This is a genomic window from Mesorhizobium sp. NZP2234 (assembly GCF_013170765.1).
GTDB classification, from domain to species: Bacteria; Pseudomonadota; Alphaproteobacteria; order Rhizobiales; family Rhizobiaceae; genus Mesorhizobium; species Mesorhizobium loti_D.
The window spans coordinates 228,429-343,771 of record NZ_CP033364.1; the positions used below are offsets into that span (position 1 = coordinate 228,429).

General features: G+C 63.9%; 101 protein-coding genes (1 of these 101 only partly in view). 51 read left to right on the plus strand and 50 right to left on the minus strand.

The window, feature by feature from the left end; translation table 11 throughout:
• On the minus strand, positions 1-856 hold the 5' portion of the coding sequence (locus tag EB230_RS01045; protein ID WP_056569532.1) for a DMT family transporter. It extends 35 nt beyond the left edge of the window; the window shows 856 of its 891 coding nt (coding positions 1-856); its start codon is at positions 854-856; the stop codon falls past the left edge of the window.
• A 27-nt stretch (positions 857-883) separates the two neighbouring features.
• On the opposite strand from EB230_RS01045, the gene EB230_RS01050 reads away from it, so the two are divergent.
• The 15 genes from EB230_RS01050 (at position 884) to EB230_RS01120 (ending at position 14,971) form a co-directional block, all read left to right on the plus strand.
• Positions 884-1,582, plus strand: coding sequence for a PIG-L deacetylase family protein (locus tag EB230_RS01050; RefSeq protein ID WP_172371089.1), 699 nt, complete (start codon positions 884-886; stop codon positions 1,580-1,582).
• Positions 1,583-1,816: 234 nt separating this feature from the next.
• Positions 1,817-3,148 (plus strand): ABC transporter substrate-binding protein, encoded by a 1,332-nt coding sequence (locus EB230_RS01055; RefSeq protein ID WP_056569526.1) that lies wholly within the window; start codon positions 1,817-1,819, stop codon positions 3,146-3,148.
• Positions 3,149-3,372: 224 nt separating this feature from the next.
• Positions 3,373-4,320: a sugar ABC transporter permease gene (locus EB230_RS01060; RefSeq protein ID WP_056570391.1), complete on the plus strand. Its 948-nt coding sequence runs from the start codon at positions 3,373-3,375 to the stop codon at positions 4,318-4,320.
• Positions 4,317-5,267 (plus strand): carbohydrate ABC transporter permease, encoded by a 951-nt coding sequence (locus EB230_RS01065; protein WP_056569523.1) that lies wholly within the window; start codon positions 4,317-4,319, stop codon positions 5,265-5,267. Before EB230_RS01060 ends, EB230_RS01065 begins: the two co-directional genes overlap by 4 nt.
• Positions 5,264-5,470, plus strand: a complete 207-nt coding sequence (locus EB230_RS01070) for a hypothetical protein (RefSeq protein WP_081294931.1) — start codon at positions 5,264-5,266, stop codon at positions 5,468-5,470. Before EB230_RS01065 ends, EB230_RS01070 begins: the two co-directional genes overlap by 4 nt.
• Before the next feature lie 2 nt (positions 5,471-5,472).
• Positions 5,473-6,585: an ABC transporter ATP-binding protein gene (locus EB230_RS01075; RefSeq protein ID WP_056569519.1), complete on the plus strand. Its 1,113-nt coding sequence runs from the start codon at positions 5,473-5,475 to the stop codon at positions 6,583-6,585.
• A complete protein-coding gene (locus EB230_RS01080; protein ID WP_056569516.1) occupies positions 6,578-7,591 on the plus strand; it encodes an ABC transporter ATP-binding protein in 1,014 nt (337 codons plus the stop codon). The genes EB230_RS01075 and EB230_RS01080 overlap by 8 nt, the downstream gene beginning before the upstream one ends.
• Before the next feature lie 70 nt (positions 7,592-7,661).
• Entirely contained in the window at positions 7,662-9,305 is a 1,644-nt protein-coding gene (locus EB230_RS01085; RefSeq protein ID WP_056569514.1) for a dihydroxyacetone kinase subunit DhaK, read from the plus strand.
• Between the two features lie 72 nt (positions 9,306-9,377).
• Positions 9,378-9,980 (plus strand): dihydroxyacetone kinase subunit DhaL, encoded by a 603-nt coding sequence (gene dhaL / locus EB230_RS01090; RefSeq protein ID WP_056570387.1) that lies wholly within the window; start codon positions 9,378-9,380, stop codon positions 9,978-9,980.
• Positions 9,977-10,366, plus strand: coding sequence for a dihydroxyacetone kinase phosphoryl donor subunit DhaM (dhaM, locus tag EB230_RS01095; protein ID WP_056569510.1), 390 nt, complete (start codon positions 9,977-9,979; stop codon positions 10,364-10,366). The genes dhaL and dhaM overlap by 4 nt, the downstream gene beginning before the upstream one ends.
• 19 nt (positions 10,367-10,385) lie before the next feature.
• Positions 10,386-10,688, plus strand: a complete 303-nt coding sequence (locus EB230_RS01100) for an HPr family phosphocarrier protein (protein WP_056569508.1) — start codon at positions 10,386-10,388, stop codon at positions 10,686-10,688.
• 167 nt (positions 10,689-10,855) lie between these two features.
• Positions 10,856-12,430 carry a phosphoenolpyruvate--protein phosphotransferase gene (gene ptsP / locus EB230_RS01105; protein ID WP_056570386.1) on the plus strand — a complete coding sequence of 525 codons (1,575 nt, stop codon included), beginning with the start codon at positions 10,856-10,858 and terminating at the stop codon, positions 12,428-12,430.
• 11 nt (positions 12,431-12,441) lie between these two features.
• The gene (locus EB230_RS01110) at positions 12,442-12,867 is read left to right on the plus strand and encodes a hypothetical protein (protein ID WP_056569505.1); all 426 of its coding nucleotides are present in this window, start codon (positions 12,442-12,444) and stop codon (positions 12,865-12,867) included.
• A gap of 32 nt (positions 12,868-12,899) precedes the next feature.
• A complete protein-coding gene (dhaK, locus tag EB230_RS01115; protein WP_056569502.1) occupies positions 12,900-13,886 on the plus strand; it encodes a dihydroxyacetone kinase subunit DhaK in 987 nt (328 codons plus the stop codon).
• Between the two features lie 71 nt (positions 13,887-13,957).
• A complete protein-coding gene (locus EB230_RS01120) occupies positions 13,958-14,971 on the plus strand; it encodes a nucleotidyltransferase family protein (protein ID WP_056569499.1) in 1,014 nt (337 codons plus the stop codon).
• A gap of 17 nt (positions 14,972-14,988) precedes the next feature.
• Here EB230_RS01120 and EB230_RS01125 read toward each other — a convergent pair whose 3' ends face one another.
• The 4 genes from EB230_RS01125 to EB230_RS01140 all read right to left on the minus strand — a co-directional run bounded on the left by EB230_RS01125 (position 14,989) and on the right by EB230_RS01140 (position 18,028).
• Positions 14,989-15,978, minus strand: a complete 990-nt coding sequence (locus tag EB230_RS01125; protein ID WP_056569496.1) for a hypothetical protein — start codon at positions 15,976-15,978, stop codon at positions 14,989-14,991.
• The gene (locus EB230_RS01130; protein WP_056569493.1) at positions 15,975-16,409 is read right to left on the minus strand and encodes a lasso peptide biosynthesis B2 protein; all 435 of its coding nucleotides are present in this window, start codon (positions 16,407-16,409) and stop codon (positions 15,975-15,977) included. Before EB230_RS01130 ends, EB230_RS01125 begins: the two co-directional genes overlap by 4 nt.
• 19 nt (positions 16,410-16,428) lie before the next feature.
• The gene (locus EB230_RS01135) at positions 16,429-16,863 is read right to left on the minus strand and encodes a PqqD family protein (protein ID WP_244494022.1); all 435 of its coding nucleotides are present in this window, start codon (positions 16,861-16,863) and stop codon (positions 16,429-16,431) included.
• A 298-nt stretch (positions 16,864-17,161) separates the two neighbouring features.
• A complete protein-coding gene (locus EB230_RS01140; RefSeq protein WP_056569490.1) occupies positions 17,162-18,028 on the minus strand; it encodes a DUF2259 domain-containing protein in 867 nt (288 codons plus the stop codon).
• Between the two features lie 154 nt (positions 18,029-18,182).
• Here EB230_RS01140 and EB230_RS01145 point away from each other — a divergent pair, with 154 nt between their 5' ends.
• The 3 genes from EB230_RS01145 to EB230_RS01155 all read left to right on the plus strand — a co-directional run bounded on the left by EB230_RS01145 (position 18,183) and on the right by EB230_RS01155 (position 22,357).
• Positions 18,183-20,090 carry a propionyl-CoA synthetase gene (locus EB230_RS01145; RefSeq protein WP_056569487.1) on the plus strand — a complete coding sequence of 636 codons (1,908 nt, stop codon included), beginning with the start codon at positions 18,183-18,185 and terminating at the stop codon, positions 20,088-20,090.
• 134 nt (positions 20,091-20,224) lie between these two features.
• Complete coding sequence (locus tag EB230_RS01150; protein WP_172371090.1) at positions 20,225-21,307, plus strand: acyltransferase; 1,083 nt, start codon at positions 20,225-20,227, stop codon at positions 21,305-21,307.
• 318 nt (positions 21,308-21,625) lie between these two features.
• Entirely contained in the window at positions 21,626-22,357 is a 732-nt protein-coding gene (locus EB230_RS01155) for a metallophosphoesterase family protein (RefSeq protein WP_056569480.1), read from the plus strand.
• A gap of 125 nt (positions 22,358-22,482) precedes the next feature.
• On the opposite strand, the gene EB230_RS01160 is transcribed toward EB230_RS01155, so the two are convergent.
• The 6 genes from EB230_RS01160 to EB230_RS01185 all read right to left on the minus strand — a co-directional run bounded on the left by EB230_RS01160 (position 22,483) and on the right by EB230_RS01185 (position 30,179).
• Entirely contained in the window at positions 22,483-24,870 is a 2,388-nt protein-coding gene (locus tag EB230_RS01160; protein WP_056569477.1) for a polysaccharide biosynthesis tyrosine autokinase, read from the minus strand.
• A 237-nt stretch (positions 24,871-25,107) separates the two neighbouring features.
• Positions 25,108-26,004 carry a UTP--glucose-1-phosphate uridylyltransferase gene (locus tag EB230_RS01165; RefSeq protein WP_056569474.1) on the minus strand — a complete coding sequence of 299 codons (897 nt, stop codon included), beginning with the start codon at positions 26,002-26,004 and terminating at the stop codon, positions 25,108-25,110.
• 74 nt (positions 26,005-26,078) lie between these two features.
• Complete coding sequence (locus EB230_RS01170; RefSeq protein ID WP_056570381.1) at positions 26,079-27,062, minus strand: glycosyltransferase family 2 protein; 984 nt, start codon at positions 27,060-27,062, stop codon at positions 26,079-26,081.
• Positions 27,052-28,002, minus strand: a complete 951-nt coding sequence (locus EB230_RS01175) for a glycosyltransferase family 2 protein (RefSeq protein ID WP_065005412.1) — start codon at positions 28,000-28,002, stop codon at positions 27,052-27,054. The genes EB230_RS01170 and EB230_RS01175 overlap by 11 nt, the downstream gene beginning before the upstream one ends.
• Complete coding sequence (locus EB230_RS01180) at positions 28,002-28,991, minus strand: glycosyltransferase family 2 protein (protein WP_056569468.1); 990 nt, start codon at positions 28,989-28,991, stop codon at positions 28,002-28,004. Before EB230_RS01180 ends, EB230_RS01175 begins: the two co-directional genes overlap by 1 nt.
• 15 nt (positions 28,992-29,006) lie before the next feature.
• Complete coding sequence (locus tag EB230_RS01185) at positions 29,007-30,179, minus strand: hypothetical protein (protein WP_056569465.1); 1,173 nt, start codon at positions 30,177-30,179, stop codon at positions 29,007-29,009.
• 481 nt (positions 30,180-30,660) lie between these two features.
• Between EB230_RS01185 and EB230_RS01190 the strand changes: the two genes are divergently transcribed.
• From EB230_RS01190 to EB230_RS01205, 4 genes are all read left to right on the plus strand, one after another.
• Positions 30,661-31,950, plus strand: coding sequence for a glycosyltransferase family 4 protein (locus tag EB230_RS01190; protein ID WP_056569462.1), 1,290 nt, complete (start codon positions 30,661-30,663; stop codon positions 31,948-31,950).
• 283 nt (positions 31,951-32,233) lie between these two features.
• The gene (locus EB230_RS01195) at positions 32,234-33,022 is read left to right on the plus strand and encodes a family 16 glycosylhydrolase (protein ID WP_172371091.1); all 789 of its coding nucleotides are present in this window, start codon (positions 32,234-32,236) and stop codon (positions 33,020-33,022) included.
• Between the two features lie 216 nt (positions 33,023-33,238).
• Positions 33,239-34,735: a lipopolysaccharide biosynthesis protein gene (locus EB230_RS01200; RefSeq protein ID WP_172371092.1), complete on the plus strand. Its 1,497-nt coding sequence runs from the start codon at positions 33,239-33,241 to the stop codon at positions 34,733-34,735.
• 53 nt (positions 34,736-34,788) lie between these two features.
• The gene (locus tag EB230_RS01205; protein WP_056569453.1) at positions 34,789-35,811 is read left to right on the plus strand and encodes a phosphoribosyltransferase family protein; all 1,023 of its coding nucleotides are present in this window, start codon (positions 34,789-34,791) and stop codon (positions 35,809-35,811) included.
• Positions 35,812-35,857: 46 nt separating this feature from the next.
• On the opposite strand, the gene EB230_RS01210 is transcribed toward EB230_RS01205, so the two are convergent.
• From EB230_RS01210 to EB230_RS01245, 8 genes are all read right to left on the minus strand, one after another.
• Positions 35,858-36,937 carry a glycosyltransferase gene (locus tag EB230_RS01210; RefSeq protein WP_056569450.1) on the minus strand — a complete coding sequence of 360 codons (1,080 nt, stop codon included), beginning with the start codon at positions 36,935-36,937 and terminating at the stop codon, positions 35,858-35,860.
• A 68-nt stretch (positions 36,938-37,005) separates the two neighbouring features.
• Positions 37,006-37,455, minus strand: coding sequence for a hypothetical protein (locus EB230_RS01215; RefSeq protein WP_172371093.1), 450 nt, complete (start codon positions 37,453-37,455; stop codon positions 37,006-37,008).
• Positions 37,456-37,468: 13 nt separating this feature from the next.
• Positions 37,469-38,914, minus strand: a complete 1,446-nt coding sequence (locus tag EB230_RS01220) for a GMC family oxidoreductase (protein WP_172371095.1) — start codon at positions 38,912-38,914, stop codon at positions 37,469-37,471.
• 85 nt (positions 38,915-38,999) lie between these two features.
• Positions 39,000-40,331, minus strand: coding sequence for a UDP-glucose/GDP-mannose dehydrogenase family protein (locus EB230_RS01225; RefSeq protein WP_056569441.1), 1,332 nt, complete (start codon positions 40,329-40,331; stop codon positions 39,000-39,002).
• Positions 40,332-40,380: 49 nt separating this feature from the next.
• Positions 40,381-41,262: a glycoside hydrolase family 16 protein gene (locus EB230_RS01230; protein WP_172371097.1), complete on the minus strand. Its 882-nt coding sequence runs from the start codon at positions 41,260-41,262 to the stop codon at positions 40,381-40,383.
• 148 nt (positions 41,263-41,410) lie between these two features.
• On the minus strand, positions 41,411-41,809 hold the full coding sequence (locus tag EB230_RS01235) for a hypothetical protein (RefSeq protein WP_056569439.1): 399 nt from the start codon (positions 41,807-41,809) through the stop codon (positions 41,411-41,413).
• 282 nt (positions 41,810-42,091) lie between these two features.
• Positions 42,092-43,114: a glycosyltransferase family 2 protein gene (locus EB230_RS01240; RefSeq protein WP_081295042.1), complete on the minus strand. Its 1,023-nt coding sequence runs from the start codon at positions 43,112-43,114 to the stop codon at positions 42,092-42,094.
• A 65-nt stretch (positions 43,115-43,179) separates the two neighbouring features.
• Positions 43,180-44,310 (minus strand): nucleotidyltransferase family protein, encoded by a 1,131-nt coding sequence (locus EB230_RS01245; protein ID WP_056569436.1) that lies wholly within the window; start codon positions 44,308-44,310, stop codon positions 43,180-43,182.
• A gap of 521 nt (positions 44,311-44,831) precedes the next feature.
• Here EB230_RS01245 and EB230_RS01250 point away from each other — a divergent pair.
• The 6 genes from EB230_RS01250 to EB230_RS01275 all read left to right on the plus strand — a co-directional run bounded on the left by EB230_RS01250 (position 44,832) and on the right by EB230_RS01275 (position 50,739).
• Positions 44,832-44,984 (plus strand): lasso peptide, encoded by a 153-nt coding sequence (locus EB230_RS01250; protein WP_081295043.1) that lies wholly within the window; start codon positions 44,832-44,834, stop codon positions 44,982-44,984.
• 186 nt (positions 44,985-45,170) lie between these two features.
• Positions 45,171-45,419, plus strand: a complete 249-nt coding sequence (locus EB230_RS01255) for a PqqD family protein (RefSeq protein WP_244494021.1) — start codon at positions 45,171-45,173, stop codon at positions 45,417-45,419.
• Between the two features lie 82 nt (positions 45,420-45,501).
• The gene (locus EB230_RS01260) at positions 45,502-45,912 is read left to right on the plus strand and encodes a lasso peptide biosynthesis B2 protein (protein WP_244494020.1); all 411 of its coding nucleotides are present in this window, start codon (positions 45,502-45,504) and stop codon (positions 45,910-45,912) included.
• A complete protein-coding gene (locus EB230_RS01265; RefSeq protein ID WP_172371100.1) occupies positions 45,909-47,873 on the plus strand; it encodes a lasso peptide isopeptide bond-forming cyclase in 1,965 nt (654 codons plus the stop codon). The genes EB230_RS01260 and EB230_RS01265 overlap by 4 nt, the downstream gene beginning before the upstream one ends.
• Complete coding sequence (locus EB230_RS01270) at positions 47,870-48,886, plus strand: serine kinase (protein WP_172371102.1); 1,017 nt, start codon at positions 47,870-47,872, stop codon at positions 48,884-48,886. The genes EB230_RS01265 and EB230_RS01270 overlap by 4 nt, the downstream gene beginning before the upstream one ends.
• An 8-nt stretch (positions 48,887-48,894) precedes the next feature.
• Positions 48,895-50,739, plus strand: coding sequence for an ABC transporter ATP-binding protein (locus EB230_RS01275; protein WP_056569417.1), 1,845 nt, complete (start codon positions 48,895-48,897; stop codon positions 50,737-50,739).
• A gap of 48 nt (positions 50,740-50,787) precedes the next feature.
• On the opposite strand, the gene EB230_RS01280 is transcribed toward EB230_RS01275, so the two are convergent.
• On the minus strand, positions 50,788-51,063 hold the full coding sequence (locus tag EB230_RS01280) for a hypothetical protein (RefSeq protein WP_056569413.1): 276 nt from the start codon (positions 51,061-51,063) through the stop codon (positions 50,788-50,790).
• A 602-nt stretch (positions 51,064-51,665) separates the two neighbouring features.
• Between EB230_RS01280 and EB230_RS01285 the strand changes: the two genes are divergently transcribed.
• The 3 genes from EB230_RS01285 to EB230_RS01295 all read left to right on the plus strand — a co-directional run bounded on the left by EB230_RS01285 (position 51,666) and on the right by EB230_RS01295 (position 54,402).
• Positions 51,666-52,343, plus strand: a complete 678-nt coding sequence (locus EB230_RS01285; protein WP_056570375.1) for a sugar transferase — start codon at positions 51,666-51,668, stop codon at positions 52,341-52,343.
• 84 nt (positions 52,344-52,427) lie between these two features.
• The gene (locus tag EB230_RS01290) at positions 52,428-53,687 is read left to right on the plus strand and encodes a polysaccharide biosynthesis/export family protein (RefSeq protein WP_056569410.1); all 1,260 of its coding nucleotides are present in this window, start codon (positions 52,428-52,430) and stop codon (positions 53,685-53,687) included.
• A 157-nt stretch (positions 53,688-53,844) separates the two neighbouring features.
• Positions 53,845-54,402: an acyltransferase gene (locus EB230_RS01295; protein WP_155772464.1), complete on the plus strand. Its 558-nt coding sequence runs from the start codon at positions 53,845-53,847 to the stop codon at positions 54,400-54,402.
• 141 nt (positions 54,403-54,543) lie between these two features.
• Here EB230_RS01295 and EB230_RS01300 read toward each other — a convergent pair whose 3' ends face one another.
• From EB230_RS01300 to EB230_RS01320, 5 genes are all read right to left on the minus strand, one after another.
• On the minus strand, positions 54,544-55,824 hold the full coding sequence (locus EB230_RS01300) for an O-antigen ligase (RefSeq protein WP_056569402.1): 1,281 nt from the start codon (positions 55,822-55,824) through the stop codon (positions 54,544-54,546).
• Positions 55,825-56,046: 222 nt separating this feature from the next.
• Positions 56,047-56,874 (minus strand): SDR family NAD(P)-dependent oxidoreductase, encoded by an 828-nt coding sequence (locus tag EB230_RS01305; RefSeq protein ID WP_056569399.1) that lies wholly within the window; start codon positions 56,872-56,874, stop codon positions 56,047-56,049.
• Between the two features lie 77 nt (positions 56,875-56,951).
• Positions 56,952-57,437: an acetone carboxylase subunit gamma gene (locus tag EB230_RS01310; protein WP_056569396.1), complete on the minus strand. Its 486-nt coding sequence runs from the start codon at positions 57,435-57,437 to the stop codon at positions 56,952-56,954.
• Positions 57,434-59,638 carry a hydantoinase B/oxoprolinase family protein gene (locus tag EB230_RS01315; protein ID WP_056569393.1) on the minus strand — a complete coding sequence of 735 codons (2,205 nt, stop codon included), beginning with the start codon at positions 59,636-59,638 and terminating at the stop codon, positions 57,434-57,436. Before EB230_RS01315 ends, EB230_RS01310 begins: the two co-directional genes overlap by 4 nt.
• Before the next feature lie 13 nt (positions 59,639-59,651).
• Positions 59,652-61,793, minus strand: coding sequence for a hydantoinase/oxoprolinase family protein (locus EB230_RS01320; protein ID WP_056569391.1), 2,142 nt, complete (start codon positions 61,791-61,793; stop codon positions 59,652-59,654).
• Between the two features lie 110 nt (positions 61,794-61,903).
• Here EB230_RS01320 and EB230_RS01325 point away from each other — a divergent pair, with 110 nt between their 5' ends.
• The 4 genes from EB230_RS01325 (at position 61,904) to EB230_RS01340 (ending at position 68,100) form a co-directional block, all read left to right on the plus strand.
• A complete protein-coding gene (locus tag EB230_RS01325; protein ID WP_056569390.1) occupies positions 61,904-62,683 on the plus strand; it encodes a helix-turn-helix transcriptional regulator in 780 nt (259 codons plus the stop codon).
• Between the two features lie 242 nt (positions 62,684-62,925).
• Complete coding sequence (locus EB230_RS01330) at positions 62,926-65,100, plus strand: alpha-ketoacid dehydrogenase subunit alpha/beta (RefSeq protein ID WP_056569387.1); 2,175 nt, start codon at positions 62,926-62,928, stop codon at positions 65,098-65,100.
• Between the two features lie 102 nt (positions 65,101-65,202).
• A complete protein-coding gene (locus EB230_RS01335) occupies positions 65,203-66,747 on the plus strand; it encodes an ABC transporter substrate-binding protein (RefSeq protein WP_244494034.1) in 1,545 nt (514 codons plus the stop codon).
• A gap of 123 nt (positions 66,748-66,870) precedes the next feature.
• Positions 66,871-68,100, plus strand: coding sequence for an aminotransferase class III-fold pyridoxal phosphate-dependent enzyme (locus EB230_RS01340; protein ID WP_081295044.1), 1,230 nt, complete (start codon positions 66,871-66,873; stop codon positions 68,098-68,100).
• Positions 68,101-68,134: 34 nt separating this feature from the next.
• On the opposite strand, the gene EB230_RS01345 is transcribed toward EB230_RS01340, so the two are convergent.
• A complete protein-coding gene (locus tag EB230_RS01345; protein WP_065005413.1) occupies positions 68,135-68,872 on the minus strand; it encodes a GntR family transcriptional regulator in 738 nt (245 codons plus the stop codon).
• A gap of 116 nt (positions 68,873-68,988) precedes the next feature.
• On the opposite strand from EB230_RS01345, the gene otnK reads away from it, so the two are divergent.
• Both otnK and EB230_RS01355 read left to right on the plus strand, forming a co-directional pair.
• A complete protein-coding gene (otnK, locus tag EB230_RS01350; RefSeq protein WP_056569381.1) occupies positions 68,989-70,365 on the plus strand; it encodes a 3-oxo-tetronate kinase in 1,377 nt (458 codons plus the stop codon).
• Positions 70,365-71,003, plus strand: a complete 639-nt coding sequence (locus tag EB230_RS01355) for a class II aldolase/adducin family protein (protein WP_056569377.1) — start codon at positions 70,365-70,367, stop codon at positions 71,001-71,003. Before otnK ends, EB230_RS01355 begins: the two co-directional genes overlap by 1 nt.
• Positions 71,004-71,028: 25 nt before the next feature.
• Here the strand turns inward: EB230_RS01355 and EB230_RS01360 are convergent, their stop codons facing one another.
• Genes EB230_RS01360 through EB230_RS01385 form a run of 6 tightly spaced genes read right to left on the minus strand, consistent with a single transcriptional unit; the run spans position 71,029 to position 77,768 of the window.
• A complete protein-coding gene (locus tag EB230_RS01360; protein ID WP_172371104.1) occupies positions 71,029-72,465 on the minus strand; it encodes an NAD-dependent succinate-semialdehyde dehydrogenase in 1,437 nt (478 codons plus the stop codon).
• Between the two features lie 18 nt (positions 72,466-72,483).
• Positions 72,484-73,755 carry a CaiB/BaiF CoA-transferase family protein gene (locus EB230_RS01365; protein ID WP_056570369.1) on the minus strand — a complete coding sequence of 424 codons (1,272 nt, stop codon included), beginning with the start codon at positions 73,753-73,755 and terminating at the stop codon, positions 72,484-72,486.
• 40 nt (positions 73,756-73,795) lie between these two features.
• Positions 73,796-74,836, minus strand: coding sequence for an oligopeptide/dipeptide ABC transporter ATP-binding protein (locus tag EB230_RS01370; RefSeq protein WP_056569373.1), 1,041 nt, complete (start codon positions 74,834-74,836; stop codon positions 73,796-73,798).
• Positions 74,833-75,909 carry an ABC transporter ATP-binding protein gene (locus EB230_RS01375; RefSeq protein WP_081294939.1) on the minus strand — a complete coding sequence of 359 codons (1,077 nt, stop codon included), beginning with the start codon at positions 75,907-75,909 and terminating at the stop codon, positions 74,833-74,835. Before EB230_RS01375 ends, EB230_RS01370 begins: the two co-directional genes overlap by 4 nt.
• Before the next feature lie 3 nt (positions 75,910-75,912).
• The gene (locus EB230_RS01380) at positions 75,913-76,755 is read right to left on the minus strand and encodes an ABC transporter permease (protein ID WP_081294940.1); all 843 of its coding nucleotides are present in this window, start codon (positions 76,753-76,755) and stop codon (positions 75,913-75,915) included.
• Entirely contained in the window at positions 76,755-77,768 is a 1,014-nt protein-coding gene (locus tag EB230_RS01385; protein WP_056569370.1) for an ABC transporter permease, read from the minus strand. The genes EB230_RS01380 and EB230_RS01385 overlap by 1 nt, the downstream gene beginning before the upstream one ends.
• 186 nt (positions 77,769-77,954) lie before the next feature.
• Here EB230_RS01385 and EB230_RS01390 point away from each other — a divergent pair, with 186 nt between their 5' ends.
• From EB230_RS01390 to EB230_RS01415, 6 genes are all read left to right on the plus strand, one after another.
• Positions 77,955-78,764, plus strand: a complete 810-nt coding sequence (locus tag EB230_RS01390; RefSeq protein ID WP_056569367.1) for an IclR family transcriptional regulator — start codon at positions 77,955-77,957, stop codon at positions 78,762-78,764.
• A gap of 108 nt (positions 78,765-78,872) precedes the next feature.
• Entirely contained in the window at positions 78,873-79,619 is a 747-nt protein-coding gene (locus EB230_RS01395) for an SDR family NAD(P)-dependent oxidoreductase (RefSeq protein WP_056569364.1), read from the plus strand.
• A 237-nt stretch (positions 79,620-79,856) separates the two neighbouring features.
• Complete coding sequence (locus EB230_RS01400) at positions 79,857-81,206, plus strand: glucoamylase family protein (protein ID WP_172371106.1); 1,350 nt, start codon at positions 79,857-79,859, stop codon at positions 81,204-81,206.
• Positions 81,196-82,725 carry a mercuric reductase gene (locus tag EB230_RS01405; RefSeq protein WP_172371108.1) on the plus strand — a complete coding sequence of 510 codons (1,530 nt, stop codon included), beginning with the start codon at positions 81,196-81,198 and terminating at the stop codon, positions 82,723-82,725. Before EB230_RS01400 ends, EB230_RS01405 begins: the two co-directional genes overlap by 11 nt.
• A gap of 168 nt (positions 82,726-82,893) precedes the next feature.
• Positions 82,894-84,117, plus strand: a complete 1,224-nt coding sequence (locus EB230_RS01410) for a glycosyltransferase family 4 protein (RefSeq protein ID WP_056569356.1) — start codon at positions 82,894-82,896, stop codon at positions 84,115-84,117.
• Complete coding sequence (locus tag EB230_RS01415) at positions 84,114-85,688, plus strand: glycosyltransferase (RefSeq protein WP_056569353.1); 1,575 nt, start codon at positions 84,114-84,116, stop codon at positions 85,686-85,688. Before EB230_RS01410 ends, EB230_RS01415 begins: the two co-directional genes overlap by 4 nt.
• On the opposite strand, the gene EB230_RS01420 is transcribed toward EB230_RS01415, so the two are convergent.
• From EB230_RS01420 to EB230_RS01430, 3 genes are all read right to left on the minus strand, one after another.
• Positions 85,671-86,669, minus strand: coding sequence for a hypothetical protein (locus tag EB230_RS01420; RefSeq protein ID WP_056569350.1), 999 nt, complete (start codon positions 86,667-86,669; stop codon positions 85,671-85,673). The two genes, EB230_RS01415 and EB230_RS01420, sit on opposite strands and share 18 nt — an antisense overlap.
• 103 nt (positions 86,670-86,772) lie before the next feature.
• A complete protein-coding gene (locus EB230_RS01425) occupies positions 86,773-87,348 on the minus strand; it encodes a DUF1349 domain-containing protein (protein ID WP_056569347.1) in 576 nt (191 codons plus the stop codon).
• A 55-nt stretch (positions 87,349-87,403) separates the two neighbouring features.
• Positions 87,404-88,843, minus strand: a complete 1,440-nt coding sequence (locus EB230_RS01430; protein WP_172371110.1) for an aldehyde dehydrogenase family protein — start codon at positions 88,841-88,843, stop codon at positions 87,404-87,406.
• Between the two features lie 278 nt (positions 88,844-89,121).
• On the opposite strand from EB230_RS01430, the gene EB230_RS01435 reads away from it, so the two are divergent.
• The 6 genes from EB230_RS01435 (at position 89,122) to EB230_RS01460 (ending at position 97,435) form a co-directional block, all read left to right on the plus strand.
• Complete coding sequence (locus EB230_RS01435) at positions 89,122-89,781, plus strand: TetR/AcrR family transcriptional regulator (protein ID WP_172371112.1); 660 nt, start codon at positions 89,122-89,124, stop codon at positions 89,779-89,781.
• Positions 89,782-89,925: 144 nt separating this feature from the next.
• The gene (locus tag EB230_RS01440) at positions 89,926-92,337 is read left to right on the plus strand and encodes an FAD-dependent oxidoreductase (RefSeq protein ID WP_172371113.1); all 2,412 of its coding nucleotides are present in this window, start codon (positions 89,926-89,928) and stop codon (positions 92,335-92,337) included.
• Positions 92,338-92,419: 82 nt separating this feature from the next.
• Positions 92,420-93,673, plus strand: coding sequence for a sarcosine oxidase subunit beta (locus EB230_RS01445; protein WP_056569342.1), 1,254 nt, complete (start codon positions 92,420-92,422; stop codon positions 93,671-93,673).
• Between the two features lie 78 nt (positions 93,674-93,751).
• Positions 93,752-94,018, plus strand: coding sequence for a sarcosine oxidase subunit delta (locus tag EB230_RS01450; protein WP_056569339.1), 267 nt, complete (start codon positions 93,752-93,754; stop codon positions 94,016-94,018).
• Positions 94,015-96,900 carry a sarcosine oxidase subunit alpha family protein gene (locus EB230_RS01455; protein WP_056569337.1) on the plus strand — a complete coding sequence of 962 codons (2,886 nt, stop codon included), beginning with the start codon at positions 94,015-94,017 and terminating at the stop codon, positions 96,898-96,900. The genes EB230_RS01450 and EB230_RS01455 overlap by 4 nt, the downstream gene beginning before the upstream one ends.
• Positions 96,893-97,435 carry a hypothetical protein gene (locus tag EB230_RS01460; protein ID WP_056569336.1) on the plus strand — a complete coding sequence of 181 codons (543 nt, stop codon included), beginning with the start codon at positions 96,893-96,895 and terminating at the stop codon, positions 97,433-97,435. The genes EB230_RS01455 and EB230_RS01460 overlap by 8 nt, the downstream gene beginning before the upstream one ends.
• 6 nt (positions 97,436-97,441) lie before the next feature.
• Here EB230_RS01460 and EB230_RS01465 read toward each other — a convergent pair whose 3' ends face one another.
• The 15 genes from EB230_RS01465 to EB230_RS01535 form a co-directional block, all read right to left on the minus strand.
• Positions 97,442-97,927 carry a hypothetical protein gene (locus EB230_RS01465; protein WP_056569331.1) on the minus strand — a complete coding sequence of 162 codons (486 nt, stop codon included), beginning with the start codon at positions 97,925-97,927 and terminating at the stop codon, positions 97,442-97,444.
• A 118-nt stretch (positions 97,928-98,045) separates the two neighbouring features.
• Positions 98,046-98,606, minus strand: a complete 561-nt coding sequence (msuE, locus tag EB230_RS01470) for an FMN reductase (RefSeq protein WP_056569329.1) — start codon at positions 98,604-98,606, stop codon at positions 98,046-98,048.
• A 69-nt stretch (positions 98,607-98,675) separates the two neighbouring features.
• The gene (locus EB230_RS01475) at positions 98,676-99,923 is read right to left on the minus strand and encodes an SfnB family sulfur acquisition oxidoreductase (RefSeq protein WP_056569325.1); all 1,248 of its coding nucleotides are present in this window, start codon (positions 99,921-99,923) and stop codon (positions 98,676-98,678) included.
• A gap of 24 nt (positions 99,924-99,947) precedes the next feature.
• Positions 99,948-100,754, minus strand: a complete 807-nt coding sequence (locus tag EB230_RS01480) for an ABC transporter ATP-binding protein (RefSeq protein WP_065005416.1) — start codon at positions 100,752-100,754, stop codon at positions 99,948-99,950.
• Between the two features lie 72 nt (positions 100,755-100,826).
• Positions 100,827-102,164: an ABC transporter substrate-binding protein gene (locus EB230_RS01485; protein ID WP_056569319.1), complete on the minus strand. Its 1,338-nt coding sequence runs from the start codon at positions 102,162-102,164 to the stop codon at positions 100,827-100,829.
• A gap of 81 nt (positions 102,165-102,245) precedes the next feature.
• A complete protein-coding gene (locus tag EB230_RS01490; protein WP_056569316.1) occupies positions 102,246-103,286 on the minus strand; it encodes a branched-chain amino acid ABC transporter permease in 1,041 nt (346 codons plus the stop codon).
• A gap of 3 nt (positions 103,287-103,289) precedes the next feature.
• Positions 103,290-104,189, minus strand: a complete 900-nt coding sequence (locus EB230_RS01495; protein WP_172371114.1) for a branched-chain amino acid ABC transporter permease — start codon at positions 104,187-104,189, stop codon at positions 103,290-103,292.
• On the minus strand, positions 104,186-105,121 hold the full coding sequence (locus EB230_RS01500) for an ABC transporter ATP-binding protein (RefSeq protein WP_056569310.1): 936 nt from the start codon (positions 105,119-105,121) through the stop codon (positions 104,186-104,188). The genes EB230_RS01495 and EB230_RS01500 overlap by 4 nt, the downstream gene beginning before the upstream one ends.
• 122 nt (positions 105,122-105,243) lie before the next feature.
• A complete protein-coding gene (sfnG, locus tag EB230_RS01505; RefSeq protein ID WP_056570359.1) occupies positions 105,244-106,344 on the minus strand; it encodes a dimethylsulfone monooxygenase SfnG in 1,101 nt (366 codons plus the stop codon).
• Between the two features lie 166 nt (positions 106,345-106,510).
• Positions 106,511-107,971, minus strand: a complete 1,461-nt coding sequence (locus tag EB230_RS01510) for an FAD/NAD(P)-binding protein (RefSeq protein WP_056569307.1) — start codon at positions 107,969-107,971, stop codon at positions 106,511-106,513.
• Positions 107,968-109,140: an FMNH2-dependent alkanesulfonate monooxygenase gene (gene ssuD / locus EB230_RS01515; RefSeq protein ID WP_056569305.1), complete on the minus strand. Its 1,173-nt coding sequence runs from the start codon at positions 109,138-109,140 to the stop codon at positions 107,968-107,970. The genes EB230_RS01510 and ssuD overlap by 4 nt, the downstream gene beginning before the upstream one ends.
• Before the next feature lie 271 nt (positions 109,141-109,411).
• Complete coding sequence (locus EB230_RS01520; RefSeq protein ID WP_172371115.1) at positions 109,412-110,347, minus strand: sugar ABC transporter substrate-binding protein; 936 nt, start codon at positions 110,345-110,347, stop codon at positions 109,412-109,414.
• Positions 110,344-111,342: an ABC transporter permease gene (locus EB230_RS01525; RefSeq protein ID WP_244494018.1), complete on the minus strand. Its 999-nt coding sequence runs from the start codon at positions 111,340-111,342 to the stop codon at positions 110,344-110,346. Before EB230_RS01525 ends, EB230_RS01520 begins: the two co-directional genes overlap by 4 nt.
• Positions 111,339-112,337, minus strand: coding sequence for an ABC transporter permease (locus tag EB230_RS01530; protein ID WP_244494017.1), 999 nt, complete (start codon positions 112,335-112,337; stop codon positions 111,339-111,341). The genes EB230_RS01525 and EB230_RS01530 overlap by 4 nt, the downstream gene beginning before the upstream one ends.
• Positions 112,334-113,839 carry a sugar ABC transporter ATP-binding protein gene (locus tag EB230_RS01535; RefSeq protein ID WP_056569298.1) on the minus strand — a complete coding sequence of 502 codons (1,506 nt, stop codon included), beginning with the start codon at positions 113,837-113,839 and terminating at the stop codon, positions 112,334-112,336. The genes EB230_RS01530 and EB230_RS01535 overlap by 4 nt, the downstream gene beginning before the upstream one ends.
• A 330-nt stretch (positions 113,840-114,169) precedes the next feature.
• Here EB230_RS01535 and EB230_RS01540 point away from each other — a divergent pair, with 330 nt between their 5' ends.
• Together EB230_RS01540 and EB230_RS01545 are read left to right on the plus strand one after the other, a co-directional pair.
• Positions 114,170-114,844, plus strand: a complete 675-nt coding sequence (locus tag EB230_RS01540; protein WP_056569295.1) for a GntR family transcriptional regulator — start codon at positions 114,170-114,172, stop codon at positions 114,842-114,844.
• A gap of 24 nt (positions 114,845-114,868) precedes the next feature.
• The gene (locus tag EB230_RS01545; RefSeq protein ID WP_056569292.1) at positions 114,869-115,198 is read left to right on the plus strand and encodes an L-rhamnose mutarotase; all 330 of its coding nucleotides are present in this window, start codon (positions 114,869-114,871) and stop codon (positions 115,196-115,198) included.
• Positions 115,199-115,343: the final 145 nt, after the last annotated feature.

Genomic DNA, 115,343 nt, shown 5'->3' on the forward strand with positions numbered 1-115,343 from the left:
CCGTGCCGAGCCTCACCTCCTCGCGCACCATCGTCAGCAGGCCGGAAGCGCCGACAACCGCGAGGCCAACCAGCGACAGCCAATCGGGATATTCCTGGAAGAACAGCGCGCCGAGGATGACCGCCCACACGATCTGCGAATAATGCGTCGGCGCGATCCGGTTGGCGGGCGCGTATTTGGCCGCCAGGAGCTGCATGAGCTGCCCGCCGGCGGTGAAGGCGCCGGCCATCGCCAGCCAGACGAGCTGCACGGCATTCGGCAAGGTGAAGGAGCTGGCGGCGGCGCCAGCTCCGTTGAACAGCAGGCCATAGCCGACAAGCACGCCGAGCATCGATGTGCGCTTCTCCTGCTGGGCGAGCGAGCGCAGCAGGATAACACTGGCCGCGGCGAGAAAGGCGTTCACGAAGGCGGCCAGATGGCCGAGGTTCAATTCCCGGAAACCCGGCCGCACCACCAGCATCACCCCGGCAAAGCCGGCGACCACGGCCAGCCATCGCCAGGGGCCGACCTTTTCCTTCAGGATGACGGTGGACAGGATGGTGACCAGCAAAGGCGCCAGGAAGATCAGCGCGTAGACTTCGGCAAGAGGAATGTGGGTGAAGGCGTAGACGCTGAGCACGCCCGACGCGATGCCGGCCAAGGCTCGCGCCTGCACGGCCCATGGCCGCTTCATGCGCCAGAAATCGCGCCAGCGTTCACCCGCGGGGCGGCTGAAGAACAGGAAACAGCCGGCGAACAAGGTGGAGAAGAAGCCGATCTCGAAGACGGTGAACTGTCCGCCCAGGCTCTTGATCACGGCATCGCTGCCCGAATAGCTTGCATAGGCGATCAGGGCGAGCAGGATTCCGTTCGGCACGTTTTTCCATTTCCGGGAGAGAGTAGCTTGAGAATATTGGCGCTCGGTGCGCATCCGGACGACATCGAGATCTTCATGTTCGGTACGATGGCCGCCTATGCGGCGCAAGGCGCAGAACTCACTTTTGCCGTGGCCACGGATGGTGCCAGGGGCGGCAAGAGCGATGCCAAGGTCCTCGCGCGTATCCGTCGCGAGGAAGCGACGGCGGCGGCCGCGCTGCTGGGTGCTGCACCGCGCTTCCTCGACTTTCCCGATGGCGAACTGGTGGCGGATGCAACGCTGATCGGCGCGCTGAAGGCGCTTGTACGCGAAACCGGGCCGGACCTGGTCATCACGCACGCGCCCAACGACTATCACGCCGACCATCGCGCGCTGTCGGACGGCGTGCGCATCGCGGCCTCGTTCGGCGTCCCCGTGCTGCATGCCGACACGATGGGCGGCACCGGATTCTCGCCGACGCACTATGTCGACATCGCCGCCTATCGGGACATCAAGACGCAGGCGATCCGCGCGCACCGCTCGCAACGGCCGGAGCAATATGTCGACAGGGCGCGCATCCAGAATGAATTCCGCGCCGGCCAGTGCAACGGCCTCCCCGGTTCACTGGCCGAGGCCTTTCGCTTCGAGCCGACATTTCCCTTCGCCGACATACGCGCCTTGCTGCCGCCCGCGCCGCCGGTCCGGCCGGTGACGCCACAACCCAACGCCATCGACCAAGCCAACTGAGCGGCTGCCGGAAAAACTCTCCGGCGGTCATTTCCCAACGATTTCAATCACCCGTTTCGTCATGTTGCGGCGCAGCAACGAATTCGCTTGCCTTGTTTAGTAAAAATTGCATCACTAAACAAATTACTAAACATCCGCGGTGCCGAGACACCGCCATGTTTAGGCCTCTGAGGAGAGAGGTTCGAGGGCTCTTGAAACCGTCATCCGGGCGCGTTTCGCAAATGGGAGGAAGACATGAAATCGAGCTTGAAACTGGCGTTGGGACTGGCCTCGGCGATTACAGCGTCGACAGCCGTCTCGAACGTCGCGCACGCTGAAGACCTGACGCTGTGCTGGGCCGCATGGGACCCGGCAAACGCGCTTGTCGAACTGTCCAAGGATTTTACCAAGGAAACCGGCATCGGCATGAAATTCGAATTCGTGCCGTGGACCAACTATGCCGACCGTTTCCTCAACGAGCTGAACTCGCACGGCAAATTGTGCGACCTGATCATCGGCGACAGCCAGTGGATCGGCGGCGCGGCCGAGAACGGCCACTACGTCAAGCTGAACGACTTCTTCGACAAGGAGAAGATCAGCATGGACGACTTCGTGCCGGCGACCGTCGTCGGCTATTCGGAATGGCCGAAGAACACGCCGAACTACTGGGCGCTGCCGGCCATGGGCGACGTCGTCGGCTGGACCTACCGCAAGGACTGGTTCTCCAAGCCCGAGCTGCAGAAGGAATTCAAGGAAAAGTATGGCTGGGATCTCGGCCCGCCGGCCACATTCGACCAGCTGAAGCAGATCGCCGAATTCTTCCAGAAGCGGCAGATCGACGGCAAGACCGTCTATGGCGCCTCGATCTACACAGAGCGCGGCTCCGAAGGCATCACCATGGGCGCCATGGATGTGCTCTACAGCTACGGCTTCCAATATGAGAACCCGAAGAAGCCCTACGAGATGGAAGGCTTCGTCAATTCGCCCGACGCGGTCAAGGGCCTGGAATTCTACAAGGCGCTCTATGATTGCTGCACCCCGCCAGGCGCCTCCAACAGCTACATGGGCGAAGGTGTCGATGCCTTCAAATCCGGCCAGGTGGCGATGCACATGAACTTCGCCTTCACATGGCCCGGCCTGCAGAAGGACGAGAATGTCGGTGGCGACAAGATCGGCTATTTCGTCAATCCAAAGGGTCCCGGCGGTGCACAGTTCGCACAGCTCGGCGGCCAGGGCATTTCGGTGGTCTCCTATTCCGACAAGCAGGAATCGGCGCTGAAATACGTCAAGTGGTTCGCCAACAAGGACGTGCAGGCCAAATGGTGGTCGCTTGGCGGCTATTCCTGCCTGAACGCGGTGGTGAAGGATCCGAAGTTCCCAGCCAGCCAGCCCTACGCGCAGGCCTTCCTCGACTCGATGGCCATCGTGAAGGACTTCTGGGCCGAGCCGAGCTACGCGCCGCTGCTGCAGGCCTCGCAGAAGCGCTTCCATGACTATGTCGTTGCCGGCCAGGGTTCGGCCAAGGATGCGCTCGACGGCCTGGTCAAGGACTGGACCCAGGTGTTCCAGGACGACGGCAAGATGTAACCGGCTCCTCCCGAGCTAAGACCCAAGAGCCGGATGATTTCTGGGCAAATCGACCAGAGATCATCCGCCTCCGGCCTCAACGAGAGAGAGAGCAAGATGTCGTCCGAAAACCGCCTCACACTTTTCGGCATCGTGCTCTTGGTCCCGTGCCGCCCTTGGCACGGGACGCAGTTCAGATAAATTCCATGACAGAGACGACCCAAGTGACCGAAGCAGGACTGACCATGCTCAATCGGACCGCGGAGAACGTTGCCCGGGCGACCCCGGAACCGTTGGCCCGCAAGGTCCGTGGCATCAGCGACAAGGGCCTTGCCTGGCTGTTCATCTCGCCGACGATCCTGTTGCTGCTTGCCATCAACATCTTCCCGTTGTTCTGGGCGATCTATCTGTCCTTCACCAACTACCGGGCCAATCGGCCGAACGAGGTGGTGAAGAATCTCGGCTTTGCCAATTACCAGCGCATCCTCGGCGACCAGGACATCTGGATCGCCATGCAGACGACCGCGCATTTCGTGTTCTGGACCATCCTCTTGCAGACGCTGATCGGTTTCACGCTGGCCTGGCTGATCGACCGCAAGTTCCGCGGCCACGCCTTCTGGACGACGTTGATCCTGGTGCCGATGATGCTGTCGCCTGCTGTGGTCGGCAACTTCTGGCGCTTCCTCTACGAGCCGCAGATCGGCTTGTTCTCCTATGTCATCTCGTTCGTCAGCGGCATTCCGCCGACGAGCATCCAGATGCTCTCCAACGTCGAGCTGGCGCCGTGGTCGATCGTCATCGTCGACACATGGATGTGGACGCCCTACGTGATGCTGATCTGCCTGGCCGGCCTGCGCTCGATCCCCGAATACATCTACGAGGCGGCCGAGGTCGACCGCGCCTCCAACTGGCGGCAATTCTGGTCGATCACGCTGCCGATGGCGCTGCCCTTCATCATGCTGGCGGTGCTGTTTCGCGGCATCGAGAACTTCAAGATGTTCGACATGGTCAATCTCTTGACCGGCGGCGGGCCGGGTTCGACCACCGAGGTCGCCTCGATCACGCTGAAGCGGCAGGCCTTCGAGAGCTGGCGCACCGGCTATTCCTCGGCGTTCGCCATCATCCTGTTCGTGGCGGTGTTCGGCCTCGCCAACATCTACGTCAAGGCGCTCAACAAGGTGAAGCAGAGATGAGCCTGACCACAGCCCATTCGGTCGTCGCCCCTTCGGCGAACTCGAAGCGTATCGCCGGAGCGATCATCATCGCCTATGCGCTAATCTCGATCGTGCCGCTGTTGTGGATCTTCGCCACCAGCTTCAAGACGCCGCCGGATTCGATCGCCTATCCGCCCAAGATCGTCTTCCAGCCCAGCATCGAGGGCTACTGCAACCTGTTCACGACCCGGACAAGGCAGACGCCGGAATACATCAACTCGCTCGGACCGGCGACCGGCTTCTGCGACGAGACGGTGCGCAAGCGCAACATGGTGATCGCCGGCCCGTCCAACTTCCTGCCGCGCTTCGTCAACTCGCTGATCATCGCCTTCGGCTCGACCTTCTGCGCGGTGTTTCTCGGCACACTGTCGGCCTATGGTTTCTCGCGCTTCAAGGTGCCGCTCGCCGACGACCTCCTGTTCTTCATCCTGTCGACGCGCTTCATGCCGCCGATCGCGGTCGCCATCCCGATCTACCTGATGTACCGCGAGCTTGGCCTGTCGGACACGGCACTCGGCATGATCTTGCTCTACACGGCGGTCAATGTCTCGCTGGCGGTGTGGCTCCTGAAAGGCTTCATCGACGAGATCCCGCGCGAGTATGAGGAAGCGGCGATGATCGACGGCTATACGCGGCTGCAGGCCTTCTGGCGCACAGTTTTACCACAGGCGACCACCGGCATTGCCGCGACGGCGATCTTCTGCCTGATCTTCGCCTGGAACGAATACGCCTTCGCCGCACTGCTGACATCGGGCACCGCGCAGACCGCGCCGCCCTTCATCCCGACCATCATCGGCGAAGGCGGCCAGGACTGGCCGGCGGTTGCGGCCGGCACGACCATCTTCCTGGTACCGATCCTGGTCTTCACCATCCTGCTTCGCAAGCAATTGCTGCGCGGCATCACCTTTGGCGCGGTGCGCAAATGAGCATGACCAAATCAGTCAAACGCAAATCGCGCTGGCCGGCCTGGGCCCGGCGCGGCGTGATGGAAAACATCGCGACGGCGCTGATCGCCATCGGCTTCCTGATGTTGTTCCAGCCCTTCGCGCTGTCGCTCTACACCTATTCCTTCATCACCATGCTAGCCGGCACCGTGATGTTCATCATCGTCTCGAAGTTCCCGGAATAATCATGGCCGAAATCCGCGTCCAGAATTTGAGAAAGGCCTTCGGCGATTTCGTCGCCGTGCAGGATTCCAACTTCGTCGTCGAGGATGGCGAGTTCTTCGTCATGCTCGGGCCGTCGGGCTGCGGCAAGACGACGACCTTGCGCATGATCGCAGGGTTGGAACTGCCGACTGGCGGCCAGATCCTGCTCGGCGGCGACGACGTCACCATGCTGCGGGCCCGCGAGCGCGACATCGCCTTCGTCTTCCAGCTGTTCGCGCTCTATCCGCACATGAATGTGCGCAAGAACATCGGTTTTCCGCTGCTGGCACAAGGCATGCCGTCGGCCGAAATCCGCAGCCGCGTCGAGGAGACGGCAAAACTCCTGCGCATCGACCATCTGCTCAACAAATCCGTCTCCGGCCTCGCCGGCGGCGACCGCCAGCGCGTCGCGCTCGGCCGCGCCATCGTGCGGCGGCCGAAGTGCTTCCTGATGGACGAGCCGCTGGGCACGCTCGACACCGAATTCCGCGACCTGATGGTCCATGAATTGCGCGAACTGCACAACCGCATCCACGCCACCACGGTCTATGTCACGCATGACCAGATGGAAGCGATGTCGATGGCCGACAAGATCGCCGTCATGAACCACGGCGTCATCGAGCAGTTCGGCAGTCCGCGCGAAATCTACGACCGACCGGCAACCATGTTCGTCGCCGACTTCATCGGCTCGCCGCCGATGAACTTTCTGGGCTTCGGCGGCGGGCTGGCCAAGGGCGCCAGGGAAATCGTCGTCCAGGGCGCGAAAGTCACGGTGCCGGAAGTGCGCGAGGACATCGCGCCGGCCGACATGGCGCTCGGCATCCGGCCCGAACACATCCGCTTCGACGATGCCTCGAAACTGCGCGGCGCCATCTACGGCACCGAATATCTCGGCACCACCCAGATCGTCGCGGTGGAAACGGCGGACGGCATCATCAAGGCGCGCGTGCCGGCCGAAATCCGGCTCAACGCTGGCGATCATGTCGGCCTGGCCCTGAACAGCGCGCGGCTGTCGCTGTTCGACAAGGGCTCCGGCAGGGCGGTCAAAACCGCGATCCACGATACCGCCTCTCAGGGGAGAGCGCAGCATGGCTGACGTGCACATCAAGAACGTGACCAAGAGCTTTGGCGAACATGTCGCCGTCGACGGTCTCGACCTGCACATAGCCGATGGCGAATTCGTCGTGCTGCTCGGACCGACCGGGGCCGGCAAGACGACGACACTGCGGCTGATCGCCGGGCTGGAGCGCCCGGACAGCGGCACCATCGAGATCGGCGGCCACAACGCCACGACGCTGTCCCCGGCGGAGCGCGACACCGCCTTCGTGTTCCAGCAATATTCGCTCTACCCGCATCTGTCGGTGTTCGACAATCTCGCCTTCCCGCTGCGCTCACCGGCACGCAAGATACCGGAAGACCAGATCCGCCGCCGCGTCGAGGAGGTGGCGAAGATGGTGCGTATCCACCACAAGCTCGCCAACCGCTCGACCAGACTGTCCGGCGGCGAGATGCAGCGCGTCGCCATCGGCCGCGCGCTGGTGCGCAAGCCGGCGATCTATCTGATGGACGAACCTCTGTCGTCGCTCGACGCCAAGCTGCGAGCGGATCTCAGGCTCGAATTGAAGCGCATCCAGTCCGAACTCGGCGCCACCATGCTCTATGTCACCCACGATCAGATCGAGGCGATGACCATGGCCGACCGCATCGGCATCCTCGCCGACGGCGTGCTGGTGCAGATCGGCACGCCGAGGACGATCTATTCGGAGCCGGCAAACCTGCATGTCGCGGCAAGGCTCGGCCAGCCGGCGATCAATCTTCTGCCGACCGGCCTGCTGCCCGATGGCGGCGCGCCAGCGGGCACCAAGACGATCGGCGCGCGCACGGAGCATCTGACGATCGAAAAGGCGATGAATGGCCATGCCGACGGCGTCGTCGACTGGGTCGAGCATCTCGGCGACCAGAACCATCTGCATGTGACGGTGGGGCCAAGGAAACTGGTGACGCTTACCGATCCGGACACCGATCTGGCGCAAGGCGACAAGGTGATGATCCGCTATCGCTCGCCGCTCTATTTCGGCGCCGACGGACAACGGTTGATGTGAAGAGGTTCGGCGCTCCCACTGAGGGTTCACCCCGCCTTTGATTGACGATTGCGAATACGGGACGAATTCGATGAAGCACTTTTTCAACCGCCGGGAAACCATCGTCACCGAGGCGCTGGACGGCCTGTTGCGGACGATCGGATCGGGCGATCTCGCGCGCCTCGACGGCTATCCCGAGATCAAGGTCGTGCTGCGTGCCGATTGGGACAAGTCGAAGGTCAGCGTCGTCTCCGGCGGCGGCGCGGGGCACGAGCCCTCGCATGCCGGCTTTGTCGGCAAGGGCATGCTGACGGCGGCGGTCTCGGGCGAGATCTTTGCCTCGCCGAGCGTCGAAGCGGTGCTTGCGGCCATCCGCGCGGTCACCGGCCCGGCCGGCTGCCTGCTGATCGTCAAGAATTACACGGGCGACCGCCTCAATTTCGGCCTGGCGGCCGAGAAGGCGCGCGCCGAAGGTTTTCGCGTCGAGATGGTGATTGTCGGCGATGACATCGCGCTTCCCGACATCGCCCAGCCGCGCGGCGTCGCCGGTACGTTGTTCGTGCACAAGATCTCAGGCCATCTGTCGGAGGCCGGCCATGATCTGGCCGGTATCGCGGCGGCGGCGCGGGCGGCGGCAAAGGATATCGTCTCGCTCGGCATCTCGCTGTCTTCCTGCTCCATTCCCGGCCAGCCGCACGAGGAACGGTTTGGCGAGAACGATGGTGAACTCGGCCTTGGCATCCATGGCGAACCGGGCGTCGAGCGCATCGCGGTGCAAAGCGCGGACCGGCTGGTGGCGATCATGGCCGAGCGCCTGGCAGTGCTGCTCGATCCGAGGGCCAGCCATGCCTTGCTGATCAACAATCTCGGTTCGGTGCCGCCGCTCGAAATGTCGCTGGTCGCCAACGCGGTGCTCGCTTCATCACTCGCCAGGATGGTCAAGCTGACGATCGGCCCCGGTCCGCTGATGACGGCGCTCAACATGAACGGCTTCTCGCTGTCGCTGATCCGGCTCGATCCAGCGCGCGAAGCCGCCTTGCTGGCGCCGGTCGGCCCGCACGCCTGGATGCCGGCACGGCCGGTCGCGGCACCTGCCATCGTGCCGATGGCGAAGGCAGCCGGACAAAGTGCCGCGCACAGGGCCAGCCAGGATGCCGGCACCAGGCGCCTGATCGTCACGGTCTGTGAAAAGCTGATTTCCCTGGAAGCGACCTTGAACGGTCTCGACGCCAAGGCAGGCGACGGCGACACCGGCTCGACCGTGGCGACCGGAGCGCGCAGTATCCTCGATCGGCTCGACACGCTGCCGCTGGCCAATCCCGCGGCGACCCTTGGCGCCGTCGGCGACACGCTGAGCGCATCGATGGGCGGCTCCAGCGGGGTGCTGCTGTCGATCTTCTTCACGGCGGCGGCGCGGGCGCTGGACGGCGGCGCCAGCCTGCCCAAGGCGCTGCTCGCCGGACTTGAGCGAATGACCTTCTATGGCGGCGCCAAACCGGGCGACCGCACCATGGTCGATGCGCTCGAGCCGGCGCTCAAGACGCTCGACGGCAACGGCCCTGGCGAAGCAGCGATCGCGGCCCGGCGCGGAGCCGAGGCGACGGCCGCCATGGAGAAGGCAAAAGCCGGGCGGTCCGCCTATGTCGGGACCAAATTGCAGGGCGTGGTCGACCCCGGCGCCCATGCCGTGGCCGAGGTTTTCGCAGCCGTCGCCGCGCTGCTCGTCACGGCCTGACACATGCACCCGTTGTCGAATGACCGTTCTTTCGCTACTGCCGGCATGGTGAAAACCGGGAATTTGGACGACATGACGGCGTTGAACCTTGCCGGGCTGATCGCGGCAGCCGCGGATACGATTGCCGCCCATGCCGAGGAATTGACGGTGCTCGACCAGGCGATCGGCGACGGCGACCATGGGCTGAACATGAAGCGCGGCTTCGAGGCCGTGCGGGCCGAGGCTGGCGTGTTCGCCGCGAAGCCCTTGCCCGAGGCCCTGAAGGCGATCGGCACCAAGCTGGTGATGACGGTGGGCGGTGCTTCCGGTCCGCTGTTCGGCACATTGTTCATGGCGCTGGGCAAGGAAATTGCGGCGGAGCCCGATCGTGCCGATTTGACGGCGGCCTTCGGCAAGGCGATCGAAGCGGTGGCAGCGCGTGGCAAGTCCCAGGTCGGACAAAAAACCATGCTCGATGTGCTGCAACCGGTGCATGACGCCTTGGCGGGAGGCAAGACGGCGGCGGAAATCGCCGACGTCGCCGACGCCGCCGCCGATGCGACCGTGCCGATGAAGGCGCTACGCGGCCGCGCCTCGTTCCTTGGCGACCGCTCGATCGGTCATATGGATGCCGGCGCGCGCTCGACCGCACTGCTGGTGCGCACGTTGGGGCAAGCGATCGGGGAAAGCGCATGAGCAATGTCGGGATCGTGATCGTGTCGCATTCGCCGCTGGTCGCGGAGGGCACGGCCGACATGGTACGCCAGATGGTGGGCGACGAAGTGCCGCTTGCATGGTGCGGCGGAAACGGCCATGGCGGGCTTGGCACCAGTGTCGAGGCGATCATGGGTGCCATCGACAAGGCCTGGTCGGAGGCCGGTGTCGCCATCCTTGTCGATCTCGGCGGAGCCGAGACCAATTCGGAAATGGCGGTGGAAATGATCGGCGAGCCGCGGGCGCAGAAGATCACCGTCTGCAACGCGCCGATCGTCGAGGGCGCGGTGATGGCGGCGACCGAATCCTCCGGCGGCGCCTCGCTGAAGGAAGTGGTGGCGACGGCGCATGAATTGTCGCCGTCGTGAGTGAACGGGATTCCTGAAAATGTCCGCAGCCGCCGAAGCGACCGTCCTGATCACCCACGATGTGGGCCTGCATGCGCGTCCCTCGGTGAAGTTCACCAAGCTGGCCAAGACCTTTGCCGCCGACGTGGAAATCGCGCTTGCCACCAACGGCCCATGGTTCGACGCCAAGAGCATCGTCAAGGTGATGGCGGCCAAGGCGCCAAAGGGCACGGTTTTGCACATCAGGGCCAGAGGCAGCGGCGCCGATGATGCCGTGCGCGCGCTGATCGACCTGGTGCAGCGCGATTTCGACGAGGACGCCGGTCATGTCCGGTCGGCCTGACGCTGGCGCGCGCCTTCGCCTGCCTGCAGGAGCGGTGTTGCGTCTCACGGAAACGCTGAACCGCTCCAGCATCTTCTTCTTGCGCAATTCCCAAGGGCGAAGCGCTATGCGCTTTGCCCGGGAAAACCGCTCACACTTTTCCTGGAATTGCTTTGGGAATGCGGGCCATGCGGATTGAGGGTGTTCCGGCCTCGGCCGGCTATGCCGAGGGGCCGTTGTTCGACCTCGACCGGCCGCCGGCCATCTATGCAAGCAAAGCCACATCAGCGGAAGAGAAGACGTCGCTGGAAGCCGCGATCGGCAAGGCGGTAAGCCGGCTTGCGGCAATAGTCGAAACCGCCGACAGCGACGCCGCCGGCATACTCGAATTCCACATCGCCATGCTGGAGGACGATGCACTGAGCGGACCAGCCTTCGCGTCGATCGCGTCCGGACGGACCGCCGACGCGGCATGGCGGGAGGCGCTCGACGCCGAGATCGCCGGCTACGAGGCCTCCGACCAGGATTATTTCCGCGCCCGCGCCACGGACCTGCGCGATATCAGGGACCAGGTGCTGCGCGCGCTGACCGAGGACGGTGGCGCCACGGCGCCGACCGGTGCCATCCTCTGCGGCGAGGACATCGCGCCGACGCGTTTTCTCGAAACCGACTGGAGCCATGGCGGCGGCATCGCGCTGAAGGCGGGCAGTACCGCCAGCCATGTCGCCATGCTGGCTCGCTCGCGTGGCGTGCCGATGGTGGTGGGGCTGCGCGAACCGCTTGCCGGTCTTGCCGGCATGGCGCTGCTCGACGCCGAACACGGCAATATCGTCCTGGCGCCCTCGCCGGCGGAGATCGGATCGTTCCGGCGGTCGTCCTCTTCCTTCACGGCCCGACAAGGCAAGGCGAGGACTTTTCTGGCACGGCCGGCCGCGACAAGAGCCGGCACGGCGGTGCGGGTGCAGGTCAACATCGCCGACCCGTCCGATGTCGACGCCCTGGATATCGCGACCTGCGACGGTGTCGGGCTGATGCGCACCGAATTCCTGTTCGGCCGGATATTGCCGGATGAGGAGACGCAGTATCGTGCCTATCGCAAGGTGCTTGAGTGGGCTGGCGACAAACCCGTGACGATCCGCACTGTCGATGCCGGCGGCGACAAGCCGGTGCCGGGCTTCACCGTCGAGGAAGGCAATCCGTTCCTCGGGCTGCGCGGGATCAGACTGTCGCTGGCGCGGCTCGACATTTTTCGCGTGCAGATCAGGGCATTGCTGCGCGCCGCGCCGCACGGCAATCTCAGGGTCATGTTTCCGATGATCGCCATCGCCGATGAGTATGAGCGCGCAGCCGCTTTGTTCGCCGAGGAACAGGCAGCCCTTGCCGCCCGCGGTGTCGCGCACAAGATGCCGCCGCTCGGCATCATGGTCGAAGTGCCTTCGGTCGCCATCGCGCCGGAAGCATTCTCCGGCGTCGCCTTCTTCTCGATCGGCTCCAACGACCTGACGCAATATGTGATGGCGGCGGCGCGCGACAATGCCGCCGTGGCACACCTCAATTCGGTCCGCCATCCGGCGGTGCTGCGGCTGATCGGCTCGGTCACGGCCTTTGGACGGGAGAACGGCATTCCGGTCAGCCTGTGCGGCGATGCCGGCGGCGATCCGGACGCGATCCCGTCGCTGCTCGAAGCAGGCTTGCGCGATCTGTCCGTCGCGCCGGCGCAACTCGCCATGGCCAAGGCGGCCATTTCAGATGTTTCGGTGTAGGCGCGGCTGGCATGGTCGACATCAAACCCGAACCCGGTTCCGAAGAGGCGATCCGCGCCTACAAGACGATCCTGTCGCAGGTCATCGACCAACGCCCGTCCGGCATGCGCCAGCGCCTCGCCGACGCGCTCGGCAAGCACCGCAGTTTCGTGACGCAGATCTCCAGCCCCGCCTATACGATCCCGATACCTTCGAAACATCTGCCTTCGATCTTTTCCGTCTGCCATTTCAGCCCGGCCGAGCGGGATCAGTTCCTCGCCGCCTACCATCAGGCGCATCCGGGAAAGATGTCGGTGGCCGCTGGCATGCGCAAGACCCGGCACGTTTCGCTTGTCGTTCCCGATTTCGGTGACGACAAGCAGAATGCGGCGCTCGACCGGGCCATCAACGAATTCATCCAGAAGATCACCAGCATCGCCGGCAAGGGTGGCGGCTGATTATTCCTTGCCGGGCTGTTTGGGAGGACGCCATGAAGAAATTTATGAACGCGGTGGACACGGTGCTGACCGAGAGCCTCGATGGTTTCGTGGCCGCCCATGCCGATATACTGGTGCTTGGCGAGGATCACAAATTCGTCCGTCGCAGGACCTTGCGGCCGGGCAAGGTGGCGTTGATCTCGGGCGGCGGCTCGGGCCACGAGCCGCTGCATGGCGGCTTTGTCGGCCATGGCATGCTGGATGCCGCCTGCCCCGGCCAGGTGTTCACCTCGCCGACGCCGGACCAGATGCTGGCGGCGGCGCAGGCCGTCGACACCGGGGCCGGTTGCCTGTTCATCGTCAAGAACTACGAGGGCGATGTGATGAACTTCGACATGGCCGCCGAAATGTCGGAAGGCGTCCTGCAGGTGGTGACCAATGACGACGTCGCCGTCGAGAACTCATCCTATACGACCGGCAGGCGCGGCGTCGCCGGCACGCTGGTGGTGGAAAAGATCGTCGGCGCGGCGGCCGAGCATGGCCTGGCCCTGCCCGTGCTGAAGACGCTGGGCGAGCGCGTCAACGCCGCCACCCGTTCAATGGGTGTGGCTCTGACCAGCGGCACCGTGCCGGCCGCGGGCAAGCCGACCTTCGAGATCGGCGACGGCGAAATGGAATTCGGCGTCGGCATCCATGGCGAACCCGGCCGTCGCCGCGACAGGTTGAAAGGCGCCGATGCGATCGCCGAGGAAATCTGCACCGCGATCCTGGGCGATCTTGGTGACAAGGCGACAGGCCCGGCGCTGTTGTTCGTCAACGGCTTCGGCGGCACGCCGCTGATGGAGCTCTATCTGATGTATAATAGCGCCCGCCGGATTTTCGAGAAGCGGGGCGTGACGGTAACCCGCTCGCTGGTCGGCACCTATGTCACCTCGCTCGATATGGCTGGCTGTTCGATCACGCTGACCATGCTCGATGACGAGATGACCGGCTGGTGGGACGCGCCTGTCCATACGGCGGCACTGCGCTGGGGCATGTAGGACTGGCTTCCACAGCGCTTTTCTGCAACCATCCTGGACATTCCCCTCAGCGATAAGATTTGTCCGGCTTGATGCTGCCATCACTCACCTCCGCCGAAGAAAGACTGCTGCTGCGCTTCGCCGATCCGGAGGCGGCGGCAGTCGAGGACAATTTGTCGGCAAAATCTCTGTCCGCGCTGCTCGAAAATGCCGAATTCCACGGCATCCTGCCGATCATGCTGCGCAAGCTCAGGGAGCGCGGCGATGCACGCCTGCCGCCGGACGCCGGCTTGCGGGACAAGCTCGACGATTTGCGCCAGAAGGCGACGATCGCCACCGGCCAGTCGATGCTGCTGCAATATCATGGCGACCGCATCATGAAGGAGATGGCGGCGCGGGGCATTCCGGCGCGGATCGTCAAGGGACCGGTCTTCGCGCGAAAGCTCTATCGCAACGTGTCGGACAGGCCGTTCACCGACATCGACATCCTTGTCGAACCCGCCAACCTTGCGCGGGCAAACCAGGTGATCGCGGCATGCGGCTTCGAACTCGGCAGTGACGAAGCCAAATCCTACCAGCTGCAGGAATTCAAATGGCTGGAAAAGGAGAATTCCAGCCTGCTGGTCGAACTGCATGGCGACCTGGTGCACGACACCGGCATGCGGCGGCGGCTGTCGCTGGGGTTCCGCGAACTGGGCGTCATCGACGGGGACGCGACGGACACGCCGGCAGCGCTTTTGACGATCGCCATCGTGCACGCCGCCGGCGGCCACAAATTCCACCGGCTGCAGCTTTGCGTCGACGTGCTGCAAGGGGTGCGGGCGCTGCAATCAGCCGAATCGGAGAGCCGCCTGCTCGACGCCGCCCGCATGACCGGCATCGAGCTCGAACTGGCGATCGTGCTCAATGTTACCGGCCAGTTGTTCGGCGAGGGTCGCGCGCTTGATCTCGCCGGCCGGATCAAGCCCGATCTCTCGATAAGGCTGGCCAAGCGGCTGATCACGACGAACACGCTGCTCAGGGTCAATTCCCGGGAGAAGATCGGCTCGCGTCTGCGGCGCGATGCCTTCCGCTGGATCCAGCGGGTGGCCAAGGCCAGGCCATAGGCCGCTTGAACCTGCCGTCAACCCGGTGATGTCAACGTGGCGTTTATCAGCGCCGCCGCGTCGGCCGGGCGTGCGCCCACTTCCAGGGTGAATGTCGGCACCGAGGAAACCAGCTTGCCGATCGTCGCCAGCCGGCGCCTCTGCGAGGGCAGCAGGCCGGTCATGCCGGTGCGGACATTGTCCATCGCCAACGCCACCATCGCGTCGGTCCGTGCCATGGGCACGAGCCGGGTATCACCGTCGGCGGAGCGCGCCAGGTGAAGCAGAGCCGCCACGGGCCGGGCGATCGGGCTTTCGATGCGTACGATCTCGCCCAACCGCTGCAGCGAGACGGCCTGTTCGCCGTTGCGGTCCCATGACGGGCCAAGGCAAGGCGCAACCTGCGGGATCATCTCGGCGGTCTTCTGGTGGATCTTGACGTGGCGCGGCAAACCCCAGGCCTGGGGCTGCTTCTCCGAAGCCAGATCCAAGATCATGGCGTCGTCGGAGCAGAGACCAAAGCCCTGCGTTGCCAGCGCCAGCGACGTGGTGGTCTTGCCGGTGCCGCTTGGTGCATGGATCAGCACGATGTTGTCGTGGCCCGGCAGCATCAGGCCGGCCGTGTGCAGCATATGCTGGCCGCCGGCGTCGAGCGCCGCGTCCAACACCAGCATCGATGGCGTCCAGGCTGCTTTCGCCCCAGGGCGAACCCGGAGTTTCGCCCACCCTTCCTCGTCATTGACGGCAACGGTCTGGCGCCCGGGAAAGATGAGATGGATGGTGCCGCCCTCAGCGACCATCCGGCAGTAGCCGTCCTCAGGTATCTCACCGTCGAAGACGAGCGATCCGCCGGGCTCTTCGTCCAGAACGTCCGCCTCGGTGATATCGAGAAGAAAGCCCGGCGCGGTATCAGCGGTGATTCGCAGGATGGCCAGCATCCTGTCGAAATCCTGCCAAAGCTCGGGGCGTTCGGCCGATATGCCGAAGACCTGGCCGTTGAGGTCGTAGCATGCTGAAGGCCTGGTCAAGCTGGGTGCACCTTTGAGGCATCGGCATGGTGGCGATAGATCTCCACCATGCCGGGAAGGCTGTCACTGACCACCGGCCTGCCATCGAGGCAGACCCAGCAATGCGCCGAGACGCGCGGCGTCCGCAGCGACTTCGGGTCGACGCCGAAACGCAGCTCCGGATCGAAGCCGGCGAAGCGCAGGAAGCGATGGCCGAGCAGGCCTTCCCGCAGGCATCTGCGGTCGCGCATCAGCCAGGGATGGCGGACAGTGCGGTTGACGCGGGCGACGATGTAGGCCGATGGCAGGCCGCGATAGGGGGTCGAGGAAGCGAGCGGGGCCCATTTCAGCACGTCCTCGAAGCTGCGCCCGGCAATGAGCGCCGGCATCAGCCGCGCGCTTGTCCAGAGATGGCAGCGAAACAGGGCACGCAGGAGCGGACCGTCAGCCATCAGGCGATACCTCTAGCCATCAAGCACCCGGGGCGGCGAGAATACCTTCCGAGACCAGATCGTTGGCCAATGCCGCCATGTCCTCATCGAGCGTATCCTTGTCGACCTCGAACTCCTCGCAAAGCAGGCCGACGATCTGATCGAGGCTGCGCGCGCCATCCACCTTGTCGAGAAAGGCTTCGGTCGTGCCGTTGCACGTATAGAGCTGGCCGCTGCGTGCCAGAAGCACGACGGCACCGTCGCCGACATGCTGGACCGAGGCGTCGTCCGCCAGCCGCAAAACCGTTCCAGAGACAATTTCCATCACCAACCCCAACAAGCCGTGCCAGAACCCGAAAATGAGATAGCGCGGCGGTGCGGCGCTGTCTATCGGCCGGCCGGAGAGATAGCCGATGCGGCTTTGCGATGGGACGGATTCCCCGCCGATCGCACAAGCGCCATCACCCGTTCCCAACCGAAAATCGCCCCAGAAATAGTCGTCGCCGTGACGCCACAGGCAAGTGCATTGACCGATGGGACCGTTGCTTTTCTTCCCTTAAGTAAGGTAAAGACTCCACGGGTTTGGGGGAGGTAGCGTATGCGTTACAACTGGGAGCGGGCTCCGACGACTTTCGAACGTCATCGAAAAGCCCTGGCGGCGGCGATTTTGATCTTCGGCGGCGTAGGCCTCATGCTCGTGGCCCTGCCGATCTAGTACAATCGAAATTTTGTCCAATGAATACAGTTCGTTAGTCGGCTATCGAGCCGGCTCCTCAGCGAGCCTGCCCAGTCACGGCAATGAAACGGCGGTCGCGCCCTTCGAAGCCCTGGCTGAAGCGCTGCACCAGCACGACAATCACCGCCGGTTTGCCTGAAGGTGTGTATTCATAGGATTCCGACAGGCTGTAGGAAGTCGGGCAGTTCCTCGAGCCAGGCACGGCCTTGTCCTCGTGCAAGGTCTTGAACGGCTTGCCGTCCTGGCCCCGCAGCGACAGCCGGAAACCGAGCGCCTTGCCCGTCTTGTCGCCTTGAGGGGTCTCGTCACCTTGCAAGGCCTTGTCACCTTGGAGGGCCTGGTCGCCCGATTGGGCCTCGTCGAAATTCGCCGAACAATCCGCCGTGCTGGCGGCCAGGATCTGGTCGAGCTGGATCGTCGAAATGCCTGTCTCGCCATAGAGCGGCGAAAGCCATTTCCGCGACACCTGCTCGAGGCGGGAGATGTCGGCGTAGGCGACCATCTCGCTGGGGAAGGTGAACTTGTCGGAGGCGGTCTGCTTGCCGCGCGATGCGATGGCGTATCTGGCCAGGATGGGGTTTGCCCTCGCAGCCGCTTGCGCCCTTGCCTGTTCGAGCGTCAGCGTCGATTCCTCGGATTCGTCAACGACCAGTATGGGCTTGCCGCCAACGAATTCGTCGGTGCGCGTGTCGATGATGTCGATCTGCGAATAACCGGACGCCGAGGCACCGGCATCGAGCTCACCATATTGCTCGAAGGCGAAATAGCCGCCGTCGGGCGAGAAGCCGATGACGCGCCGTGCCGCTGCGTCTCCGGCCAGTGCGGTTGCGGTGGAGATCGCGAGCATCGCGCCGACCGTCAGCGCAAATGCCGGTTTTGCCATGATCGGCAATGGATGGCGCATCGTTCGGATCCTCCCTCGCGAAGGCTCCACTTCACGACACAGGGCACCAGGGGTCAAGACGAGACCGGCTCAGACGAAAATCAGGGAAGACAGCGCCGGAAAAAACAGCATAGGCTGTTTGCAAAGACGGCAAATGGTTCCTGGGGAGGTACGGATGGCTTCACGCTATCATGAGGTCTATGACGGTTGGAAACGCGAACCGGAAGAATTCTGGGCGGACGCGGCGGGCGCCATCGACTGGTATTCGCCCTGGGACAAGGTGTTCGACGCCACCGCCGGCGTCTACGGCCGCTGGTTTACGGGCGCCACCTGCAACACCTGCTACAACGCCATTGACCGGCATGTCGCCGGCGGACGCGCCGACCAGATCGCGCTGATCTATGACAGCGCCATCACCGGAACGGTGAGAAAATTCACCTATGCCGAACTGAAGCGTGAAGTGGTGGCCCTGACCTCTGTGCTGAAGAACCGGGGCGTCGGCAAGGGCGACCGCGTCATCATCTACATGCCGATGGTGGCGGAGGCGGCCATCGCCATGCTCGCCTGCGCCCGAATCGGCGCCGTGCATTCGGTGGTCTTCGGCGGCTTTGCCTCGCATGAGCTTGCCACCCGCATCGACGACGCCAGGCCCAAGCTGATCATCTCGGCCTCCTGCGGCCTGGAGCCAGGCCGCATCGTTGCCTACAAGCCACTGCTCGACAAAGCGATCGAGATGTCCCGCCACAAGCCGGACGCTTGCCTGATCCTGCAGCGCGACCAGCTGCGCTGTGACCTGAAGGACCATTTCGACATCGACTATGCCGACGCCGTCGCGCGCGAGCGGGCCGCAGGCGCCAATGTCGACTGCGTGCCGGTGCTCGCCACCGATCCGCTCTACATCATCTACACGTCGGGCACGACCGGCCAGCCAAAGGGCATCGTGCGCGACAATGGCGGCCACATGGTCGCGCTGAAATGGACGATGGAGAACGAGTTCGGCGTCAAGCCGGGCGAAGTGTTCTGGGCGGCGTCCGATGTCGGCTGGGTGGTCGGCCATTCCTACATCGTCTACGGACCACTGCTGCATGGCTGTACCAGCATCCTGTTCGAAGGCAAGCCGATCGGCACGCCGGATGCCGGCACCTACTGGCGGGTCATCTCGGATCATGGCGTCGTCGCGCTGTTCACCGCGCCGACGGCTTTCCGCGCCATCAAGGGGCAGGACCCGAAAGGCGAGTTCGTTCCCAAATACGATCTGTCGAAATTCCGCACGCTGTTCCTCGCCGGCGAGCGCGCCGACCCCGAAACCATCAAATGGGCGGAGCAGAAGCTGAACGTGCCGGTGGTCGACCATTGGTGGCAGACCGAGACCGGTTCGCCGATGACCATCAACCCGGCGGGGCTAGGGCTGCTGCCGGTGAAATACGGCTCACCCGGCGTGCCGATGCCCGGCTACGATATCCGCGTGCTTGACGATGCCGGCCACGAAGTGCCGCGCGGGACGCTCGGCAATGTCGTGGTCAAGCTGCCGCTGCCCGCCGGCTGCCTGCCGACGCTGTGGAACGCGGATGCACGCTTCCGCCAAGCCTATCTCGATGAGTTCCCCGGTTTCTACAAGACAGCCGATGCCGGCATGATCGACGAGGACGGTTACCTCTACGTGATGGCCCGCACCGACGACATCATCAATGTCGCCGGCCACCGGCTGTCGACCGGCGCCATGGAAGAGGTGCTGGCCGCCCATCCCGATGTCGCCGAATGCGCTGTCGTCGGCATCGCCGATGCGATGAAGGGCCAGATCCCGCTCGGCTTCGTGGTGCTGAACGCCGGTGTCGCGCGCGACGGCGGCGCCATCGAAAAGGAGGTCGTCGCGCTGGTGCGCGAGCGCATCGGCCCGGTCGCGGCCTTCAAGACCGTGGTGACGATCAAGCGCCTGCCCAAGACCCGGTCGGGAAAGATCCTGCGCGGCACCATGCAGAAGATCGCCGACAAGGAGGAGTGGGCGATGCCGGCGACCATCGACGACCCTGCCATCCTTGACGAGATCAGCGCTGCCCTGAAGGCGCGCGGGATCGGGGTTTGAGGCCGACACGGTGAGCGGTTTCGCGGCGCCCTTCCGCGCCGGTCGGCCTATCCTGATCGGCGAGCAATACTTTTATTGTGCAATGCAGCAAGCCACCCTAAAGTGACGGGTGGGGGGCCATCCGGCGGTGCGGTATGGCTCAACAGAAAATTACGTTCGGCGGCGTCGACATCCTGCGATTTCTCGCCGCCGTGCTGGTCATGATCTACCATTATGGCTTCTGGGTATGGGCCTATCCCGATGGCATTTCGGCGCAGGCCACCGGCGGCGTGCCGGCGCAGCCGGCAATAGGGGCCTGGGTCGGGTCCGGCTGGGTCGGCGTTGAGATCTTCTTCGTCATCAGCGGCTTCGTCATCGCCTTCAGCGCCGAGAAATCGACGCCCCTGCGGTTTTTCGAGGCAAGGTTCAAAAGGCTGGCGCCGGCAGTCTGGATCTGCGCGCCGATCACCGCCGTGCTTTTGCTGCTCATCGGCCTGAGCTGGCCGACCGATGCGGTGGTCAGGCTCGTCCGCACCGGCCTGTTCGCGCCCTATGGCCCCTGGGTGGACAGTGTCTACTGGACGCTTGGCATCGAGATCGCCTTCTACGCCATCGTCTGGATCCTGCTGCGGCTCGGCCGCTTCCATCTGATGGAAATGGCCGCTACCGCCATCGGCCTCGTCAGCACGCTGTTCTGGTGCCTCTATTATCTCTTCGACTGGTCCGACTTCGCCGAGACGCGCTGGCTGCAGCTTACCCTGGTGCACCATGGCTGTTTCTTCGCGGTCGGCGTGTTGCTCTGGCTGATGCGGTTCAAGGCGCTGACGCCTTCCCGCCTTGGCTTCTGCCTGTTGTTCCTCGGCGGCGGCGTGCTGCAGATCGCCAGTTCGGTCGACGTCCACAGCATCAAGGTCAATGCCGTGATGCCCTATGCGCCGCCAATCCTGATCTTTCTCGTCGCTATCGCCTTGATGGCATGGTCGTTGCGGCTCAACCTCGGCTGGAGCGGCTGGCGCCGGATCGGCCTGATGACCTATCCGCTCTATCTGATCCACGATGTTGTCGGCGCGGCAATGCTTGGGGCCATGGTCCGCGCCGGTGCTCCTTATCTCCCATCGATGGCGATCGTCGGCGCGACCATGATCGCGGCAAGCTGGCTGGTGGCGACCGAGGCCGAGCCGCGTATCCGGCTGCTGCTCGACCACACCGTTTTCCGCTATCGGCTCAAGGCCGCCTAGACGCCGGGTCGGTTCCCGTTTCGCGGAACCGGCGAACCGATCCATCTTCATCCTGACGCAACTGCGGGCGGAAAACCGCCTCGCACCTTTCCTGGAATTGCGCCGTGACGTGAACGCATCCAGCCGGCCCGGCATGCCCTATCCGTCTGGCGCGGCAGGATCTTTCCGAAATCCGGATTCCGCTTCGGGATCGTGAAATTAGCCTCTTGGCACGCTCCGCTTCACGCGGGATAACAGACAGTCATGTTTTGTGCATGACCGTCCGCTTTTCGATATCGAGAGCCTTCGCCAGTGAACCTGTTTCAGCGAAAACCCCGGATGGCGGCGCGCGCACGCCTCGATATCGACCTGCAGGACACGACCGTCTATGCGATCGGCGACGTGCATGGCTGCTACAAGGAGCTGCGCTCGCTGGAGCAGAAGATCCTGCTCGATTCCTTGCGCTTCCAGGGCCGCAAGATCATCATCATGCTTGGCGACTATATCGACCGTGGGCCGCAATCGGCGCGGGTGCTCGACCATCTCCTTGCGCCGCCGCCGAAAGGGTTCCAGCGCATCTGCCTCGCGGGCAATCACGAGGTGGCGATGCTGCATTATCTCGACGGCAATCTGTCACGCGAACCCTGGTTGGCGACAGGTGGCCTGCAAACCCTGTTTTCCTATGGTCTCGACCCGCAGCGCCTTGCCGGTCTTTACGAAAGAAGCGCCGAGATCGACCAGCACATAAGGGATGTCATCCCGGCCGAGCATGTCAGCTTCCTGCGTGGGCTGCCGATCATGGTCCGCTCGAGGAAATTCGTCTTCGTCCATGCCGGCATCAGGCCGGGCGTCGACCTCGCGGCGCAGGACGACCGTGACCTCCTCCACATCCGTTCGGATTTCTTCGACGCGGCCCATCTGCTCGACCGCTGGGTGGTGCATGGCCACACGCCGGTGGACATACCGAGACTTGAGGGACGCAGGCTGGGCATCGACACCGCCGCCTTCCAGAGCGGCCGCCTGACGGCTGTCCGGATCGCCGACAAGCAAGGCCGCCTGATCTTCTCCTGATCAGGCGCGGCGCCTGGAGAATAGTGAACGGTTTCCCGGGAAGAGCGTGTAGCGCGTTCCCTTGGGAATTGCGTCAAAACAAGGAGTTAGAGCGGTTCGCCGTTTCCGTGAAACAGTGAACTGCCCTAGACCGGTGCCTTGCTGCGAACTTCCGACTTGTCGAGATAGTAGGTCGAATACTTGTCGAAGAATTTCTCCGAAGCCCCGAACGATCCGTATTTGGCGAGCTTCTTCAGATCGACCTTGTTCAGCACCACCCCGACGATCTTGTTGGCGACATAGGGCTCGGATTCCAGCATCGACCGCACCATGGCGCGTGGCGTGCGGCCCCATTCGGTGACGAGCACGAAGCCGTCGACGAGCGGCGCGAAGGCCTTGGCGTCGACCACCGGCCCGAGCGGCGGCAGATCGACGACGATGTATTCGAACGTCTCCTTGGCATTCTCGATGAAGCGCCGCATTCCGGCCGAGGACAGCAGCTCGCTGGTGTGCGAGAAGTGCCCGCGCAACACGGCCGGGATGATGGCAAGCTTGGTCTGCCTGTCGATCTTGCCGACGGATTGCCAAGTCTGACCGCTCACCACCGCTTCCATCAAACCTTGCTCGGCCTCCATGCCAAGGCTGCGGCTGAGACCTGGATTGCGCAAATCACCGTCGATGAGCAGCGTCTTGGCGCCGTTGGCGGCAAGCAGCCCGGCGAGATTGGCCGCCACCGTCGACTTGCCTTCGCCGGGAAGCACGGAGATGACGCCGATGACGCGGCTGCCTTGTCCTTCCATCACGACATCGAAGGCGATCTTGGCGCTGCGCAGCGTTTCGGCAAACATCGATGCCGGGGCGTCGATGCTCACCCTCATTCGCGCCCGCCTTTCAATGGCGGCCGGCGATCTGGCGGCCTTGGCATCCGGCTGAGCCTCGGCCGGCTTGTCGTCCTTGGCAGGTTTGCTGCCGATGGTCGGCAGGTAGCCGAGGAATTTGAGACCGACGCGGTCACGGACCTCCTCACCGGTCCGGAAAAACCGCTCGTTGAATTCGTTGAGGCCGCCGAAGCCTGCGCCCATCAACACACCGAGCACGAGCGAGAGCCCGAGCACGACCATGGTACGCGGGCTCGAGGCGGAGAGCGGCGTCGAGGCGTCCGAGATGATGCGGATCTTGCCGACCGGGAAGGATTGCTGCTGCGCGGCTTCCTCGTAGCGGCCGAGGAACGTCTGGTAGAGGGTCGTGAGCGCCGTCGCCTTCTGGTCGAGGTCGCGCAACTGGACCTGCGACTGGTTGTCGATGGAGCTCTTGCCCTGTGCGGCGGCGACATTGGCCCTGAGAGCGGTCTCGCGCGCCAGCGCCACCTCATATTCGTTGCGATAGCTTTCGGTGAGCTGCTTCAGCTCGCCGAAAATCTGCGCCGATATGTCGGCCTTTTCCTTGGCAAGCGCGACGGCCTGCGGATGTTCTGGACCGAAATTCGCCTCGACGTCCTGCTGCCGCTTGGCGACGGTGAGATAGCGGGTCTTGAGCGCCGAAATGACCGAACTGCTCGGCTGGTCGGCCGATATGGCCGCGTCCTTGAAGGCGTTGTCGGAGCCGCTATCGACAATCGACTTGTACTGCTGGTAGCGGGCGCTGGCGCGAGCCGTGTCGGCCTGCGCCACGATCAGCTGGGCGTTGAGATCGGCAAGCTGCTTGTCGCTCATCAGCTGGCCATCGCTGTTGGCGGACAGGCCGTGCTCGGCCCTGAATTTCTCGACCGCGAGCGATGCCTGCTGCGAGCTTTCGCGCAGTTCCGTCAGCCGGCCCTGCAGCCAGACCGCCGCGCGCTCGGTGGCGTCGAAGCTGGCATCGAGCTGATCGGCAAGATAGGCTTCGGCATAGGCCTTGGTAATCGCGGTCGCCAGTCCCGGATCCGTCGCCTGATAGCCAAGCGCGATGACATAGCTTCGTCCGACACGATCCGCCCGGATTTCGCTCTGCAGCTTGAGGATGGCGTAGTCACGGCGGGACGCGGCAATCAGCGCATCGCGGGCGGCCGGGTCGAGTTTGCTGATGTCACCAAGGCCCGGCATGGGCGGGCTGGGGCGGACATACTGGATCAGGCCGCGGATCAGGCCGACGCCCTGGGCAAGCGCCGACTGCGGCGGATTCATGAAGGCATCATTCTGGTCGAGCTTAAGCTTGTCGACGACCACCGCGGCAAGCCGCGTCGAGGTCAGTATCTCGATCTGGCTTAAAATGGCGGAATCGGTCTGCATGGTGGTCGACGCCGCCGAAATGTCGTCGACGATCTTGTTCAGGCCCTCGTCGATCAGCACGCTCGACACCGACACAAATTTGGGCGGCGTGGTCTGCAGATAGAGCATGCCCAGGAAAAGACCGATGGCGGCGCACACGGCAACCACCTTGGCCTGCCGCGCAGCCATGCCAAGCAGCCGCTCGATATCGATGAAGTCTTCGCCGTCTCCTGCATCCGAATTCGGCAACGGCATCCTCTTGTCGAGAGGAAAGTTGGCATAGTTCATCGTCGGTCCAATCCCAGAGCCTGTTGCGTCCCGATCATCGGGTTGAGGCTCTATCTCTTTGTTTGGGCACAATCTTTTCCGAAAACCGGGACTGACTTTCCGGGATCGTGCCTTGGCTTGCAGTTGCCTCGATGGCCGGGAGCATTGCCGTGGGCAGTGCAAGCCTCATGCCAATCAGCGACGAACCTGCCGGCCCCTCGCCAACAGTCATGTGACAATGCTCCCGAAAGATGGGCATTATGCGGCTTCTTCCTGGCGTTCATGCGACCGGACGAACTCCTGAAGCATCTCGAAAACCGGACCCTTCATGTCGTTGCGTGCCAGCGCGAAGGCGATGTTGGCCTGGATGAACCCTTCCTTGGACCCGCAGTCGAACATGCGACCCAGGAAAGGCTGGGCAAAGAAAGGCTGGTCCCTCGACAGGCGGACCATGGCGTCGGTCAGCTGGATCTCGTTGCCGGCGCCTCGCTGCTGATTGCCCAGCAGCGCGAAGATCTCGGGCTGCAGGATGTAGCGGCCGTTGATGTAGAAATTCGACGGCGCGTTGGCCGGGGCCGGCTTCTCGACCATGGCCGTAACCTCGAAGCCTCCGCCGATCTCGGCGCCGCGCCCGACAATGCCGTATTTGTTGGTCTCGCTCGGATCGCAGCGCTCGACGGCGATCACATTGCCGCCCGTCTCGGCGTAGAGATCGGTGATCTCGGCCAGGCAGCCGCGACCGCCAAAGGAGACCATGTCGGGCAGAAGCAGGGCGAAAGGCTCGTTGCCGATGACTTCGCGGGCGCACCAGACGGCGTGGCCGAGGCCTTGCGGCGACTGCTGGCGGATGAAGGAGGTGGCGCCAGCCACGGGCAGCATGCTTTCGAGCGCCTCCAGCTGAGTCTTCTTGCCGGTCTGCTCCAGCGTGCCGATCAATTCCGGATGCAGGTCGAAATAGTCCTCGATGACCGCCTTGTTGCGGCCGGTCACGAACACGATGTGCTCGATGCCGGCTTCGAAGGCCTCGTCCACCGCGTATTGCACGACAGGCCTGTCGACCACGGGAAGCATTTCCTTCGGCATCGACTTGGTCGCCGGCAGGAACCGTGTTCCAAGCCCCGCCACCGGTATCACGGCCTTCCTGATTTTCTTCATCGCAAATTCCTTCTGAGGAGATCGACTGCAGTCCATTCACAGGCCACGAAAAATCCCTCCATGTGCCTGCATCTTCACCTCCCCACCCCCACGGCAAACTGTGCCGCTACTCGTCGCAACCGCACGGCGATCGGCATGCCCATATGCCTGACCGCCGCCGGGTCGCTGAGCGCCGTCCGGATCGCCTTGAGGGGGGACCGCGCCTTGATGTGCTGGACCATCGCCAGGAAGGAGGCCGCCTTGCGCAGGCTGCGGCCGCGCCGGGCAAAGGCCGCCTGTGCTGCCTCATCCATCCGATGGGTCTGAGCGAATGCGGCGTCCGCCTTGCGCATCGCTTCGACATGATGAAGCTCGAGCACACGCGAGATGGAGCCGCTGCGAATGTGATAGGCGTAGCCGATATCGGGCTCGACCACGCATCTAGCGCCCTTGGCCAGGGCCTCGGCAAACAGGATATAATCCTCGCCGATCCTCAGCTTCTCGTCATAGCGAAGCCGGTTCTCATCCAGGAACCGGCGCTGGAAGATCGGCTTGAGATAGCCTAGGTTGAACTTCGATTCGAAGACGATGTTGCCGGCGATGTAGGTGGCGAGCGAAATCTCGCCCAAGCCTTCCAGATACCGCCGCGGGAACATCGCGTCCTCGACCACACCGTCCTCGCGAATGATCTGGAGGTTATCGACGGCGATCTGCGCTTCGGCTTTTTCGGCGCGGCTGATCATGGCGGCGAGACGGCCTGGAAAGACGGCGTCGTCGGAATCGAGAACCGCGATCCACCTGCCGCGGGCGACGTCGAGGCCGGCATTCCTGGCGCCGCCGGGACCGCGATTCCTGGCGAGCGCAACGACGCGCACGATATCCCCTGGATAGGCCCGCGCCACATCGAGCGTGGCATCGCGCGACTGGTCGTCGACAACGATGATCTCGACGCTGACCCCCTTCTGCGCGATGGCGCTGGCGATCGCCCTATCCAGCGTCGCCTCGGCATTGTAGGCCGCGATCACAACGGAAACGTCGGGGGCTGAAACATCGGGGGTCGGGGAAACGTCAGGCTGCACGCTTGCCCCCTTCCCCCGGCGAGGGTTGGCCATAGAGGCGGATTTCGCGGACGCCGACAAGACCGCTGACGACACCGACATGCATGATGCCGCGCAACACGCTGCGGTTCCTGCGTACCGGGCTGGCGACGACGGGAAGTGCCGCGGCGAAACAATAGGCCGCCTTCGCCGCGGCAAGGCCGACATGCTTGATCAGCCCGATGCCGCGCGCGTTGCTGCCCAGGAGGTGACCATGCGTCTGACCGACGCGGAAACGGCGCCGGCCAAGCCAGTCGAACGCAGCCCTGGCACGCGGCACCACCTCGTCCACCCAGGCGTCTTGAGAAAAGGCGATGCGGCCGTCGGCCTTGACCATCTGATCGAAGAACTCGGTGTCCTCGCCGCCGGTCTGGCCGCGCGCCAGGCTGAAGCGGCGGCCGCGCAAGCTGTCCGATCCCATGCGCAGCAGGACGTTGCAGGTGTAGCCGGTGCGGATCTCGCCGCGCACCCACACCGGCAAGGTCGAATGGAAATCGCCGCGCCGCATCCATTCTGGCGCATCCGGGCGGTAGAGCGCCCGCACCGGGCCGAGCACGGCTGCTGCGCCGCTGTCCTCAGCCGTCGCGACCAATTCGGCCAGCCAGCGCGGCGAGGCAGTCTCGTCATCGTCGATGAAGGCGAGGAAATCCGCCTGGCTGGCATCGAGGCAAGCATTGCGGGCGACCGAGATGTTGCGCGCCGGCGCATGCCGGTAGCGGACCGGCAATTTCAGATCCCGCGACAGCGCCGCCACCAGGGCCTGCGCGCTTGGCGTGTCGTCATTGTCGGCGACGATGACGCTGACATCAAACCCTGCCGGCATTTCCATGGCGGCGAGCGAGCGCAGCGTATCGGCCAGTTCCGGCCGCCGGAACGTGCACACGCCGATGTCGATGCTGCGGTTCTTGGCCTGAACCGCCATCACGCCACCCCGCGTCGCGCGCCAAGGCCGAGAAGCTGCAGCCAGAAGCCGACGGACCAGCCGAAATGCATGACCATCGCCGAGACGCCGGCAAGCGCGATGCCGGCATTGCGCTGGCGGATGGCCGTCACCAGGCCGTAGCCCAGGCATACCGCCGCCCAGACCAGCAAAGGCACAGCCGCGATCCAGTGCACGAAGGAGAAGGCAGCCAGAAGAACCACCGGGAAGACCGCCAGCGGCACCATCTGCCGGACCTTTGGAATGACGCGGTGCTTCAGCACATTCTTGGCGCGGCCACGGCCATAACCGAGATACTGGAAATAGAGACCTTTGAGCGAGGCGCGCGGGTAATAGACCATCCGCGTCTTGCCGCTCATCCAGATCTTGTAACCGGCTCGCCGCAGCCGATAGTCGAGCTCGGCATCCTCATTGTGGCTGAACGTCTCGTCATAGCCGCCAACAGCGCCGAAGGCCGAAATCCGCATCAGCGCGTGATGGCCATGGTCGACCCACTCTCCGGCGGAGAGGTGACGATGCTTGGAGCCACCGGTGCCGAGTTTCGAATTCTGCGCCGCCGCAACCGATTTCTGTACCGCGCCGCTGCCGCTGGTCAGCATCGAAACCACGACCGAATCCGCTGATGTGGCCATCGCTTCCTCAAGCAGCCGGTCACAATAATCGTCGGGATAGCCGCCATGCGCGTCGATGCGGATCAGATAGTCCGCACCCTCACCGAAAGTGCCAATGGCGAGATTGATCGCCGCGCTCTGGATGCGGCGCTTGTTGTGAAGCAGGATGACGCGCGAATCCTTCGCGGCGATCTGCTCGACAATGGCCAGCGTGCCGTCGGTGCTGCCGCCATCGGCGACGATGATCCTGGCGCCCAGCCTTTGAGCCGCGGGCCGCAATTGATCGAGCAGCGCGCCGATATGGCTTGCCTCGTTCAGGCAGGGGATCACGATCAGGCTGGAGGGAAGCGCTTGCGTCATCAGGCGATGTCCATCCTATGCCATGGCTTCAGCCGCGAGGGGTTCGCGCACGATGGTCAGGCGGCGCAATTTTTCGACCAGCGCGCTGCAGTCGCTGCGGTCGTAGCTCCATGTCCTGGGATTGCGGGCAAGCACGCGCGCCTTCAGCCTGCCGAAGCGGTGCTCTTCCATCTTGCCAAGCGCGGCCTCGAGCGCCTGGGCAGTCGGCTGGGGCAGAAGAATGCCGATATCCTGCTGGCTGAGGAACCGTCCCGTTTCCGTATGGCCCATCGAGATCGGCACCGCCCCGAAGCGACAGCCCTCATAGAGGCGGTTGGGCAGCAGCCATTCCGAATTCTGCCCCTCTTCGAAGAAATCGATCGCCCAGGCGAAATGGACATCCTGGTAGATCGCCGCCATGTCCTCCGGGTTGCGGTAGGGTCCGCGAAACGACAGATAAGGCTCGGCATCGACGAAGTCATGGAAATCCGGGAATTCCGAGAGCGCCGGACGGCCGCGCAGCACGACCTCGAAACGTCCATCCATGCGGCGCGTGAAATCGGCCAGCAACCGGAGCGAGCGGCGACAGCGCAGCGCCCCGAACCAGCCGATCCGCCATGGCGGGGCGACAGGCCCCTCGATCGCCTCACCCGTGCCAGGTTGGATCGCAGCTGCCTCGAAATACTTGTTCTCGACCAGTTCGACGGGGGCGGCGACCTGGCGGAAAGGTTTGAAATAATTGGCGATGAAGGCGGGCGAACTGGTCACCAGCAGCTTCACGTCGCGCGCCAGATGGCGCTCGGTGGCGCGCAACGCCTTGCCGAGGACATCGTCGCGGAGCACCAGGCGGTGGATATCGAGGCATTCATAGACGATCGGCACCTTTGCGCCGAAGGCCGACCCAGCGCGACGGGCAAGCGCCAGCATTTCCAGATTGCGCGCTATGATGAGATCAGGCCGCGGCGCACCCCTCAGCTTCGCCCGAAGCGAAACCGTCGCTTTTGCGACCGCCGCCAGGCGCTGGGCGAATCGGCCGTCGCGCGTCGCGCCAAGGTCGATCGGCAGCAATCCTTCGATATCGGCAATCGGGGTGGCGGTGCGGCGGAAGCCCGCCAGGGTGACCTTGGCGCCACCTGTCCTGAGCATTGTGATCCGCCGGCGAACCGCCGGATCGGAGACATCGTGCACCAGGTACAAGACATGCAGCATGAAAACGCGACCGCTGTTTGACCCACCCAAGGGGAGCCTAGTACAGCTCTTGCTGCATCGCAACATTTTTGGTGCAGTGTAGCAAAATTAGTCACCTCTACCGCGCCGCACAAACACATCGCCTGCGGTTCACAACTCTTGAAAATGTCCGCGCAGTTGCGCCTCGCAAAAGCTATATGGGCCGCTGCGCAAGCAATTTCAGGCAATTTCAGCCATCTCGCGGCAACATGGCGATCTCACCGGGCGAGTCGCGCAGCCGCCGGCAGCCGAGATGGTGGTTAATCAATTCCTAAATAATGTATTGCAGTGCAACAAAAAATGATGTTGAATTCTTGCCAGGGAAGTTGGGTTTTGGAAGTTGCCAGGGGATCCCCGCCTGCAGTGTGTTGCAGCGCGGCATTTGAGTGCAGCGCTACTGCTGCACTTTGGAATAGCCTGCGAATACCCCCTGATGCCACTGTGTCGATACGGGTGGTGCTGTATGAGCAAGGCTCTTCGTATTGCCGTCTATGACGACAAGTATCCGACCAGCTTCGTTACACCGCGAACATCCAGGCATACGATCTTGCGACAGCGATTTCTGCCGCTGAACCTGGTCTCGTCGAAGCTGGAAGGCGTGACGCTGATCGAACCTGCCCTGTCTGTCGACATGGTGCATGCGTTCAACCGGATACCGGTCAATTCCTCCAAATACATCATGTCGTTCGAATCCCATTTGCCCCGGCAATTCGCCCTTCGCAAGCGCGGGCTGGTGGCGCGTTACCTGATGTCGCGGATCACCAACCCCGGCTGCCGCCGCATCATCGCCTTGTCCCATTTTGCCCGCAGAAGCCTGCTCGCCCAGCACTCCGACCATCCAGACCTGGACCTGCTGACGAAAAAGCTGCTGGTTCGCCACCCGAACATCGTGGTGCCGGCAACGAAAGACGCGATGGCGCAAGACGTTGCCGAGGAGTTGGTGCTGACATTCATCGGCGCCCACTTTGGCCGCAAGGGCGGATGCGTGGCGGTCAAGATCGCGGAAAAGGCGGCCGAGCAAAATTTGCCAATTCGAGTGAACATCGTGTCCAGTCTCCAGGTTGGCGGCCATATATGGACGGATCCGACGAGCCCGGGCTTCTTCGACCCCTACATCAAGCTGCTCGAACTGCCGAACGTCCGGCATCACGGTGTGTTGCCGAACCAGGAGGTGCGACAGTTGCTGCGCAACTCGCATTTCGGCGTCCTCGCCACCTTTGGCGACACTTTCGGTTACTCGGCGCTGGAATCGATGTCCGAGCACACGCCGGTTCTTGGAACGAAGGTCTGCGCCTTGCCGGAATTCCTGGAGGATGGCGTCAACGGGATCTCATTGCCTGTGGAACTCGACGATACCGGCGACTGGTCCAGCCCGGGATACGACGCGCGTGGGGAGGCGAAATACGCACGGTATTTCCGCGATGAGGTCGAACGGCTCGCCAGCCTGGCCATCGAACGGCTGAGGCCGTATATCGGGCAACCGGCCTTGATGGCGCCGCTGCGACGCGAAGCCCGCAGGACCGCGGAGGTCATGTTCGCGGCGGAGCCGGCAGGCGCGTTTTTTGATGCGCTTTACGATCGTGTCGCGGTGGAGAAGGCCCGCCAGCCGGCACAAATCGATCCCGCCCTCGACGTTTCGTCCCCCCAATCCCTGCCGCTTGAACCGCTTAAACCCGTGTCATTGTCGTTTGCTCCTGACCCGCAGAATGCAATGGGGCAAGTTCACCGCATTCCGACAGCCTCCGCGGCCTGAGCACCACTGAGAGCATTGCAACAGAAGCTCTTTTGCCGGGCGTTGGCCCACCGATCGAGAGGGACCACTCAGCCTATTCTCGCTGCCCGCATCGCGCCGGACCCTGAAGGAAGTTTTTTGTTGCATCGCAACATTTTGATGAGGCGTGGCAAAAAACCGCCTCACCCGGGGTGCAAGACTCTTCAAGATGGCGCATGCCCAGCGCCACGGCGCCAAGGCCGCATCGAACGGCCGGATGGTACGTCGCCGCCGACAAGGGCAAGGCGGCCAATGGAGGCTACCGATGAATTACACACGCAGAAAACTCCTGGCGCTTCTGGCTGCCTCCACGGCGGTACAATCGGTCGTCAGCCAGGCACTGGCCGAGAGCGTCGTGGCGGGAAGCGGGGACGTCGCCCTCGACAAACTTCCCGACTGGTCCGGTGTCAAACTCCAGCTTTGGAAATACTCCAATCCCTTCGCACCGTCGCAGTGGAGCGAGCCCAAACTCGGAGGCTATGACTGGAAGGCCGCCAACGTCAAAATCGTCGACGGCGCCCTTCAGCTTACCGTCAGCGAGAAAGCCTCCGCCGAGGTGATCTCGGGCAGCAATTCCGCATACGCATCGGCGAAATGGGAGGTGGACGTAACGCTGCCGACGATGAAGCCAGGCCTGATCGCGGCGCCGCTCTGGATCTTCAACGACAAGGCTCATGAGGAGGTCGATTTCGAGATCGTCGGCACCAGGGGATTGCAACTCACCGTCTGGGCGAACGTCGACAACCAGCACAAGGCGGTGTGGGTAAAATGGATCCTGGTTGGCGATCTCTCGGGCAAACGATATCGCCTCGGCCTGCAATATGAAGCCGGAAAACGGGTTGTCTTTTCCATCGATGGCAAGGAAGCCGCGGTCGTCACGCCGGCCGACACTGCCGGAGGCGCCTTTCCGAACAAGCCCATGCAGCCGTTTTTCGACCTGTGGGTAGCAGCAGGTGCCATCATGGACCCGCGCTGGGCCGGCAAATGGGAGCCGATGGCTCCGTCGGAGAGATTGGTCATGACCGTTCACGGATACAGGCGGACCGATATTTAGACATGAAGTAAATTTCTTGCACGGGATGCTGTCGTGCCTGGCCTCGAGGGCGGGCGCGGGCGCCGATCCGGATATGCTGCATTGCAGCATTTTTGGTGCGGTGTAGCAAAAATCCACGTTTTCTGTTGCACTGCAAAATTATTGCCGTAGTTTGGGGTGGGTGGCGGTTGTGGATTTCGGATTCCGGAATCCGCGCAAAGATCAGGAATCCTGAATTTGGAAGCCAATCCATTCGACCCGCCAGAAGGCTCGTTGCGCAAGTCGGTCGGGCGCGGCGCGGTGGTGACCGCCCTGTCGCAATCGGTGCGGGTCGCGACACAGATCATATCCGTGATCGTGCTGTCGCGGCTGCTGTCGCCGCAGGATTTCGGCGTCGTGGCGATGTGCGCGCCGGTGCTGGCCTTCATCGCGCTGTTCCAGGATTTCGGCCTGACCCAGGCGACGATCCAGAAATCGGGCATCCGGCATGAGGAGGTAAACTACCTCTTCTGGATCAATGTCGCGGTCAGTGCGATCCTGGCCTGCGTGCTCGCGGGCGCGGCACCGCTGGTCGCTGCCTTCTACAGCGAGCCGCGCGTGGCTGGGCTGGTGGCCGCGTTCGGCCTGCAGATCATGGCCTATGGGCTCGGCGCCCAGCATCTGGCGCTTTTGACGCGGTGCATGCAGTTCGGGCGCCTGGCGATCATCGATGTCGCCAGCGCCGTCGCCGGGCTGGCGGTATCGATCGCCTGGACCTTCATAGACCGTTCCTACTGGGCGCTGTTCGCCGGCACGCTGACCGGCGCGGTGCTGCCGACGCTGTGCTACTGGGCAAGCTCACGGTGGCGGCCCGGCATGCCGCGCAAGGTCGCGGGCATCGGCGAACTGATCAATTTCGGCGCTGGCATCACCGGCTTCAACTTCGCCAATTTCTTCGCCCGCAACCTCGACAACGTGCTGATCGGCAAATACTGGGGCGAGCAGCAACTCGGCCTTTATGACCGCGCCTACAAGCTGCTTCTGTTCCCGCTCAGCCAGATCACCAATCCGCTGTCGAAAGTCATGGTGCCGGCGCTGTCTAGGCTGAAGGACGAACCGGACCGCTATCGCAGCGCCTATCTGCGCGTCATGCCGCTGATCTTGCTGGTGGCCTTGCCTGGGGTCGCTTTCGCCACCGCCATGTCGGATGTGCTGATCCCCTTCGTGCTCGGCGAGCAGTGGCGGGCAAGCGCTTCGATCTTCCTGGCGCTCGGCTTTGCCGGGCTGCTGCAACCGCTCAACAACCCGGCGGGCTGGCTTTTCGTCAGCCAGGGCCGCTCCGGCGACTTCATGCGCTGGGGCATCATCACGGCGGTGACGTCGGTGCTCGCCTTCGCGATCGGCCTGCCCTATGGCGCGCTCGGCGTGGCGGTCGCCTATGCGGTCAGCGAATATCTGCGCACGCCGTTCCTGTGGCTCTATGTCGGCAAGAGCGGACCGCTGCGGGCCAGCCATGTGCTGCGCGCCGCGACCCCGTTCGTGCTCGGCGCGCATCTGGCGCTGGCGGCGGTCTGGCTGATCAAGCCGATGCTGCCGCAACAGCCTGTCGTCGCCCTGACCGGTGGCGCCGTTCTTGCCTACCTGATCACCATGGTGGTCGCGCTGGCCTTCGCATCCGGCCGCGAGGCCTTGCGCGAGGCCCTGAAAATGCTGCCGGCAAGGCAGCCGGCGGCAACGCCGCGCGAGGCGCAATAATTTCGACGCCTTTGCCGGCTACCCAATATCCACACGAGCATCAGGTCCGATCCATGCACTACCGATCGATCTCCGACATGAACGACACCATCGTCAGCAACCTTCACCGGCTGCCGGGCGACATCGACCTTGTGGTCGGCGTTCCCAGAAGCGGCGTGCTGGCGGCGACGCTGGTGAGCCTTGCCGCGAACATTCCGATGACCGACCTGGATAGCTTCCTGGAAGGCCGTGTCTACACGTCGGGCATCACCAAGCGCCGCGCCGCACTCGATCGCAAGGTCTCCGAGATGCGCAAGGTGCTGGTGATCGACGACAGTGTCGCCGGCGGCAATGCCATGCGCGACGCGCGCGCCCGCATCCAGGCCGCCGGCATCGAGGCCGACTTCACCTTTGCCGCCGTGTTCGGCCTGCAGCCTCGGCATGCCGAAACCGACGTCGTCTTCGAGGTCGTGCCGCACCCGCGCATGTTCCAGTGGAATTTCATGCATCACAAATTCCTGGCGCAATGCTGCGTCGACATAGACGGGGTGCTGTGCCTCGACCCGACCGAAGCGGAAAACGACGACGGCCCGGCCTATGAAAAATTCCTCAGCGAAGCGCGCCCTCTTCATGCCCCGACCCACAGGATCGGCTGGCTGGTCACCAGCCGGCTGGAGAAATACCGCGCCCTGACCGAGGCATGGCTCGCAAGGAACGGTATCCAGTACGACCAACTGATCATGCTCGACCTGCCCAGCAAGGCGGAGCGCCAGCGGCTTGGCGCGCATGGCAGTTTCAAGGCTGATTTCTACCGCAAATCCGACGCCATCCTGTTCATCGAGAGCGAGCATGCGCAGGCGTTGAAGATCACCGAACTGTCGGGCAAGCCGGTGCTGTGCGTCGAAACGCACATGGTCAGCGTTCCCGACGCGCTGTCGCTGCCGGCGCTCGGCCAGGCAGCGCGCAACCTGCCGGCAAGGCTGCGGCAGATCAACTCTCAGGAGGGCCGCAAGGGCGCCGCCAAGGCCCTCGCCCGCGCCCTGCTTGGCGCCCGCGGCTACGAGACGCTGAAAAGCCGGGTCAAGCGCCCGGCCTGATCAACACCGTGCCAACTGCCATCGAGCAGCTTGCCGCCCGCCATGGCTATGCCGCCTGGCGGGCGCGCTGCCGGACCGCCCTGTCCAATATGGAGAAGAAGGTGACGAACTGGCGGTCCGGATCGAGTTCCGGACGCGCCGCGAAACCGCGCGCGAGGCTCGAGACGCGATCATATTCCTTGCTGTCGTTCCACAACCGCCTGACGGCCGCGACCCAGTCGGCGAGCGGAGCGTCATAATCCAGCACCGCGCCGCCCGGGCCGATCGCTTCGGGCAGGCCGCCGCGCCGCGAGCCAAGGACGGGGATTCCGCTGCAATGGGCCTCCGACGCGACGCGCCCCCAGGCCTCTTCCCATTTGCTGGGCGCAAGCAGGATCCTGGTGCGCCCATAGACCGTCTTCATGTCGCTGGTGCGGCTTTCCAGCGTGACATTGCCAAGCGGTGCGATCGTCTCCTCGATGCGCGCGCGATGGTCATCCTCGAGCTTCCAGCTTTCAACGAACAGGAACGGGATCTCGGGGCAGGCGCCGGCAATGCGCACCGCCAACTCGAAACCCTTTTCCTCATAGGGATTGATCAGCGTGACAAACTGGCCCGTCGTCGGCGTGCTGTAATGCGTCGGGTTGATGGTCGGCGGGATCACCGTCGCCTCGATGCCGAACTCCCTGCTGTAGGTGCGCGCGGTGAATTCTGAATTGGCGATGTAGAGTGCCGAGCGCAATTCGCGCAGGTCGCCGGCCAGTTCATGAAACTCGACGTTGCGCAGATACACGACCAGCGGCACGCCCTCGGCCTGCAGCGCCTTGCCGAGCGGAACCGACTTGTGGCACTGGACCACCGCCACATCCGGCTTCACGCGGTTGACCGCAAAGCCCGCCGCCTCCCAGGGGAACCACGCCCGGATCACCGGGTAGCCGGGGAAGCTGTCGACGACCGCGGGCTGGCGCAAAAGCTTCATCTTGGCGCGCGCCTTGAGGCCGAAGACGCCGTCGCCGAACAGGGCGGCAAGCACCGCGGCCTCATGCCCATGCTCGATCAGTTGTTCAGCCAGATGATGCGTGCTCGACTGGACGCCGCCGCTGAATTCCGGCGGGTAGCCATTGCCGCTTGTAAAAAGAACTTTCATGATCCTGGCTCCTGGTCTTTTCGCGTTTCATTCTTGCGGCCCGATCAAGGGCCGCGTCGAAAGCCGCCTCAGGCATTCTGTGGCGGATCAAGCGTCGCGAACGGGTTGGTGCATGAGTGCCATCCGGTGAACCGGATCGGATCGTCGGGCGAACTGCGCCCGGCGTAGTCCGTCAGCATATGGAATTCGGCAACGAGCCAGCGATCGAAATGCCTGAGATCGCGCCGCTTGCGCCGCGGCAGCAGCCCGCGCGCGTGGCCGAGATTCGCCTTTTCAAGCAAGGTAACGGCATCGCCCAGCTTCTCGCTCGGGAATGTCCAGGGATTCCGGTTGCGGAACTCCAGCACGAACTGCTGCAGATGCTCGATGCGCATGTTCAGCCTGCCGAGATATTTTTCCAGCGTGACCCGAACCAGATCCTCGTCCGAAAACGAGGAGACGGCCGCGTAGGCAACGCCCGTCGACGCAACTCCACCTGCCAGGATGGCCAGTGCCGAGCGCCGTGTGACTTCGATCATCAGCCCGCTCCTCTCACGCGATCCGGCTCGCCGCCCGCAGCGACAACGCCGCCGCGGTCAGGCTCGGGTTGGCGCAGGAGCAGCTTGGGTAGGTGCTGGTGCCGACGACAACCAGGTTTCTCAACCGGTGATGGATCATGTCGCTGTCGATGACCGAATCGGCCGGACCGGTGCCCATCCTGAGCGTGCCCTGCACATGCGATTCGGTTGGCCGGATGCCGCGGTCGAAAAGCCTTTCGACCGGCAGCGGGGCAAGCAGCCCGGGCAATTTGTCCAGCGCCCGGGCCATGCCCTTGATCGCGTAGTCCGACGGCGCCTTGAAGGAGACAAAGGCATTGTCGTCCTCGTCGAGGGTGACGAAGTTCTCGTCATCGAGCAGGTTCTCAGTGACCACGACAAGCGGCAGCGTCTGCCGCAGACGTCCCTTCTCGGCGCGCATCCCGTGCTGCCAGCGGTTCTCGAAATAGACCAGGGCCGCCGCGTGCTCGGACCGGTGCGGACCGTCATAGAGGCCGAAATTCAGGCCGGTGGTAATTGTGCTGCCGTCGAAATTGTCGACGCCGTCGAGATAGACCTCGAAATTCCAGCCATAGGATTCGTGCAGGCCGCGCCCGACGAATTCATCGCCCAGGCCGGAGCGCAGCATGATCGCGGCGCTCTGGATGGCATTGGCGCCGAGAATGAAGAGGTCGCCGCTGACCTGATATTGCTTGCCGTCATGGACGAAGGTGACCGAACGGACCGTACCGCCGACATGGTCGAGCCGCCGCACTTCCGCACCGAGGCAGACCGAAACGTCTGGATGCTCGAAGACGTGTATCAGGCCGTTATTGGCGGTGAATTTCGCGTCGACCGGGCACAGCCAGCAGCGTAGGTTGGCACAGCACGAGGTGCGTTGCGAGGTCGGGACCCGGGCACGGGCGGTCGGCATGACGAAGTGCTGGTCGGGCTGGGCCGCCTTCATCATCTTGTCCGGCGTCGACATGCGATGCGGTGGTTGCGGAAACGGTTTTGAGCGCGGCAGCATCGCCGCCATGTCGGGGTCGCCCGAGATCGACATGATCTCTTCGGCATCGCAGTAGAACGGCTCGACATCGTCATAGCCGATCGGCCAGTCATTGCCGATGCCGTAGGTGCTTTTCAGCCTGAAATCATTGGGATGGAACCGTGGCGTCTGCGCGAACCAGCAGTTGGTCCCGCCGCCCAGCCCGATCGTATAATTCCACGGCTTGTCGGCATTGTCGGTCTTGTAGGTCGCCTCGTCGTCGACGTCGGTGTTGGCGTTCTGGTCGAGCTGCCATTCATGCGTGTTGTGGCGGCCCCACTCCAGCACCAGGATGCGCGCCTTACGCCGCTTGGCGAACTCGTGCAGGAAGAAGGCCGAACCGAAGCCGGAACCGATCGCGACAAGATCGAAATGATCCCTGGTGATTTGCTCGGGCTTCACGTCCAGCACCATCAGCTACAACTCCGCACAGAAATACACACCCATCGGGTCCTCGCGACCGTTCTTCGTGTCCGAGACCAGTCTCACCACTCCAGCCTCATGCCGCCATTCTGCCGATCGAGTGATATTCGATGCCATGGCGCGCCACGACCTTGGGATCATAAAGGTTGCGCCCGTCGAAGATGACCGGTGTGGTCAGCGCGTCCTTGAGCGCGTCGAAGGACGGCGCGCGGAAGCTCTTCCATTCGGTGGCGATGAGCAGCGCATCGGCGCCGCGCAGTGCCGCTTCCTTGGTGCCGCACAGCATCAGGTCGTCGCGCAGCCCGTAGATGGCCTGGCATTCCTGCATCGCCTCGGGATCATAGGCCTGCACGGTCGCACCGGCCTTCCACAGCGCCTCCATCAGGACGCGCGCCGGCGCCTCGCGCATGTCGTCGGTGTTGGGTTTGAAGGCCAGGCCCCACAGCGCGAAAGTCTTGCCCGCAAGATCACCCTTGAAGTAGCGGTTCACCTTGTCGAACAGGACGGATTTCTGGTCGTTGTTGCGCTCTTCTACGGCACGCAGCAGCTTGGCGTCGAATTTGACGCCTTCGGCGGTCTTGATCAGGGCGCGGACGTCCTTGGGAAAGCACGATCCGCCATAGCCGAGGCCCGGATAGATGAAGTGATAGCCGATGCGCGGGTCGCTGCCGATGCCCTTGCGCACCTCCTCGATGTCGGCTCCGAGCTGCTCGGCGAGATTGGCCATCTCGTTCATGAAGCTGATCTTGGTCGCCAGCATGCAGTTGGCGGCGTATTTCGTGAATTCGGCGCTGCGCACGTCCATCACGATCATCTTTTCGTGGTTTCGGTTGAAGGGCGCGTAGAGCTCGCGCATCACCGCCTCGGTGTCCTCGCTGGACGTGCCGACGATGATGCGGTCGGGCTTCATGCAGTCGGAAACGGCCGAGCCTTCCTTGAGGAATTCGGGATTGGAGGCAACGTCGAAGCTCAGGTCCTCGCGCCCTCTTGCCTTCAGCGTTTCGGCGATCCTGGCCTTTACCTTTTCACAGGTGCCGACCGGCACTGTCGACTTGCCGACGATGATCTTGGCGGTGTCCATCTCGCGGCCGATGGTCTCGGCGACCGCCAGCACATATTTCAGGTCGGCCGAACCATCCTCGCCGGGTGGCGTGCCGACCGCGATCATCTGGATTTCCCCATGCCTGACGGCGGCGGCGGCATCAGTGGTGAATTTGATGCGGCCGGCGGCGTGATTCTCCCTGACGATGCTTTCAAGGCCCGGCTCGAAGATCGGGACGAAGCCCTGGTTGAGCCGTTCCACCTTGTGTGCATCGATGTCGACGCACACAACCTGGTGGCCGACCTCGGCAAGCACCGCCGCCTGCACGAGGCCGACATAGCCAATTCCAAACACCGTCAAATTCATTCGATTTCGTTCCTGTGCAGGGCCGCGAACCGCTTTCGGTACGGCCGGTTCAATTCGACGTTCCCAGCTGTTTTATAGTGCATGCGAGCGATTCAGGAAATTGACAGGGTTCGCCGAGCGCGGTGAAGGCGACGCGTTCGACCTGCAGCGAAAGCTTGCGGCCCGGATCCGCGAACGCGCCCATCCAGCTTTTCATCGTGTCGCTGCCCCAAAAGCTGAAGAAAATCTTCTGCGCATGGCTGGGCAGCTTCGCCGGATCGGTGATGGTGTTGACCAGCTGGCCGTTCACGTACCAACGCAAACTGTCTTTCTCCCAGACGAAGGCGTAGTCGTTGAAGGCCTTGTCGGTGCCGCCGGGCACCTCGACCAGCTTCTCGTTCTTGCCCTTGCCGTCGATATAGGCGTTGACCTGCACCTTGGATGTGTCCTTGGTCAGGATCTCGAAGTCGATCTCGTCCCAAGGCTGCTTGTCGGAGGGGCCGATATAGGAAAAGAAAGCCGCGTTCAGGCCGGGCCCGGTGTCGGTCTTCATCCGCGCCTCATAGGTGCCGTAGCCGAAGCGCTGCTTGGTCTGGATCTCGCCGCAGGCGAACTCGCGATCCTTCGTCTTCTGCTTCTCGAACCCCAGTGACAATACGCCGTCGGATACGCTGACCTGCCCCTTCGACCAGGTGCAATTCTGGTGACTGCCGTTCGTCCAGCCGTCGGAAACGTACCAGCGTTCTCGGTTGAAACTGGTGAAATCGTCGACGAAAGAGGGAGCCGTCTCGATATTCTGTGCACGGGCGGGAATTGCCGGGAGACTGGCAAGAGCGGCCAACAGCAGCGCACCGGCCGGACCAAGCAGCCATAGGTCGGTCCGCCCGGCCTGGTGCGCGATGGCCGATGCGTCAATTGCAGTCGTGGATGTGGATTTCGAACCCGAATTCATACCAAACTCACCTTTGTGCTGTGTCCCCAACCCAAAGTCGACGTTTGAACCGCTTCCAAACGGGCCAACCTTGACCTCCTCATTGACCCTCCCGAATTACCTCTCCTGTCTTGCGTCGCATCCTTGCGGCAGTCCCCTGTCTCCGCGATCACGCTCGGCCGGCGCCGGCGGGCCTGGAGACATCGACGGCGGCGGAATCGGACGTCCCACCCTCGTCGAAGACCATATCCAGCGAATGACGGAGCTCCTTCATCATGCCGTTCTGGCGCGACAACGCCGCGATGCGACGCTCGCAGTTCAGGATCGACTCCGTCAGCGCGGTAACTTCGGATGAGCGCCTGCGCGAGGCAGAGCCGTTCTCCATGGCTTCGACAAGAAAGGCAGCGTTGGTGGCCGTCTTGCGGTAGCGGCTCTCCAGGCCGGTTTTCTCGGCTTCGATCTCGGCTGCAATCTGCTCGAAGAGCTTCGCCAGCCGGTCGAGCCGCGACACGTCGGCCTGCCGGTCGCGGGCAGGATCCCTTGATCTGAAGCCGAATATCGAGGCCATGGCTTAAATTCCTGTCATCGCCGGCTTGCGTGCCGGGCTGCTGGCCAATCCCCGCAACAGGGGCTGAAAAACTCGCACAGCATTGTCCTACTCCACTGAGGGAGAGACAGACCAATCCGATCGGGGGCCAGTTCGGATGGTCATCTATTTGCTGCACCGCAACATAGACTGCCATCGTCGGAGCCGTGAGGCAACCACCCAATTCGTAAACTCATAAATCCCGTGGAAATGGTTTGCGCGGCGACGTGTTGTCGTCGGGATAAAGCGAGCAGTCCCAGTGCCTTACCGTTCCTTGCCGGCGCTGGTTCCGGCCATCAGGAAACGCAACGGCGGCACCTGCCTTTGCCCGGAGGCAAGACCAACGCGACGAAACAGCGCCTCGAGCTTGTCGGAAGCCACGCCCTGGACGATCGGGACCAGGTTGGATTGGCTTGATAAGGCGTAGGCCGCGGCCGAAGCCAGCCCGCGCTCGGCCTTCACGTCGAGGAAGTTGCGCAGCCGGTATTTGTCGCGCACGTGCCGCTCGTGCCGCCGCAGCACCGCCTTGGAGCCTTCCGGCAAGCTGTCGATCGCCAACAGCGCCAGATCCGCATCGGCCAATCGCTTCAGGTCCTGCGTCTTGTGGCGGCCGCTGAGCGAATCGGCGCGCACGATGGCACCGTAGCCGCAGGAGCGGATGACCTTGAACCGCGCCCCGTGGGCGACCGCGCGGGCGTAAAGTTCGTAATCCTCGCCCAGCCGCAGGCTCTCATCGTAGCGCAATCGGTGCCGGTCGAGGAAGGCGCGGCTGATCACGGGTTTCAGGAAGCCAAGCTCGCCTCTTTGCACGCGGCGCCTGGAGATATTGCCTTCGACGAAGCGCTCGAAGTCGAGGAATTCCGGCTCGGCGGCAAAATCCGGGGCGACGATTTTCGTCGCGTCGCTGGTCGCGTCGTCCCTGATCAACATGATGTTGTCGGCCGCGAAATCCCAATCAGCGCCGGCAAACAGGTTGCGGAACCGGCCCTCGAGGAAGAAGTCGTCGGCATCCAGAATGCTGATGAACGGCGCCTTCGAGCCGGCGATCGCGGCATTGCGGGCGAAGGACGGGCCGCGATTGACGTCGAGGCGCATCACCGCAAGCCGGCCGCTGCCGTCGTCGGCGGAGCGGGCCACCTCGGCGGTGTTGTCGGTGGAACCGTCGTCGACGACGACGACCTCCGCCACTTCCGGTTCGCGCAATGCGGATGCGATGGCTACCGCGATCGTGCGTGCCGCGTTTTTGGCCGCGATGATCACGCAGACCTCGGATTTCGTCATCGACATGGGTTTTGCCTCTTGCACAGGTTTCGATCTGCCCTCGCCCTGTACGTATTCGATGCCCATCGCCATTACGGACTGGCCGGCCGTTCGAAGATGCGGCGGCTGATGTCCGCCGATGCCGCCCAGCCGGCTTCCGCCAGATAGCGGACGGGAGCCCGGCCGCACAATTCCCACAAAACGGTTCGCCGCTGCGGCCATCGCAGTGACGACAGCCATGGCGCGATGACCATGTTGAGCAGATCCTGGTTGCCGATGCGCGACAGGATCGGCTTGGCCCGCTCCGACAAGAGCGTATCGGTGCCGCCCAACAGCACGTCGGCGGCACGCAGGCCGAGCAGCAGCGTATCGTCCAGCCCCTGGCTCACCGCCGCATCGAGAACACGACGCTGATCGGCCTCGTCGAGACGGTTGGCGCTGGCCCTGATATCGCAGACATAGCCGGCGCAGGGCTCGCGGTTGAACAGGGCCTTGGCGACGCTGATGCAGGACAGCATCAGCGTGTCGGCGACCGACGTGAACGGCACTCCGGTGCCGGTGATCTCGACCAGCCGTTTGCGTCGCAGGAACCCGTCGGCATCGCGTGGACTGGGCGAGCCGGGCTGCTGGAGCCGATAGTGAAGGTCGACCGTGGAGGATTTCGACCCGCTTCCACGAATCATGTGCTGTTCGCCAAGGAAGCGAACCCACCAGACCGAGCGCGACTTGCCTGATACCTCGTAGCCGATCGAACGCAGCGCGTCGCGCGCCCTCGAGAACCCCGCAGGCGAAACCAGGATATCGACATCGCCCGAAGGCTTCATGAAATGGTCGTCGTAGAGCAGATGCTGCTGAAACGGGCCCTTCAGAAAGACGAAATCGATTTGCCTGTCGCGCAGCGCCTGGTGGATCGCCATCGAATCCATGAGGCAGGCGGCGTTCATCGAAACCGTCTGCCGGCGATAGGTGTCGAGCCATCGGAAAAGCTCAGCCGGCCTGTCGCCCGCGGGGGCGCGCGACAGCGCCTTCAGAACGAAGGTGGCGACTTTGTTCAGCCTGGCGATATCGGCGACGGCGGCAACGGAAAGGCCCGGCTGCGACAGATCGCCAGCCGAGGCCGCCGCGCCCGAGAAATACAACCGCAGACAGGCCTGCACATAGGCAATCTCGTCGGCGCAGTCGGCTGCGCGCAGTCGTTCATAGGAACTTTCCGGCAAGGCCATTGAGCGCATGGTCTCCAAAACGCGGTTTGCGCGACACGTATGCTGCAAGTGCGAAGCAAAGCATCCTCAAAAACCTCGGCTGCGTAAAGTCTTTCCTTTCGCAGTGCGAAATTTTGCAACCAGAGCGGTTGCCTAGCCTCCCGAAGACCGTGAAAGATACGATTGGAATTGCAACCGCCAGCGGGGCCTTGCGGTCGATCGTCACCGCGGGCCGGCTAATGGAAACATATCCTTATTTAGGGATGCCTAAAATATCATCAACCCCACCAACTTTTTATCATAACAAAATCAACAGCTTAAAGACTTGTCATCGCAGGAGGCGGATCATTCGAGCTTCAGTCAAAAAGAGGCGAAATTTTGAGCAGCCCACGCACACATGGTGACGACCGCAACCCTTAATTGATTAACCAGAGGTAAATCAGGCTTGACTCATAAATGTTGCCATGCAGCTATTGCAACGCAGCATGAAAGTGCTGACGGCACTCGACAGGCCGTTTCCAGTCCTCATTTTGGAGAGTAAAATGGAACAGAATGTTGAAAAGCACGAGTACGAAACGCCAAGCCTGACGGTACATGGTTCCATTGAAACCATCACCCAGGGCGGTGGTGGCAGCACGGCAACCGACGCGTCGTTTCCCGCGCACACCCCAATCGGCGACCTGACGTTCTCCTGAGACCAACCTGATCCCGGAGGAGTGACGTTGGGCTTCCGGGATTCAAGACAATAAATGGAGCCGGGGATGAAAATCCCCGACTTTCCCTTTTGAACTGACGACGCGTGGACCGTGTGTTGCAAACGAGGTTTTGGGATGAACTGGAACCCATCTGAACACGATTGCGTAAGTGCCACCGGGGATGCCGTGGCTTGCGAATTTGGCGAAGGCCTCGCGCTTCTCAATCTCAAATCCAATATCTACTACAGCCTCAACGGCGTCGGCGCTTTTATCTGGGAGTTGATCCAGGAGCCGAAGTCGATCGCCGATATCCGCGGCGCCGTGCTTGCGCGCTACAATGTCGACGCCGAGCGCTGCAAGGCCGACGTCGACGCATTGCTGCAAGGCCTAACCGAAAACGGACTTGCGAGGCTGCAGCATGAGGCACTCGTCTAGGCAGGCTCCGCAAAAGGCCATGATCCCGCGGCAAAGACCTGCGACGGAACAAAGACCCAGGCGGACGCCCCGCCGGCGTAGTTTGGCCAGGGTTCTGTCGCTGAGCGGCTCCGAGGCCCTTTTTCTCTGCCACTGCCTGCTGGTTGTCGCCGCCATCCGGCTGGGGCTGACCTTGTTCTCCTACAACCGTGTTCGTGGCATGGTGACCCGGCTCAACGCGCGCCAGTGCGCCAGTATGGGCGAATTGCGGCTCGTCGCCTGGGGCGTCGCCGCAGCTGCACGCTTCGTGCCGCGTGCCACTTGCCTTACCCAGGCACTCTCGGGTCAATACATTCTCGCACGCCAGGGCAATGCCTCCAGCATCCGCATCGGCGTCGAACGCGGCACGGGCGAGCAATTGAAGGCGCATGCCTGGCTGGTCAGCGACAACCATGTCGTCCTTGGCGGCTCCGTCGATGGCTTCGCCCATCTGGTGGACCACGGCAGCCGATGAGCGGCGTGGCCGGAATCCTGCTGCGACAGGGACACGCGATTGCGGTCCGAGGACACACGATCGCGGGCCGGGAATTAGCGCCCGAGGACGCCGCGACCGATATCCAGCAGATGCTGGCACGCATGCGCCACCGCGGGCCGGACGGAAACTCGTGGTGGCTGGACGGCGGCATCGCGCTTGGCCACGCCTGGCTCAACACCACGGATGAGGCCGGTCCCGGCCCGCTCACCATGGCCGGCGGCAAGCTCGCCGTCACCGCCGATTGCCGGCTGGACAATCGCGACGAGCTGATGGCGAGGCTGGGTGTGCGCGACAGATCGGTCGCTGACGCAGTACTGCTGATGCGGGCCTACCTGCGCTGGGGCGAATCCTGCCCCGTCCACCTGCAGGGCGATTTCGCCTTTGCCATCTGGGATGCCGAGCGGCGGCTGCTGTTTTGCGTGCGCGACCATTTCGGGGTCAAGCCATTCTACTACCACGCCGCGGACGGGCGTTTTGCCTTTGCCTCCGAGATCGGGCCGATGCTTGGCCTCGACGGGGTCGATGCGCGCATCAGCGAGCACCGCATTTCGGGATTCCTGGCTGGACTTCCCGACGACCCGCAATCCACCCCCTACAGCGATATCTTCAGCCTGCCGGCGCGTCACAGCCTCACCGTCACCGCGCAACATGTGATGCTGCGCCGATACTGGCAGATCGAGCCATCGACGCGGCCGCTGCGATCGGATGCGGCGGAGGAATTCGGCCATCTGTTCGCGCAATCGGTGCGCAACCGTATGCGCGGCAGTCAGTCGACCGGCGCGATGCTGAGCGGCGGCCTCGACTCCTCCTCGATCGCCTGTGTCGCCGGCCTGCAGAATGCCGCCGAGCGGAAACCCAAGTTGCCGACCTTCTCGCTGATTTTCGAGAAGGGCTCGCCAATGGATGAGCGGGCGTTCATCGATGCCGTGCTTGACCAGCAGAAAACCGATCCGACGCTGATCCCTGTTGGCAATTATGCACCCTTCGCCGAGTTCGAGCGGGTGCTGGAGGAGCAGGAAGGCACCTTCCTGGCGCCGGGCTTGACGCTCACCCGCAGCATATACAGGACCGCGGGAGCCAAGGGCGTGAAAGTGCTGCTCGACGGCCATGGCGGCGACGAGGTCGTTTCACAGGGCCATGGCCATCTGCACGAGCTTGCCAATGGCCGCAGGTGGCTGGACCTTTGGCGCGAGGTTCGCAGTGCCTCCAACACCTATGGCGACAGCACGCTCGGCCTCTATTTCCAGTTCCTGACCCTCTATGGGCCGGCATGGCGGATCGCCAGGCTGAGACAGCTGGCGAACCGGGCGCTGAACAGGATACGCAAGCCCGCGCGGATACAGCGCGGCCGCAGTTGGCGCGACCTGATCAATCCGGACCTGGCCAGGCGCACCGAGATCGTCGACCGTTTCCACCGGGCCGGATACATGCCGCCGGGCGTCCAGGCCAGCGACGCCTTGAGCCATCGCTGGATCTTGTTGAACGGCTATGTGCCCCACTCTTTCGAGGTGCTCGACAAGGCGGCCGCCAATTTCGGCATCGAGCCACGGTATCCCTTCTGGGACAAGCCGCTGGTCGAATTCTGCCTGGCGCTGCCGGGCGAGGAGAAACTCAGCCACGGCTTTGGCCGCCATGTGTTGCGCAGGGCGATGGAGGGCATCCTGCCGCCGGCGGTGCAGTGGCGGCGCGACAAGATCGATTTCACCGCCAATCTGGTCAATGGCATGGTGCGCAACCATCGCGACCTGCTGGAGCAATTGCTGGTCTCGGACGCCGGGCGCATCGCGCCCTATGTCAACCTGCCACAGGTGAGCGCCGCATATGGTCGACTGATGCGCCAGCCGGATCGGGCGGCCCCTCTCGATGTCCAGTATGTCTGGCGTTCGGCCTCGCTGTCGCTCTGGCTGCGGCAGGTCCAGCACAGCGGGAGCCCCGCATGATGCCCCGTAACCAGCCGTTCGCCACCTGCCTTGGTGAGCATCCTCCCCATGACGAGATGATGAGGGAGCGACGTTACTACCGGGCCTATGGCCTGATCGTCGCATCCGACGTGGCGTTGCCCGAACTGCAGCCGGCGGACCCGGCGGCGCCGGATATCCTGATCGCCATCGGCATGATCGACATGCCGAAGCCTTCGGCCGAGACCGCGACGATCTTCCGCTTCGAGCCGGACCGGCAATATCTGGCGTGGCACGCCGTCGGCGCCTTCCTGATCAGCGGTTCCAACCGCATCGATATCGAGCCGGCGCCCGGCGTCGACGACGCGCTGCTTGCCTTCCCGCTGCTCGGGCCGGTGATGGCATTGTTGCTGCACCAGCGCGGCCTGCTCGTCCTGCATGCCAGCGCCATCGCGGTGGCTGGGAGGGGCGCCATCTTCATGGGCGACAAGGGCGCCGGCAAGTCGACGACGGCAAGCGCGCTGATCCGCGCCGGGCATGATTTGCTTACCGATGATGTCGTGGCTATGGACCTGGCCAACCCGGTCGCGCCGATGATCGTTGCGGGCTTTCCCCAGATCAAGCTTGCCGCGGATGCCGCCGCCGCGATTTCGCTTGGCCAGGCGGAAGTGCGGCCGCAAGTGCATCCGGCGATCGGTAAGATGCAACATCGCCTGCACGGCGCCTTCTCCGGCGGCTTGGTGCCCGCGACCAGGATCTATGTCCTCGAGCGCGGCCAAAAGGCCGGGATCATGCCCTTGCCCGGTATCGCCGCCCTGCCGGCCATCATCAAATTCTCCTACGTGACGCGGTTCGGCCGCGCGGCGCTGTCCGGCGATTTCGCGGCGCTGCATTTTCGCCAATGTTCAGCAATCGCTAACCATGTCGGCGTGTTCCGGCTGGAAGTTCCGACCGGCCTCGACAGGATTGGCGAGGCGGTGGAGCTGATCGAAGCCGACCTTTCGGTTGGCAATTTAGCCGCCGGGGAGCCGGCGGCCGGCCATCGGCGGCGGTGAGGGCAATCATGTCGAAGTCCTCGGTCCTTCGCCTGTCGCTGTTTCGTGATGTCGCCGCGTTCGGGGCCGTTATTGCCCAGATCGGCGGGCGGCGGACCTGGACGGCGCTTCTGTTCCTCATCCTCGGCAGCCTGACGGAAGGCATCTCGATCCTGCTGCTTGTGCCGCTGCTGCACCTGGTCGGGCGCGCCGACCAGGATTTCGCGGTGCGGTTGCCGAACAACGATTTCGTGCGCTGGCTGGTGCCGGACGGAACGCTGCAGCTGACGACGGTGCTGTGCGCGCTGGTTGGACTCGTTGCCGTGCAGGCAGCATTCAACCGCTTCAAGTCGGTCTACATGGCCAGGCTTCTGTTCGATTTCATCAACCGCCTGCGCATGAACCTGTTCGAGAGCATCGGCAAGGCGCGCTGGGGCGTGTTCTCGCGCATGCGCAGCTCAGACCTCGACCATGCCCTGACCGGCGACATCGATCGCGTCCAGGGCGCCGCCTTCTCGCTGCTCATGCTGGTGCAGATCGCGGTGCTTTTGGTGGGCTATCTCGTGATCTCCATGTTCATTTCGCCGGTCATGACGGCGTTTGCGATCGGCATCGGCATCGTGATGTTCATAGCGCTGCAGCCGTTTCGCTCGCGCGCCACAGCCTTCGGACGTGTCCTGACCAGCAATCGCCAGGATCAGTACCGGACAGTCTCGGAATTCCTGGGCGGCATCAAGGTGGCCAAGAGCCTGAATGTCGAGGCCAGCTACTTCGCGCAGCTGCAGGCAACCCTGGAAAGGATGAAGGCCGACAACATCGACTATGTGCGCAACAGCTCGATCGGTACCGCCGTGTTCCAGGTGACGAGTGTCGTGGGCCTCAGCCTGTTCATCTACGTGGCGCTGGTCCGCTTCAACCTGTCGCTGGCCGAGATTGTCGTGCTGCTCCTGGTTTTCATGCGTATCGCGCCACGCTTCATGGATATGCAGACGCAGGCCCAGCAGGTGCTGATCAACCTGCCCGCCTATATGGCCATGCGCAGCCTGCAGGCACGCTTCGACGCCGAGCAAGAGCCGGGTCATGCCGACTTCGACGATGCCGAAAAACTGTCGCTCGACACCGGGCTGAACATTCGCGGCGTCTCGTTTGGCTACGATGACGGCGCCGGCAAGGCGGTGGTGAGCGACATCACCTTCGGGCTTCCGGCCGGCAAGGTCACCGCCCTGATCGGGCCTTCGGGATCAGGCAAGAGCACGATCGCCGACATGTTGCTTGGCCTGCTCGAGCCGACCACCGGCAAGATCCTGGTCGACGGTGTCGAGATCAATGCCGGCAATCGCCGGCGCTGGCGCGATCAGGTGGCCTATGTGCCGCAGGACGTGTTCCTGCTGCATGACACGATCGCGGCGAACTTGCGGCTTGCCGCGCCACAGGCCAGCGACGACGCGTTATGGACCGCGCTGCGCGCCGCACATGCGGGCGAGTTCGTCGAACAGCTCGCCCAGCGGCTCGAGACCGTGGTCGGCGACCGTGGCGCGCGCCTCTCGGGTGGCGAGCGCCAGCGCATTGCACTGGCGCGCGCGCTGCTGCGCAAGCCGTCGCTGCTCATCCTCGACGAGGCAACCAGCGCGCTCGATTGGCAGAACCAGGCGCTGATCGCCAAATCGATCGATGGATTGCGCGGCGCAATGACCATCCTGACCATAGCGCACCGGCCATCGATGATCGCCTTCGCCGATTGGGTGGTGGCAATGGAAGACGGCCGTGTGGTGGAGGTCGGACAGTATCAGCGGCTGAAGGCGAAGCCGGCGAGCCGACTGTCCAGGATGCTGTCGGGGGAACAATCGGAAACCGAACCCGCCAATGTGGCCTGAGGCTCGATCGAGGTGTCGAGAATTCAGGTCAGGCCGGCGTTACCCGCCCTAATGCAGGCTGCGCCGGGCGCTGCCCAGCTTCTCGCCTTCGGGCACGTCGGGCGAGCTCAGCTTTCTTTCGGCTTCGCGTAGCCTGTCCGCAGGCGTCGGCGCGCTCCTGGCGATCATGGCATAGACAAGGATGAAATAGCCGGCCTGGATAACCGCCGCGCAGATGATGAGGCGCAGCAGCGTGGTGCCCAGCGAGGCGCCGCCAAGCCAGGACCAGGCGACGACGATCGCAAGAGCGAAAAGCATCCCAACAATGAATTTTGGAAGCGACATTACCCAACAGCCCATAAACCGGCTCGGGTCATATCCAATAATTGCCCCACCCGAGCGCCGTCCCTTGTCATGCGGGCTTGTTAAAATCACCCGCTCTCGGCCGGTTGCTTCCGACCTTTTAACCTGTCGCCACTGTGACAGGTATAATTTGCAATTCTATTAAGGCGAGCAGGAGGCGGCAAGGGCAACCGCACATATTTTTGAACGAACTTGCGCCTTCGACTCCTTCATGCTGCAACGCACACGGCGGCATTTCACTCAACCTGCAGCCGACGAGCTTTTTCAGTACAATTCACAATATTAAGTAGTATTTTATGTTAATAGTCGTGAGGGTCGCACCTTTCTAAAGCACTAATATGCGCCGCGTTGAGCGAACGAGTACGCCCTGCCCAAAAATCGCCCCAAAAAGGTCCGTATTTTTTTTCATTTGCCCATTTATTGTCACAAATGTGCTAAATATCCCGAAAAATGTGCATTGCTAGCTTATTATTTAGTCAATTCATGACGTGACTATTTCAATGTGCCGGGAAATTGTGTGTTGCGCTGCAACATTTTTTTGATATCGTGTGGTGAACCATTCGTTCAACGCATGGAGTTTCCGCATGAGGGACATTGCCAAGTCGGCCACGGCGGGCTTTTCGCAGGCTGACACCGATTTTCCGCCGCCGATCGGCGGCCTCATCAAGCGCAGCTTCGATATCGCCGGTTCGCTGGTCGGCCTGATCGCTCTCAGCCCACTGTTCGTGATGATTGCGCTGCTCGTCAAGTTTTCCGACGGTGGATCGATTTTCTATGGCCATCGGCGAATCGGGCGCGGCGGACGGATCTTTCCGTGCCTGAAATTCCGCACCATGGTCCCGGACGGCGACAAGGTGCTGGCCGCCTACCTGGCCACCAATCCGGATGCCAATGCGGAGTGGATAGCCACCCGCAAACTGAAGAACGATCCGCGCGTCACCCGTGTCGGAGCGGTGTTGCGGAAGCTCAGCCTTGATGAACTGCCGCAGATCATCAACATCCTGCAGGGCGACATGAGCCTTGTAGGACCTCGCCCCGTGGTGCGTGACGAGTTGGAAATCTATGGCAGTGCCGCGGTATACTATCTGAAATCCCGGCCCGGCCTGACCGGCCTGTGGCAGGTCAGCGGCCGCAACGACGTCTCCTATGACAGCCGCGTCGCCTTCGACCGCCACTATGTCGAGAACTGGTCGCTGTTCGGCGACGTGCGCATCATCATCAAAACCGTGCCGGCCGTCTGGATGTCACGCGGCTCTTACTGACCGGCCGCCGGCACAAGGCATCCGGCGGCAAGCTCATCGGGCGATGGGGCTAAAACGGATCGGAACGTTCAGTTGAAAACAGACATGTTCGAAGCCTTTGGCAGCGGCCGCTTTTCCGGCCGCTATCGGCTCATGGCCACATGCCTTGCGGCGTCGCTCGCTTTTCTTCCCCGGATCGCGGCAGCAGAGGAATACCATCTCGGCTCGCAGGACAAGCTCACCATCCGCATCGCCGAATGGCAGACCGTGGAAGGCACGTTCCGCGACTGGTCGGCGGTGAACGGCGAATACACGGTCGGACCGGGCGGAACGCTGTCGGTGCCTTTCGTCGGCGAGTTGCCGGCGGCGGGCAAGACCACGGCGGAAGTGGCGGCGGCGATCGGCGAGGCGCTGCAGCACAAGCTCGCCCTGTCGGACAAGCCCGAAGCCTCGGTCGAAATGGCGCAGTTCCGGCCATTCTACATCTCGGGCGAAGTGCAGAATCCCGGCCAATTCCCCTATGTGCCCGATCTGACGGTGCTGAAAGCGCTCAGCGTCGCCGGCGGCATCAGGCGCAACGCCGACTACGGTCCCCAGCTCGGCAAGGACCTGGTCACCGCCAAGGGCAATTTCGATATTTCCGACGACCAGCGCGTGCGGCTGCTCGTCAGGCGCGCCCGCATCGATGCGGATCTGGCCGGCAAGACGAGCTTCGAAGCGCCGAAGGAGGTCGAGGGCGACCCAAGGCTGCCGACCATCGTCAATGACGAGATGACGATCCTGACCGCCGACCAGAAGGCGCTGAAGCTGAAGCTCGAGGCGCTCGACGATCTCAAGGGTGTCCTGCAGGCCGAAATCGAATCGCTGCAGAAGAAGATCGTCAACCAGCAGAAGCAGGTCGACCTGGCGCAGCAGCAGCTCGCCAGCATCGGTCCGCTGGCGCAGAAGGGCCTGGTCGCCAATGCGCGGCTTCTGGATTCGCAGCAGTCCGTTACCGACCTGCAGGGCAAGATCCTCGACTACGAGACGGCCATCCTCACCGCCAAGCAGGCGATCAGCAAGGCGACGCAGGACGCCATCGATGCCCAGAACACGTTGAGCTCGAGCCTCGCCGCCGACCGGCAGCAGACCGAAGCCGACCTGAACGAGGCCGCGTTGAAGGTGAATATGCAGAGAGGCCTGATAGCCCAGGCCAGCGATCCCGCGACGACGGCCGCCATCACCAACGACCAGCAGCCTACCCTGCTCTATTCGCTGGTGCGCAATGTCGACGGCAAAACCAGCGAAATCGCCGCCAAGGAAGACACGCTGGTGCTGCCCGGCGATGTAATCAAGGTCAAGCTGGCGCCACTGGCCAGCCAATAGGATTTCGACAAAGAGCATCGAGCGGTTGCAGGCGTTTTGAAAGAAGACTGTTCTCGCTGGGCGCGCAAACCTGCTGTCCATCGAAGACCAACATTACCCTCGCTGACAATCCTGCCCGCGTGACGATACCGTCGCGGGCGAACGAAGAGATGGCGTCGTGAACGTCTACCGCATTCGAAGATATGTGAAGGGTTCGATCTTCACGCTCGTCTGGAAGATGAGAGGCATAAAAATCGCCGATCGGATTTCCGTGCTGGGAACGCCGCCTCACATCGCCGGAAAAGGCCGAATAGAATTTGGCTCGCTTGTTTCATTTCGGGGCTTCGGATCGCGTTCCTGGTTTCACGTGTCGAGCAAAGGCAAGCTGTCTATCGGTTCGAGATCGTTCATCAACAGTGGCGTCATGATTGATGCCGCGCTCCGTGTAAGCATCGGGAAAAACTGCCTTATTGGCGATTGCGTCGTCATCCAGGATTCCAACTATCACGAGATCGACGAAGGCTCGGGCGTCAAGACCAAAGCCGTTCTCATCGGCGATAATGTCTGGATCGGTCGAAATTCCATCATTCTGCCCGGTGTCGAAGTTGGCGACCACAGCGTCATTGGCGCCGGATCGGTCGTCACCAAGAGCGTTCCCCCGCGAAGCCTGGCGGCAGGAAATCCTGCCCGGATCTTGCGCGAGGTCGTGGCATCCCCGGATTACATCCGTACCTGATCCCTATAGCCGACAGCCGCTGCGCGCGCTGGTCGAAGCCGGGTAGAGCGGTTCGGCGTTTCACGGAATCGCAGAACCGCTCTAACTATTTGTTTTTACGCAATTCCAGGAAAACCGTTACACACTTTTCCTGGAATTGCTCTAGCCGGGCAATGCCGGCTTCTGCGCGCCACCGGGCTCCACGAAGCCGGCCTGAGCCCAACGCGTGCGGGTAACAGGCACGCGCGCCAGCTTGAAGTGACTGTAGTACAGCAAGAACGAGCCCATGATATAGGGGTTGAGGATATCGACCTCGACGAATGACCGGATCACCAACAGCACCATCACGCCGGCAAGGATCACCGGCTCGGTCTGCCATGTCCTGAAGATCACCGCGGTGACGTGGCCGACCAGCGTGCGCAGGATAATCAGCGAAATCATCACCGCGCCAACGAAGCCAAGTTCGACGAGGGCCTCGATATAGGTGTTGTGGAAATGAAAGCCCGTGCGCGAGGTGATGTAGAATTCATTCCACAGCCGCTCTGCTTCGGCAAAACCCTGTACCCAGTAGGCGCCATAGCCGACACCAAGGATCGGAGATCGCTGCGCGGTGGTCCAACCCTGCTCCCAGAGATAGGTCCGCCCCGTAAGCGTCGAATCCTTGCCGAAGATGCCAAGCACGAAATCCATCAGACCGAGATTAAGGGCGGCAAAGACCGCCACGACCAGCAGACCCGCGCCAACGACGAAAATGACCCGGCGATACCGTCTCGACAACAGCTTGGTGGCGGCGAGAAGGGCCACCAGCGCCAACACCGCAGGGATCGAGGCTATCGACGTGGCGGAATGGGAGAGCGCCAGAAGATATGCCGACAAGATCACGACAGGCAAAGCCAGGATCAGGCTCAGACGGCCGCGCCGGTAGAAGACAAGATATACGACGCTGAAATAGATACCCAGCGAGGCGACAAACCCGATCTGGTTCTTGGAGGCGAAGGCGCCGACGAAATTATAGCTGCCGTCGAGAACGTCCTCGGAATAGGCTCCTACCTTGAGCGAGTAGAGCATGACGACGAATATGCCGATCAGCGCACCGAGCGTCAGGGTCCGCACGCTGACGGTGCGCGCGGCGACATAGGCACAGGCAATGTGGGAAAGGTACTGGACCGCCGTCCTGGCGGTGATGCCGGGTGCCTGCGACCAGAAGACGGAGAAGCAGACATAGGCCGCGAACAGCAGCGGCAGCCAGGCGCTGGACAGCTGCCGCAGGAAGCGCCGGTAGTCGACCAGGATAAGCGGAAGCCACACGGCATAGTAGGCCAGGATCAGCACCTGGCCGAAAATGACGGAATAGGAGAACGCCCAGATCGAGACGGCTACGGCGAAGGCGCCGTAGACCGAGTTCTTCTCGGGATCGACCAGCAGGGACTTTGGAATCTTCATCTCAGAGTCCCGTCGACGCGACCCAAGCCCGGCAGGCCGTAAGCCGGCCGGCATATCCGCGAACAGGGGCGTGCAATAAACGGCATCTCCATTGTGCAGTGCAATATAACCTATCGCACCGTGTGCTCAATGGCAAATCCGGTCACCTTGTCTTACATCGGCGCGAATGGGGAGAGGTCAACCGGCACACAGCACGCTCGCCCGGATCAGGCGAGGAGGACGCTACCACAGGGCTCCGCCGGTGATCTGTATGTTTTCCATGGTGATGCCTTTGGCGAGATCCGAGCACAGGAATACCGCCAGAGCGGCTATCTCCTGAGGCTGCAGCATGCGCTGCTGCGGGTTGCCCCTGGCAATCTCGGCCATTGCTTCTTCCGCCGTGCGCCCCTTGCCCTCGCGCTCGACGACTTGCGCCACATTGCGGCGCATCAGTTCGGTCTCGACCCAGGTCGGGCTGATCATGACACAGGTGACGCCGTGCGCGGCCCCTTCCAGGGCCACGCAGCGGGTGAGGCCGAGAAGTCCGGCCTTGGAAGCGCAATAAGCGGGGTTGTCCTTCCAGCCGACGGAAGCGGCGGTCGAGCCGATGTTGACGATGCGCCCCCAGCCGCGCCCGATCATGCCGGGAAGCACGGCGCGGGTAGCGCGGAAGGCGCCGGTCAGGTTGGTGTCGACGATCTTGTCCCACAGCGCATCGGAATGGCCGCAGACCGGCTGCTCGGCGGTGGTGCCGGCGGCGTTGACCAGTATGTCCGCAGGGCCGATGGCGGCCTCGGCTTCGGCCACGAAACGGTTGGTGATCTCACTGTCGCGGACATCGAGATGAGCGGCCTGAACCCTGTTGCCATGGGCTGACAGGGCCGATCGCACGCGCTCGATTTCGTCGGCGCCCGGATAGTAGGCGGCATCGGATCTGCCGGTGTCCGCTGGCGCGATGTAGGAGCCGACGGCAACATTGGCGCCGGCTTGGGCCAAGGCCGTCGCGATGGCGAAACCCATGCCCGAAAACCCGCCGGTGACGATCGCGCTGCGGCCGGAAAGGTTTGTCATCGCTTGCTTCTCCGTTGGTTTGCGCAGGCAATCAGGCGCGGGAGTATTTGTCGACGCGGTTCGCGGTTTCATCTCCCTCAAAGAGGCTTGCCCAGCCATTCGCGATAGAAGCCTTCCAGATCCGGTTCGAAATCGTGCACGATGGGATAGCCGGGTGCCGCCGCTTCGACCTCGTGCATGGTGCCGCACTCAGGGCAGATGAATTCGCGAATCTCCATCCATTGCGGATCGGGGATATCGCTGTTGGGATAGATTTCGCGCAGCGATTCCTCGGTGTTGCGCACGATAATCGAAGCCTTCAGCTTCCAGTTCTTCCGGTAGTCGCCGAAGGAATGGCCGCATTCGCAGCGTGTCACCCTCTCGTCGCCGCTCTGGCAGATGAACAGATGATCCGAGACCGGCAACAGGATCGGATCCTTCCAGCCGACGCGGTCCTGCAGCACCGCGACATATTTGAAGAAGCGGTCGTCGTCCTTGTAGGCGCTCATGACGCGCCGTGTCTGTGGCCAGGGCAGTGTGCCCGCGACCAGATCGGCAATGACTTCCTTGCTGTACGAGGTCATGGCTTTGCTCCCGGCATGAAGATCGATTTGGCGTCGACGTTCCAGAAATCGCTGAATTCCCTGGTGAAGCGCGACGACAGCTTGATCGCGCTGGCATACATTTTCTTCACCTCGGGTGCGAAGTCGGCCTTTTCGACACGGTGGCGTTCGGCCGCGATCCACTCCGAGACCGGCCTTGCCTGCGCGAGCCGCCTGGCGCGCATCTCGGCGCGATGACGTTTGGTGGCCTCGAGATTGGCGACAGGATAACCCTCCTCATCCTCATCCAGCATGATGCCGAAGATGCCCTCGGCCGCTTCCTTGGTCAGATAGCCGTTCTCGACATCCATCGCCGTCTTGATCGGGTCGCGCTCCAGCACGTCGCCATAGCCGCCGCCACCATTGTAGGAATGGGTGAAGACGTCCCCGGTCTTGTGCGGGGCGGTGATGTAAGGCCCTTCCATCGTCACATGTTCGCCCTGCAGCCGCAGTTCGAGTTCCGAGCGATGCGGGTTGGTGCCGGTGTGGTGGGCGAGCGGCGCCCGCTTTTCGGCGAGTTCGAAGATGTTTGAGTCGCGCACCGCGCGATGCTTCTGGCAGGTCGGCGCCGGATAGCCGCCGCACATGCCGCCATTGTCGAACACACGGGAGGAATGCTCCGATGTAACCAGCCTGAGATGGTCGGTCTTGTTGACCAGCCATGTCGACAGAAAGGAGCAGCCGCCGCGATATTTGCCGGCGCCGCCGGAATTGGGAACGATGGAGCGGCCGATATAGACCATCGGCATGCTTTGTTCCCAGATCTCGATGTTTCCCATGTCGGATTCAGGGTTCCAGCCGACATAGGCGGTGTCCAGCCCATCCTTGATCGCCAGCGCGCCGGAACCGGCGGCGGCACATTCGAAATGCGCCATGCCGAACAGCTTGCCGTACTGGCTGGTGCCGCCCATTTCGATCATCGGGCTGTTGACCTGGCCGACGAAGGCTTCCTCGACAAAACCGCGGCCGATGAAGGAACGCGACAAAAGTCGCTGGAACACGCCATAGGCAGGAAGCAGCAAGGCCCATGAAGTGGCGGTCGCAACCATCTCGTTGTCGGGGTTGGTCCAGGTGCCGTGCGGCAGTTTCAGTTCGGTCGCCATCCACGCGCCGTCATTGACCAGGCCCTCGAAATTCATGTGCTGGGTGAGCGTCACGAACATGCCGCCATCCATGCCGGCCGGCGTGCAGTTCATCGAATGGTAGCCCCAGGGCTGCGTGCCTTCGAAGTCCATGATAATCTTGCCGTCGGTGGTGATCTCCATCTCGATCGGTATGTTGTAGAGCCAGTCGGGATCGCCGAGCGGCTGGTAGCCCGGCTTGCCCTTGGTGACGTGGCCGTAGAAGGTGTGGCCGCGATAGATGCCGGGCACCGTCAGCTGGCGCGTGCGGGCGAGCTGGGCACGGCGCCCTTCTTCGATGAACTCCTTCGACACCTGCATCCAGTAGTCGAGGCCGATCTCGTCGATCAGCGCCTTGACGCTTTCGCGCATGTCGATGCAAGAGGCGACCTTGGCCTTCTCGTCGAGCACCCAGTAGATCGGCATGCGCAAATTGCGCTCGCAGCGGATGACATAGTCGCGGCGGATCTCGTCGTTCTCACCGACCTTTTCGGCGCAGACGAAAAGACCCTCGGTGAAGCGCTCCTGCGCCAGCGCCACGTCGCCGCCGGGCGTGATGCCGCCAGCCTCGAGTTCGTGGCAGACCGCGCCGGCCCAGCCAACCAGCTTGCCCGAATGGAAGATCGGCACGACGTCCATCACGTCGGGCACCTGCACCGTGCCGATGAAGGCATCGTTGTTGGCGAAGATATCACCGTCGCGGATGCAAGGGTTCTCTTCGTAGCCGTTGCGGATCATCCATTTGATGAAGCGGCTCATCGTGTGCACATGCACCATGATGCCGTTGGAGAGCGCGATCGCATCGCCTTCCGGCGTGTAGATCGCGACGACCATTTCACCGACTTCGCGCACGCCGGGCGAAGCGGAGATGCGGCGGGCCATCTCGCGTGCCGAGACGCAGTAGGCGCGCAGCTTGGTGTGCAATGTCTCGAACTTCAGCGGGTCCTGGTTGCGCAGCTCGAGCTCGGTGATGCCGTCATAGCAGCCGGTCTCTTCCATGAGCCGTTCGGATTCGATCAGCCGCTCGCGGATGCGCAGCGCGGAGGCGGGTTTGTCCAGCATGGCGTTCGCCCTCTCAAGCGTGGGTGTAGTGCAGCAGCGTCCATTCATCGACATGGACACGGTCTTGCGGGTGAACGACGAGCGTTGTCGCCGGGTGTTCGATGATGGCCGGGCCGATGACCTCGTGGCCCGGCTGCAGAAGGTCCATCTCGTAGAGATTGGCCTTGTGCCAACGTCCGCCGATATAGGCATCGCGAACGCCCTTGTGGGCGGACGCCGGATCCGACTTGCCGAGCGGGCGCTTTAGCAGCACCGGCTTGACCTTGTCGGCGGTGGCGATGAGGCCGAGTTCGGTGATCGAGAAGCCGGCCTCGCCATAGCGCGAAACGCGATGGTTGACCTTGGCATAGACCGCTTCGAACTCGTCGATGACCCTGCGCATGTCTTCGGCCGAATGGATGGCCGACAGCGGCGCCATCACCTCGACGTCCTCGAGCTGGCCGGTGTAGCGCATCATCAGGAACGGCACGGTCCTGATCTTTTCGCGCGCATGGCCGTCCTCGATCATCTCGTCGACCGCCGCCTTGGTGAGGTCGTCCCAGACATTGGTGACCTTCCTGCCGAAGGCGAGCAGTTCGTCGTCGCCGGCGCGTGCGCCGATGTCGTGCTGTGTCGACACCGAATGCCGGCGCATGAAATCGGCGGTGGTGCAGCCAAAGGCCGAGAAGGCGGCGGCGAACTGGAAGGTGATGATATCCTTGAAGCCGATGCCCCTGGAGCAACCGGCCAGATGCAGCGGACCCGAGCCGCCATAGGAGAGCAGCGTGAATTCCGAGGGATGGATGCCCTGGCCGGAGATGACGCGGCGCAACGCATTGTTGGCGTCGGCCTCCAGCATGTCGATCATGCCTTCCGCGGCCTCCTCGACACCGACGCCGAGCAGGCGTGAGCACTTTTCCTCGAAGGCGGCCCGGGCCTTCTCGACCTGCAGCACGACCTTGCCGCCGAGGAAATAGTGGGGGTTGAGGCGGCCGAGTATGGCGTCGCAATCGGCGATGGTCGGCTCCGTGCCACCCTTGGCGAAGCAGATCGGGCCGGGGTCGGAGCCGGCGCTTTCCGGCCCCAGCGAGACTTTCTTGGTCAGCGGGTCGACCTTGAGGATCATGCCGGCGCCGGCGCCGATCGTGTCGAGATGCAGCGTCGGGACGTTGAGCTTGAAGCGGTCCATCAGCGGCTCGTTCTCGATCCGCGTCTGGCCGCGGGTGATGACGCCCATGTCGAAGGAGGTGCCCCCCATATCCGAGCAGATCAATGAGTCGTTGCCGATCAGCTTGCCGACATAGGCCGCGCCGAGGATGCCGCCGATCGGACCGGAGATCATGGTTTCATGCAGGCGCGGGTGGTTGATGGAGGTCAGACCGCCGAAGGAGAGCAGCGTCTGCACGCCGTATTTGAAGCCGTATTTCTTCGCGACGTCCTCGATGCCCTTGAGCTGTTGGCGGCCGCGCGAGGTGGCATAGGCCTCGATCAGCACCGAGTTCAGCCGCGACTGCTCGCGGATGACGGGGCGGACCTCGTGGCTGGTGTAGACGCGGATATCGGCACCGGCGGCAGCGACCTCCTCACGACATATCTCGGCGATGCGCTTCTCGTGCACCGGATTGACATGCGAGAAGATCGTCATGATGCAGATGCCCTCGACCTTGTCGGCGATGAGCTTCCTGGCGGCGGCAACGACCTCATGTTCGTAGAGCGGCAGGATGATATCGCCGAACTGGTCGATGCGCTCGGTAACGCCATGGGTGCGGCGGCGCGGCACAAGCGGATCGGGATGCTGGTGGGTCACCGCATGGAGGCGGTCGGCGTAGGAATAGTCGGCCCAGGCCTGCAGGCCGCGGCCCATCAGGATCATGTCCTCGAGGCCCTTGGTGGTGATCAGGCCAAGCCGGCGGCCGGTGCGCGACAACAGCGTGTTGAGCATGCCGGTGCCGGAATAGAGCACCACGTTCACGCCCGAAAACAGCTGTTCCAGCGAGATGCCCCAGGCATCGGCCGCATCTTCCGCCGAGGCGAGGAAACCTTCGGCCTCGTTCTTCGGCGTGGTCGCGGATTTGCCGATCTTGAAGTGGCCGTCCTGATCGACAAGGATGGTGTCGGTCATGGTGCCGCCGGCGTCGATGCCGATGACGATGGGGTTGGTAGTGATCTGGTCCACGGGTCGCCTTCCCTCTTCGAGAATGACCGCAGGCTAGATTCGATCGCGCGGATCGCGCCATATGCCTAAAGGCACAATGACGGGCGGGGACTCGTCACCGACAAAGAGGCATGCGCATGGGCAATATCTGGGCGCCGCTCGCAAGGGCGATCGCCGCCACCGGCACGGACAAGCATGTCGACTGCCTGATCGATCTGATCGGCGCCGACATCGATCACGACCTTGTCACGGTGACGCGCTACTCGACGACCCGGACACCGGAATTCGTCAAGCACCGGCGCTTCTCCGACGAGATGGTCCAACGCTATCTCGCCAGCTACTACGTCTTCGACCCGTTCTATGCCTCCTGGCGGCGCGAGCGCCGATTGGGCATCATGCCGTTGAAGCGGTTTGCCGACGACGAGGCGAAGCGCGGCCAGTACATAGCCGGCTTCCTGACGCAATCGGAGATCTGCGACGAGGTCGGCATCATGCTCGCCGATGGCGGCGACTGGTGCCTCGGCATCTTCCTCGACCGATCGACCAGCGCGTTCAAGGAAAGCGAGATCGCCCTTCTGGACGAGCGGCTGCCGGTGTTCGAGGCACTGCACGCGCTCGACATCAAGGCGCGCGGACGAGCGTTCCTTCGCACGTCGGCGCCAACCGGTCCAGGCGCCTCACCCAGGCAGGAGCCGACCATCCCGACGAGCCTTTGGCCGGAACTGTCGCTGCGCGAGCGCGAGCTGGTGCAGCTGATCCTGGCCGGCCATCCGACGGCCAACATCGCCGAGCGCCTCGGCATCACCGTCGGCACCGTCAAGAACCACCGCCGGCGCATCTATGAGAAGCTCGACATCACCACCGAGCGGGAATTGTTCCTGCAGTTTTTCCAGCACCGGGCCGACCGGTAGCCGGCCTCCAATGTCTGCGCCAAGTGGCCTCCGGTGCCGCCGAAACGATCCGATCACGCGCCTCAAAATTCCACTTGCGGAACCGCGCCGTCCCGGCTTAGTCTCGGCGTTGCGCAGAAAATGAAATTTAATTCCATTTACCTGCCGAACCCCGAAGGCCAGTGTCGTGCCGAGAAAATCGTCTGATACGATCGACTGAGACAATATTTGATATATCATCTACCGAAACGGAACTAGCATACATGGTTCAGCAGACAGCGATCCAGCCATCAGCGCCCTGGTTGCGGCTCGACGTCGACGAGTCCGACTGGAACGCCGCCGAGGTCTCGAACCTCGTGCGCTGGTATCACCAGATGCTGCTCATCCGCCGTTTCGAGGAAAAGGTGCTCGACCTCGCCAATGCCGGACTGGTGCACGGTCCCGCACACGCAAGCATCGGGCAGGAAGCGACGGCGGTCGGCGCCATGTCGATGCTTGGCACCGGCGACCGCATCAACGGTACGCATCGCGCCCATCATCAGGTGCTGGCCAAGCTCGTCAACGCACAGACACCGGCCGGGTTCAACCCGCTGCACGACGCTTTCAGTGCGGACATGCAGGGATCCGTGCGGGGCCTGATGGCCGAGATCATGGGGCTCAACGCGGGTTACTGCGGCGGCCGCGGCGGCTCGATGCATATGCGCGACGATGCTTCCGGCATTCCCGGCACCAGCGCCATCATCGGCGGCAACCTGCCACATGCGGCGGGCTATGCGCTGGCCGACAAGCTGCTCGGCACCGGCAACATTTCGGTCGCCTTCTTCGGCGACGGAACGATGATGGCCGGACCGGCCTATGAGGCGATGAACATCGCCGCGCTCTACCGGCTGCCGGTGATCTTCTTCGCCGAGAACAACTTTTATGCCGTCTCCACCCATGTCAACGAACAGACGCGCGAGACGCGGCTGGCGTCACGTGGCCCGATGCTGGGCTTTCGCGGCATCGAATGCGACGGCATGGATGTGGTGGCGGTCCATCACGCCATGCGCGAGGCGCGCCGGGTGATCGAGGAAGACGGCGGGCCTGTGCTGGTCGAGGCGATTTGCTACCGTTTCCTGCACCAGAGCGGCGCGCGGCCGGGCAGCGAGTTCGGCTATCGCACACGCGCCGAGGAGGACGTCTGGAAAGCGCGCGACCCGCTCGCGACGATGGCCGCGCGGCTGAAGACGATGGGCATCCTCGATGCCTCCGACCTCGCCACGCTCGACCAGCGCGTCATGGAGGTGGTCAACACCGCCGCCGACTCGCTGACCGAAATGAGCGGCAACGCGCTGCGCATTCCCGACCATCTGTGGCCAAGCCCCGATGAAGTCGACGACCAGATCCGCGGCGACCTTTCGGAACTCAGGGACGAACGCTTCCTGGAGATCGAGGATGTGCCGCCGGCCGAGACCAGGCCGGTCAAGTTCATGGTTGCCGCATCGGACGTGATCGCGCGCGCCATGGAGCAGGACCCGCGCATCATCATCATGGGCGAGGATGTGCATCGGCTGCGCGGCGGCGTCTCCGGCGCCACCAAGGGCGCGCTGGAGCGGTGGCCTGAGCGCGTGCTGGCGATGCCGATCGCCGAGAACGGTTTCGTCGGCGTGGCGCTGGGCGCGGCCCTGTGCGGCCTGCGGCCGATCGTCGAGATCATGTTCGGCGACTTCTGCCTGGTCGCCGCCGACCAGCTTTTCAATGCGGTCAGCAAGGTGCGGCACATGTTCGGCGGCGGCTTCCCGGTACCGATCGTGGTCAGGGTGCGCGTCTCGCCGCACACCGGCTACGGCTCGCAGCATTCGGGCGATCCGTCCGGGCTGTTCGCACTCTATCCCGGTTGGCGCATCGTCGCGCCGACGACGCCCTTCGACTATGTCGGCCTGATGAATTCGGCGCTGAAATGCGATGACCCGGTCGTCGTCATCGAGCATGTCGAACTGTTCCCGAGCGAGGGGCCCGTTCCGACCGATGACCGAGACTATTGCGTTCGGCTCGGCAAGGCGAAGATCGTCAGGCCAGGCAGTGCCTGCACTTTGCTCACCTCGGCCAGCATGGTGTCCGTTGCCAGGCAGGTGGCCGAGGAGACCGGCGTCGATGCCGAGATCATCGACCTGCGCAGCCTCGACCCGACCGGGCTCGACTGGCAGCTGGTGGAAGCCTCCATCCGCAAGACCAACCGTGTCGCCGTCGTCGAGCAGGTACAGCGCGGACTGTCGCTCGGCGGACGGCTGACACAGGAGATTCAGGACCGCGTGTTCGACTATCTCGACCACCAGGTCCTGCATGTGACGGGCAGCCTTTCGGCTCCCGTCGTATCGGCCCCGCTCAACCGGGCCGCACTGGGCGGCGCTGACAAGCTCAAGGCCGCTCTTCGATCCCTCACCGGCGTGAGCGGGTAGAGCTGATGCATTGCCACAAAGATCCGACAAGAAAATGGGAGAACTGACATGAACATCCTACCGAGAACCAGGACCAGAGCGACGATGCTGGCGGCCGTGCTTATGGCCACCAGCGCCTTCTGGGCGCCGTCGACCTTCGCTCAGGACCAGAAGCCGCTGGTCATCGCGCGCAACATCGACCTCAACTCGCTCGATCCGCACCGCGCCTTCTGCGATACCTGCCAGATCTACAATTCCAGCGTCTACGAATCGCTGCTGACGCTGGACAAGGACAACAAGCTGGTCCCGCTCTTGGCCTCCAAGTGGGAAGGCAATGCCGACCAGACCAGCTTCACCTTCACGCTCGACCCGGCCGCCAAGTTCTCCGACGGTTCGCCAGTCGAAGCCAAGGACGTGAAATGGTCGTGGGAGAGGCTGAAGAACCTCAAGGGCAGCGCCTCGTTCCTGATGGACAATGTCGCCTCGATCGAGACACCGGACGCGCATACGGTCGTCGTCAAGATGGTGGCGCCGAGTTCGGAATTCCTCAACATCGCGGCGGCGCCCTATACGGCTGTCGTCAACAGCAAGGTTGCTTCCGAGGCCGGTGCCAAGGCCGGTGCGGACGCCTCGACCACGGACAATGCCGAGGCCTGGTTCCTGGCGCATTCGGCCGGCAGCGCGCCGTTCGTGCTGAAATCCTATGAGCCCAACTCGGAAGTGCGCCTGGTGCGCAACGACAAGTACTGGCGCAAGGCGCCGGCACTGAGCGAAGTCGTCATCCGCCAGACCAAGGACGCTGTGGCGCAGGCGCAGATGCTGCAGAGCGGCACCGCCGACATCGCCATGCAGATCGACCCGGATACCGCCAAGACGATGACGGGCAGCGACGTCAAGATCGAGACCGTGCCGTCCTACAACTTCATCTATGTCGCGCTGTCACCTGGCGCCAAGGCCAACAAGGTGCCGTTGACGCCCGAGGTGCGCGAGGCGATCTCGCTTGCGCTCGACCGCCCGAGCATCCTCGACTTCACCATCGGCTCCGAGGGCCAGCTGATCAGTGCACCGATCCCGCTCGGCTTCCCCGGCGGCTCGGGCTTCGAGGCGCAGCCCTATGATCTTGCCAAGGCAAAGGAGCTGCTGGCCAAGGCCGGCCATGCCGACGGCTTCGAGATGGAAGCGGCGTTCCCGGGCATGAACGTCTATGGCGTCGACCTGTCGCTCCTGATGCAGAAGGTCCAGCAGGACCTGGCCAAGGTCAACATCAAGCTCGATCTGCAGCCGATCCCCTTCGCCAACTGGCGCGAGCGGATCAACGGCGACGGCATCCCGATGACCGCGGTGTTCTACGCGCCGGACTATTACGGCACCTCGCAGTACATCGAGTATTTCGCCATGACCAAGGGCAGCCCGTGGGCGCGGCGCGCCGGCGCGGAACGCGAGCCTTCGGTGCTCAACCCGAAGGAGTCCGAGCTCTACAAGGCGGCGCTCGCCGCGAGCGGCGACGAGGCCGCCAAGCTCTGGCACCAAGCCGGCGAGGAGATGATCAAGGACAGGGTCATCCTGCCGCTGGTCAGCCCGAACCTGATCCTGGCCTACAAGTCCGACGTCAAGGGCGTGCGCTACAGCGCCTGCTGCAACCTGCCGCTGGCCGAACTCAGCCACTGAGCGAAAAGATGACGGGGAGGCGCATGGTCGCCTCCCCGTTTCTCCACCCTGGAAGATCGGAACATCCTGCGCTTCCAGTATCCAGAATTAATATATGATATATCAATGAGCGGAGACCTCGCCATGCCTTCCCTGATCAACTCCAAGGACCAGCTGCTGCGCGAGCGCGCGGCCTCGGTCATTCCGGGCGGCATGTGGGGGCACATGTCCACGCGCTATCTCGGCTCCGCCTATCCGCAATTCTTCGAGCGCGCCGACGGCTGCAGGGTCTGGGATGTCGACGGGCGCGAATACATCGACCTGATGTGCAGTTGGGGTCCCAACATCCTCGGCCATCACCATCGCGTGGTCGAGGAAGCGGCGGCGCGGCAACGCAGCCTGGGCGACGCCATGAACGGCCCGGGCGAAGTGCTGGTCGAACTCGCCGAACTGCTGGTCAAGACCGTGGCGCATGCCGACTGGGCGATGCTGCAGAAGAACGGCACCGACGCCACCACGGCCTGCGTCACCATCGCGCGCGCCGGCACCGGCCGGCGCAAGGTGCTGGTGGCGCGCGGCTCCTATCACGGCGCGGTGCCGTGGTGCACGCCCTCGCTCGCCGGCGTCACCGCCGAGGATCGCGCCCACCTGATCCATTTCGACTACAATGACGTTGCCAGCCTGGAAGCCGCCGTCGAGCAGGCCGGCAACGATCTTGCCGCCGTTGTCGTCACCGCCTTCCGGCACGATATCGCCCGCGACCAGGAACTGCCGACCGCCGCCTTCGCCAAGCGCGCGCGGGAACTCACCACGGCCGCCGACGCGGCACTGATCGTCGACGACGTCCGTGCCGGGTTCCGCATCGATCTCGCCGGGAGCTGGGAGCCCCTCGGCGTGCGGCCGGATCTTTCCGCCTTCTCGAAGGCTATCGCCAATGGCTATCCGCTGGCCGCCATCACCGGCACGGACCGGTTCCGCGAGGCCGCGACAAAAGTCTATGTGACGGGCTCGTTCTGGTATGGCGCCGTCGCCATGGCCGCGGCGATCGCCACCATCAAGACGCTGCGCGACACCAATGCGATCGCCAGCATGAATGCCGCCGGTGAGAGGTTGCGCTCCGGCCTTGACGCTGCCGCCAGGAAGCATGGCCTTTTGCTTCGCCAGACCGGGCCAGTGTCGATGCCGATGGTGCTGTTCGACGGCGATGCCGAATTCAGTAAGGCCGATGCCTTCTGCTCGGCGGCCTTGCGCGAAGGCGCCTATTTCCATCCCCGGCACAATATGTTCCTGAGCGCCGCGCACACCGCCGGGGACGTCGACCTTGCGCTTCACGCCGCCGATGCCGGCATGGCCGCGGCCGCGCAGGTGGCATGAGCCGGTGCCGATGCGTTTGGGGAGAAAGGATCGCTCAGCCGGCCGCCGAGACCAGGCGGCCGTTCTGCGCGGCGCGGCGCAGTTCCTCAGGCGTGACCGAACCGTCGTTCAGCCTTTCCAGAACCTTGACCAGCAGCCGGCCGCCTTCGATCATGTCCTGCTGGATGCCCTTGCGCACACCGTTCTCGTCGCGTGCGCGCAGCGCGTCGAGTATGTCGAGATGACGGTGCCGGCCGTCATAGGTCGGCCTGGCGTTCGGGTACTGGTAGTTGACCAGCGGGCCGTTGCGCAGCCAGATGCCCTCGATGATGGCGAGCAGTTCCGGCATGCCCGCCGCCTGGTAGATCGAGTGGTGGAATTCCCAATTGTCGCGGACGGCCTCGAACCAGCGGCCATTGTCCTCGTCGTCGATCAGCCTCTCATGCACCGCCGTCAGACGGTCGATCTCGCGCGGCTCGATGCGCGTTGTCGCTGCGGCGCCGGCCATGCCTTCGAGATGCAGGCGGATGCTGCGCAGCTCCAGATATTGGGCGAGCGACAGCTGGGCGACGGTGATCGACCGGCCCGCCTCCATCTCCAGGCCCTTTTCACGGACCAGTTGCATCAACGCCTCGCGCACCGGCGTTTCGGAAACCTGAAGACTGGCGGCGAGGTCGCGGATCTTGAAGCGATGGCCGGGCCAGAAACGGCCCTCCATCATGGCGCGGCGCAGCTCTTCGTAGACGCGTGTCGTCAGATTGTCGCGCGCGATCGGCGCGATGGAAGCAGTCACATCCAGTCTCCGTCCTTGCAGGGCCGCAGGCGTCGCCTGAGTCGAGCGGGCTGTGTATATGATATCACAAGCCGCCTGACCATCGACGTCGGACACGCAAAAATGAGACGAAGCGCATGACCGCCTCGACGCCTTCCCTGTTGTTCGGCGCCATTGCCGACGATCTGACCGGCGGCACCGAACTGGCGTCGATGCTGGTGGCCAGGGGCATTCCGACCGGCTGCACGGTCGGGCTCGAAGCGGCGATCCCGTCGGGCAATCTTGCCCATGTGATCCTGCTGAAAACCCGCGTCATCGCTGCCGGCGACGCGGTGCGCCAGGTGCTCGAGGCCGCCGACCGACTGGCCGAAGCGGGCGCGCGGCAGATCTTCTTCAAATATTGCGCCACCTTCGATTCCACGCCGGCCGGCAATATCGGCCCCTGCGCGGAAGCGCTGCTCGAACGGCTGGGCGGCGGCGTGACGCTGTTTGCACCGGCGTTGTGCGAGACCGGCCGCACGGTCTACCAGGGGCATATGTTCGGCGGTGCGCAATTGCTGGCCGAATCGCCCAAGCGCTTCGATCCGCTGACACCGATGACGGATTCCAACCTGGTCCGCGTGCTGCAGGCGCAAAGCAGGGGCAAGGCAGGGCTGGTGCCCTGGCTCACCATCGATGCCGGCCCGGAAGCCATCCGCGACGCCGTGCGGGAGAAAAGCGCGCGCGGCGAGACGCTGCTGGTCACCGACACGCTCCGCGAGCGCGACCTGGCGGCGATCGCGCAAGCCGCCTTCGACTTGCCGCTGATGACCGGCAACTCCTCGGTCGTGGCGCATCTGCCACCGGCCTGGATGTCACACGGGCTGCTGAGCCGAGACGATCTCGTTGCGGCCAGCCTGCCGGCAGTCAATGGTCCGGCGGCGGTGCTGGCCGGCAGTGTCGCCGATCGCACCATCGAACAGCTCGAACGCTTCGCGCAAAACAATCCGGTGCTGACGATCGATCTCGCCGAGGCTTTTCGCGGCAAGGATGTCATCGCGCAAGCGCGCGCCTTTGCAGGACGGCATCTGCCCGGTGCGATGATCGCGATCGCCACGACCGCACCGCAGGCGACGGTCGAGACGCTGCAGCAGGCGCATGGCCGCGACGTGGTGGCGGCGCGGGCGGAAGAGATACTGGCCGGGATTGCGCAAATCCTGGTGCGCGATCTCGGCGTGCGGCGGCTGGTCGTCGCCGGCGGCGAGACGGCCGGCTCGGTGGTCAAGGCGCTCGGCATCATCCGCATCGCCATGGGCGCCTATGAAGGCCCCGGCCTGTCGCGCGCCATCGCCGACGTCCCCGGCCTGCCCGACGATCCGCTGGCGCTGATGCTGAAATCCGGGAAGCTCGGCGGCACCTACATCTTCGCCGACGTGCTGCGGGACATGACGCGAGCCACCACCATCGCGCCCGCGATCGACACATGGCCGCCGGCAAAGCCAACCATCGAGCCAAGGACTGGAAAGACTTCGTGATGGATACCGAGACCGCACGCGCCAAACTGATCGCCGCGACCGAGACGCTGGACGCCAGCGGGATGAATGTCGGCACCACGGGCAATATCAGCGTGCGCACGGCAGGCGGCATGCTGATCACGCCGACGGGAATTGCCACGAGCGCGCTGCGGCCGGAACAGATGGTGGCGATGCGGCTCGACGGATCCTGGGAGGGCGCCTTCAAGCCGTCGAGCGAATGGGAGATGCATGCCGAGATCTACAAGGCCTTCCCGGAGGCCGGCGCCGTGGTGCATGCCCATCCCGACCATTGCGTGGCGCTGTCCTGCCTGCGCGAGGGACTGCCGCTGTTCCACTACATGGTGGCGGGTTTCGGCGGCGACGATGTGCGCTGTTCGGACTATGCGCTGTTTGCGTCAAGCGAACTGGCCAAGGTGGCTGTTGTGGCGCTCAAGGACCGCAATGCCTGCCTGCTCGCCAATCACGGCATGATCGCCTTCGCCGGCGATCTCGACACGGCGCTGATCCGCACCATCAAGCTCGAAACCCTGGCACGGCAATATCTGCTCGCACGCGGCGCCGGCACGCCGGTGCTGATCGAGGGCAGCGAGCTTGCAGCCATTCGTGGGCGCTACAAGACGTACGGCCAGCAGAAGTAACCGGTCCGGTCTTTCCTGTAATTGCTCAGTCGACCTGCAGATGCGAGACGAACTTCGAGTTCAGATAGCTCTCCAGAGCATCGGTGCCGCCTTCGGTGCCGTTGCCGGAATCGTTGATGCCGCCGAACGGCACCTCCGGCAGCGCCAGGCCATAATGGTTGATCGACACCATGCCGCTGGCAATGCCCGACGACATCTTCGCGGCACTTGCCGCCGAGCGGGTGAAGCCATAGGCGGCGAGCCCATAATTCAGCCGGTTGGCTTCGGCCAGAGCCTCGTCCAGTCCACTCACCGGCGTCATCAGCGCCAGCGGGCCGAACGGCTCCTCGTTCATGGCTCGGGCGTCGGTGCCGACGCCAGACAGGATGGTCGGCTCGAAGAAATAGCCTGAATTGCCGATGCGCTTGCCGCCGGTGACGAGTTCGGCGCCTTTCTGCACGGCGTCGTGGACCAGTTCTTCCATCGCCTGGACACGGCGAGGATTGGCGAGCGGCCCCATGGTCGTGCCTTCGGCGAAGCCATCGCCGACCTTGATCCGGCTTGTCGCCTCGGCGAAGCGGCCGACGAAATCGTCATAGACGGCGCGATCGACGAGGAAGCGTGTCGGCGCGACGCAGATCTGGCCGGCATTGCGGAATTTCGACGCCACCATCACGCGGGCGGCGCGGTCGAGGTCGGCGTCGGGCAGGACGATGACCGGCGCGTGACCGCCCAATTCCATCGTCGCGCGTTTCATGTGCAGGCCGGCGAGCGACGCCAGTTGCTTGCCGACAGGCGTCGAACCGGTGAAGGAGATCTTGCGGATCACCGGATGCGGGATGAGATAGGCCGAGATTTCCGACGGCGTGCCGTAGACGAGGTTCAAGACCCCGTCGGGCAGGCCGGCATCGACAAAGGCGCGCACCAGTTCGGCGGGCGAAGCCGGCGTTTCTTCCGGTCCCTTGATGATGATCGAGCAACCGGCTGCAAGAGCGGCGGACAGTTTGCGCACCGCCTGGTTGAGCGGGAAATTCCACGGCGTGAAGGCGGCGACCGGGCCGACGGGCTCCTTGACCACCGACTGGCTGACGCCCTCGAGGCGCGCCGGCACGATGCGGCCATAGGCGCGGCGCGCTTCCTCGGCGAACCAGTCGATGATGTCGGCGGCGGCGAACGCTTCCATGCGCGATTCGGCAATCGGCTTGCCTTGCTCCAGGGTCATCAGCGTCGCGATATGTTCGTTGCGCTCGCGCAGGATGTCCGCGGCCTTGCGCATCAGCCTGGAGCGGTCGAAAGGCGAGACACGCCGCCAGGCGTCGAACCCCTTCGCGGCGGCGGCGAGCGCTTCGTCGAGATCGTCGATGCCTGCATGGGCGAGCGAACCAAGCTCGGCCTCCGTCGCCGGATTGATCACGGGCATTGTGCGGCCGCCGCGAGCCGGGCGCCACGAGCCGTCTATGTGGAGATGGACGTCAGGATACATGGCAGGCTCCGTGAAAGGTCAGGCGGGAACAGGCTCGGCGGCGGGCGTGTAGATGCCTATGGCACCGGAGCCGGCCAGTTGGTCGATGGCCTCGGGGCCGTAGCCGAGGATGTCGGCCAGTACAGAGGCTGTGTTCTGGCCGAGCATCGGCGGCGCCGTGAAGTCGGCCGTCAGCTGTGCCGCCAGTCCTTGCGCCGGGCGCACCATGGCGACGGAACCCAGATGCGGATGCGGCAAGGTCTGGACGAGGCCGCGCTCGCGGACATTGGGGCTGTCGAAAACTTCCGGTATCGACTTCACCGTACCGGCCGGCACGCTGGCCGCGGCACAGGCCGCCATCCAATGGTCGCGCGGTTTGGCTCTGAAGACCTTCGCCAATTCGGGGATCAGCGCTTCGCGATTGGTGGCCCGCGCTCCTGCCTTGATGAAGCGCGGGTCCTTTGCCAGATGCGGCAAGCCGACGACCTTTTCGCACAGCGCGGCGAATTGCTTGTCATTGCCGACCGCCAACGCAAAGCCGCCATCGGAGGCTTCGAATATCTGGTAGGGCACAACAGTCGGATGCGCGTTGCCGTAGCGGGCGACCTCGCGGCCGGTGTTGAGGTAGCCGCTGCCGACATTGATCAAGAGGCTGAGCGCGCAGTCGATCAGCGACAGGTCGAGGAACTGGCCCTTGCCCGTGGTGGTGCGTTCATAAAGGGCAGCCAGGATCGACTGCGTCGCGACCATGCCGCAGACGACGTCGGTGATGGCGACGCCGACGCGCATCGGCTCGCCGTCGCTCTCGCCGGTGATGGCCATCAGGCCGCTTTCGGCCTGCATGACGAAGTCATAGCCGGGCCGGCCGGCGTCGGGCCCAGTCTGGCCATAGCCGGAGATCGAGCAGTAAATCAGGCGCGGATTGGACGCGCTGAGCTCCTGGAAGCCGACGCCAAGACGGTCCGCCGTGCCGGAGCGGAAATTCTCGACGACGATGTCGGCCTTGGCCGCCAGTTCACGTACGATCGCCAGTCCTTCAGGGCTTTTCATGTCGAGCGCGATGCTCTGCTTGCCGCGATTGGCGCAGAGATAATAGGTCGAGACGCCCTTGTAGCTTGGCACCGACCACGCCCTGGTGTCGTCGCCGCCATCGATGTTCTCGATCTTCCAGACCTCGGCGCCGAGATCGGCAAGGCTCATCGTTGCCCACGGACCGGCAAGCACACGCGAGAGGTCGAGCACCTTGATGCCTTCGAGTGGCAGGCGCGGACGGCTTGCCTGGCCGGCATCCCTGGAGTGGTCTTCAGTCACGATCAAAATCCTTTGCGGCGGCGGCTGGCCTTACGGCCCGTCAGACAGCCTTGAAGGCGTTGACGGGTTCCGGAAAATGGCAGGCGACGCGGTGCTTTTCGCCTGATGGTCCGAGCGGCGGTTCGACGGACGCGCAAATCGCCTGCGCCTTGAAGCAGCGTGTGCGGAAACGGCAGCCCGATGGCGGATTGAGCGGGCTCGGCACGTCGCCCGATAGCACGATCCGCTCGCGCTTGCGCTCCTTCTGCGGGTCGGCGAGCGGCACCGCCGACAGAAGCGCTTGTGTGTAGGGATGCAGGGACCGGGAGTAGAGCTCGGCCGCCGGCGCGATCTCGACGATCTTGCCGAGATACATCACGGCGACATGATGCGAGATATGGCGCACGACCGAAAGATCGTGGGCGATGAACAGATAGGACGTGCCGAAGGATTGCTGGATATCCCTGAGCAAATTGAGCACGCCGGCCTGCACCGAAACATCGAGCGCCGAGACAGGCTCGTCAAGGATCACAACCTGCGGGTTGAGCGCGAGCGCGCGGGCGATGACGACACGCTGGCGCTGGCCGCCGGAGAGCTCATGCGGATAGCGGCGGCCGTGCTCGGGATTGAGCCGCACCAGTTCGAGCAGTTCGGCGACGCGCGCGCGACGGTCGGCCTTCGACATGTCGCTCATGCGCAGCGGTTCGGCGATGTTGTCGGAGATGCGCATGCGCGGATGCAGCGAACCGTACGGATCCTGGAAGACGAGCTGGATGTAACGCCGCATCAGGCGCATGTCCTCGTGGTTCAGCGCCAGAAGGTTCTGGCCGCGGAACCAGCTTTCGCCGCTGGTCGGCTCGATCAGCCGCATCAGGCAGCGCCCGAGCGTCGACTTGCCGCAACCGGATTCGCCGACGAGGCCCAGCGTTTCGCCGGGCGCCACGTCGAAGGAGACATCGGCAACCGCCCGCACATGGGCAATTGCACGGTCGAAGACGAGGCCGCCGCGAACCGGGAAATCCTTGACCAGATGACGAACCGACAGTGCAGCTTCAGGCGCAGGCTTGGTTTCGGCTTGAATTTGTTCCGCTGCTGCGCTCATGGGGCCACGCTTCCAGTCTCCAGGCTAGCCGCCCCCAGCGCAGCGCTGTGGAAGGGCGGCAAGGTGGTCGAGAAATGGCAGGCCGAGAAGCGGCCGCCAATATCATGCAGCGGCGGATCCTCGATCCGGCAGCGCGCCTCGGCATGGATGCAGCGCGGATGGAAGGCGCAGCCGCCGGGCAGACGGCCGAGCGCGGGCGGCGATCCGTCGATGGAGAACAGCCGCTCGCGGCTTTCCTCAAGATTGGGGATCGAGGCAATGAGGCCGCGCGTGTAGGGGTGGCGCGGATCGGCGAACAGATCCGACACATCAGCCTGCTCGACGACACGGCCGGAATAGACCACCGCGACCCGGTCGGCATGGCCGGCGACGACGCCGAGATCATGGGTGATCAGCACCAGGCCGAGGCCGAGCCGCTCCTGCAGCGAACGCAGCACCGCCAGGATCTGCGCCTGCACGGTCACGTCGAGCGCCGTGGTCGGCTCGTCGGCGATCAAGAGATCAGGATCGTTGGCCACGGCCATGGCGATGACGGCACGCTGGCGCATGCCGCCGGAGAATTCATGCGGATACTGGTTGACCCGGCGCTCCGGCTGCGGGATCGACACAAGATTGAGCAATTCGACCGCGCGCGCCATGGCCTGCTTGTGGGTCAGGCGCTGATGCAGCCTGACCGCCTCGGCGATCTGGGCGCCGACCGTCATGACCGGATTGAGCGAGGACAGCGGGTCCTGGAAGATCATGGCGATGCGCGCGCCCCTGATCTTGCGCATTTCGCGAGCCGGCTTGCCGACCAGTTCTTCCCCCTTGAACCGGACGGAGCCGGTGACGACCGCGTTTTTCGAGGTCAGGCCGAGAGCGGCAAGCATGCCGACCGATTTTCCCGAACCGGACTCGCCGACAATGCCGACCACCTCGCCCTTGGCGACGTCGAGGTCGATGCCGCGCACCGCCTCGAACTGGCTGCCCGCCTTGCGGAACCCGACCCGCAGGCCGCGAATGGAGAGCAGCGGCTCGCGCTCGCCTGGCTTGTCGACCGCGCCGGAGCGCGCTGAAGATAGCTGTGCGCTCATCGCCTAGTCCGACCTTGGATCGAGAATGTCGCGCAGGCCGTCGCCGATGAAGTTGAAGCCGAGCACGATGGTGAGGATGGCGACGCCGGGGCCGAAGGCGATCCACCACTGATAGAAATGCACGGCGCCGTCGGAGATCATCGATCCCCATTCGGGCGTCGGCGGCGTGGCGCCGAGGCCGATGAAGCTGAGCGATGCGGCAAGCAGCACGACCTGGCCGAGATCCATGGTCGCGCTGATCAGCACCGGCGTCCAGCAGAGCGGCAATATATGCGTGAACAGGACGCGGCTTGGCCTGGCGCCGGCGGCGATCGCCGCTTCGACATGCTCGCGCTCCTTAACCTCCAGCACCTGCGCCCGCATCAGCCGGGCATAGACTGGCCACCAGACCAGCACCATGGCGATGGCCGCATTGCCGAGGCCCGGCCCGAGCGAGGCCGCGACGGCCATGGCGAGCAGCATTGGCGGGAAGGACAAGGTGATGTCGACAAGCCGCATGATCGCCGCGCCCGTCAGGCCGCCGACGAAGCCGGAAATGGCGCCGAGCAGCGAGCCTATGACCACGGCGGAGACGACGACCAGAACCGCGATCGGCAGCGAATGCGCCGCTCCGTGCAAGGTGCGGGCCAACACGTCGCGGCCGAGCGCATCGGTGCCCAGCCAGTGCGCCCAGCTCGGCGGCTGCAGGCGGCGCGCGACCATTTCGAGTGGATCGAACCGCACCACCAGATTGGCGAACACGGTCATGAACAGCCAGAACAGGATGACGACCGTGCCGATGACCAGCGGCGCGGTCAGCCATTCGGGAATGCCGGCGGAGCGTGATTTGGTGACGACGGCCGACATCAGCTCAACCTCACCCGCGGATTGGCCACGACATAGAGGATGTCGGTGACGAGGTTGGTGACCAGGAAGGCGAGGCCGCCGACGATGGTGACGCCGATGATCGCCGGGAAGTCGAGCGCGCGGGCCGCCTCCACGGCATAGGAGCCCATGCCGGGCCAGGAAAAGATGGTCTCGGTCAGCACCGCGCCGGTGATCAAATAGGCGAAGGAATAGCCGATGACGGTGAGGGTCGGCACCATGGTGTTGCGCAGCGCATGCACGATGACGACGCGGAATTCGCTTGCGCCCTTGGCGCGTGCGGTGAGCACGAATTCGCGGCTCATCACATCGAGCATGTTGGCGCGCACCAGCCGGGAGATGGTTCCAGACACCGTCCAGCCGAGCACGAAAGCCGGCAACAGCAGGTGCCACACCGCGTCCTTGAAGACGGCGAGGTCGCCGGCCAGCAGCGAATCGATGGTCAGGAATCCGGTGACGCCGGGCGGCAGCGGCAGCCGGGCGTCGAGCCGGCCAGGCCCCGGCAGCCAGTTGAGCATGACCGAGAAGATGAACAGCAGGCCAAGGCCGGACCAGAACACCGGCAGTGAAGAGCCGAACAAGGCGAACAGCCGCGCGCCATGGTCGATCAGGCTGTTGCGGAAATAGGCGGCCAGCACGCCAAGCACGATGCCGAGCGTGGTGCCGAAGATCATGGCGGCGAAGACCAGTTCCAGCGTTGCCGGCAGGCGGTAGAGAATATCAGTGCCGACATTGCGCTTGGTGATGAAGGATGTGCCGAGGTCGCCGCTCATCAGATTGCCGAGATATATCATATAGCGCTCGGGCAGAGGACGATCCAAACCCCAGCGCGCCTTGGCGGCGGCGACCACTTCGGGATTGCTCATCTGCTGTTCGGCGACGATTGCCGTCAGCGGATCGCCCTTGGTCACCGTGGTGATCAGAAAAGCGATGGTGACGATGCCAAGCACCAGGAACGGCATCGCGATAAGCCGGCGCAAAATATAGCGGGACACGTGGCTACCTTCACAAGGACGGGCTTCGTAAGATGGCACAAGGCGCTGGAAGATGCCATCGAGGGGGCATATTGACAGGCTGCAAAAGCCGCTGTCAATATAAATGGAATTTAATTTCATTTTTGACTGCACCGCGCCGGCGAAACCGGCCCGACAGGTGGGCACTCCGCCAGAAAGACCGCCAGCGTGCGCAAGCGAGCGACCCGGGACGAGACGGAAGTTGACGGCGAAGGCGCGCAGCTTTCGACGTCGCTGGTGCGTGGGCTCGGCATCCTGCGCGCCTTCCGGCCAGGCGACACCTCGCTTGGCAACCAGGACATCATCGCGCGCACCGGACTGCCCAAGGCCACGGTCTCGCGCATCACCTACACACTCAGCGCACTGGGTTACCTGCTCTATGACAAGGAGCTCGGCCGTTACAGCCTGGGTCCGGCGACCGTGGCGCTCGGCTATTCGGCACTGAGCTCCAGCGCCGTCGTGCACATAGCAAGGCCGCTGATGCAGCCGCTGGCCGACCTGACCGGTGCGGCGGTGGCGATCGGCACGCGCGACAGCCTCAACATGGTCTATCTCGCCAATTGCCGGTCGGAGAGCCTGGTCACGCTGCGGCTCAATCCGGGTTCCTATCTGCCGATCTGGAAGACCTCGATGGGGCTGGCCTATGCGGCGGGACTTCTGCCCGAGGAGCGGCCCAGCCTGGTACGGGCGCTGCAAGAGGCCGAGCCCGACAAGGCAGCGATGATCGCCACGGCGATCGAGGAGGCGATCGACCAGTACGCCCGGCTTGGCTACGTGACCTCGTTCGGCGCCTGGCACAGCTATATCCACGCGGTCGGCGTGCCGTTTCGCCCGCGAGACGGCTCGCCGCTGGTCGCCATCACTTGCGGCGGTATCGGCGAGATCATCACCGAGCAACGCGCACATGCCGAAATAGGACCGGCGCTGGTGGCGATGGTGGAAGCGCTGCGCCGAGAGCTTGAGGGAACTCCGGCCTGATCCGCATTGGCCCAGAGAATGGGGCCTCCATGCCGGCTTGAACTTGCCTGGCCGTGACCTCACAGTCGCCGCGGCCGATCAAGCCGGTTGCGGACAAGGGAGAAGCAAATGAACTTCGCGGGGCGCTTCGACGGTCGGACGGCTGTCATCACGGGCGGTGCCTCGGGCATCGGCCTGGCGGTCGCGCAAAGGATCGTCGCGGAAGGCGGACGCGCCAGCGTCTGGGACCGCGATCCGGCCCAGATCGAACAGGCGAAGATCATCATCCCTGGCCTGCATGGCGTTGCCATTGACGTCGCCGATGCCACCGGCGTCGAAGGCGCCGCCGCACGGACCATCGAGGCTCTTGGCGGCGTCGACATCCTGATCACCAGCGCGGCCATCACCGGGCCGAACATGACGACCTGGGCCTATTCGGCCGAGGATTGGCAGAAGGTCATCGACATCAACATCAATGGCGTCTTCTACTGCAACAAGGCGCTGGTGCCGCACATGCTCGAGCGCAATTATGGCCGCATCGTCAACATTGCCTCGATCGCCGGCAAGGAAGGCAATCCCAATGCCTCCGCCTACAGCACTTCAAAGGCGGCGGTGATCGGCCTGACCAAGTCGCTCGGCAAGGAACTGGCCAAGACCAAGGTGACGGTGAATTGCGTGACGCCGGCGGCGGTGCGCACCGCGATCTTCAAGCAGATGAGCCAGGAGCACATCGACTTCATGCTGTCCAAGATACCGATGGCGCGCTTCGGCGAGGTCGAGGAGGTGGCGGCACTGATCTGCTGGATCGCCTCGGAGGAGTGCTCGTTCACGACGGCCGCCGTGTTCGACGTCTCCGGCGGCCGCGCCACCTATTGAGCCTGATCGAAACATCCCGGCCCTGGCCGGTGCGACTACAATTCCGCGTGACGAGGCAACGATCGGAACCGGACAGGCGTATAATAGCTGCCGATTGAACGGGGCGGTGACACAACAGGGTTTGCGGGAAAGCCATGACACGACGAGACAGCCCGGCAAGGCCGATCAGCCATTGCCGCCATACCGGCACCGTGCGATCGACGGAAACATTGACCATCAGGCTGGAGTTTGCATCGTTTGCCTGACGCAGATCCTGCCGCATTGTCCGATGACGAGCTTCTGGACCGCTACCAGCGCGCCGCCTTCGGCTATTTCCTGGAGAATGTGAACTCCGACAACGGTTTGGTCGCCGATACGTCGCGGCCGAACTCGCCGGCCAGCATCGCTGTCGTTGGTTTCGCCCTGTCCTGTTATCCGATCGGCGTCGAGCGCGGCTGGATGTCGCGCATGGCGGCAGCGGAGCTGACGCTCGCGGCGCTGCGTTTCTTCTCGGCCAGCCCGCAAGGCGGCGGCGACGACGTCACCGGCCACAAGGGTTTCTACTACCATTTTCTCGACATGCGGACCGGGCTGCGCGTCTGGCGCTGCGAACTGTCGATGGTGGACACCGCCCTGCTGATGGCCGGTATCCTGGTGGCCGGCGCCTATTTCTCCGGCGAGAATGAACAGGAAGCCGAAATCCGGCACCTGGCCGAAGCGCTCTACCGGCGCGTCGATTGGCGGTGGGCGCAAGGCAGCAGTCCGACCCTGCGGCAGGGCTGGAAGCCGAAGAGCGGTTTTCTGCATTATGGCTGGGAGGGCTACAACGAGGCGACCATCCTTTACGTGCTGTCCATGGCCTCGCCGGACAACCCAACCTCCGACGACAGCTACGAGGCCTGGACGGCGACCTACCAGTGGGAGAACATCTACGGCCATGACGTGCTCTATGGCGGGCCGTTGTTCATGCACCAGTTCTCGCACGCCTGGATCGATTTCGCCGGCATCCGCGACGCCTTCATGCGCGAGAAGAATTCCGACTATTTCGAAAACAGCCGCCGCTCGACATACCTCCATCGGGACTATGCCCGCCACAACCCCTATGGTTTCGACGGCTACGGCGAGAACCTTTGGGGCCTCTCGGCGGGAGACGGGCCCGGGGGCTTTCGCGCCAGTGTCGAGCGACGGAGGCATCGGTTTTCCGGCTATGCCGCACGCGGCGCTCCCTTCGGGCCGGATGATGGCACGATCGCGCCCTGGTCCTATCCGGCATCGCTGCCTTTCGCGCCGGACATCTGCCTGGCAGCGATGCGTCATCTCGGTGAGCGCTATCCCGAGGTGATCGAGAATTTCCGGCTGCCCAGCGGATTCAATCCGACCTTGGCCAACCGGCGAAAATTCGGCCGCAACGGCTGGGTATCGGAAGGCCATTACGGGCTGGACCAGGGCATCGTGGTGATGATGATCGAGAACCACCGCTCGCGCCTGATCTGGGAACTGATGCGGTCCAATCCGCACATTCGCCGCGGCCTGGGAAAAGCAGGCTTCACCGGCGGCTGGCTGGCGCGGTCGGCAGGCTCCGCCTCAGGGGCCTACGATGCCGCGTGAACGGACAAAGGCCGCCAGCTTCCCGGTCGACCGCAACGACGTCGAGTTGATCCGGAGCGCGCATCCGCCGCATTGGAAGAACCCTACCCCCGACGGTCCCTACAATCTCGTCGTCATCGGCGCCGGGCCGGCGGGGCTGACCGCGGCGCGTGACGCGGCAAGCCTCGGCGCGAAAGTCGCGCTGATCGAGCGTTGGCTGATCGGCGGTGCGTGCGTCAATGTCGGCGGCATTCCGTCAAAGTCGATCATCCGCACGGCCAGGCTCTATGCCGACATGCGCGATGCCGAGAATTTCGGCGGCGACACGCCCGAGCATCTTCAGGCCGACTTCGAGCGGGCCATGACGCGGATGCGGCAGATCCGGCAGCGGATAAGCGGCGCGGATTCGGCCGCGGCCATCGCGGCCGAAGGCATCGACCTCTATTTCGGCGAGGCCCGCTTCGCAGGGCCGGATACGGTGGCGGTCGCGGACAGGACGCTGCATTTCAAGAAGGCATTGGTCGCGACAGGCGCGCATCCGAGCGGGCCGGCGATTCCAGGACTCGCCGAGGCCGGCTACCTCGACAATGAGAGCATGTTCAACCTCACGCAACGTCCTGAGCGGCTGCTGGTCATCGGCGGCGGGCCGCTTGGCTGCGAGACGGCGCAGGCCTTTTGCCTGCTCGGCGCGAACGTTATCCTGGCGCAGAGCGATCCGATGTTCCTGCCCGGCGAGGAACGAGACGCCGCGCAGATCCTTTCGGACGCGCTGGCGCGCGAGGGGATCGAGGTGCGCCTGAACACCGAAGTGGTGGCGGTGCGGACAGAGGGCGGCAAGAAGCTCGCCGACCTGATGCGGGATGGTGACACGACGACGATTTCCGTCGACGAGATCATCACCGGCGTCGGCCGTTCGCCCAATGTCGAAGGCCTCGGCCTGGCACACGCCGGGGTGGCGTATGACGCCGGCGGCATCAAGGTGGACGATCACCTGAGAACCACGAATCCGAACATCTACGCGGCGGGCGATGTGTGCCTCGAATACAAGTTCACCCATACCGCCGAAGCGACGGCGCGCATTGTCGTGCGCAATGCGCTGTTTCGCGGGCGCGAAAGGCTGAGCGAACTCGTCGTTCCCTGGTGCACCTATACCGACCCGGAGATCGCCCATGTCGGTCTCTATCCGATCGAAGCGCGCCGCAACGGCATTCCGGTCAAGACCTATACGGTGCTGATGCATGACGTCGCCCGCGCCGTGATGGACGGGGAGGAAGAGGGGTTCGTCAAGATCCATGTCAGGGAAGGATCGGACCGTATCCTGGGAGCGACTGTCGTCGCCAGCCATGCCGGCGAGATGATCAACGCAGTGACGCTCGCCATCAGGTCGGGCATGGGATTGCACGCCCTGGCCGACGTCATTCATCCCTTCCCTACGCAGGCACAAGGTATCAAGATGGCGGGCGATGCTTACAGGCGGACCCGGTTCACCTCGTTGCGCAGGCGCCTAGCGGCGCGCTGGCTGGCTTGGTCCAGGCGTTGAACCTCGCGGCCGCCGAGGGTTCGGGGCGGAAGTATTCAGAAATATACGGTGCTTGACGAAAGCCTTGTTCAGCTCAACAAGGTGGCGCCGATGCTTGTGGTCACGGAATCGTTGTGAATGCCGTCTGAATTGGGGCCTCTGCCCGGAACAACGCCCCGGGCGTCCGCTTTGAGCGGCTCAGGCGCGCGGCCGGCTGTCGGCTCGCCCGAGCGGGCGGCCCCGAAGCGTACGCTGATCGTGTCGCATGACCCGGCCTTTCCACCGGCTTCGGGTGCGGATCTGAGAAACTACCGCAAGGCTGAAGCGGCCGCCAGGTTCGGCCCGGTCTGCCTGGTCTCGGTACGACCGAAGACAGAAGGGAACGTGCCAGATCCATTGATCCGCGTAGAGGCCCTGTCGGCAGAGGGAGAGCCCCGCACGGCCTCGATCGGTTGGTGGCGCTCAAGGGCGGAGAATCGCATTCCGCGTTCCGCCCTGACGCGGCTTAAGACGCTCATCGGTGAATTCCGCCCGGACACTATCGTCATCGAGAGCATCAGCCTGTTCAAGCTGATGCGGCCTCTCAGACCGCTGGCGGAGCAGCTCATTCTCGACATGCACAATGTCGAATCCGACCTGGCCGGGCAGATCAGGCATCTCAGCACCAAGCGAACCGCGGCTGCATTCGGCGTCAGGCTCCTTGAGAGGAAGGCACTATCCCTTGTCGACAGGGTATGGGTCTGCTCGAACCTGGATCGCCAGAAGCTGATGGCGCTTTGCCGGCACAAAATCCCGATCCACGTCGTTCCGAACGGAATTCCGCAAGCCGGCAATGGTCCCGGGCACCTGCCTGCCGAGCCGTCAACCGGCAACGGCTTTCCGGTGATCGTTTTCATCGGCCATCTCGCCTATCCCCCAAACGTCGATGCCGCGCAGCGATTGGCCAATGTCATATTGCCTCGCATCCGAAACGCACTGCCGGGTGCCAGGCTCGTCCTGGCTGGACGCACCCCAAGACCGGAGGTGCGGGCACTGGCCGGATTGCCTGGTGTGGAGCTCATCGAGGATCCCGCGGATGTCGCGCCACTGTTGTCCAGCGCGCATCTCACCATCGTCCCGTTGACGGCCGGCGGCGGCACACGCATCAAGATACTGGAAGCAATGGCCGCGGGCGTGCCGGTGGTCGCCACGCCGATCGCGGCCGAAGGTCTGGACCTGGTGGAAAATGACGAGGTGCTGCTGTCTCACTCCGACGAAACGCTTGCCGAGACGGCCATCGAACTCTGTCTCGACCCCGAACGCAGGGCACGGCAACGCCTTCGCGCGTATCAGGCCGTATGGGCAAGGTTCGGCCCGCAAGCGATAGCCGATGCCGTTCGCGACGGGCTTGGACTAAACGGTGCGACCATATGATCCCGCCGATCCTGCACCAGACTTGGAAGACCGACAGCGTTCCCGCACGCTTCCAGGCGTATGCCGAGAGCTGGAAACAGTACAATCCGCACTGGACGGTGATGTTCTGGAGCGACCGGATGCTGCTCGAATTCGTGGCCGGGAACTACCCTGATTTCCTGCCAATGTTCTGCGGCTACACGAACGGCGTGCAGCGCTCGGATGCGGCCCGCTACATGCTGCTGCATCATTTTGGCGGGGTCTATGCCGACATCGACTGCGAATGCGTCGCGGCCTTCGATCCGATCATGGACGAGAGCCGTGTCGTGCTGTGCAAGGAGCCGGCCTCGCATGCGGCCGTCCAGGCGGATTTCCGGGGCCTGCCCTATCTCCTGTTCAACGGGACGATGGCGAGCCCGCCCCGTCATCCGTTCTGGATGCATCTCCTGTCGATGATGCCCGGGCTCGCCGGCGCCAAGGACGTGCTCGACGCGACCGGTCCTTGCCTTTTGACCTCCGCCCAGCGCGGCTACAGCGATCAGGCGGCCTTCGCCATCCACCCTTCCGGACTGTTCGCGCCGGTGACGTCTGTTGGCAACACGGAGCGCGAGGCCGGCGACGATACGGCGCCGCTTTCGATCCATCACTGGGCCGGCACATGGTGGACCCCGGAGCCGCCGCCGAGATGGACAACCAAGCTTCGCAACCGGGCCTATCGGCTTCGATATCACCTGACGCGCGGTGCGTATCTGGATGAGGCCGCGGCAAAAGCCAGCGTCGACAAGGCTGTCCTCTCGGCACCGCCGCCCCCGGGCGGCAATATTGCCGTTCTGGTGCCGCTTCGCGATGCCGCCGACCTTATCCAACCTTTTCTCGATACGCTGGACGGGCTCGACTATCCCAAGGACAGGATCAAGCTGGTCTTCTGCGAAGGCGACAGCCTGGACGGGAGTTGGGAGCGGCTACAGGCCGCGACGGCGGGACTGGCCGGCAAATATCGCGACATCGTGCTTCTGCAGCGACAGGTCGGCACCAGGCTCGACAGGGCAAAGCGGGCAAAGCCTCGCATGCAACGCGTCAGGCGCGGCGCGATCGCCAAGGTGCGGAACTACCTGATCGATCACGGGCTGAAGGAAGACGACGACTGGGCGTTGTGGATCGATATCGACGTCTGGCGTTTTCCCCGCGATGCGCTGAACCAGTTGATCGCCACCGGGCATCGCATCGCGGTGCCCAACTGCGTGAAGGTCGCCAATGGCGGCAGCTTCGACCTGAACAGCTTCATCATCAGGCGGCAGATCAAGGATTATCGGTACTACCGCGAGATACGCGGCGGCCTTCACCAGCCTCCGGCGCAGACACCAAGTCGATATCATCTCAGTGATGTCAGGCATCTCGACATCATCGGCCTGGACGCGGTCGGCGGAACGATGCTGCTGGTCGATGCCGCCTTGCATCGCGGCGGCCTTCGCTTCCCTGAAATTCCCTATCGCGACCTGATCGAGACCGAAGCTTTTGGCGTGCTCGCCAACGATCTCGGCATCAGGCCGGTCGGCCTGCCGAAGCTGGAGATACTACACGTCCCCTGGTGAAGCGGCGGCCTGCCGAAGCGCCTGCCTGAGCGGCTCCAGACAGGTTTGCGGGCGCAAGCGCTCCCAGACATGGTTCGGGTCCGTCAGATGAGCGACCTTGTCGATCCAGCGTTGCGGCGCTTCTGGATCCCTGACCTCGTGCCAATCCTCGACAATGATGACAGGCAGGCCTTCGTAGAGGGGGTCCATCGGCGATGTCTTGGTTACCACGATGCAGCCGAGATAGAGCAGTTCCCATGTCCGGTGGCAGTCCAGGCCGTTTCCCGTGGTCGAGAGCACGAGCGGGTATTGCGCATACAGCTCCCAGATCGCGCGCTGCGACACGCGTTTCCCGAGGAAATCGACATGTGGGCATCCATCCAGGGCATCAAGCACCTCTCGACGCTGGCTGGAGCCCCTGCTGATGCTGAAATCGCAGAACACCCTGGGTGGACGGCGATCCGCATCCCCCTGCCGGCCGCGCAGGGTCTGCAAATACCGCACCATGCCGGCGGGCGTGGCAAGGGAACGTGGCGTATGAAGGTCCAGCCCGATCGGAAACGGCTTGATCCTCGGATGGTCGCTGTCGCAATTCTGGCTGTACCAGGACACCAGATAGGGGTTGGCGAGAAGCCGCTCGACGGTATCTCTTGCCAGGTCCGATGGCACCGAGGCATCGCCGTCGGTGGTCAGCAGGATGAAGGGCGCCTTGATGGTCGGCAGGGCAACCCGGGTGAACGTGTCGAGATCGCAGGTTCGCGAAACCCTGGCCAAGGTGCTCAGCCGAACCCAGACGATGCCGTACGCGCCGCCATAGTGGTCGCGGAAAAAGGCCTCGCCCTGGGTCGATTCGGTCGATGCGCAGCGATACCAGTCGGGCCCGGCGAAGTCACAGAAATGCGCGATCCCTTGCGACCACAGCACGGGAGGAACGCTGAAGAATCTCAGCGCCTTGGAATACACAGCCTTTTTGCGTTTTGCCCACCAACGCTTCATTCCCATCGGGAACGCTTAGCGCAGACGCGGTGGCGGCTGCAATGTCCTGCCGCTCCATACCCACAAGCCATGCGAGGGCCCGCGCTTCACCCCTTGGACACACCAGTCCTCAGGCGTGCAATTCCCGCGAAATCGGCGGGCCGACCGAAAATCCGGAGAATGTGACTTCGAAACCCTCGCGCTGTGGCGAGCAGCACATCATGCCGACATCGACCGTCTTCGAGATCGGGAAATAGGCGAGCCGCACCGGCTTCCAGCGACCGTCCGAAGCATCCAGATACTGGACGCGGATCGCCTCGCCATGGCGGGTCAGGCGGATGCTGACGCCATTGGAACCGGCATGAATGGCCACCAGCGACCAGTCCGATGTGTCGTTGGTGACCACGACGGAGAAATAGGCGAGGCCGTCGGTGTATTCGATGCCGGCCTTGATCCAGTGCGTCTCGCTCAGCCGGACCATCAGGCCGGCCTGGTCATACAGCACCTTGTAGTCGCCCTTGACGGTGACTTCGGCGGTGAAATCGCCCTCGACTTGCCGATGCAGGAAGTGGCCATTGTCGCGCCAGAAACCGTAGAAGGTCTCGCGCCAGAAATCGGTCTCCTTGCCGGTGCGCACGCGCACCGCATCGCCGTCGATGGCGTGATGCGGCGGGGGATTGAGCCAGGTCAGGTCCTGCAATGCCATTGCCTCGTGCCGGTTCCGTGGTGAAGGTGCGCCGGCCCGACAGGCCGGCGCATCATCAGCCCGCGAATGTATAGGCGGTCTTCACCGTGGTGTAGAACTCCGTGGCATAACGGCCCTGTTCGCGCGAGCCGTAGCTCGAGCCCTTGCGGCCGCCGAAGGGAACGTGGAAATCGACACCCGCCGTCGGCAAGTTGACCATGACCATGCCCGCTTCCGAATTGCGCTTGAAGTGGGTCGCGTGCTTGAGGCTCGACGTGCAGATGCCCGACGTCAGCCCGAAGGGCGTGTCGTTGGCGACGGCAAGCGCCTCGTCGTAGTCCTTGACGCGGATGACGCTGGCGACCGGGCCAAAAATCTCCTCGCGCGAACTGCGCATGGCGTTGGTTGCCTCGGTCAGCAGCGCGGGGCTGAGGTAGAAGCCCGGCGTCTTGCGGTCGAGCCGTTCGCCGCCGAAGGCGAGCGTTGCGCCTTCCCTGACGCCGATGGCGATATAATCCTCGTCCTGCTTCAGCTGCGTGGCGTCGACCACCGGGCCGATCTGGGTCTGCGCATCGAGCGCATCGCCGATCACCAGCTTGCCCATCCGCTCCTTCAGCGCATCGACGAAACGGTCGTGGATACCTTCGGTCACGATCAGCCTGGACGAGGCCGTGCAGCGCTGGCCGGTCGAGAAGAAGGCGCCGTTGAGCGCGCAATCGACGGCGACCGCAAGATCGGCATCGTCAAGCACGACCAGCGGGTTCTTGCCTCCCATCTCGAGCTGGAACTTGCGCATGTGTTCCACGCTTGCGGCGGCGACGCGCTTGCCCGTGCCGACCGAGCCGGTGAAGGTGATGGCATTGACGTCGGGGCTGTCGAGCATGGCCTGGCCGACCACCGAGCCCTTGCCCATGACGAGGTTGAGCACGCCCTTGGGCAGGCCGGCGCGATGCAGGATGTCGACGATCGACCAGGCGCTTTCAGGAACGAGTTCGGCCGGCTTGAAGACGATGGTGTTGCCATGAGCCAGCGCCGGCGCGATCTTCCAGGCCGGAATGGCGATGGGGAAATTCCATGGCGTGATGATGCCGACGACACCGACCGCTTCGCGCGTGATCTCGACGCCGACGCCCGGCCGCACGCTCGGAACCATCTCTCCGGTCAGGCGCAATGTTTCGCCAGCAAAGAAATCGAAGATCTGGGCGGCGCGGATGGTCTCGCCAATGCCTTCGGCCAGCGTCTTGCCTTCCTCGCGCGCCAGGTTGCGGCCGATCTCGTCCTTGCGCGCCATGATCTCGTCGGACGCCTTCTTCAGCACCGCGTGGCGCGCCAGCGGACCGGAGCGTGACCATGCCGGGAACGCCGCCTTGGCCGCGGCGATCGCTTGGCTAGCCTGTTCGACGCCCGCCGAGGCATACTCGCCGACAATGTCGCCGGTATTCGAGGGATTGATGTTGCGCGACCCGGCGTCGCCGACCCATTCGCCATCGATGAGGTTTTTTCGAAATTGAGCCATGTCCTGGTCTTTCCTGCTGGTTGGCCGCACGGCGGCATCTGTCCAGACTGGTATTTGCCAGACAATTGCGTTGCGGGAAAGCACGCACTGGCCGAGCCGCCGCGACAAAAATCCCCGAGCTTATCATCCCGGCTTTGATGGGACGGCAGCGGCCAGCACCCGTGAACCCGCAATCCGGCTAACATCGGCCGGATGTCATCACGGCTCAAACGAATTGCCCTGCACACAAGTGTCCACGACCTTGATTTGCCTGATCCGGCATGTCATGCGTCGTGGTGATGGCAGCAATCGAAACGACGATCCAGCGCGCCGGCGCCGCCGGCAACATCAAGGCCACTCGTGAAGACTGGCTGAAGCTGGCGCTTGAAACACTGATCTCCGACGGTGTCGAACGCGTCCGCGTGCTGACGCTTGGCCAGCAGCTCGACGTCTCACGCTCCAGTTTCTACTGGTATTTCAAGAGCCGGCAGGATCTGCTCGATCAATTGCTGGGCTACTGGCGGCAGACCAACACGAGGTTCATCGTCGAACGCGCCTCGCGGCCGTCGGCGACCGTCATTCGCGGGGTGATGAGCATTTTCGAATGCTGGGTGGATGAAAAGCTGTTCGACCCCCGGCTGGACTTCGCGATCAGGGCCTGGGCCCGCCGCTCGCCCGCAATCCGGCGCGCGCTCGACGAGGCCGACGAAGAGCGCGTCAATGCCATACGCGACATGTTCAAGCGCCATGGCTACGAGGAAGAAGACGCATTCGTGCGGGCCCGCGTCCTCTATTTCATGCAGATCGGCTATTACTCGCTCGAGCTCAACGAACCGATGAGCACCCGCCTTACCCACGTCGCCTCCTATCTGCGCAGCTTCACCGGCCAGGAGCCTCCGGCGGAAGACGTCGAGGAGTTCGCGCGCTATGTCGAGAAGACGCTTTCCGGCAAACGGTAGGCGCGCAACCATCGGCCGAGCGGCCCTTTAGCCTTCATGACGCCATGCCCATGCGCAGCCCCCTGGATTATGCGCTGCAATGCACTAGACACATATGTACAATGCCAGTAGGGTGCGCCGCCATACCAGGTGGAGTGCAGCAGGATGAAATCCCAGTACAGGGCGATCGTTATCGGCGGTGGCGTGGTTGGAGCCTCGGTGCTCTATCACCTGGCGAAGTTCGGCTGGAGTGATGTCGCGCTGATCGAACGCGAGGTGCTGACAGCCGGGTCGAGCTGGCACGCGGCCGGCGGCTTCCACGCGCTGAACGCCGACCCCAACATCGCCGCGCTGCAGGCCTATACGATCGACCTTCTGTCGGAGGTCGAAAAGGAATCGGGCCAGAACATCGGCATGCACATGACCGGCGGCATCTCGGTTGCCTCGGCGCCGGAGCGCTGGGAATGGCTGAAAGCCTCCTACCGCATCTTCCAGACCATGGGCATAGACGATGTCCATCTGGTCGGCGTCGACGAGATCAAGCAACGCTGCCCGATCCTCAACACCGACGGCATGCTGGGCGGCCTTTATGCGGCACGCGAAGGCCATATCGACCCCTCGGGCGTCGTCCACGCCTATGCCAAGGCGGCGAGGAAGCGCGGCGCCGACATCATCGAGCACAACCGCGTTCTGGAGCTCAATCGTCGCGCCGACGGCAGCTGGGACGTGGTCACGGAGAAAGGCACTCTCATTGCCGAGCACGTCGTCAACGCCGGCGGCCTGTGGGCCAAACAGGTCGGCCGGATGGCCGGCATCGATCTGCCAGTTTCGCCAATGGAGCATCACTATCTCGTCACCGAAGCGCTGCCGGAGATCCAGGCGCTCGACCGGGAATTGCCGCTGATCGTCGACCTCGAGGGCTTCACCTATATGCGCCAGGAGCAGAAGGGGCTGCTGCTCGGCATCTACGAGATCAACCACAAGCACTGGAACATGGACGGCGCACCCTGGGACTACGGCATCGAGCTGATCCAGGAGGACACCGACCGCATCGCCAACGAGTTGGCGCTCGGCTTCAGCCGCTATCCCTGCCTGGAGACGGCAGGCATCAAGCGCTGGGTGAACGGCGCCTTCACCTTCTCGCCGGACGGCAATCCGCTGGTCGGCCCGGTGCGAGGGGTCCCCAACTACTGGGTGGCCTGCGGCGTCATGGCCGGCTTCCTGCAAGGCGGCGGCGTCGGCAAGTCGCTGGCCGAATGGATGATCCATGGCGAGCCGGAGGCCGACGTCTTCGGCATGGACATCGCCCGCTACGGCGATTTCGCCTCCAATCGCGAATACATCAAGCAGACGACCGGGCAATTCTATTCGCGCCGCTTCGTCATGAGCTATCCCAACGAGCAACTGCCCGCGGGGCGGCCGTTGAAGACAGCAGGCGCGCATGACGCCATGGATGCCGCCGGCGCGCGCTGGGGCAATTCCTGGGGCATGGAAGTGCCGCTCTATTTCGCGCCGCAAGGTTTCGTCGAAACACCGACGCTGAAGCGCTCGAATGCCTTCGACATCGTCGCCCGGGAATGCCGCAAGGTACGCGAAGGCGTCGGCCTGCTCGATATCACCGCCTTCTCGCGCTACGAAGTCACCGGACCGCAAGCGCAAGCCTGGCTCGACCGGTTGCTTGCCTGCGCCCTTCCCAAGCCGGGCCGCGCGAAACTCGCGCCCATGCTGGGCGAAAACGGCAAGCTCAAGGGCGACCTCACAGTTTTCAACTGGGGTGACGGCAGCTGGTGGATCATGGGGTCCTACTATCTGCGGCAATGGCACATGCGCTGGTTCGAACAGCATCTCGGCGAGGGCGTCGCCGTACGCGACATTTCGGACGCGGTCGTCGGCTTTTCGCTCGCCGGCCCCAATGCGCGCCGTCTGCTCGAACGGCTGACGCACCAGGATGTCTCGCACCAGGGCTTCGGTTTCCTCACCTGCAAGGCGCTGGATGTCGGCCTGGTTCGAGCCAAGGTCGGGCGGCTCTCGGTCATCGGCGAGCTCGGCTACGAAATCCATTGCAAGGCCAATGAGCATGCGGGGCTACGCCGGGCGCTGCTTGCGGCAGGCAGCGACCTCAGCGTCACCGAATACGGCTTCGGCGCGGTCAATTCGCTGCGGCTCGAAAAAAGTTTCGGCATCTGGTCGCGTGAGTTCACGCAGGATTACACGCCAGCCGAGACCGGCATGGACCGCTGGATCGCCTTCGACAAGGGTGACTTCATCGGCCGCGAAGCGGCGCTGAAAGAGCAGCAGGCCGGCGCCAGGCGCACGCTGGTGACGCTCGAGATCGACGCCGCGGATGCGGACGCCAGCGGCTACGAACCGGTCTGGGGCGGAGGCAAGCTTGCCGGCTTCGTCACGTCCGGCGGCTATGGCCATACGGTCGGCAAGAGCCTCGCCATGGCGCTTGTCGATGGCGATGTCACCGATGTCGATACTGAGTTGACAACCCATATCGTCGGCGTCGAAAGAGGTGCGCGCGTCATCGCTTCGTCGCCTTACGATCCACTGGGCAAGGCGATGCGGGCATGACCGATCGAACCGGTGCCGTCCATGCGGAAGACCATGCCATGAACCACGCTCGCTCCCCGAAATCAGGCCTGTCCGGCACGCCATGACCAGACGCTATTCCGCCCTGTCGCTGTTCAAGGAAGGCCTGGCGGGCCAGACCGGCTGGAAGCAGGCCTGGCGCTCACCCGAGCCGAAGCCGTCCTATGATGCGATCGTCATCGGCGGCGGCGGCCATGGGCTGGCGACGGCCTATTACCTGGCCAAGAATCACGGCATCGCCCGGGTGGCCGTGTTGGAAAAAGGCTGGATCGGCGGCGGCAACACCGGCCGCAACACCACGGTGGTACGCTCCAACTACTATTACCCGGAAAGCGTCGAGCTCTACGGGCTGGCGCACCGGCTCTATGAAGGCCTGTCGAAGGACCTGAACTACAACGTCATGCTGTCGCAGCGCGGCATGGTCAATCTCTGCCATTCGACCGCCGAAATGGAGATCGGCGCCCGCACCGTCAACGCCATGCAGATCAACGGCATCGATGCGGAGCTGTTTTCGCCGGAGGATGTGCGTCGCGTGGCGCCGATCTACAATTTCTCGCCGGATGCGCGCTTTCCCGTGTTCGGCGGCATCTGGCAGGGCCGCGCCGGCACGGCCCGCCACGACGCCGTCGCCTGGGGTTATGCCCGGGCGGCGAACCGGCTCGGCGTCGATATCATCCAGAATTGCGAGATAACCGATTTCATCGTCGAGGGCGGCCGTTGCCGCGGCGTCCAGACGACACGCGGCGCGATCCGTTCCGAGCGCATCGGCATGGCCGTGGCCGGCCATTCCTCGGTGCTGGCGGCCAAGGCCGGTTTCCGGCTGCCGATCAATTCCTACGCCCTGCAAGCCTGCGTTTCTGAACCTGTGAAGCCGATCCTCGACACGGTGGTGCTGTCGCCCGGCTGCGGCGTCTATGTCAGCCAATCGGACAAGGGCGAGATCGTCATTGGCGGCGGGCTCGACCGCATCCCCTCCTACGCGCAGCGCGGCAATTTGCCGACGCTGGAAGCCGTCATTGCCGGACTGCTGGAGATGTTCCCGATCTTCGGCCAGTTGAAGCTGATGCGGCAATGGGCCGGCATTGTCGACGTCGTGCCGGATTCCTCGCCGATCATCGGTCCTTCGCCACTACCCAATTTGTTCCTCAATTGCGGCTGGGGCACGGGCGGATTCAAAGCCATCCCCGCCGGCGGCACGCTGCTGGCAAACCTGCTGGCCACGGGCAAGCACAATGATATCAGCCGTCCCTTCGATCTCGACCGTTTCGCCAGCGGGCGGCTGATCGACGAAGCGGCCGGCTCCGGCATCGCGCACTAATGCATGTCGCCCAAAAGTGTGCAGCGGTTTTGGGGCAACGACATGCATCGCGCACTGAGACAAACACTAGAGGCAATCATGCAGCTTTTCCCATGTCCGTTCTGCGGCCCGCGCGACGAGACCGAATTCCACTATGGCGGCGATGCCGGCAATGTCAGGCCCGATGGCGCCGACGTGCCGATCGAGCGCTGGGCAGATTACCTCTATCTGCGCGGCAACCCGAAGGGCGCGGCACGCGAAATCTGGGTGCACATGAATTGCGGCGAGTTCTTCGTCATGGAACGTGACACGGTCACGCACAAGGTGCTGTCCTCGACCGCCCTTGGCGGGGAGCACGCCGCGTGACCGCCTCGCGTCTTCCCACCGGCGGCAGCGCCATCGACCGGTCGCGCCCGATCCGATTCAGCTTCGACGGCGCAACCGTGGACGGCTTTGCCGGCGACACCATCGCCTCGGCACTGCTGGCCGGCGATGTCGCGGTCGTCGGCCGCAGCTTCAAATATCACCGGCCGCGCGGCATCTGGGGCGCCGGCGTCGAGGAGCCGAACGCGCTGGTCGACATCGGCGGCCCCCAGGCGAAACCGAACACGCGCGCCACGACCGAGCCGGCACGCAACGGGCTGGTGGCGAAAAGCGTCAACGCGACGCCCAATGCGCTGGCCGACCGTAACGCCTTCCTCGACCGCTTCTCCCGTTTCATTCCGGCGGCGTTTTACTACAAGACCTTCATGTGGCCGGACTGGCACATGTTCGAGCCGCGCATCCGCGCCATGGCCGGACTGGGCAAGGCCGACACCGACTGGACATCGCCGGGCACGGCTGACCAGATCAACCATCATTGCGACGTGCTGGTTGTCGGCGCGGGACCGGCCGGATTGGCGGCGGCCAGGCTGGCGGCAGGTGCAGGCCTCGCCGTCACGCTGGTCGACGACCAGCAGACGCCGGGAGGATCCCTTGGCCACCGCGCCGGCGAGATCGACGGCAAGCCGGCTTCCGTCTGGGTCGAAGAGGCGGTTGCGGAGCTTGGCACGGGCGGTCACCTGATCCTGGCAGCGACCACCGCCTTCGGCATTTACGACCACAATCTGGTCGGGCTGAACCAGCGGCATTTCGATGGCCGGCGCGACACGCTGTGGCGGGTCCGGCCGCGCCAGATCGTGCTGGCGACCGGCGCCATCGAACGACCGCTGCCCTTTGCCAACAATGACCTTCCGGGCATACTGTCGGCGGACGCGGCACTTGCCTATCTCAGGCGCCATGCGGTGCTGGTTGGACGGCGCATCGTCACCGCCACCAACAATGACAGCGCTTACGAGGTCGCTGGCGCGCTGGCCGACGCCGGCGCAGAGGTAACGCTCGTCGACATCAGGCGTGACGGCATGCCCGACGCACCGGCCAAGGTACGGCTGGTCAAAGGGAGGGCGCTTGCTTCCGCCAGGGGCAGACTGCGGGTCGAGGGCGTGACACTGGATGACGGCACCAGGCTCGATGCCGATTGCGTGCTGGTCTCGGGCGGCTGGACGCCGACCATTCATCTCTTCGGCCAGGCCAAGGGCAAGCTGGCCTGGAGCGACGCACGCGCCGCCTTCCTGCCAGGCGATCCGGTCGACGGCATTTCGGTGGTCGGCGCCGCGGCTGGCGCGATCTCCTTGTCGGAAGTGTTCGCCGGCTTGGAGAAAGCCGTTGGCTTGCCGGGCCAGGCGAAAGCAGCCGTGCCGCGCAGCACGGGACCGGAAGCAACGGGCGGCGTTGCCGCCGCCTGGCCGGTGCCCGGTTCGAAAGGGCGCATCTGGATCGACTACCAGAACGACGTGACGGTAAAGGACGTTGAACTGGCGGCGCGCGAAAACTTCGTCTCGGTCGAGCACCTGAAACGCTACACCACGCTCGGCATGGCAACCGACCAGGGCAAGACCTCCAACCTGCCCGGCCTGGCCTTGATGGCCGGCATCACCGGCCGCACGGTGCCGGAAGTCGGCACCACCACCTACCGTCCGCCCTTCACGCCGGTGCCGCTGGCAAGCTTTGTCGGCGCGCGCGTCGGCGAGCTGATGGCACCCGTGCGCAGGCTGCCGCTGGAGGCCATGCACCGCGCCGGCGGCGCCGTCTTCCAGGAATATGGCGGCTGGCTGCGGCCGGCCCATTATGGCGGCCGCGGCGCCGACGCGGATCGCGCCATCCAGGACGAGGCGTGGCGCGCGCGCCAGTCGGTCGCGCTGTTCGACGGTTCGACGCTGGGCAAGATCGAGGTGATCGGCCCCAAGGCGGCCGAATTCGTCGATTTCCTCTACTACAACACCATGTCGACGCTGAAGCCGGGCCGCTGCCGCTACGGGTTCATGCTGTCGGAGAACGGCGTAGTCTTCGATGACGGCGTGCTGGTTCGGCTGGACGAGCATCGCTTCGTCGTGTCGTGTTCATCCTCGCATGTCGCTGCCGTGCACGCGCGGCTGGAGGAATGGCGCCAGGACCGATTTGGCCGCGACGCGGTCTATATCCACAACGCCACATCGGACATGGCGACGCTGACCGTTTCGGGGCCGAACGCCCGCAAGCTGCTCCAAGCACTCAACCTCGGCCTCTCGCTCGACGAGGCCGACCTGCCGCACATGGCGATCGGCCATGGCAGCTATGGCGGTGACGAGGTCCGCGTCGCCCGCGTCAGCTTCACCGGCGACAGGAGCTACGAGATTTCGATCCGGGCTGACCGCGCCGAGCCCTTGTGGGCACATCTGCGCCAGGCCGGCCAGGCGTTCGACGCCGTCACCATCGGCCTCGAAGCGCTGATGATCCTGCGTGCCGAAAAAGGCTTCATCGTCATCGGCAAGGATACCGACGGCACCACGCTGCCGCACGATCTCGGCAGCGAAGCGCCCCGCACCAAACGCCGGACCGAATATGTCGGCCGTCGCTCGCTGTTCACCGAGGAGGCCTCGCTCGGCGACCGCCTGCAGCTTGTCGGACTGACAGTGCCGTCTGGCGAAGCGCCGCTACCGACCGGCGCCCACGGCATCAAGCGGAGCGACGGCAGACTGCACAGCCAGGGCTTCGTCACCTCGAGCTACCAGAGCCCGACGCTTGGCCGGCCCATCGCGCTCGGCCTGATCGAGCGCGGCGCGGCCCGCCACGGCGAGACGATCGAAATCCAGCATCTCGGCAAGGTTCGGTCGGCAACGATTGCCGCGCCTTGCGCCTTCGACCCGGCAGGAGAGCGGCTCCATGCGTGATCTCGCGGAAAAATGGTCTGTCGCGCCGGACTGGCAGAGCGCCACGATCGAGGTGCCGGGGCTCAAGATAGGCGCGATTGCCGGATTGCACCAACGTCTGGTCAGCGGCGACCTCGCGGCGTGGGCCGAAGCATCCGGCTTCGATGGAGCGGCCGCCGGTGCGTTCGGCCTGGCCGAGGGCGCACGCTATTCGGTTCGTCTGGCACGCGACCGATTGCTTGCCGTGTCGGCCACCCCTATCGGCATGGCCACGGGGTGGTTCAGCCAAGGGTTCGGGGTGACAGAAATCAGCGCCGGGCTACAGGTGTTCGAGGCAGAAGGCGCGGCGCTTGACGCTTTCATCGCGCGTGGAACGACGCTCGATCCCGGACAACCGAGCGCCAGTGCGGCACTGTCCTTCGCCGGCATCAACGCCATCGTCTATCGCCATGAAAGCAAGCTGCGCATCCATGTCGACCGCGGTCTCGCGGCCTATCTCTGGACGTGGACGGAGCAGGCTGCCGGCCACATCGCGGCGGAAACCAGCCAGCCATGATCACGCTCAGAGCGTGAACGACCAGAACAGGCAGGCCAGCGTCGCGGCGGCGAAGACCACGAAGAACAGGCTGCGCAACAGCACGTTGCGGCGCAGTTCGTTCATGACGAAGTGGCAGCCGACGACCGCCACGGCAAACAGGAACCGCCAGTTCAGCAGTGCCCACAAGGCGCTGCCCTGGCCGAAAGCCCATCGGGCGAGAAGGCCGCCTACGATGGTGGCGAACAGCACGATCACCGTCCAGAAGATCGCGTCGGCGGCATGGGTGAGAACGATGCTGGCCGCGCGGATCGGCAGGATCATCATCAACAGCGCGCTGAAGAAATAGACGGCCGCGAGCGGAATGAACGTCCCGGCATCGGCGATGCCGTCGAGGCGCCTGACGCCGATCGCACCATAGGGATAGCCATGCCGCGCCACCGCCAGGCTCAACGCCATCAGCAAGGCGGTCAGCACCGCGACGAGTGCGAAGGTCGTGAGGGCTTTGCTCATGGTGTTCCTGTCCCGGACGAATCAGACAGGAACCTTGTAGCGGGCGGTCGTAAATTGCACGTAAGCGGCGGTGTCGCCCATGCGGATTTCGACCTTCGCGCAACCCTCTTCGCGGCTGCTACTCAGCAGCGATCCTGCCTGCCGAGCGGTTGGCAAGCACAAAGCCGACCTCGTCCACCGCCTGCGCCGCGCGCTTCAGGATGGCATCGGAGCGCAGCACGCCGTCGGTGAAATCCTTGTCGGTGGCGTAGACTGCGGTCGGCAGCGTGAAGGCCTCGAAGAAGCCGAACAGCGGCCGCAACTGATGCTCGACGATCAAGGCATGGCGCTCGCCGCCGCCGGTCGCGGTCAGCAGGATGGGTTTGCCCCGCAGCGCCGCCGGATCGATCAGGTCGAAGAAGTGCTTGAACAGGCCGGTGTAGCTGCCCTTGTAGGTCGGCGAGCCAACCACCAGCACGTCGGCGGCGAGGATCTGGGCCAGGATCGGTTGCGCCTGGCCGTCGAGGTCGCGTGCCCATCTTGCCGTGCCCAGCGATGGGCCGACATCCTCGATGTCGTAGGTGCTGGCCGACAAGCCATGGCGCGCGGCGATGTCCTTGGCCACGAAATCGACGAAGGCGCGCGTCTTTGACGGCCGGGTGATGTTGCCGGAGAAGCCGACGACTGTTCGGTTTGACATGGTGACTGGGCTCTCTTTGGTCTTGATGGTCGAAATCTTGGAGGGCAGCGGCCTGCCCCCCGGTGGGAATCAGCTCCAGGCATGCAGCGGCGGGTTTTCGCCGTTGAGGAAGTATTTGCCGAGGATCGAGTACTTCCAGCGTACCGGATCGTGCAGCGTGTGGGTGCGGGCATTGCGCCAGTGCCGGTCGAGATTGTGCTCGGCCAGCGTCGAACGCGTGCCGGCCAGTTCGAACAGCTTGTTCGTCGCGGCGATGGCGATCTCGGTCGACAGGATTTTCGCCTCGGCGGTGACGATCTGCGCATGCGCCACCGTCTCGGCGGTCGGCTCGGCCACCGCGCGGTCGATTGCCAGGCCGGCTTTTTCGAGCAGCGCCTGCGCGGCGTGCAGGCGCAGCGTCAGGTCGCCGACCGCCTGGATGGTGTAGGGATCGTCCCAGGCATTGTCGACGCCGCTGTCGATCCAGGCGCGGCTTCTGGTCCTGACGAAGTGAACGGTCTCGTCGATCGCGGCTTGCGCGATGCCCGTGTCGACCGCCACCTGAATGATCTGGAAGATGGCGCCGTCAGCCGTCGGTCTGTCATAGCCCTTGTAGCCGGGCACGAGATGCGTCTTCGGCACCTTGACGTTGTCGATGATCACCGTACCCGACAACGTCGTGCGCTGGCCGAAGCTCGACCAGTCGTCGATGACCGTCAGGCCAGGCGCGCCACGATCGGCTATCGCGTACCAGGCGCGGCCCTCGTCATCGAGCGCCACGATCGGCACCAGATGGGCGAGCAGCGCGCCCGAGGAATAGAATTTACGGCCATTGACGACGACATGGTCGCCGGCATCGGTGAAGCGGGTCTCGAAATCGGCGGCGCGCTTGGAGCCGAATTCGGAAAAGGCGTTGCCGAACCGCGTGCCCTTCAGCGCTTCGGCAAACAGCAGTTTCTGCTGTTCCGCATCCGACACGGTGCGGATAGCCGCAATGACGCCGAGATGGTTCTGCGCGATCTGGCCGATCGAGGAATCGGCCGCCGAGATGATCTCGATCACCTTGGCCAGCGTGACGTAGGACACTTCCGGCCCGCCGAATGCCTTGGGCACATTGATCGACCACAGGCCGCTTTGCGAAAAGGCGTCGAGTTCGGCGACCGGCCAGATGCGCTCACGGTCGCGCTTGGAGGACTCCTTGAGGAATTCGGCGGCGAGCGCATGGGCGACCGCGACCGCCTCGGCGTCATCCCTTATGATGTGTGCCGGCTCCGACGGCCTTGCGACCGGCGGCACGGCGGCGGAGGCGTGGTCTGTCTTGACGGTCGAGACGGTCATTTCACTGCTCCTTCGAATTTCGTTTCAGGCAACGGCATGGAGATGGGCTGGTTTGGCAGCCGGCGACGGCGGTTGGCCGGTGGTCGATTGACCGAGATAGAAGGCGCGCACATCCTCACGCTGGCGAAGATCGGCAGCAGCGCCGGAAAGAACGGAGACGCCGTTTTCGAGCACCGTGGCGTGGTCGGCGTATTTGAGAGCCACCGCCGAGTTCTGCTCGGCGACCAGGATCGACAGACCGGTCTCGCGGTTGAGTTTTCTCAGCGTCTGAAAGATGTCCTGGACGATGAGCGGCGCGAGCCCCATTGACGGCTCATCGAGAACCAGCAGACGCGGCCGCGACATCAGCGCCCGGCCGATGGCCGTCATCTGCTGCTCGCCGCCGGAGGTCAGGCCGGACAAAGTCCGGCGCTTTTCCCGGAGACGGGGAAAACAGCCATAGATGCGTTCGAGGTCCGCGTTGATCTCGGCCCGGCGGCCGCTGCGGCCGATGCCGCCGGCGACCAGGTTTTCCTCGACGGTGAGGCTCTTGAAGCAGTGGCGGCCCTCGAGCACCGGGACCAGGCCGGCGCGCACGAGCTCGCCCGGCTTGCGGCGCGAGACATCCGAGCCTTCATAGCGGATGGTGCCGGCATTGACCTGGCCGCGCTCGGCGGGCAGCAGGTTGGAGACAGCCTTCAGCGTCGTGGTCTTGCCGGCACCATTGGCACCGAGCAGCGCCAGGATCTCACCGCGCCGGATCTCAAAACTGACACCGTGCAGCGCCGTGATGGCGTGGTTGTAGGTGGCATGGATCGTGTCCACCGCAAGGATGACGTCATTGTCCGGCATGAGCTCTTCTTTCGCGGTTCGAGGAACCGTAAAGGGCCGGGCGCCCTGTCCGTGGCGCCCGGCATTGGCTGATCAGTTGGTGGTCACGGCGTTGGCATCATCGGCGGTGCGCAGCTTGATGCCCTTCTCCTTGGCATAGGCCTCGGCGGACTTTTCGATGATCGGCCGCAGCAGCGCCCAGTCCGGAGCGATCCAGTCGGAGACGACGTTCCACTTCTTGCCGTCCCACTGCTGGAAGGTCACGTAGCCCTCGCCTTCGTGATTGTCCCAGCTGACGTTGATCGAGTGGAACAGGTCCTTCGCGCCGAGCGCCTCGACCTTGGCCGGATCGAGCTTGAGGTGTTCAAAGCCCCAACGGACTTCGTCTCCGGTCAGCGTGCGATGACCAAACTTCTCCTGCGCGACGCGGATCGCCTCGACATTGAGGATGCCGTTGACGATGCCGAGATTGTGGTAGACCGAGCCGATGCGCGACTTGTCTTCCAGATTGCCCTTGCCGGCGCCGTAGACGGTCTTCACGATCTCCTGCACCACCGGATAGGTGTTGCCGGAAGCCTGGGTGGTGATGGCGGTGTAGCCCTTGGCGGCGTCACCGGCGGGGATGACATCCTCTTCCGAATTCGACCAGACATTGCCGACGATGTGGTCGACGGGATAGCCGACCTTGACCGCCGTCTTCAGCGCCACCGGGTTCATCACGCCCCAGCCGCGCAAGACGACGAAGTCCGGCTTGGCGCGGCGGATGGTCAGCCACTGCGACTGCTGCTCGTTGCCGGGATGCGGCACCTCGATCTGCTGCACGGTGAAGCCGTATTTCTGCGCCAACAATTCATAGATCGGGATGGTTTCCTTGCCGTAGGGCGAGCCGTGATAGAGCACGACGATCTTCTTGCCCTTGAGCTTGTCGATGCCGCCTTCCTTGGAGGCGATGTAGTTCACGATTCCCGAAGTCTCGCTGTAGGGGTTGAGCAGCAGCGGGAAGACATAAGGGAAGACGCGTCCATCGGTGGAGTCCGTGCGGCCATGGTTGACCGTGATCAGCGGCACCTTGTCTGCGGTGATGCGGTCGATCATCGCATAGGCGATGCCGACCGAAAGCGGGTTCCAGGCGGCGGCACCGGCATGGCTCTTCTGCCGCTCGTAGCATTCGACGCCGCGCTCGACCTCGTACTGCGTCTCGCATTCATCCCAGGTCAGCTTGACGCCGTTGACGCCGCCATCGCGGATGTTGATGAGGTTGAGATAGTCGATGAAGCCACCGAAGAAGCCGGTGCCGCCGGCCGCATAGGGTCCGACGCGGTAGCTCTGCAACGGGAAATATTGTTCATCGGCGTGGGCGGCGGGCAAGGCCACCGACACGATCATCGCCGCGGACAGCGCCGCCGCCTTGATTGTGCTGAGAAAGGTCATTGTCAGGGTACTCCCGGTGTGGGCCGTGTCGGGTTCGGCCTTTGGCTCATTTTCAAATGCAATTCACTTCAGACGCGCGGCTCAGGTCGACTGCCAGGCGAACAGGAGCCGTCTTCGGACCCTGTCCCACAGGGCCACCAGCCCATCGGGTTCAAGGATCAGAAACAGGATGATGAGCGCGCCAAGCACGATGCGCTGGCTCATGTCGAGCACGCCCGAGTCAAAGACATCGCCAAGCAGGAAGCCGCCGAGGCGCGATAAGCCAAGCGGGAAGACGACGATGAGCGCGGCGCCGAAAAAAGCGCCACGGATCGAAGCCAGGCCCCCGATGATGATGATGAACAGGATCTGGAACGAGCGGTCGAGATCGAAGCCATCCGGCTCAACGGTCCTGAGATAGGCGAAGGCCCAGATGACGCCGGCGACGCCGATGATGAAGGAGGAGATGGCGAAGGCCAGAAGCTTGGTCTTCAACACCGGTATGCCGATGATGCGGGCGGCGGTCTCATTGTCGCGGATGGCGATGAAGTTGCGCCCGGTCTGCGACGAGACCAGCCGATAGGCGAGGAAGGTGAGAACGCTGACGATGGTGAGCGCGAAGAGATAGCGGCCGACGGCGCCGTCGAAAGCGAAGCCTGAAATCGACAGCTTGGGCGCGTCGATGACGCCGGACGCCGAGTCGTTGGAGAACCAGCTGAACTTGGTCAGCGCCCATTGCACGAAGAACTGCGCGGCGAGCGTCGAGACGGCGAGATAAAAACCCTTCAGCCGCAGGCTGGGGAGGCCGAAGACGATGCCGATCGCGGCGGCGACAATGCCGGCCAGAAAGATGCTGCCGATCAGCGGCAGGCCCTCGACGCGCAGGTTGAAATTGTAGGCGGCGAAGGCGCCGGCCGCCATGAAGGCAGCACTTCCAAGCGAAACCTGGCCGGCATAGCCGGTAAGGATGTTCAGGCCCACGCCGGCGAGGCTGAGCGCCAGGAACGGCAGCAGGATGGCCTCGAAAAGATAGCTCGAGCCGATCAGCGGCACGACGCCATAGGCGAAGGCGAGCAGCAGCACGGGCACGATCCATTTCGGCAGGACCGGCGCCTCGGAGAAATCGCTTGTGATCGCGGCCATGGCTCAGACCCTTTCCACGAGCTTCTGGCCGAACAGGCCGGAGGGACGGATCAGGAGGAAGACGAGGGCCACGACATAGGCGAACCAGCTCTCGATGCCGCCGCCGAAATAATCGCCGATATAGACCTCGGCGAGCTTCTCGCTGGCGCCGATCAACAGCCCGCCGACAATGGCGCCGAGAATGGAATCGAAGCCGCCGAGCACCAGCACCGGCAGCGCCTTCAGCACCACCAGCGACAGCGAGAACTGCACGCCTAGGCGGGCGCCCCAGAGCAGTCCGGCGACAAGGGCGACAAGGCCGGCCGCGGCCCAGACGGTGCCCCAGATCAACGGCAGCCGCAGACCGACGGCGAGCGCGGCGAACTGATCGTCGGCGACGGCGCGGAACGAGAGCCCGATGCGGGTGTAGCGGAAGAACAGCGACAAGAGCAGAACCATGCCGGCAGCCACCACCGCCGCGAAAATGTCGAACTGGCTGATCAGCACGCCGCCGACTTCCAGCGGCACGTCCTCGATGCCGAGGTCGAGACCATGGACCTGCGTGCCCCAGATCAGTTGGGCGGCGCCCTCGATGATGTAGGACAGGCCGAGCGTCGCCATGAACAGCGTGATCGGCGGCTTGTTGGTCAGAGGCCGCAGCACCGTACGCTCGATGACGACACCCATCGCCACCATGATGGCGAAGGTGACCACCAGCGCCAGCGCGAACGGAATGCCGCGCTCGACGAGGCTGACGAAGGTGAGGGCGGCGAACAGCAGCATCGCGCCTTGCGCGAAGTTGAGCACGCCCGATGTCTTGTAGATCAGCACGAAGCCGATCGCGACCAGCGAGTACATGACGCCGGAGAGCAGGCCGCCGACGAGCACTTCGATGAAGAACTGGTAGTCAAAGTCGGCGATCATATGCCTGCCCCGTCCTCGTTGTCGGAGGCGACGCCGAGATAGGCGTCGATGACGCGCTGGTCGTTCCTGACTTCATCGGGCGTGGCGTCGGCGATCTTGCGGCCGTAGTCGAGAACGGCAATGCGATCGGACAGACCCATGACGACACCGACATCATGCTCGATCAGGATGACCGTCGTTGCGAAGCGATCCCGCGCGGCACGCACGAAACCTGCCATCTCGCTCTTCTCGCCGGCGGTCATGCCGGCCATCGGTTCGTCCAGCAAAAGCAGACGCGGTTGCGCGACCAATGCGCGGGCCAGTTCGACACGCTTCTGCAGCCCGTAGGGCAACGTGCCGGCAAGACGATCGCGGACAGCCGTGAGATCGAGGAATTCGAGGATCTGGCCGGCGCGGCTCAAGGAGTCGCGCTGCTCGCCGCGCGAGCGGCCAATGCCCAGCACCTGGCCGGCAAAATTGGAGCGCACCCTGTAGGCAAGGCCGGACGCCACATTGTCGAGAACGCTGAGGCCCTTGAACAGGGCAAGGTTCTGAAAGGTCCTGGCGACGCCGAGAGGCGCCAGCCGCTGCGTCGGCACCTGGGCATAACTGATGCCATCGAGCTGGACGTGGCCGCGGTCGGACCGATAGACTCCGCTGATCACGTTGATCAGCGAGCTCTTGCCGGCGCCGTTCGGGCCGATGATGGCGCGAATTTCGCCCGGGCGAACCGACAGGTCGATATCGGCCAGCGCGACGACACCGCCAAAGGACAGGCTGATGCCGTGAAGCGAGAGCAGCGGAGCGGCGGCGACCGTGGCAGCCCCTCTGGGTTCGGTGTTGCCTTCAGATTGCTGCGCGGGGCTGAATGCCGCCGGCAAGCCGCGCGCAAAGACCTCCGGCGCATAGACCGAGGCCTCCATCATTCCAAGGGCATATCCAGCCAACAGCATTCCAATCGTCCTCGATTGCTCAGCAGGCGCAAAGCCTCGTTGACGCTCGATGGATCGAGCGTGCCTGGAAACCTTGATCGATGTGCAGGTCGGACCGCCCGGCCTGCCTTTTTTGAAAAGGGCTATTCCGCTGCCAGCGACGCTGCCTGTTCAGCATCCTCCAGCTCGCGAACGAGCGGGATGACGTGCTTGCCGAAATACTCGACCTCTTCCTGGAAGTGCAGGAAGCCGAGCAGGATGAGATCGGCGCCGGCACGCTTGAAATCGACAATGCGCTCGGCGACCTGCCTTGGCGTGCCGATCAGGTTCGAGCGGAACCCGTCATTGTACTGCACCAGATCCTCGAAGGAGGACTTTGCCCAATTGCCCTCGCCTTCCGGCGATGCCTTGCCGGCATTCTTGACCTCGTGGCCAAAAGCGTTGACCGCTTCCGGGTTGGCCTTGCCGATGATCTCGGCGAGCACCGCCTTGGCTTCATCCTCGGTCTCGCGGACGATGGCAAAGGCGTTGACGCCGACCTTGACGGAATGATTGTTGGCCTTGGCCTTCGACTTGAGGTCGTCGACCTGCTTGGCGATCTCGGCCGGCGTGTTGCCGTTGGTGAAGTACCAGTCCGAAACGCGCGCGGCCATGTCGCGCGCTGCACGCGATGAGCCGCCCTGGAAGATTTCGGGCACCTGCGGCGGTTTCGGCTTCAGCGAATATTCGTTGAAGCGATAGAAATCGCCACGGAAGGTGAAGCTGTCTTCGGTCCATATTCCACGCAGCGCACGAATGAATTCCTCCGAACGGCGGTAGCGCTCGTCGTGGTCGAGCCAATGCTCGCCGATGGCGTGGAATTCGCCACGGAACCAGCCGGAGACGAGGTTGATGGCGACACGGCCATTGGTCAGGTAGCTGATGGTGGCGAGTTGCTTGGCCGCCAGTGCCGGATTCCAGGGGCCAGGCAGGATCGCCGCGATGACCTTGAGCGTCGTCGTGGCGGCCAGCAGATCATGGCTGAACGCCACGGATTCATGCTGTTCGTCAGCGCCGTAGCCGGCGGTGAAACGGATCTGGCTGAGCGCATAGTCGAAGCCGGCTTTTTCGGCGATCTGTGCCAGCTTGCGGTTGTACTCGGCCGAATGGTTGGTGCGCTGCTCGATGTTGGAAATCACCAGGCCGCCCGAAACATTCGGCACCCAGTAGGCGAACTTGACCGCGTCATTTCCTGTCTGTGCCATGAACTGTCTCCCATTCAGGCCGTGTCGTTGATCGGTCCGGTCGATGCCGGATTTCGCCAACATTTATTATGTCTACTGATTATATATACAAAGTAGTATTTTCCGTTTTTGGCGCCCTCTAGGGTCGGAAATACCAATTTTGCCCGGCCAAGCCGGCTTGTGCCTGTCAGCGCCCGACCGGACTGTGCGCGGTATTGGCACCGACTGCCTCGGCTGGCAGGGATGCTTCGAGCAATTTTGCGATTTCGCCGGCGACTGCCTGGGCATGGCGGGCGACCTCGGGGAGGCCCATGAGTTCGCCAAAGGTCCCTCGCGCCAATGGGCCGGCGACGAAGAGACTGGCGGCCGCCTTGCCATCCCGGCCGACGGCACGACTGTCGAGATTCGTCTCGATGCCCAGTCCGTATCGGTCGGTCCTGACCAGCCCGGCCCCGGCCAGGGAGCGCAGTGCTGGATTGAGCTGCAGCGACTGTCCATGAGCCGGTCCTGTCGTGTTGATGACGGCATCGAAGCGGGCAGTCTCGATCCGTGTCTGCCCGCGCCGTTGAAAGCTGACCGCGAGGCTGTCGCCCTCATCGTTCGACGCGACAAGTCTGGCGGCGATGGTGTCGAACGTGCCGGCGCTCTGGCGGCGGTCGAGCACGGAAGCGACTTGTGGCGCGATCCTGAAGCGATGCACGTCCCAGAACACGCGCAGCTGACGCACCAGCCTTGCCCGCTCCGGCGGAGCAAGGGCCGCCCACAGCACCGGCCCCTGCAGGCGCAACTGGTCGAAGACAGATTGCCAGTTGACGTTGGCCTCGCGCGCCACTGCCAGCGTCGCGCGAATGTTCCTCAGCAGGCCAAGCGCCGATGTGGCCGGCGCCGACGCAAAGTCACCAAAGGGCTCCCCCCTGACATCGGGATGGCCACGCGAGCGCAGCCCGCGGCGCGACAGCGCCAGGATGCGGCCGCGATGGCCACGGCGATCAAGCTCGGCCACCATGTCGGCCGACGTTAGCCCGGAGCCGACGATCAGCACCGAGGCTTGTGGTCCGATCGCGGCAAGAGCTGACGCCGCATAGGGGTTGGCGATAAAACCCGGCGCTTCCGTCAAGGACTCCAGCGCATTGGGAATCCCAGGTTGAGGATGCGTCGCCGCCAGGATCATGATGTCGGCTGAGACAGGCCCGGCGGAAGTCTGCACGTTCCAACCCGGGCCATCACCGTCGCGGATCACGCCGGTGGCGTTTCCTTCCACGTGACGAACCGCGCCTGAAGCGAGATGGGGAGCGAGGTGCTCGGCGACGTAGCGGCCAAAGACGCGCCGGCGCGGATAGATGTCGCCATTCTGCCAGAGGGCGTCCGTGTCGCTCTCGATTTCCCCACTGCCGGCCAACCAGCGTGCAAAATGCTGCGGATCGTCGGGAGCCATGCTCATTCTGACAGCCGGGACATTGACCCGGTGCGACGGCTCCTCGCTGGAATAGGCCAGGCCGCCGCCAAGCGCCGGTCGCGGCTCGATCACCGAGATCGACAGGCGCTCCGGCCGATGCGCCCGCGCCAGGTGCCAGGCCACGGCAGCGCCGGAGAAGCCGCCGCCGATGATGGCGACGCGCAATCGGCGGGCCGGAAGCAGCGCGTTCACGAGGCGCTGGCGAGCGATTTCGGCCGGTGGTCGCCGGCGATGGTCTCACCGAACGGCCCGGTGTTGACGGATGTGCCGGCTGCCTTGACCGGGTGATCGGTCGGCAGTTTCGGCAGCACCAGTTCGCCGAAACGATAGGCTTCCTCCAGATGCGGGTAGCCGGACAGGATGAAGGTATCGATGCCGAGGCGTCGGTATTCGTCGATCCGCTCCGCGACCGTGTCGGGATCGCCGACAAGGGCGGTGCCTGCGCCGCCGCGCACCAGGCCGACGCCGGCCCACAGGTTGGGCGCGATTTCGAGCTTGTCGCGGCTGCCGCCATGCAGCGCGCTCATGCGCGCCTGGCCGACGGAGTCCATGCGGGCAAAGACTTTCTGAGCCGAGGCTATCGTCGCGTCGTCGAGCCGGCTGATCAGGCTCTCCGCCGCGGCCCAGGCCTGTTCGGTGGTTTCACGCGCGATGACATGCAGGCGAATGCCGAAGGAGAGTTTGCGACCGGCCTTCTCGGCCAGTTCGCGCACGGCGTCCAGCTTGCGCTCGACATCGGAAGGCGGTTCGCCCCAGGTCAGGTACTTGTCGATCTCCTGCGCCGCCACCACCGATCCGACATCCGACGAGCCGCCGAAGTAGAGCGGCGGATAGGGCGTCTGCACCGGCGGGAACAGCAGCCTGCCGTCCTCGATGCGGAAATGCTTGCCCTGATGCTCGACCGTCTCGCCGCTCAGCACGCGCTTGTAGATCTGGAGGAATTCCTGCGTCACTTCATAGCGCTCGGCATGCGAGAGGAAGATGCCGTCGCCCTTGTTTTCCAGCGGATCACCGCCGGTGACGACATTGATCAGCAGCCGGCCATTGGAGATGCGGTCGAGCGTGGCGGTCATGCGCGCGGCGAGTGTCGGCGATTGCAGGCCGGGCCGGACGGCGACGAGGAAACGCAGCCGCTCGGTCAACGGCGCCAGCGCCGAGGCGATCACCCAGGAATCCTCGCAAGCACGGCCGGTCGGCAGCAGCACGCCGTAATAGCCCAACGTGTCGGCCGCCTTCGCCACCTGCGTCAGATAGGGTAGGTCGACGGCCCTGCCGCCTTCCGTCGTGCCGAGATAGCGGCTGTCGCCATGCGTCGGCAGGAACCAGAGAACCTTGATGCGATCAGGAATGTCCTTGGTCATGGCTGGCCTCCGGCAATGCGGCGGCGGCCTGACGAGGTTGAAAGCGGGCGCGGAAGGGCGGGCATGGCGGAGTCCTGTCCTGGAAAACCAGATCGCCCGCGCACTTTGCTTATTCTATAAATTCTGTAGAGTTAGTTTATTCCAAATCCGCCGCCAAAACTGGAAATTCTCTCCTTCAGGCCAACAGCGTTTTCCCGACGCGAGCGAGATGCAAGTCCATCAAAATCAAGCGAAGGCCGGCCCGGCGCCGTGCCGGGCCGGCCTTGACCGATCAGAACGCCGGCTCGACCGAGTTGACGTTGTCCTTGGTAACGACGGTCAGCGGGATCGGCAGCCGGTCCTTGACCTCCTTGCCGTCGATGATCTCAGCCATCGTGTTGATGGCCAGGCGGCCGTCCTCGACCGGGGACTGCACGATGGTCGAATACATCTCGTTGGTGCGGATCGATTCGAACGCGTCCTTCTGGCCGTTGATGCCGACGATCGGCGGTGCCGCCTTGGACGGGTTGGCCTCCTTCCAGGCGTCGATGAAGCCGCGCGCCATGGTGTCGTCATTGGCGTAGACGCCGCTGATCTGGTCGCCGAAGCGGGTGATCAGGTCGCGGCTTACCACCAGCGCCTTCTGCTGGTCGAAGTCGGCATTGACGGTGTCGAGCACCTTGATGTCGGCATTGGTTTCCTTGAGGCCATCCGTGAAGCCGGTCACGCGGCCGATCGTGGTGCCGTTGCCGGCCTGGCCGGCGATGATGACGACCGAGCCCTTGCCACCGAGCGCCTTGCTGAGCGAATCCGCGGCGAGCTTGCCTTCCTCGTAGACGTCGGGCCCGGTGAAGGACTTGATGAACGGCTTGGCATCGTCGCTCATCGGTGAATTGATAAGGATCGCCGGGATGTTGGCCTGCTGCGCGCGGGCGAGGCCCGGTATGTAGGCCTGCGGATCGAGCGGCCACAGGATGATGCCGTCGACCTTGCGCGCCACGCAGGTGTTGAGCTGCTCGGTGCCCTTCTGGACGTCGAAATCCTGGCTGAGGCTGAGGATCTCAATGTCGAGTTCCTTGGCACGGGCTTCAAGGGCCTTGTTGGCCGGCGTGGTATAGGCATGCGAATCCGCCGCCGTCACATAGCAAACCGTCTTGGCGCTGGCCCAGCCTGTCGATGCCAGCACCGCAATGGCGGCGATCTGGAGCATGCTTGTCTTGCCGATCATGTTTTTCCTCCTTGAGTGATTGGATTGTCGCGAATGAGCGCGGGGCGCGTGCCCGTAGCCCTCCCCTTGGTGGTAATGGCCCGATCAAGCACGACGAGCAGGATCAGGATGAGCCCCGATACGACCTGCTGGACGTATGCGGGAACGGACTGGAACTCCATGGCGATGGTCAGCGAGCCGATGGTCAGCACGCCGCCGAGCGTGCCGAGCGCGGATCCCCTGCCGCCTTCGAGACGGGTTCCGCCGACGACGACGGCGGCGATGACGGCAACCGTCAGTTCCGAGCCGAAGACGGGCGAACCGGTGTTGGTGACGAGGCTCTGCAGAACCCCCGCCAGGCCGGCAAGCGTGCCGGCGAAGACAAAGCCGAGACAGACGATGCGGTCCGAAGCAATGCCGCTTTCCTTGACGGCCGCCGGGTTGGAGCCGACGGCAAAGACATTGCGGCCCGGAATGGTGCGCGTCAGCCACAAATGCAGCAGCACGATCAGGATGATGAACAGCGCGCTGCGAATGGTGAAGACTTCGAGATAGATCTTGGCCAGCGCCAGCGAGAGCATGATGTCGGTGCCTGTCACCGGCTGGCTGTTGGTGATCCAGTGCGCCAGCGAACGGAAGATCAGCATCGTCGCCAGCGTCAGGACGAGCGAATTCACCTTCAGGCCGACGACCAGCGCGCCGTTGATGGCGCCGGCCAGCGTGCCGACCAGGATGCCGGCGATCGCGGCTGGGAGGATGCCGATCTCGCGCTGGAGGATGACCGACACGATGCCGGCCAGCGCGAACACCGCGCCGCCGGAGAGATCGATCTGGCCCGATATCAACAGCACCGTCAGGCCGATGGCGATCAGGCCGATCGTCGCCGCGCGGTCGAGGCCTAGGCCGAGGGTCGAGGCGGAGAAGTAGCCCGGAACCACCAGAGCGGAAATGATGAGCGTCAGGCCGAGGATGATCACGACCCGGTGCCGCGAGGCAAGCGTCAGCAGCCGCATCATGCCACCCCCCGCTTGCGCAACGCCGCATCCATGCCGACGGCGCCGACGATCAGGATGCCGAGCACAAAGCCCTGGATCGGCGTGCGCACGCCGTCGAGAACCATGACATTGGTCAGAAGCTGCACGAAGATGAGGCCGGCGATCGCCCGCGGCACCGAGCCGAAACCGCCGATGATCGACACGCCGCCGACCACCACCGCGGTGATGGCGCTGAATTCGTAACCGGCCCCGATGAGCGGCCGCGCGCTTTGCAACGTCAGCCCGAGCAGGCCGCCGCTGATGCCGGAGGCGAGCGCCGTGATCACGAAGGCGCCGGCCTTCACCGCCTGCACGGGAACGGCGCTTGCCTCGGCGGCTTTGTAATTGCCGCCGGTGGCGAGCGTCCACCGGCCCCAGAAGGAACGCGACAGCACGAAATGGCCGATGAGGGCGATGGCCAGGAAGATCAGCACCACGACCGGAATGCCGAACAGGCGGCCCTTGGCGAATTCGGCCGAGGCCGGGTTGCTGCCATAGACGATGACCCCGCCGACCGCCGCCTGGACGATGCCCAGGCCGATGGTGCCGATGCCGAGCGTGGCGATGATGGGATTGATGCCGACATAGCCGACCAGCACGCCGTTGAGCAGGCCGATCAGGCCGGCGAGGCCGACGGCCAAAACGAAGGCGGGCAGCGGACCGATCAGCGGCTGCAGCCCGAGCGACAGGATGGCGCCGCAGGCGATCGTTGCCGGCACCGACAAGTCGGCCAGCCCGCCGACCACCAGCACGAAGGTCATGCCGACGACGACGATGCCGACGATGGACATCGAGGTCAGGACATTGAGCAGATTGCCTGTGGTGAAAAAGGCAGGGCTGACAAAGGAGCCGTAGAGCAGGACGGCCAAAATGGCGAAGGCGAGCCCCGCTTTCGACAGAGCGCCGACAAGCCTGCCGCCGCGCGTAAAACGGTCGTTGCGGTTCACGCCGGTGATCTCCATGGCCACGTCGGTCACGCCATTTCCTCCCCCGTCGCCAGCGCCATGATGCGTTCCTCGCTGAGGTCGGCACGCATCAGCGGTTCGCAAGCGTGCCCGTCGCGCATCACCACGACGCGGTCGCAGACGCCGAGGATTTCGGGCAGTTCCGAGGAGATCATGACCACCGCCATGCCGCCCGCGACGAGCTGGCCGATAATGTGATGGATCTCGGCCTTGGCGCCGACATCGACGCCGCGCGTCGGCTCGTCGAGGATCAGCGCCGACGGCTTGGCGGCAAGCCATTTGGCGATCACCGCCTTCTGCTGGTTGCCGCCTGAAAGGAGATTGATGCGGCGTTCGCCGTCGGGCGGCGAAATGGAAAACTGCTTCACATAGTCCGCCGCCAGCGCGCGATCGGCACCGCGGCTGATACGCCCGAAACGGCTGAGGCGGCGCAGTATGGGCAGGCTGATATTTTCCCGGATCGACATGCCCGGCACGATGCCGTCGCCCTTGCGGTCTTCCGGAACATAGGCAATTCCCGCCTTGACCGCCTGGGACGGGGAATTGATCGAGACCTTGCGGCCGTTGACGCTGACCGTGCCTTCGACCAGCCGCGACAGGCCGAAAATGGCGCGCGCCACCTCGGTGCGGCCGGCGCCGACCAGACCGGTCAGGCCCAGTATCTCGCCGGCCCGCACATCGAAGCTGATATCGCGGAAGTGCTTGCCGTCGCTGATGCGCTCGACGCGCAGCCCGGACCTGCCGATCTCGGCCTGGCTTTTGGGGAAGACGTTGCTGACCTCGCGGCCGACCATCAGCCGGATCATCTGGGCGGCATTTATGCCTTGGATCGGACGGGTCTCGATCATTGAGCCGTCGCGCAGCACGGTCACCTCGTCGGCGATCTCGAGCACCTCTTTCAGCCGGTGGCTGATGTAGATGATGGCGATGCCGTCGTCGCGCATCTTGCGCAGGATCCGGAACAGTGCCGCCGTCTCATGCTCGCTGAGGCTCGATGTCGGCTCGTCCAGGACGATGATGCGGGGCTGGGCCGCGTAGGCCTTGGCGATCTCGACGAGCTGCTGCTGGCTGATCGACAAATCGCCGAGCCGTTCGCGCGGGTTGATGGCCGCTCCCAGCTCGTCGAGGACGGCGGCGGCCTTCCTGACCATCTCGCCCTTGCGCAGAAAACTCCATTTGCCGGGCATTCGGCCCAGATAGACGTTTTCCGCGACCGTCAGATCCGGCACCAGATTGATCTCCTGATGCACCATGCGGATGCCGAGCGCCTGGGCGTCGGCCGGCCGGCGCATGCGAACCTCGGCACCGCCGACCTCGATGGTGCCGCTGGTGGGTGCGTAGGAGCCGTTGAGCACCTTCATCAGCGTCGATTTGCCGGCGCCGTTTTCGCCCACAACAGCGTGGACGGTGCCGAACCTGACAGCGAAATTGACGTTGGACAGAGCCCTCACGCCCGGAAACGTCTTGCTGATGCCTTTCATGTCCAAGGCGAAATCGGCGGCGACGGCACTCATGTCTGGCTAGGTTCCTCCCTGGCGGCCTATCCCGTTGTCCTCGGCACCGGATGGTGTATTATTTTAGTATAATATCCTATTGGAGCGCGAGCCACCTCTGACCTGAATGCTCACCTCCGGGTGTGCGAATTGGTTCAGGCCTTCGTCTGCGGATCGAATTCCTCAGTGCGGATGCCGGACTATTGCACTAATATAACAGTTCTGACAAGCTGGATTCCGATCTGCCTGGAACCGCTCCGTTGCGGGGGATCGCCACGCGCATTGGGTGCATTCCAATTTACATTCTAATATAATCTGATCATTTCTGGTGAACGAAGCTACGGATTTGCCATGGACCTGGACCCTACGACCCTCAATCGGGCTCTGCCGCTCCGCGATCAGATCTATCAGAAGATCCGTAATCTGATTGTCGTCGGACAGATGAAGCCGGGGGAAGTGATCAACGAGGTTGCCATCGCGGAGGCACTCGGTGTTTCACGCACGCCCGTTCGGGAAGCTGTCAAGCGCATCAGCGACGAGGGCCTGGTCAAGATCCTGGCGCAGACCGGCACCTATGTCGCGCCGATCAGCCGCGCCGACCTGGAAGAGGCCTATGTGATCCGCCGGGCACTCGAGATGGAGAGCGCCAGGCGTGCGGCCGTGAAGCTGACGCCGGCAGCCGCCGAGCTGCTTGAGGACAACATGGCGGCGCACCGGCTTGCCATATCGCGCGGCCGGTACGCCACCGCGATCCAGCTCGACGACGTCTTCCATCGTACCATTGCCGAGATCTGTGGCCTGCCAATGATCTGGCGGGCCGTCGACATTTCCAAGGCGCAGATGGATCGTGGCCGTTATCTCGCCATCCCCAAGCCCGGGTACGGCGAACAGACGATCGAGCAGCACGAGGCCATCCTTGACGCGCTGAAGCGACACGATGCCGAAGGCGCCGCGAAGGCAATGGAGCACCATCTCGAGACGTCGTTCCGCAACACGCTCGAAGTCGCCGCCGATCTTCTCGGCTGAACCCGCACCGGAGACGACCCGCACATGCGGAGAATGGGACTTTGCATCGGCCTGAAGGCCGAGGCGATCGCCGAGTACAAGCGCGTCCACGCCGCCGTCTGGCCTGACGTGCTCGAAGTCATCAGCCGCGCCAACATTAGCAACTACTCCATCTTCCTGCGTGAGCCCGAGAACCTGCTTTTCGCCTATTGGGAGTATCACGGCAGCGATTTCGCCCAAGATGCCGCGCGAATGGGCGAATCCTCCGCCATGCGCAAATGGTGGGAGCTTTGCGATCCCATGCAGAAGCCATTGCCGACCCGCGCCGACGGGGAATGGTGGGCAGCCATGGAAGACGTCTTCCATCTGGACTGACCGCGGGCCGATCATGCCTGGTCACTTGCCCGGCCAGATGCCCGGTTTCGGTCAGGCTTGATCCGGGCGCGGCGGACAGGGATCGAATTCACTCCCTCCACGCCAAGACGTTGCCCCAGTCCTGACCACGCGGCTGTCACCGTCG

What these genes read in the sequence shown, in the direction of transcription:
- ssuD (WP_056569305.1), bottom strand. Translation starts at nt 109,140, where the DNA reads ATGACCAAGGACATTCCTGATCGCATCAAGGTTCTCTGGTTCCTGCCG.
- EB230_RS01460 (WP_056569336.1), top strand. Translation starts at nt 96,893, where the DNA reads ATGCGTGATCTCGCGGAAAAATGGTCTGTCGCGCCGGACTGGCAGAGC.
- EB230_RS01055 (WP_056569526.1), top strand. Translation starts at nt 1,817, where the DNA reads ATGAAATCGAGCTTGAAACTGGCGTTGGGACTGGCCTCGGCGATTACA.
- EB230_RS01480 (WP_065005416.1), bottom strand. Translation starts at nt 100,754, where the DNA reads ATGCCGGACAATGACGTCATCCTTGCGGTGGACACGATCCATGCCACC.
- EB230_RS01175 (WP_065005412.1), bottom strand. Translation starts at nt 28,002, where the DNA reads ATGGCGGTTCAGGCCAAGAACCGCAGCATCGACATCGGCGTGTGCACG.
- EB230_RS01155 (WP_056569480.1), top strand. Translation starts at nt 21,626, where the DNA reads ATGGCGGCGCGCGCACGCCTCGATATCGACCTGCAGGACACGACCGTC.
- EB230_RS01070 (WP_081294931.1), top strand. Translation starts at nt 5,264, where the DNA reads ATGAGCATGACCAAATCAGTCAAACGCAAATCGCGCTGGCCGGCCTGG.
- EB230_RS01240 (WP_081295042.1), bottom strand. Translation starts at nt 43,114, where the DNA reads ATGTCGATGACGAAATCCGAGGTCTGCGTGATCATCGCGGCCAAAAAC.
- msuE (WP_056569329.1), bottom strand. Translation starts at nt 98,606, where the DNA reads ATGTCAAACCGAACAGTCGTCGGCTTCTCCGGCAACATCACCCGGCCG.
- EB230_RS01520 (WP_172371115.1), bottom strand. Translation starts at nt 110,347, where the DNA reads ATGATCGGCAAGACAAGCATGCTCCAGATCGCCGCCATTGCGGTGCTG.
- EB230_RS01150 (WP_172371090.1), top strand. Translation starts at nt 20,225, where the DNA reads ATGGCTCAACAGAAAATTACGTTCGGCGGCGTCGACATCCTGCGATTT.
- EB230_RS01290 (WP_056569410.1), top strand. Translation starts at nt 52,428, where the DNA reads ATGTTCGAAGCCTTTGGCAGCGGCCGCTTTTCCGGCCGCTATCGGCTC.
- EB230_RS01340 (WP_081295044.1), top strand. Translation starts at nt 66,871, where the DNA reads ATGCCTTCCCTGATCAACTCCAAGGACCAGCTGCTGCGCGAGCGCGCG.
- EB230_RS01435 (WP_172371112.1), top strand. Translation starts at nt 89,122, where the DNA reads ATGGCAGCAATCGAAACGACGATCCAGCGCGCCGGCGCCGCCGGCAAC.
- EB230_RS01270 (WP_172371102.1), top strand. Translation starts at nt 47,870, where the DNA reads ATGATGCCCCGTAACCAGCCGTTCGCCACCTGCCTTGGTGAGCATCCT.
- EB230_RS01280 (WP_056569413.1), bottom strand. Translation starts at nt 51,063, where the DNA reads ATGTCGCTTCCAAAATTCATTGTTGGGATGCTTTTCGCTCTTGCGATC.
- EB230_RS01190 (WP_056569462.1), top strand. Translation starts at nt 30,661, where the DNA reads ATGAGCAAGGCTCTTCGTATTGCCGTCTATGACGACAAGTATCCGACC.
- EB230_RS01360 (WP_172371104.1), bottom strand. Translation starts at nt 72,465, where the DNA reads ATGTATCCTGACGTCCATCTCCACATAGACGGCTCGTGGCGCCCGGCT.
- EB230_RS01370 (WP_056569373.1), bottom strand. Translation starts at nt 74,836, where the DNA reads ATGAGCGCAGCAGCGGAACAAATTCAAGCCGAAACCAAGCCTGCGCCT.
- otnK (WP_056569381.1), top strand. Translation starts at nt 68,989, where the DNA reads ATGACCGCCTCGACGCCTTCCCTGTTGTTCGGCGCCATTGCCGACGAT.
- EB230_RS01140 (WP_056569490.1), bottom strand. Translation starts at nt 18,028, where the DNA reads ATGCGCCATCCATTGCCGATCATGGCAAAACCGGCATTTGCGCTGACG.
- EB230_RS01525 (WP_244494018.1), bottom strand. Translation starts at nt 111,342, where the DNA reads ATGATGCGGCTGCTGACGCTTGCCTCGCGGCACCGGGTCGTGATCATC.
- dhaL (WP_056570387.1), top strand. Translation starts at nt 9,378, where the DNA reads ATGACGGCGTTGAACCTTGCCGGGCTGATCGCGGCAGCCGCGGATACG.
- EB230_RS01215 (WP_172371093.1), bottom strand. Translation starts at nt 37,455, where the DNA reads ATGATCGAAGTCACACGGCGCTCGGCACTGGCCATCCTGGCAGGTGGA.
- EB230_RS01425 (WP_056569347.1), bottom strand. Translation starts at nt 87,348, where the DNA reads ATGGCATTGCAGGACCTGACCTGGCTCAATCCCCCGCCGCATCACGCC.
- EB230_RS01225 (WP_056569441.1), bottom strand. Translation starts at nt 40,331, where the DNA reads ATGAATTTGACGGTGTTTGGAATTGGCTATGTCGGCCTCGTGCAGGCG.
- EB230_RS01130 (WP_056569493.1), bottom strand. Translation starts at nt 16,409, where the DNA reads ATGGCTGACGGTCCGCTCCTGCGTGCCCTGTTTCGCTGCCATCTCTGG.
- EB230_RS01120 (WP_056569499.1), top strand. Translation starts at nt 13,958, where the DNA reads ATGCTGCCATCACTCACCTCCGCCGAAGAAAGACTGCTGCTGCGCTTC.
- dhaK (WP_056569502.1), top strand. Translation starts at nt 12,900, where the DNA reads ATGAAGAAATTTATGAACGCGGTGGACACGGTGCTGACCGAGAGCCTC.
- EB230_RS01100 (WP_056569508.1), top strand. Translation starts at nt 10,386, where the DNA reads ATGTCCGCAGCCGCCGAAGCGACCGTCCTGATCACCCACGATGTGGGC.
- EB230_RS01485 (WP_056569319.1), bottom strand. Translation starts at nt 102,164, where the DNA reads ATGACCTTTCTCAGCACAATCAAGGCGGCGGCGCTGTCCGCGGCGATG.
- EB230_RS01325 (WP_056569390.1), top strand. Translation starts at nt 61,904, where the DNA reads ATGCGCATGGGCAATATCTGGGCGCCGCTCGCAAGGGCGATCGCCGCC.
- EB230_RS01440 (WP_172371113.1), top strand. Translation starts at nt 89,926, where the DNA reads ATGAAATCCCAGTACAGGGCGATCGTTATCGGCGGTGGCGTGGTTGGA.
- EB230_RS01065 (WP_056569523.1), top strand. Translation starts at nt 4,317, where the DNA reads ATGAGCCTGACCACAGCCCATTCGGTCGTCGCCCCTTCGGCGAACTCG.
- EB230_RS01545 (WP_056569292.1), top strand. Translation starts at nt 114,869, where the DNA reads ATGCGGAGAATGGGACTTTGCATCGGCCTGAAGGCCGAGGCGATCGCC.
- EB230_RS01540 (WP_056569295.1), top strand. Translation starts at nt 114,170, where the DNA reads ATGGACCTGGACCCTACGACCCTCAATCGGGCTCTGCCGCTCCGCGAT.
- EB230_RS01145 (WP_056569487.1), top strand. Translation starts at nt 18,183, where the DNA reads ATGGCTTCACGCTATCATGAGGTCTATGACGGTTGGAAACGCGAACCG.
- EB230_RS01315 (WP_056569393.1), bottom strand. Translation starts at nt 59,638, where the DNA reads ATGCTGGACAAACCCGCCTCCGCGCTGCGCATCCGCGAGCGGCTGATC.
- sfnG (WP_056570359.1), bottom strand. Translation starts at nt 106,344, where the DNA reads ATGGCACAGACAGGAAATGACGCGGTCAAGTTCGCCTACTGGGTGCCG.
- EB230_RS01380 (WP_081294940.1), bottom strand. Translation starts at nt 76,755, where the DNA reads ATGTCGGCCGTCGTCACCAAATCACGCTCCGCCGGCATTCCCGAATGG.
- EB230_RS01080 (WP_056569516.1), top strand. Translation starts at nt 6,578, where the DNA reads ATGGCTGACGTGCACATCAAGAACGTGACCAAGAGCTTTGGCGAACAT.
- EB230_RS01450 (WP_056569339.1), top strand. Translation starts at nt 93,752, where the DNA reads ATGCAGCTTTTCCCATGTCCGTTCTGCGGCCCGCGCGACGAGACCGAA.
- EB230_RS01475 (WP_056569325.1), bottom strand. Translation starts at nt 99,923, where the DNA reads ATGACCGTCTCGACCGTCAAGACAGACCACGCCTCCGCCGCCGTGCCG.
- EB230_RS01445 (WP_056569342.1), top strand. Translation starts at nt 92,420, where the DNA reads ATGACCAGACGCTATTCCGCCCTGTCGCTGTTCAAGGAAGGCCTGGCG.
- EB230_RS01085 (WP_056569514.1), top strand. Translation starts at nt 7,662, where the DNA reads ATGAAGCACTTTTTCAACCGCCGGGAAACCATCGTCACCGAGGCGCTG.
- EB230_RS01330 (WP_056569387.1), top strand. Translation starts at nt 62,926, where the DNA reads ATGGTTCAGCAGACAGCGATCCAGCCATCAGCGCCCTGGTTGCGGCTC.
- EB230_RS01235 (WP_056569439.1), bottom strand. Translation starts at nt 41,809, where the DNA reads ATGGCCTCGATATTCGGCTTCAGATCAAGGGATCCTGCCCGCGACCGG.
- EB230_RS01415 (WP_056569353.1), top strand. Translation starts at nt 84,114, where the DNA reads ATGATCCCGCCGATCCTGCACCAGACTTGGAAGACCGACAGCGTTCCC.
- EB230_RS01395 (WP_056569364.1), top strand. Translation starts at nt 78,873, where the DNA reads ATGAACTTCGCGGGGCGCTTCGACGGTCGGACGGCTGTCATCACGGGC.
- EB230_RS01245 (WP_056569436.1), bottom strand. Translation starts at nt 44,310, where the DNA reads ATGGCCTTGCCGGAAAGTTCCTATGAACGACTGCGCGCAGCCGACTGC.
- EB230_RS01300 (WP_056569402.1), bottom strand. Translation starts at nt 55,824, where the DNA reads ATGAAGATTCCAAAGTCCCTGCTGGTCGATCCCGAGAAGAACTCGGTC.
- EB230_RS01165 (WP_056569474.1), bottom strand. Translation starts at nt 26,004, where the DNA reads ATGAAGAAAATCAGGAAGGCCGTGATACCGGTGGCGGGGCTTGGAACA.
- EB230_RS01205 (WP_056569453.1), top strand. Translation starts at nt 34,789, where the DNA reads ATGCACTACCGATCGATCTCCGACATGAACGACACCATCGTCAGCAAC.
- EB230_RS01500 (WP_056569310.1), bottom strand. Translation starts at nt 105,121, where the DNA reads ATGCTGTTGGCTGGATATGCCCTTGGAATGATGGAGGCCTCGGTCTAT.
- EB230_RS01310 (WP_056569396.1), bottom strand. Translation starts at nt 57,437, where the DNA reads ATGACCTCGTACAGCAAGGAAGTCATTGCCGATCTGGTCGCGGGCACA.
- EB230_RS01195 (WP_172371091.1), top strand. Translation starts at nt 32,234, where the DNA reads ATGAATTACACACGCAGAAAACTCCTGGCGCTTCTGGCTGCCTCCACG.
- EB230_RS01180 (WP_056569468.1), bottom strand. Translation starts at nt 28,991, where the DNA reads ATGACGCAAGCGCTTCCCTCCAGCCTGATCGTGATCCCCTGCCTGAAC.
- EB230_RS01335 (WP_244494034.1), top strand. Translation starts at nt 65,203, where the DNA reads ATGGCCACCAGCGCCTTCTGGGCGCCGTCGACCTTCGCTCAGGACCAG.
- EB230_RS01405 (WP_172371108.1), top strand. Translation starts at nt 81,196, where the DNA reads ATGCCGCGTGAACGGACAAAGGCCGCCAGCTTCCCGGTCGACCGCAAC.
- dhaM (WP_056569510.1), top strand. Translation starts at nt 9,977, where the DNA reads ATGAGCAATGTCGGGATCGTGATCGTGTCGCATTCGCCGCTGGTCGCG.
- EB230_RS01535 (WP_056569298.1), bottom strand. Translation starts at nt 113,839, where the DNA reads ATGAGTGCCGTCGCCGCCGATTTCGCCTTGGACATGAAAGGCATCAGC.
- EB230_RS01160 (WP_056569477.1), bottom strand. Translation starts at nt 24,870, where the DNA reads ATGAACTATGCCAACTTTCCTCTCGACAAGAGGATGCCGTTGCCGAAT.
- EB230_RS01060 (WP_056570391.1), top strand. Translation starts at nt 3,373, where the DNA reads ATGCTCAATCGGACCGCGGAGAACGTTGCCCGGGCGACCCCGGAACCG.
- EB230_RS01285 (WP_056570375.1), top strand. Translation starts at nt 51,666, where the DNA reads ATGAGGGACATTGCCAAGTCGGCCACGGCGGGCTTTTCGCAGGCTGAC.
- EB230_RS01265 (WP_172371100.1), top strand. Translation starts at nt 45,909, where the DNA reads ATGAGCGGCGTGGCCGGAATCCTGCTGCGACAGGGACACGCGATTGCG.
- EB230_RS01210 (WP_056569450.1), bottom strand. Translation starts at nt 36,937, where the DNA reads ATGAAAGTTCTTTTTACAAGCGGCAATGGCTACCCGCCGGAATTCAGC.
- EB230_RS01430 (WP_172371110.1), bottom strand. Translation starts at nt 88,843, where the DNA reads ATGGCTCAATTTCGAAAAAACCTCATCGATGGCGAATGGGTCGGCGAC.
- EB230_RS01355 (WP_056569377.1), top strand. Translation starts at nt 70,365, where the DNA reads ATGGATACCGAGACCGCACGCGCCAAACTGATCGCCGCGACCGAGACG.
- EB230_RS01250 (WP_081295043.1), top strand. Translation starts at nt 44,832, where the DNA reads ATGGAACAGAATGTTGAAAAGCACGAGTACGAAACGCCAAGCCTGACG.
- EB230_RS01275 (WP_056569417.1), top strand. Translation starts at nt 48,895, where the DNA reads ATGTCGAAGTCCTCGGTCCTTCGCCTGTCGCTGTTTCGTGATGTCGCC.
- EB230_RS01495 (WP_172371114.1), bottom strand. Translation starts at nt 104,189, where the DNA reads ATGATCGCCGACTTTGACTACCAGTTCTTCATCGAAGTGCTCGTCGGC.
- ptsP (WP_056570386.1), top strand. Translation starts at nt 10,856, where the DNA reads ATGCGGATTGAGGGTGTTCCGGCCTCGGCCGGCTATGCCGAGGGGCCG.
- EB230_RS01420 (WP_056569350.1), bottom strand. Translation starts at nt 86,669, where the DNA reads ATGGGAATGAAGCGTTGGTGGGCAAAACGCAAAAAGGCTGTGTATTCC.
- EB230_RS01465 (WP_056569331.1), bottom strand. Translation starts at nt 97,927, where the DNA reads ATGAGCAAAGCCCTCACGACCTTCGCACTCGTCGCGGTGCTGACCGCC.
- EB230_RS01075 (WP_056569519.1), top strand. Translation starts at nt 5,473, where the DNA reads ATGGCCGAAATCCGCGTCCAGAATTTGAGAAAGGCCTTCGGCGATTTC.
- EB230_RS01230 (WP_172371097.1), bottom strand. Translation starts at nt 41,262, where the DNA reads ATGAATTCGGGTTCGAAATCCACATCCACGACTGCAATTGACGCATCG.
- EB230_RS01185 (WP_056569465.1), bottom strand. Translation starts at nt 30,179, where the DNA reads ATGCTGCATGTCTTGTACCTGGTGCACGATGTCTCCGATCCGGCGGTT.
- EB230_RS01220 (WP_172371095.1), bottom strand. Translation starts at nt 38,914, where the DNA reads ATGGTGCTGGACGTGAAGCCCGAGCAAATCACCAGGGATCATTTCGAT.
- EB230_RS01490 (WP_056569316.1), bottom strand. Translation starts at nt 103,286, where the DNA reads ATGGCCGCGATCACAAGCGATTTCTCCGAGGCGCCGGTCCTGCCGAAA.
- EB230_RS01305 (WP_056569399.1), bottom strand. Translation starts at nt 56,874, where the DNA reads ATGACAAACCTTTCCGGCCGCAGCGCGATCGTCACCGGCGGGTTTTCG.
- EB230_RS01110 (WP_056569505.1), top strand. Translation starts at nt 12,442, where the DNA reads ATGGTCGACATCAAACCCGAACCCGGTTCCGAAGAGGCGATCCGCGCC.
- EB230_RS01375 (WP_081294939.1), bottom strand. Translation starts at nt 75,909, where the DNA reads ATGAGCGCACAGCTATCTTCAGCGCGCTCCGGCGCGGTCGACAAGCCA.